We start from the raw sequence: 93,482 nt of genomic DNA, 5'->3' as shown, positions 1-93,482 counted from the left end.
ACCAGCATGTGCGGGGCCTTGGCCAGGTCGGTGACGATGGGCTTGCCGGTGATGTCCTTGCCCAGCGCCATGGTCAGCCTGGAATGGCCTTCGCTGAATTCGGCGGATGAGAAGATTTCGGAAAGGCGGATCATCTGCCGGGTCGGATTGGGTAGTTCCATGCCCATGCAGGTCTTGCCGGGAATGGTTTCGACCACACGGATCGATACCAGCCCCAGTGCGCGGGCCAGGTCCTTCATCAGGTTGACGATCTGCGCGCCGCGCACGCCGACGGCGGGCTCCACCTCGTAGCGGGTGATCACCGGTCCGGCACAGGCGTCCAGCACGCGCACCTTCACTTTGAATTCGGCCAGTTTTTCTTCGATGACGATGCTGCGCTCCAGCAGTTCTTCTTCGCTCATCGAGACAGCAACCACCTGCTCGGGCGGATGCAGCAAGGAAAGCGGCGGCAAGATGGTGTCGTCGTAATGGCGCGGCTCGGCGCGTGGTGCAGGGACCGCTGGCGCCAGGGCCTGCGTGGCGGGCTCCAGCCACGGCGCATCGCCTGCGCTGGGTGCGACATCGATGGCTGGCATCCCGACGACGGGTTCGATGGCTGGGGGCCGGTCGGGCGCGATGAGCACAGGGGCAATCCTGGCCATGGGTGCCTCGTCGATGTCCACCGCCTGCCACGCCGGCATGGCTGCGAAATCCTGCTCGGGTTCAAGTTCGGGCTCAGCGGGTAGTGGCGGTATATCGATGATTTCGATCGGTTGCAGCTCGAACACGCTTGGTTGTGCCTGCCACGGTGCGGGTTGGGGCGTTGGTGGCGCTACGGTTGTCGCGGGCTCCGTCAGGCGTGGCGGTTGGGTGGCGACTGCCAGCAGGGGGGCGGCGACCGGGGTGACTGCTGCGTTGGCCGGCAACAGATCGCGCGTCGGCTGCTGGCCGGTGGTGGGGGCTGCGGGGAGTGGCGCGGCTGTCCGTACGGGGGGCGCGGCTGCCGGCGCTTGCGTCACGGTGGCGACGGGAATGGCGCGCGCGGGTTGTGGCGGCGCGCTGCTGGTGGTGTCGGGTGCGGGCCCGGCTGGTGGTTTGCGCACATGCCGGATCACCACCGGTTGCGTGACCATGGTGGGGCGGATCGGTGCGGTGGGCGCGGTCGATTTGAGCGGCCCCGCCGACGGTACGCGTTCACCGTGGATTTCCCGCAGCCGGGCGCGGATTTCGGAAGCATCGATCACCGGCAGCGATTGCGGCGGTTGCGGTGCAGAGCGCGGGCTGGCGGGGCGACGACGCGCGGCGCGTTGCAGGTTGTCCAGCAGTTGCGACATCTCCAGCCGGGGCAGGTCGCGCGGGGCCGGCGGGGGCTCGGGCTGTGGTTCGGCTTTGGGCTCGATCGGCCCAAGGGTCTGGCGCGGCGATGGCCGCTGCGGCGCTGGCGCGGCCTCGACCATTGCAGCCTGCGCAACCGGTACCCGCAGACGCTCGGGTTCGACCGGGCTTGGCGCCGGTTCGGGGGCGGCCGTTGCCGGTGGGGCGGTTTCCTCGGCGCTTTCGTCGGTGTCGATCCGCATGGCGGTATGGATGACGGCGGCGCGATGTTCGGCCCGCCAGCGTGCCAGTCGGGCCCGGCCATGCGTCAGCAGGGTGCCGGGACGCTCCACGGCGCCGCCAAGGGCTTCGAGGATATCCGGCCAACGGCGACGGGCCAGCAGCGGCACACCGGCGCCGATGCCCAGGCATAGCAGCGCCAGTGCGCCGAAGGGCGCGGGCGGCCGGGCACCCAGTGTCAACCATTCACCGAGTACAGGCGTGCCGTGCAGCAGGAACTCGCCGCTGGCCAGGCCGAGCAGCAATACCAGCGCGCCCAGCCATTGCCAGCGCTGCGGCGCCAGGGCGCGGTGTCCGCGCCAGGTCCGCCATGTGGCACAGGCCAGCACGGGCGGCAGCAACCAGGCGGCTACGCCCAGCAACAGCCGCAGCGGCGCCTGGGCGCCGGTCACGCTCATGACGGTGACCACCAGGGTGGCGAAGCCCCAGGCGAGCATGCGACGAAAGCGCTTGACGCCGGATTGGGTGGTCGGGGAGGAAGGCGTGGAAGACTTGGTCATCGATCTGCGGGCGCCTGCCGCCACACGGTCGGCGGACGTTGCGCCGGTAGGCATGACGGTAGGTAAAAATGTATTTTAATCAACGGCTTGACGGATGGATAAGCCGCTAGCGCCAAGCGCGGCAGCTTATCACATCCGGGGGTGATTCGCGCGGGCCGCGCTAGGCGCTTTGCGCCGGACGGGCGCTTGGTTGCCGGCCGACGCCGGCCATGGCGGGGATGGTGGCATGCCGGGCGGTCCCGTCCGGATCAGGTTTACTGCATCGACTGCCATTGCCGGGTGTGCAGCAGGCTCTCCAGTGCTTGCGGTGGTTGCGGGCGGCTGAACAGGTAGCCTTGCGCGTCTTCCACGCCCTGGCGTTGCAGGAATGTCAGTTGCTCGGGCGATTCGATGCCTTCGGCGGTGAGCGCCATCTTCAGGTTCTGCGCCAGCGCGATGATGGCCTGGGTGATGGCGGCATCGTTGCCGTCGTCCGGCAGCCCCATGACGAAGGAGCGGTCGATCTTGATGCGGTCGATGGGCAGGTGCTTGAGCAGGCTCAGCGATGAAAAGCCGGTGCCGAAGTCGTCGATGGCCAGCATGACCCCCAGCGCCTTCAGTTGCCGCAGCCGTTCACGGCTGTGTTCGATCGACTGGATGGCGGTTTCGGTGATTTCCAGTTCCAGGCATTCGGGCGCCAGCCCGGTTTCGGCCAATACTGCGGCCACGTTTTCCACCAGGTGATCCTGCGCCAGTTGTCGTACCGACACGTTCACCGCCATGCGCAGCGGCGGGTGGCCGGCCTGTTGCCAGGCCAGTGCCTGCCTGCATGCCTGACGCAATACCCAGGCGCCGATGCGATCGATCAGGCCGCTTTCCTCCGCCACCGGGATGAAGCGGGCGGGCGGCACCTGCCCCAGTTCGGGGTGATGCCAGCGCAGCAGGGCTTCCACGCCGACCAGCTTTCCGTCCGCCAGGCTGATCACTGGCTGGTAGTGCAGGTGCAGCGCATCGGTCTTCAGCGCCTGCATCAGACCTTGCTCCATCGCCATGCGTTCGTGGGCGCGCTCGGCCATGTCCGGCGAGTAGAAGGCGACGCGGTTGCGGCCGCGCATCTTGGCGTCGTACATGGCGTTGTCGGCAGATTTGAGCAGGGTCTGGCTGTCGGTGCCGTTGTCGGGGAATACGGCGATGCCGATGCTGGCCGAAATGCTCAGCCGTTCGTCACGCAGTTCGATCACCTCGCGTACGGCTTCCAGCAGTTTTTCCGCCAGCGCGGCGTAGTCCTCCAGCCGGCGCGCGTCGGGTACGATGACGACGAATTCGTCGCCGCCCAGGCGGATGGCGATGTCGGTACGGCGGAGCGAGCCCTTGATCCGGCGCGCCACGGTCTGGAGCAGGATGTCGCCGGCGGCATGACCGAGCGTGTCGTTCACCAGCTTGAAGCCGTCCAGGTCGATGAACATCACCGCCACCGGCTGGCGCGACAGTTGCGCACGTTCCAGTTCGGTATCCAGCCGCGCCGCCAACTGATGGCGGTTGCCCAGGCCGGTCAGCGCATCGTGGTAGGCCAGGTGGTTGATCTGTTCCTCGGCCTGGCGGATTTCGCTGATGTCGGAGAACGTGATGATGAAGTTGCGCAGCTCGCCGCGTTCGTCGCGCACTGCGCAGACATGCTCCCAGGCGGGGAAAGGCGTGCCGTCGCGCCGCAGGCAGGTGACTTCGCCATGCCAGTAGCCCTGCCGCGTTTCCAGCAGCCGCGGGTAGAAGTGGTCGCTATGCCGCCGTGCGTGGAGGAAGTTGTCGGGGTCGAAGCCGTAGATGTCCTCCGCCGCGTAGCCGGTCAGCAGGCTGAAGGCGGGATTGGTGGCGATCACGCGGTGCTGCGGGTCGGTGATCAGTACCCCTTCGCCGGTGGTCTGGAACACCACGTTGGCCTGGCGCAGCCGTTCTTCGTTGCGATGCCGTTCGGTCACATCGCGCACCACGCCGATCACGCGGGTGCGGTCGTGCTCGGCGTAGCGCTTGGCGTACAGCTCGATCCAGCCCAGGCTGCCGTCGGGCTGGCGCATGCGCACCGTGCTGCTGACAACGTCGTTCTCCGCCAGTTGTGCGGCGACGGCGGGGCGATCCTCTTCGTGGATGAAATCGAGGAAGGCATCCTGTTCGCCGCGCAAGAAGCGCGGCCGGCCGCCGAGAATGCCTTCCAGGTGTCCTTGCCACTGGAAATCGTCCGATTGCGGATCCCATTCCCAGACGCCCAGCGCGGCGGCGTCCATTGCCAGCCGCAGCCGTTCCTCGGCATGTTCGACTTCCAGTTCGGCCTGGCGGCGGGCCAGTGCCATGCGCAGCGTGGCGTCCAGTTCGCGCAGCTCGTAGGGCTTGAGCAGGTAGCCGTAGGGCATGCTGCGCTCGGCCCGGGACAACGTCTTTTCCTCGGCGTAGGCGGTGAGGAAGACGATAGGCACCTTGTGCTCGGCGTTGATGACGAGCGCGGCCTCGGTGCCGTCCATGCCGGGGCCGAGGTTGATGTCCATCAGCACCAGGTCGGGCTGCTGCGTGGGGATGTGGGCGATGGCGTCCTCGCCGCTGGCGTGGACGCCGACGGCCTGGTAGCCGAGGAATTCCAGGCTGTGCTTCAGGTCGAGCGCGACGATGCGTTCATCCTCGACGATCATGATGCGTGGGTTCATGCGGCGCCTCCGTCCGGTTGGAAGGTCACCACGAAACGCGTGCCGTCACCGCGTTCGATGACCAGTTCGCCGCCGAGCTGGTCCACCAGCAGCGGAATCAGTTGAAAGCCGAGCGAGCCGCCGCCCTGTTCGATGCCATCGGGCAGCCCGACCCCGTTGTCTTCCACCACCAGCCGGGCGTCCCCTGCCGGCTCCCCCGACAGCCGCACGCCGATGCGGCCTTCGCGCCCGGCCGGAAAAGCGTGCTTGAAGGCGTTGGTGACCAGTTCGTTGATCAGCAGGCCGCAAGGCACGGCGCGTTGCAGGTCGAGCAGGACGTTGCCGCTGGTGGCGAGTTCCAGCGTCACCGGCCCGCCATGTTTGTGCAGCGTGTCCTGTAGCAGCCGGCACAACCGCTTGAGATAAAGCCCGATGTCCACCTGTGAGAAGTCGTGCCGCTCGTAAAGCAACTGGTGGATCAGTGCCATCGCCTTCACCCGGCTCTGGCTTTCGGCCAACGCGCGTCGCGCTTCTTCGCTGGCGCTGCGCGATTGCAGGCTGAGCAGGCTGGAGATGACCTGGAGATTGTTTTTCACCCGGTGGTGTACCTCCTGGAGCAGGGCGGTCTTTTCCGCCAGCGCGCGCTCCAGCTGGGCCTGGTCGGCCTTGCGGCGGGTGACATCGACGATGGTGGCCAGCACGCGCAGGCCGCCGTCGCCGGGGATGGGATTCAGGCCGATCTCCACCGGGAACTCGCTGCCGTCGCTACGTAGCGCGAACAGTTCGCGCCGGCCGGCCATGTCGCGGGCGCTGGGGTCGCGCATGAAGCCCGCCATCAACGCCGGGTGCGCCGCGCGGTAGCGCTCGGGCATCAGCGCCATCACGTTACAGCCGATCAGTTGCTCACGCCGGTAGCGGAACATGCGCTCGATGCCGGCGTTCACCAGCAGGATCTGGCCTTGCTCGTCCACCATGGCCAGCCCGTCCGGTGCGTTTTCCACCACCTGGCGAAAGCGCTGCTCGGATAGCCGCAATGCCGCCTCGCCGATCTTGCGCGCGGTGATGTCGGTACCGGACGGGATCAGGTGGGTGACATTGCCGTCGGCATCGAACAACGGTGCAAGGATGAAGTCGATGACGGCGCGGGTATCGCCGGCCATGTGCACCATGCTGTCGAAGCGCTGCGGCTCGCCCTGTGCCGCGCGCCGCACCGCTTCGCGCAATTGTTCCTGCTCGTGCGTATCGTCGCGCCACCAGCCGGTGTCCCATAGCTTGCGACCGCGGACGTCGTCGCGGTCCAGTCCACCGGCCTCCAGCGGGGCGCGGTTCACTTCCAGTAGCGTGCCGTCCAGCGCCAGCAGGCCAACGTAGGCGGTGAGATTGTCGAGGATACCGCGTAGCTGGCGCTCGTTCTCCAGCGCGGCCTGGCGCGCCTCGCGCTGATCGGTTACATCGCGCACCACGGTCAGCACGCCGGCCACGTTGCCATCGGCGTCGCGCAGCGGCAGGTAATCTGCCAGCCACTGCCTGAGCCGTCCCGGCATGATGCTTTCGCCGCTGATGGCCAGATCGCGCAGCGGCTCGCCCAGATCGAGCACCTTGCGCAGCAATGGCAGGATCGTGGGCGCCAGCGAGGGCAACATCTCGCTCACGGTATGGCCCAGGTGCGCTTCCACCGTGGCGCCGTTGCTCTGCGCCAGCAGCGGGTTCAGGTAGCGATAGCGCAGCGTGCGATCCATGATCGCCACGCCCACCGGCAGCGCTGACAACACCTGTGGCAGCAGCGCATCGCAGTCGGGTAACTCGGAAGAGGAGGAAAGGGGCATGGCATTCCCACACATGGCAGAATGCTTCTCATCTTAGTCAGCACCACGTGAGTCGCCGGCCGATTGGTTACAGATTTTGTATGGATTCACGCCAAGCGGTGGAAAGTTTGCGTGGGAAGCGCTTTCAAAGGAGTCAGCCATGTCCGTTCGCTGCGAAACCGATTCGATGGGTGCCATCGATGTGCCGGCCGATCGCTACTGGGGGGCGCAAACGCAGCGCTCCATCATCAACTTCCCGATCGGAGTGGCGCGCTTTCGCTGGCAGCGCCCCATGATCCGCGCGCTGGGCGTGCTCAAGCGCGCCGCTGCCGAAGCCAACGCAGAACTGGGCGAACTGCCGCCGGAGATTGCCCGGCTGATCGTGGAGGCCGCGGACGAAGTGATCGCCGGCACGCTGGATGCGCACTTTCCGCTGGTGGTGTTCCAGACCGGCTCCGGCACGCAATCGAACATGAACGCCAACGAGGTGATCGCCAACCGCGCCATCGAACTGGCCGGTGGCGTGCTGGGCAGCAAGACGCCGGTGCACCCCAACGATCACGTCAACCGTGGGCAGAGTTCCAACGACACGTTTCCCACCGCCATGCACATCGCTGTGGTGGAGCAGGCGCACGCGTGCCTGTTGCCGGCGGTGGAACGGCTGCGCGATACGCTGGCACGCAAGGCGGAAGACCATGCCGACGTGGTGAAGACCGGTCGTACCCATTTGCAGGACGCCACGCCGATCACCGTTGGCCAGGAAATCGGCGCCTGGGTGGCGCAGATCGACTTCGGCCTGGCCGCCGTGCGCGGCGCGTTGCCCGGCGTGCTGCAACTGGCCATCGGCGGTACGGCGGTCGGCACCGGGCTCAACTCGCACCCCGAGTTCGGACAGCGCACCGCCACACACATCGCCGCGCTGACGCGTCAGTCCTTCCTCGATGCGCCCAACAAGTTCTTCGCGCTATCGGCGCACGATGCGCTGGTGCAGGTGTCGGCGGCGCTGCGCACGCTGGCCGGTGGCCTGTTCAAGATGGCCAACGACGTACGCTGGCTGGCCAGCGGCCCGCGCTGCGGCATAGGCGAATATGAAATCCCGGAAAACGAACCGGGCTCGTCGATCATGCCGGGCAAGGTGAACCCGACGCAGTGCGAAGCCATGACCATGGTCTGCGCCCAGGTGTTCGGCAACGACGCGACGGTGGCCTTTGCCGGCAGCCAGGGGAATTTCCAGTTGAATGTCTACAAGCCGGTGATGGTGCACAACGTGCTGGAAAGCATTGAATTGCTCGCCGATGCCTGCCTGGCATTCGACGAGCACTGCGCACGCGGCATCGAGCCCAGCCTGCCACGCATCGCCGAAAACCTGGACAAGAACCTGATGCTGGTTACCGCCCTCAACCGGCACATCGGCTACGACCGCGCCGCCGCCATTGCCAAGAAAGCGCACAAGGAAGGCTCCACGCTCAAAGCCGCCGCGCTGTCGCTGGGTTACCTGACCGAAGACGAGTACACGCGCTGGATCGTACCGTTGCAGATGACGCGGCCGAGTATTTAGGGCGTGTCGTCACCTGTTTCGCGGCAGCGCTGGGCCGAAAAAGCACCAGGCACCAGGCGCACGACGCAGGCAATAACCGGTTATTGGCAAGGAGTGCAACGCGGTGGATGGTGTTTTTTCGGCCCAGCCCTGCGGGTTCGGTACATTTCGGGCGCCGCGCGGCGTCGCAGGCCGCTTGCGGTATCCATACCGCCGCGCGTCCAGCTCCTGGCATGGCATCCCGAACTGCATCGAACGCTGTCGTGAAACAGGTGACGACACGCCCTAAGGGCAAAGGACGGGTTTGCTGCTGTTGATCACGGCGCTTGATGGACCAGACGGCCTGAAAAAAGCGAAAAATTGAAACTGGTCGGACCATGTTTTCTGGTTTTCAGGCGCTCACAAATTTGTAGCGATAAAAGGTTAGATACCAAGGAATTTTGGGACGTGACGCAAGATGGTTGATACGTGTTTTGGAGGGGGTATGGAAGAAGGGTGGGGCACAACCATTTTCAGCGACCCAGCGTTTGAGCACTTGGTGGCCGAACTTCATTTTGATGGAAATTTTCTTCTGCTTCTGGATAGAGACGATGGCAGAGATTCAATCTCGATTTCCTTTCCGGACCCCGCGCAAAAAGGGGCGATGCATACAAGAGTGAAGTTGAGCGACTTTATGAGCGCGCTCATTGCGGCTGTGGAAAATTTGAATCGATAGCGGCGCATCGAGAAACGTGGTGGCCAAGTCGAGCCTGAGCCGAGTATCGCTGATACCAGCCGGCTGTATGTGGAATCAACCTCGCCATGGGTGCGATCAAGCGTTCATCTCCAAGGCCGCACGACGCAGCTGGACATCGAAGGGCCCCCGACAAACGCGGATTCACCCTGCGCAAGCTTGCGATGTCACGCCAGCCGAGGGGCCAAGTCACTCCGGTGCGATCCTGGCAACCATCGGATGTCAGCGCCGCGGTATCTGGTGCGTTGACCATCGGCACGGGCAGGCCGGATGGCGGGCCATGCCATGGAAGATGGGCAGCGCCGGGCACTGGCCGACAGACGTGGGAAAATCCACGGTCAGCGTAGCAATATGCCTTGCTTGCCGTGTTCGGAGGGTGGGGCGACCGGCATCCGCTTGCGGCCATATGGCTCGAATACCCCTATCGAAGCGAAAGAAACCATCGGGAATACCGTTGTCGGCATTACCTGGGAAGTCAGCGGCGCTGGCCTCAACACCCTGCAAGCGGCTATGCTTGCGATCGCCACCGCCCGTGCACGGCGTGGGCATCGATATTCGACGGGCCAGCGTGGGGCGCGGCCTGGTGCACGGGGATAGGACAGACCAGAACAATGAAATCAGGGAGTAGCAAAGTATTTGGTCGCGTAGCGGACAATGTGCGCTACCTCGGCCCGCGCTTTTTCATTTTCGGCCTGGTGGCGGTGATCGGCTTCCCGCTCTACTACGTCGTCTGGCATTACCTGTACCCGCAACCCTACGAAAACCTGCCGCTACGCCTGGTCGGCAGCCTGCTGTTCATTCCGGTGATGCTGGCCCGCTGGTGGCCACGTCCGCTCAAGCGCTACCTGCCGATCTACTGGTGGATCGCCACTTTGCTGGCGCTGCCGTTCTTCTTCGTTTACATGCTGTTGATGAACGGGGGCGAGCCGGCCTGGGCGATGTCCGCGCTGGCAGCCGTGTTCGTGATGATCCTGGCGCACGATTGGCTGACGCTGGCGATCCACGCCTGTCTGGGCACGCTGCTGGCGGTGGCGCTGTTCATGCTCACCGGCCACGGCATCGCGTTCGATCCGCTCAACGCGCAGTACATTCCCATCCTGCTGTTTGCGCTGGTGCTGGGCGGCGCGGCCAATTACAGCGACGAGATGATCAAGCAGGAACGCTCCCGCGCGATGCTGTCCATCGCCAGCTCGATCGCGCATGAACTGCGCACGCCGCTGCTCGGTATCAAGACCGGCGCGGCCGGCGCGGCGCAACATCTGCCCACGCTGGTGGATGGTTATGTGCAGGCGGTGCGCCATGGCCTGCCGGTGCCGGCGTTGCGCGCATCGCATCTCGATTCGTTGCGCAATGTGCTGGGCCGGATCGAGGCCGAGGTGGATTATTCCAGCACCATGATCGACATACTGCTGATGAATGCCCGCCCGCAGGGCGTGTCGCCGGTGCGGCTTTACCCGTGCAGCATGGAGCGATGCCTGGAGGTGGCGCTGACGCGCTACCCCTTCACCCAGGAGGAGCGTGGAGTGGTCCGCACGCGGGTGGAGCAGGATTTCACGTTTCGGGGTACCGAACTGCTGATGGTGCACGTGCTATTCAATCTGTTGAAGAACGCGCTGCATCACATCGCCAAAGCCGGCAAGGGCGGGATTGCGCTGAAGGTGACGCAGCTGGCGGATGGTACCGGCCAGTTCAGCATCGAGGATGGTGGCGTGGGCGTGGCGCCGGAGGTGCTGCCGCATATCTTCGACGCCTATTACTCGCGGGGCGGTGCGGATGATCAGGATGCCGATGTACGTGGCGCGGGCATGGGGCTGGCGTTCTGTCGTGGCGTGATCCGCTCGTTCAATGGGCGGATCGAGTGCGAATCCAGGCTGGGCGACTACACCCGCTTCACCATCACGCTGCCGGTGGCCGTGCCCAAGTGATCAAACCGCGCGATATCGTTCCGTTCTACTTTCCCAGTAGCGTGGTGTTCATCGACGACAACGCCAACTACCTTGCCAACCTTGCGCTGGCGCTCGATCCCGATCTGGCTTGCCAGCTTCACAGCAACCCTCTGGTCTCGCTTGCCGAACTGAATCGCACCGCGCCCGCGTCGGCGCTGGTGGCGCGCTATTGCTCACTGTTCCAGTTCCAGGAACGTCCCGCGCCGGGGCAGCGGTTGATCGAGTTCGACCTGGAGCGCGTGCTGCGCGAGGTCTACAACCCGAACCGCTTCGATCAGGTGACGGTGCTGGTGATCGATTACGCCATGCCTGGCCTGGATGGGCTGGAATACTGCCGCCACGTGCGTGATCCGGCGGTGAAGAAGATCCTGCTCACCGGCAAGGCCGACGAAAAGCTCGCGGTCCAGGCCTTCAACCAGGGCTTGATCGACCGTTTCCTGCCCAAGCAGGCGCCCGATCTGGTGGCGCGGCTGTCTCAGGATATCCAGGCGCTGCAACAGGCGTATTTCCGCGATCTGACCCAGCCGCTGGCCAACGCGCTGGCGCTCGACTCCCATGCCTTCCTGCGCGACGAGGCATTCAGCGGCTGGTTTGCCGCGCTGTGCCGGCGCCTCGGGATCGTCGAGCACTATGTCCATGCCGATCCGGGCGGCCTGCTGTTGCTGGATGCGGACGCCAACGCCCAGTTGCTGGTGGTGCTGTCGGAAGAGGATCTGGTGGCCCAGCACGATGAAGCCTTCGACCTCGGCGCGCCATCGCAGGTGCTGGAGGCGCTGCGCCGTGGCAGTGGCCTGCTGTACCGGGGTGCGCAATGGCTGCCTGGCCAGGGTGACGGCAACTGGATGGCGGCCCTGTATCCCGCCGAGGAGTTCCAGGGCCGCGATGTGTACTACCACGCGCTGATTCCGCGCCCCGCCGGCGTACGGCGCGAGGTGGTGCGCTCTTACCGCCGCCACCTGGAACGACTGGACTGCGCGGGCTGAGGCATTGCAGTGCAGGTGCAAGGAAGCAGGGCATGCAGCAAGGCATGCCTATGCCGCGTTGCAAAATCCTTTCAGGGGCAGGGCCCGAAACCGCTTCACCATCGCGCACAGGCCTGCGGCTCGCAGATCGAACCAGCCAACCCGCCCTCGCGGCGGCGAGGGCGGCTTGAATCGGAAAACGCTGGTCTGGCGCGACGTGGCGGAGCGCGCCCGGTCTTGCCGGGCGCCTGATGTCGCTGGCTGCCCGCCACGGCGGTCACCTCGAGGCCGACGTTAAGCGACGTTGCGCAATGTCGCGCTGTCCCGCACACGGCGGCGCGTCGAGGCCCAGTCCTGGAAGCCCACTTCTTCGCGCAGATCGCGGCAGGCGGCGACGATGCGTGCCAGCGCCACTTCATCCAGCGCCGCATGGACCGACAGGCGGATCAGCGCCCGATGCCTGGGCGTGGCCGGTGCGCAGAACACCGAACCGAAGATGCCGCGCGATTCCAGCGCGTCCCGCAGTACGATGGTCTGGCGCTCGGTGCCGGCTTCCAGCCCGATGATCTGGCTCTGACTGTCGTTCAGGTTGTAACCCAGCGCGTCCAGTGCTGTGCGCAATGTGCGGGCGTGGGCGTGCAACCGGGTCCGCCGCCAGTCTTCCTCGCGGATCACCTTCAGCGTCGCCGCCAGTCCCGCGACCTCGTGCGGCAGCAACGTCGAACTGAAAATGGCCGGGTTCGCCTCGAACTTGAAGTATTCGGCAAAGCGCGCGGAGCATGCGATGAAGCCGGCACGGCCGGCGAATGCCTTCGCCAGGCTGGCGGTGCGGAAATGCACCAGCTCGGTCAGGCCCAGTTCCACCACCAGCCCCGCACCTTGCGGACCGTGCGTGCCCAGCGAATGCGATTCGTCCACCACCAGCACGCAGCCATGCTCGTGTGCCAGCGTCGCCAGTTCGCGCAGCGGGCAGATGTCGCCGCGCGTGCTGTAGACCGAATCGACCAGGATCACGCCCGGCCCGTGGCGGTGCAGTTGCCGCGCCAGGTGATCCATGTCGTTGTGGTGGAAGGCGACACCCTGGGCGCCGGCGCTGCGGATGCCTTCCCACAGCGACATGTGAGCGAACATGTCCACATAGACCGGGGTGCGTTCGCTGGCGATGGCCTGCAACAGGCCCACATTGGCGTTGTAGCCCGACTGGCACAGCACGCCGCTTTCCGCCTGCATGTAGGCGGCGAATTCGGCTTCCAGCTTGAGTTGCGGCGCATCGCCGAACAGGAAGATCCCCGACATCATCGCGCCATTGCCGTGCTGGAGCAGGCTGTCGATCTCGGCGGCGACGATGTTGGGATGGTTGGCCACGGCGAGGTAGTCGTTGCTGCTGAGGTGGAGCGCATCGCGGCCCGGGGTACGGCCGCGCATGATGTGGCCGCCATCCCAGCTATCGCGTACGCGGTCCCGGTAATAGCGTTCGATGCGGTCGGTGAGGAAGGCGGGCTCGATGGCGTTGAGGGCAGCGGTGTGGGAGGAACTGTTCATTATTCGACTCCTTGCTTGGTTCGCCACGTGGGCGAGGGCGGAACGCGGGGGCTCCATCGGGGCGCAGGCGAGGGCGTGAATGTGGCGAGCCATTCCCATCGAGCCTGTTCAGGCCGTACCGCATCGGGCGGCGTGGATCCGGCGGGGCGTTCTTCGGGACGAACGCGGTAACTGCCTGCCGGCTCCTCAAGGTTCTGCGACCTTTGGCTTGGGCGCGCGATGCGTGGAACAGGTTTTTACGCCGGCGCTGTTTCCGTCATAGCAACGGAAGACTGTTTCTTACATGTGAATGGTGAAAGAGGGGATGCAAGCCACACTTTGACAGACTGTCATTGATGCTCGTCTGTCGGATTTATTCAGCAAAAGAGGGGATTTCTGATGGTGATCCGGGCTGGATCGGGCGCGCTTGCTACAAAGACATTCTACGGATATCGCGTTGCAAGGCAGCAGGTGAGAGGGTTCAGTAGGGAGGACAAAAAAAGGCGGCCTCGCCGAGGCCGCCTGATTTTGTAAGAAAACGCATCAAAGCCGGAATTTGCCGAACATCTCCCGCAGGAAGGTGGCCAGCTTGTTCAACTCGTTGGCCGCATTGGTGGCCTGCCGTAGCGCGGCGTCGGTTTCAGTCATCTGGTTGGTGATGTTTTCCGCGCTCTGCGCCATGGCGGTGGTGGCGTTCTGCTGCTCGCGGGTGGCATCGGCGATGTCGCCGATCTTGCGCATCATCTCTTCCATGTTGCCGCGGATGTCGGCGATCTTGCCGGCGGCGCCGGTGGAAAGCTGCACGCCGGTGTGCACGGCGGCGTGCGTCTTCTGCATGTTGCTGACCGCTGCTTCGCTTTCGTGGCGCACGCCTTCGATCATGCCGGTGATCTGCACCGTGGCCTGGCTGGTGCGCTCGGCCAGCTTGCGCACCTCATCGGCCACCACGGCAAAGCCACGGCCCTGCTCTCCGGCGCGGGCCGCCTCGATGGCGGCATTCAGCGCCAGCAGGTTGGTCTGGTCGGCGATTTCCTTGATCACCTGGATGATGCCGCTGATGTCCTGCGAGCGGCGCGACAGGCCTTCGAGCAGGTTGGCCAGGTTTTCCACCTCCTGTGCCGACCGGCCGACTTCGCTGGCCACCTCCTGGACAGAGGCCGCTGAATCGCGCGATAGCGCGCCAGTGCTGGTCACCAGGTTGTTGGCGTCGCGCGCGCTGTCGGCGATATGGCTGATGCTGACCGTGATCTGCTCGATGGTGGCGCCGTTGGCGGCCGCCAGCTCCGACAGGCGCTCGGAGTCGCCGGAAAGCTGTGCCACCACGTCGTTGATATCGCGCACGCCCGAGGTGAGGCGCTCCGCCTCTTGCTGGATATCGCGGAACATCTGGCGTAACTGGTCGGTAAAACGGTTGAACGCGCCCGCCGCCTCGGCGATTTCGTCCTCGCCTTTTACCTCCAGCTTGCGGGTCAGATCGCCGCCGCCGCGGGCGATTTCATTGAGCGCGTTGCGCAGCCGCGACAGCCCCACCAGCATTCGGTTCACCACCAGGCTGGCCAGCGGCACCACGACCACGAGTACCACCACCATGATGCCGATGCACAGCACCAGCAGCGTATTCAACGATGCCAACGCCTTGTCGCGATCGATCACCAGCCCCAGTTGAAGACCAGTGCCGGCTACGGGTTGCAGGTAGAAGAACTTGTCCACGCCGCCGATCTGGAGTTCTTCCAGGCGCGGGGTCGCCGCCAGCGACTTCAGCAGGTCCGGTGTCAAGGCAGGCGATACGGCGGTGGCGGGCTTCAGGATGTATTGCCCGTCGGCGTGCGCGAGCACCGTACCGTCGTCGCCCAGCAAAAAGGCGCTGCCGTCGCCGGTCAGCTTGATGGCGAGCACATCCTTCACCACGTCGTCGAGGAAGATGTCCGCTGCCGCCACGCCCTTGAGCGTGCCGTCGGGTGCCTTCACTGGCGTGGCGAACGAGAAGATCAGCCGTTTGCTGGAAGCATCGACGTAGGGCGGGGTGAGGATGGTTCGGTTGGCGGCCAGCGCCTGCTGGTACCACGGCCGGCTGGTCGGGTCGTAATCGGGTGGTAGATCAAGGGGGCGGCTCTGGTGCATCTGCTTGTCCGGCGCGCCGAGATAGGCGCTGTCGAATGCGGCGGCCTGGGCCGCCAGTTGCAGCGCGGGGGTTGGTTCGGAGGCCGCGCTGAGCGATTGCCCCAGGGCGGTGACGATCAGTTCCTTGTCGTGGACCCAGGTGCGGAGCATCGATTCATAGCCCTGGCCCACGCCACGGATTTCATTGGTCAGGCCATGATCGACGATCTCGACGCGCATGCGACTGTACATGGCGACGGTAAGGATGGCGGTCAGCACGACCGTGAGCACGGCGACGAACGCCGTCAACTTGGCGCGTAAGGATTTCATGATTTGCCCCTGGTTGGATGTGTTCTTCGCCTGATCGGCTTTTTGCAAAGCATAGTTATAACCAATGGCTTTCGCCAATACGGGCTAGCCGTAGGGCATACATCCTGTCGCCCGTTGTTATCTCGGGGCATGGGGCGATAGTTGATAGTTATTGGTTTTCACTTCCGGCAGGCGTTGCATGCTTGTCGGCGCAAAAGAAAACCGGCCCCTCGGGGCCGGTGTCGCGGTGTGGAATGGGGTAGGGCTACAGGTGGAACTTGCTGAACATGTCGCGCAGGAAGGTAGCCAGCTTGCCCAGTTCGTCGGCCGCGTTGGTGGCTTTTTGCAAGGCGGCGGTCGATTCGTGCATCTGGTTGGCAATGCTTTCGGCGCTTTGCCGCATCACCAGCGTGGCATCCTGCTGCTCGCGCGTGGCACTGGCAATCTCGCCGATGCGATGCAGCACGTGCTCCATGTTGCCGCGGATGTGAGCGATCTTGTCGGCCGCGTGATGCGAAAGCCGCACGCCGCTCTGCACCGCCTGGTGCGTCTCTTGCATATTGCTCACAGCGGCTTCGCTTTCAGCGCGCACGCCTTCGATCAGCGTGGTGATCTCCAGCGTGGCGTTGCTGGTGCGTTCGGCCAGTTTGCGCACCTCGTCGGCCACCACGGCGAAGCCGCGCCCCGATTCGCCGGCGCGCGCGGCCTCGATGGCGGCGTTCAGCGCCAGCATGTTGGTCTGGTCGGCGATTTCGCGGATCACCAGGATGATGCCGCTGATGTCCTGTGAGCGGCGCGACAGGCTGTCGAGTAACGCGGCCAGGTTTTCCACCTTGCGCGCGGATGTGCTCACTTCCTCTGCCACTTCGCGCATCGTTTTGGCCGATTCGTCCGACAGTTTGTCGGTGTCGCCCACCAGCGCATTGGTGTCGCGCACGCTCTCGGCGATGTGGCTGGTGCTGGCGGTGATCTGCTCGATGATTTCCGACGCCAGCGTAGACAACCTTTGTGAATCGCCGGACAACAGTTGCACCACTTCGTTGATATCCGTCACGCCGGAAGTCAGACGACTCGATTCATTCTGGATATCGCTGAACATGCCGCGCAACTGCTCGGCGAAGCGATTGAACGCCCCGGCGGCGCCGGCAACCTCGTCGTTGCCTTCGATGCCCAGCTTGCGCGTCAGGTCGCCGCCGCCCTGGGCGATTTCATTGAGTGCGACGCTCAGCCGGGCCAGGCCACGCAGCATGTGGTTGACCACGAAGCCCGCCAGCGGGATCGCCACCAGCAAGACACCGATGGTGATGCCGATCATCAGGGCCAGCAATCGCGTGAGCGGCGCCTGTACCTGGTTGCGGTCGATCACCAGCCCCAGGCGTAGTCCGCTGCCGGGCACGGTTTTCAGATAGAAATACTTGGTGACGCCGTCGATCTGGATTTCCGTCAGGGCTGGCGTCCTGGCCAGGGCGGCCAGCCGCTCGGGAGTCAGCGTGGGTGACAGGGCACTGGCGTTTTTCAGGATGTAACCTTCTTTGGCATGCGCCAGCACGGTGCCGTCGTCACCCATCAGGAAGGCGTGACCATCGCCGGCCAGCTTGATGGCGAGCACGTCCTTCACCACGTCGTCGAGGAAGATATCCGCGGCCGTTACGCCCTTGAGCGTGCCATCTGCCGCCTTGACCGGCGCAGCGAACGAAAAGATCAGCCGCTTGCTGGAGGCATCGATATAGGGTGGCGTGAGGATGGTGCGGTCTTCCGTTGCGGCTTGCCGATACCACGGACGGCTGGTCGGATCGTAGTCACCCGGCAGGCCCAGATCGCGGCTTTCGATCATTCGCTTGTCCGGCGTGCCGAAGTAGGCACTGTCGAACTTGGCGGAGTTCGCGGCCAGTTGCAGCGTGGGAACGGGGTCCTGTGCCGTGCGTAGCGACTGGGCCAGCGCGGTGACGATCTGGCCTTTGTCCTTTACCCACGTTTGCAGCATCGACTCGTAACCCTGGGCCGTGCCCTGGATTTCGTGATTCAGCCCATCGTTGATCTGGGCGCGCATGCTGATGTACATCGTCGTTGTCAAAATGACCGTCAACGCTACCAGCAGAACCGCCACGAAGGCGGTCAGTTTCGCTCTGAGGGATTGCATGGCTATCCTCTATGTGTCTGGTTTTGCTAGGAAACGTACACAGGTATAACCAGCGGTTTGTTGCAGTGCAATAAGAATGGTCGCATCCGGTTGGAGGGCAATACCTGTAGGTTTTCATCCCATCCTGGGTTCGACCAGGCGCGGAAAAGTAACGCGCTCAACCCGTTTTCCAAGGAGTTTTCATGAAACGCATCCTCGACTGTTGCGCCTCCGATTTCCGCACGCTGGACCGGGATTCGCTCAAGCAGGCGATCCTGGCCGCGGAGGGGCGCACGCTGGTGGCGGAGACCATCGTCACCGCGCCGCCGCTGTATCCGGACGTGACCAATGGCGAGATCGTCAAGGCATTCGGCGCCGACCTGCTGCTGCTGAACATGCTGGACGTATTTGCACCGGCGGTGAGCGGGCTGGACCCTGCCGGCGTGGTGCGGGATGGTCGTGGTGTCACGGGTTTGATCCCGGTGCTCAAACACCTGACCGGCCTGCCAGTGGGGGTGAACCTGGAGCCGGTGGCGGCACAATCGGATGCGCTGGAACAACTGGAGGCGATCGCCGAGGGTCGTACCGCCACGCCGCGCGCGCTGGCGCAGGCCAAGGCGCTGGGCTGCGATTTCGTCTGCCTCACCGGCAACCCCAAGACCGGTGTGACCAATGCGCAGATCGAGCACGCCATCGGCGACGCGCGCACACACTTTGGCGGGCTGGTGATCGCCGGCAAGATGCACTCGTCCGGCACCCGCGACGGCGCGCCCGGCGATGCGGCGGTGCGATTTGCCCAGGCCGGCGCCGATGTGGTGCTGTTGCCCGCGCCGGGCACCGTGCCCGGCGTGCGCGAGGGCGATCTGGCGCGCACCGTGCAGCGGGTGAAGCAGGAAGGCGCACTGGTCCTCGCGGCCATCGGTACCAGCCAGGAAGGCGCGGACGAAGCCACCGTGCGCGAGATCGGGCTATCGGCCAAACGCGCGGGCGCCGACATGCTGCATATCGGCGATTGCGGTTTCACCGGCATCGCCGTGCCGGAAAACATCATGGCACTGTCGATTGCCATCCGGGGGCGGCGACACACCTACATCCGCATGGCGCGCTCGGCGGTGCGGTGAGTGGAGCTATCGGGCGGGGTTTGATCCAGGCATCCAATGTGCCCCGCCCTGCATGCCGCGTGGCGTGTGGACAGCGACGCCCATCGTGTGATCGCGGCGCGGTCATCGTCATTGCTTAGATTGATCCGGCAGCGCGGCGTGGTGATCGCCGCGTTTCGCCCACCGATCCCAACCGATGCGAGCCTTCACATGAAAACTGCCCCCCTGTTCGGTCTTGTCCTGAGCGTGCTGTTGGCGCAAGGTGCCCACGCGCAAGTCGTGGCGTTCGTGCCACCTGGCGCGGTGGTTCTCACCACCCACAACAGCAACGACAGTTGGGCCCAGGGCAGGGGTGTGCTGTTCAGCCCCACGGCCAACCTGACCATCGATACCATCGGTGTGTTCCAGCAACTGCGGCCCGGCGTGCTGGGGCTGGAGCTGTCGCGCGTGCATACCGACAACGGGCTGATCTACCAGGACGAAATACTGTGGCAGGGCAGCGTCTCCACCACCGGCGCCGATAGCCTGTCATGGCTGGACCTGGCGCTGCCGGACACCTGCCTGCGCGCGGGCTACACCTACCACGCGCAGTTCTCGTACTTCGGCCGGCCGTATACCAACTTCTTCTACGACAACCAGAACCAGCCGTTTGCGCAGGATCACTTCGCACAGATCGACGGCACCGAAGGCAAGGGCACCGCCAACTACGTGATGCCCGCCGTGCGGCTCAACGTCACCAGTGTCAGCCCGGTCCCGGAACCGGCCACCTACGCCTTGATCGGCCTGGGATTGCTGGGGGTGATGCGGGCGAGGCGAAACCCCAAGGCTTGAACCCCACACCGTGAACCACAGGGGACGGTGAGCGCACAGACGATCAGTGAGGAAGGCCTGACCTTCCGGTTTTCCCCTGTGTAGCTCCGTGTGTTCCCTGTCCTCAATGGTTCAAGATTTGGGGCTTCGCCAACCCGCTCACATCCGATCCACCCGCAGCACGCCGCTCACTTCGTTCAGTTTGGCAACGATGCGGCTCAGTTCGTCGGCGTTGCGGATTTCGACGGTGAAGCGCATCCGGGCGCGGCTGTCTTTGGACAGCGTGTTCACGGCGGTGACGTTGATTTTTTCGCGGCCCATCACGTCGCTCAGGTCGCGCAGCAGGCCGGGGCGGTCGTGGGCCTCGACCATCAGGTCGGTGGCAAATACGTTGCTGGTCTGGCGGCCCCAGTCGGCGTGGATCACGCGTTCCGGGCTGGCGACGGCCAGCCGCTTGAGCGTGGCGCAGTCGCTGCGGTGGATGGAAATGCCGCGTCCCTTGGTGACGAAGCCGACCACCCGGTCCGGGGGCACCGGTTTGCAGCACTTGGCCAGCAGCGTCATCAGTTTGTCCACGCCTTCGATCAGGATACCTTCGCCTTTCTGGTCGGCACGGGCGGCCTTGATCACGTCGTCGGCGCTGACCGGCGTTTCCACCACCGGCTTGTCGTCGAAGGTGAGCGCTTCGTCCAGCGCGCGCAAGGTGACTTCGCCCTGGCCCAGCGCGGCCAGCAGGTCGTCGATGCTCTTGAAGCCCATGCGCTGTGCCACGGCGTCCTGGTTCACATCGCGTCGCGCCATGCGCGCGGCTTCGCGGTCGTAGATGGCGCGGCCCGATTCGATGGCGACGTCCAGGTTCTGCTGGCGGATCCAATAGCGGATCTTCTGCGCCGCACGATGACTTTTCACGTAGCCCTGGTGCAGCCAGTCCAGCGACGGGCCGCCTTCCTTGGCCGCCAGGATTTCAACGCGCTGGCCCGTTTCCAGCGGGGTGGACAGCGGCACGATGGCGCCGTCCACCTTGGCGCCCCGGCAGCGGTGGCCCAGGTCGGTGTGCAGGTGATAGGCGAAATCGACCGGGGTGGCTCCCTTGGGCAACGGGATCACGCGTCCGGCGGGTGTCAGCACGTAGATGCTGTCGTCGAACAGCTCGGCCTTGAAGGCGTCGGCCAGTTGCGTTTCCTGTGCCATGTCCTCGCGCCAGTCGAGCAACTGGCGCAGCCACGCGATCTTTTCTTCGTACTTGCTGTCGCCGTGGCCGCCTTCCTTGTAGCGCCAGTGCGCCGCCACGCCATACTCGGCGTGCTCGTGCATCTCGAAAGTGCGGATCTGCACTTCCAGCGCCTTGTCCTGCGGCCCGATCACGGCGGTATGCAGGCTGCGGTAGAAGTTGCCCTTGGGATGGGCAATGTAATCGTCGAATTCGCCGGGAATCGGTTGCCACAGATTGTGGACGATGCCCAGCACGGTGTAGCAATCCTTCAGGTCGTCCACCAGCACACGCACCGCGCGGATGTCGTACAGCTCGGAGAAATCGAGCTTCTTCTTCTGCATCTTTTTCCAGATGCTGTAGATGTGCTTGGGGCGGCCGGTAAGATCGGCGTGGATGCCGGCGTGGGCCATCTCGCGGCGCAGCGCGCCCAGCACCTCGCCGATGAAGCGCTCGCGATCCACGCGGCGCTCGTCCAGCAGCTTGGCGATCTTGCGATAGGTGTCCGGCTCCAGGTAGCGGAAGCCCAGGTCCTCCAGCTCCCACTTGATCTGCCACACGCCCAGGCGGTTGGCCAGCGGGGCGAACAGGTCCAGCGTTTCGCGCGCGCGGCGGCGACGGATGTCGTCGGGGGCATCGACCAGTTCGTGCATGGTCTGGGTGCGCCAGGCCAGCACGATCAGCACCACGCGCATGTCCTCGACCATGGCCAGCAGCATCTTGCGCACGGCCTCGATCTGCGCGGCGGCCTCCTGAGGCTTGCCATGCGTGGCGTGGGCCAGCGTATCCAGCTTCTTCACTCGGTCCACGCCTTCGACCAGCCGTGCCACGTCGTCGCCGTAGCGCTCGCGCAGCATGTCCACGCTACCGGGGCGGAACTCGGGCAGCGCGTAGGCCAGTGCGGCGATCACCGCGTCGGCATCGAGGTTGAGGTCGGCAACGATGGACGCCGCCGCCACCGCGTGCCGGAACAATGGGCCGGTACTTTCCTCCAGCCGCGCATCCCCGTAGCATTCGCGCACCCAATCGGTGGCGCTACGCAGGCGTTCGACATCCTCAGGCCTGTAGCGGGGGGCGAGCTGCGCCAGCCAGTGAACCGGATCGGCCGCTTCCGCGATGGATTGGGCGAGCGGGCGGGTGACTGCAACCATGTATTTCTCGCTAGTGCGCCGCGCTCGGGCAGACCGTTGCGCGGATATTGAAAAAAACTGATGGAATTTTGCCCGTTTCGGCCAGTCTCTTAAAGCCGGGGGCGTCCCCTACATCCAGATTCTCCACATGCCACGCAAGTTCCTCCGCAATGTGCTGCCCAATCAGGACAAGCTGAACCAGAATGCTTTCCTGCGCCGGTACGCGCATCGTTTCATGCATCCCAATCTGTGGCACCTGAATCGCCATTCGGTGGCGGGCGGCGTTGCCGCCGGCGCCATCGGCGGCATGATCCCCGGCCCGTTGCAGGTCATCACCGCGGCGTTGCTGGCGCTGGGGTTCCGCGTCAACCTGCCGGTTGCGGTGCTCACCACGTTCTACACCAACCCGCTGACGATCGGCCCGCTGTATTGGGTGGCGGTCCAGATCGGGGGCTTCGTCACCGGCCGTCGCGGTACCGATCGCATGCCGCCGATGCCTTCCTGGTCCGATCACGGCTTCCTGGAATGGGGGCGCGCCATGTGCGACTGGACCTTGTCGCTGGGCGTGCCGCTGCTGGTGGGCCTGCCGTTGCTGACCGCGCTGCTCGCCGTCGGCGGCTATTTCGCCGTGAAGCTGTTCTGGCGCCTGCACGTGATCTGGCAACTGCACAGCCGGCGTCGCCGGATGGCGCACGGCTAGCAGTCGCATCGATTCCTCCTCCACCCTGGCGCCCGGCACATCCGCAGGCTGGCGGTTCCGTGTTTTTTCCCGTTGTCCTCACCTCATCCCGCCCCGACAAAGAAATCAGGTTGTAGGGACAAATACCCTGCGAACCAAGAGGACACTGGGGAGCGCATGGTGGAAACGGAACGGAACGACCCGGTCGGGCAAGGCCCGGGTAAAGGGCTGCTGCAACCCGGGCGCAATTGCTGGCGTCTCGAACACGCGGACCGCGCGGCGGTGCTGGTGGATGGCGAGGCGTATTTCCGCGCGGTGCGGGCCGCCATCGCGGGCGCGAAGCGCAGCATCCTGATCGTTGGCTGGGATATCGACAGCCGGCTCAGGCTGGTGCCCGAAGGCGCGAACGACGGGCTGCCCGAAGCGCTGGGCGAGTTCCTGCACGAGGTGGTGGCACGGCGCAAAGGCTTGCAGTGCTACGTGCTGACCTGGGACTACACCGTGCTGTTCGCGCTGGATCGCGAATGGCTGTCCAGCTACAAGCTGGGCTGGCGCACCCATCGCCGGCTGCATTTCCGTATGGATGGCCAGTTGCCGCTGGGGGGCTCGCACCATCAGAAAGTGGTCGTCATCGACGACAAGCTGGCCTTTATCGGCGGGCTGGATCTGACTCACGACCGCTGGGACACGCCGGCTCATGCCTGCAACGACGCGCGTCGCCAGGCGGGCGAGGGCAAGTGCTATCCGCCCTTCCACGATGTGCAGATCATGTTCGACGGCCCGGCCGCCAGCGCGGCGGGCGATCTGGTGCGCGAGCGCTGGTATCGCGCAGCGGGCTGCTATCCGCGCAAGCCGTTGGAGCAACTGGTGGCGGGGGATCGCTGGCCGGCGTATGTCACGCCCGACTTCACCGACATCGACCTTGCCATCGCCCGCACCGAGCCGGAATTCGACGAGCGCCCCGGCGTGCAGGAGATTCGCGCGCTGTATGGCGATGCCATCGCCGCCGCGCGCGACAACATCTACCTGGAGAACCAGTACTTCACCTCTGGCCTGGTTGCCGAGGGCCTGTCGACCCGCCTGCAAGAGCCGCAGGGGCCGGACGTCGTGGTGGTGTCACGCCGGGCCGAGAGCGGCTGGCTGGAAGAGATGACCATGGGCGTGCAGCGCGCCCGCTTGCATGCGCGGCTGAAGCAGGAGGACCGCCACGACCGCTACCGCATGCTGTGTCCGCATATCCCGGCGCTGGAGCCCGAATGCGTCAATGTCCACAGCAAGGTGATGGTGATCGACGATGAGTTCCTGTCCATCGGCTCGGCCAACCTGAACAACCGCTCGATGGTGCTCGATACCGAATGCAATGTCGCTATCGAGGCACGTGGCGATGCGCGCATCCGGGCCGCGATCGCCGCCGTGCGCGACCGCTTGCTGGGCGAGCATCTGGATGTGGCGCCGCAGCAGGTGGGCGCAGCCGTCGCGCGCGAAGGACGGCTGCTTCCCGCCATCGCCGCGTTGCGGCACGATGGCCGCACATTGGCCGACCTGAACCCGGTGGCGTCGCCGGAAGCCGATGCCCTGGTACCGGCGCTGAACATCCTGGACCCGGAAAAGATCGTGCCGCCCGAACAGTTGCTGTCGCAGTTCGTGCCGCGCGAAACGCAGGCGCCGATGCGCGGACGCCTGATCGCATTCGGCACGGTGGCGGTGCTGCTGTGCGCGCTGGCGGCGGTATGGCGCTTCACCCCGCTGTCCGAATACATGCACCCGGAGGCGCTGTCGGTGGTGGGGCAACAACTGCAACAACTACCGTTCACCCCACTGCTGGTATTGCTGGCCTATCTGGTGGCGGCCCTGCTGGTGATTCCGCACTCGGTACAGGTGGCGGCGACCGGGCTGGTGTTCGGACCGTGGGCCGGCCTGGCCTATGCGGTGACCGGCACTGCCTTCACCTCGGCCGTCACTTATGGCATTGGCCACTGGCTGGGGCGCGACATGGTGCGGCGCATCGCAGGCGGCAAGCTGTCGCGGCTGAGCCGCACCCTGGCCAAGCGCGGCATCGTCAGCGTGGCGCTGCTGCGGCAGATTCCGCTGGGCCCCTATGCGCTGGTGAACATCGTCTGCGGCGCATCGCACATCCGCCTGCGCGACTTCATGCTGGGCACGCTGCTGGGCATGACACCGGGATCGGTGGTGATGCTGGTATTCCTGCACCATTTCACCGAAGCGATCCGCAATCCCAGTGCGGGGGCATTCGTGGTGCTGGGGATCATCGCGGCGATGCTGGTCGGCATCGCCTACGCCGCCAGCCGGGTACTGCGCCGCCGCGCCGCCGAGCGCTTCAGTGCCGGGGAGGCATGATGGGGCGCCCCTCACCGTGGCCGCTTACCGTCGCCACCTACAACATCCACAGCGCCATCGGCGGCGACGGCCGCTTCGCACCACAGCGCATCGCTGACGTGCTGAACGAAATCGGCGCCGACGTGGTGGCCCTGCAGGAAGTACCGCTGGGCGACACCCGTCGCCCGGATGTACTGACGGCACTGGCGCACACCACGGGCTACGTGGCGGTGGCGGGGCCGACCATCGACAAACCGGGGCGCCGCTATGGCAACGCGGTGCTCAGCCGCTACCCGGTCACCGCCGTGCGTTATCTCGACCTGCGTTTCGGCCGTAGCGAACCGCGCGGCGCGCTCGATGCCGATATCGACTGCCACGGCCAGCCGCTGCGCGTGGTGGCCACGCATCTGGGACTGCGCCCGGCCGAGCGGCGCGATCAGGTAAAGAAACTGCTGGAAACCTTCGATACCGACGCCATGCCGGTGCTGCTGCTGGGCGACCTGAACGAATGGTTCATGTGGGGCCGCCCGCTGCGCTGGCTGACCACGCGCTTCGAAAAAACCCCGGCGCCACGCACCTTTCCTTCGCTCAAGCCCATCTTCTCGCTGGACCGCATCTGGATTCACCCGCGTCAGCGGCTGGTCAAGGTGTGGGCCCACCGCAGCCGCCTGGCCCGCGTCGCCTCCGACCACCTGCCGCTGGTGGCGCATATTGCGGGGTGAATTTTTGTGGCACGGTAATAGGTGTGGCAAATAAAAAAAGAACCGCCATGATGGGCGGCTCTTTAAGCAGGAAAAACAATACTATCGGTTGGAGTCCGCTTGGGCTTTATTGCGAATTGCTTCCGGCCGCAATCCACTTTTTGATAACAGTACGGCGCGGGATTTCTACCTGTGTGCCGCTACTTTGCACATTGGATGCGACAGGGTCGGCAATAGGGAAATTATCTTGTAAGGGCGCGCGCGTAAGCTCATATTTTACTTTGTAAAGCTTGGAGAGCAATTTACCATCGATGGTGCGGGCTGATATCTCGATGGTATCTTCATATACCCCTGGGAGTTGCACGTATGTAACGTTGTTTCCTGTGTAAATATCTACCGAAAAATGATTTCCGCTTTGCTGAAGATTGCGCAAGTATCCATAAGCCCAAGCGCCAACCAAGTATGCCCCGGCGGGAAGGGTAATATCGAATTCCCCGTGGAGCGTATCGCCTAGCACGCCGACCAATTCCAGGCTCGCGGGCAAAGTCTGAATCCCCGGGAGCACTTCAATGCTATACGGAACCTTGATCGGCGAGCCGTTGTGGTGGGATGTACAGTTTGCGTCCTTGCATGCCAGCAGGACGATGGTACCGCTGTGAGTGCCGGGTTCGAGGTTGGCCTCGGGCTTGACGTAGAACGAGGCGGCATTGCCCGCCAAGTCGTATTCGACGGTGCGCAGACCGTCGCCATCCCAGCCGCCACCGACATATACATCACTGCTGGGCGTGCCGTTGCCGGTGACCACGATCAGCTGAGGGGATGTTTCCTCGCCGGCGTAGTAGGAAAAACTGAGCGAACGGGTGCTGGTCGAGACGGAGAAGCCCCCATCACTGCCACTCCCGTCGTCGCCACCACCACCACAGCCCAATAGACTCAGTGTGGCGATCAATGCCAATAATTTTTTCAAGATAATCCCCCTGACAAACAATTTTGTATTGAAATGGCTACCAAAAAACGGGCCCACTGATCCCGGGCTCGCATTGACAGCATCTTGTATTGATATGTGCATGAAAAATCACATGCAGACGTTCATGAATGGTGATCCATTCAAAAACGTTCGCAACTATATCGTGAGTCGCAATTCGCGGCTAGGCCCGGAATATATTTGGAGGAATTAAATTGAAGCGCCGGGCTCCCGATATGGGTCGATGGGTGGGGAGGATGAGCAAACGGATTTTCCAGGGATACAAACGCGCCGAGGTTTGGTGCATGGCAATGAATCGAGCGGCGATGAACCGGCTGCCGATGCAGCGCCGGCAGCTATCGCTGCGTTCATCTGCCCGCTGAGGGCACATATTTCGGAGCGATTGGGGGACCCTAAATCTTGAACCACAGTGAGCAATGAGGCGCCTAATACGCCGCAGCCGCCGCCAGTTCATCCTGCAACCGGTACAGCAACGCCATGCGGTCGGCGCGGATGGCGCCGGTTTCGGCGGCGGCGCGCAGGGCGCAGCCAGGTTCGGCGCGGTGGCGGCAGTTATGGAAGCGACAGCCGCCCAGGTGTTCGCGCAGGTCCGGCATCAGGCCGGGCAGGTCTTCGGCGGCGACATGCGCCAGGCCGAACGATTGCAGGCCCGGCGAATCGATCAGGTGCGACTGGGCATCCAGGTGGTACAGCGTGGCGTGGGTGGTGGTGTGCTTGCCGGAATCGAGCGCGACGGAGATTTCCTTCACCCGGGCGCGGGCGTCGGGCAGCAGTGCGTTGGTGATGGTGGATTTGCCCATGCCCGATTGCCCCACCAGCACGCTGATCTGGCCGGCGAGGTAGGGCAGCAGCGGCGCGATATGTTCCTGGGCGGACAACTCCAGCACGCGGTAGCCCAGGCCGCGCCAGAACGCCATCTTCCGCCGCGCGGCGTCGGCTTCGAGCAGGTCGCACTTGTTGAGTACGATCAGCGGCTCGATGCCGCCGGCCTCGGCGGCGATCAGGCAACGGCCGATCAGTTCTTCGGAGAAGCTGGGCACCGGCGCGGCGACGATCACCAGTTGCGTGACATTGGCGGCGATCAGTTTCTCGCGCCATTGATCCGAGCGGTAGAGCAGGGTGCTGCGCGGCTCCACCCCCTCGATCACTGCCTGCTCGGCATTCAGGACCTTGATCCGGACCCGGTCGCCACAGGCGTAGTCGGTTTTCTTGCCGCGCGCGCTGGCGGTCAGCCGACTACCGTCGGCCTGTTCGATGATGTAGGCGCGGCCGTGGCTGGCGACGATGGTGGCAATGACGGGATCGGATGGCTTCATTCAGCTCGGGTGGTCAGCTTTGCAGGGCATCCACGCGTGCTGCGCAGATGAAATCGTTGCGTGTCAGGCCACCGGCCGAATGGGTACTCCACGATACCTTGCAGCGGCTGTAGCTGACTTCCAGGTCGGGGTGATGATCCTGCCGGTGGGCGATCCACGATACCGCGTTGACGAAGGCCATGGTCTCGTGGAAGTTCTTGAAGCGGAAAGTCTTTTCCAGTGTTTTCTGTGCGGTGAGCCAATCGTCCACATCGGTGAGCAGCATTTCCGCCTCCACGGTGGAGAGGGCGGCGGCGTCGGTTTGGCAGCTTTCATCGGCGAGTGACATGACAGCGCTTCCAGTGAGGAGATGTCCCGTTCTATGGCGAATCGCCATTTAAACGCAAGCCATTCGTTATCACCTGTAGCGCCGCTCGCCGGGCCGGCTTCGTTACATCTGCCTTTTCAGCGCCGCGATACGCAGTGCGGCGGGCGGATGGCTGTCATAGAACACGCTATGCAGTGGGTCGGGTGTCAGCGTGGCCGCGTTGTCGCGATACAGCTTCACCAACGCGGCGATCAGGTCGCCGGCGCGCGTTTCGGCCGCCGCGAAGGCATCCGCCTCGTACTCGTGCTTGCGCGACAGCCACGAGCCCAGCGGCCCGAACAGGAAGGTGAATACCGGCAGTACCAGGAAGAACAGCGTCAACGCGGTGGCGGTATTGGCGCTCTGCACGCCCAGGCCCTGGTAGAACCACGGCTCGTGCATCAATTGCGCCAGCAGCCACAGCAGACCCAGCATCAGCGCGAAGGTCCAGATCATGCGCTGCATGATGTGGCGGCGCTTGAAGTGGCCCAATTCGTGGGCCAGTACGGCTTCGATCTCGTCGCCGCTCAACTGCTTGAGCAGGGTATCGAAGAACACGATGCGCTTGGTCTTGCCGAATCCGGTGAAGTAGGCGTTGCCGTGACTGGAGCGCTTGGAGCCATCCATCATGAAGATGCCGGCGGCCTTGAAGCCGCAGCGCGACAGTAGCGATTCGATGCGGCTGCGCAGGGCTTCGTCCGGCAGCGGCTCGAACTTGTTGAACAGCGGCGCGATCCAGGTGGGGAAGATCCACATCATGACGAAGGTGAACGCCACCCAGGCGGCCCATACCCACAGCCACCACGCATCGCCCATCCGCGTCATCAGCCACAGCACGCCGGCCACCAGCGGCAGGCCCAGCACGGCGGCCAGCAGCGCGCTCTTGGCGAGATCGGCCAGGAACAGGCGGGGGGTGGTCTGGTTGAAGCCGAAGCGCGCTTCGATGCCGAACGTGGAATGCCACGAGAACGGCAGCGACAGCGCGGCGTTGACGAGGCCCAGCAGCGCGATCATCGCCACACCGGACAGGATGCCCGGCCCGAACCAGTCTTGTGCCACATCCATCAGCCATTCGATCCCGCCGCCGAGCGTGAAGCCAGCCAGCACGATGGCTTCGAACACGGTGACGATCATGCCGAACTTCACCTTGGCTGCCGTGTAGTCGGCCGCGCGCTGGTGGCTGGCCAGGGTGATCGATTCGGCGAATTCCGCCGGCACGGCCTGGCGATGGCGGCGCACGTGGTTGGCGTGGCGCTGGGCCAGCCACAGTTGCAGCAGCACGCTGGCGAAGAGGGCGAAGACGAACAGGGCGGAAAACTGGTGGGCGGTCATGAGGTGCTCGGGAACGGCAGCTTACGGGGAAAGGGGCGATTATGGCACAGCGCGGGCGGCGCTCCGTGTCCGCTGCTGCCGCTGAGCGCGCGGGCGCCGATGCTAGAATGGCGCTTTCGCATTCAATCTGAGGCCAGCATGCCGCAAGACCAAAACCACCTGATCTGGCTCGACATGGAAATGACCGGGCTCGACCCGCAGCAGGATCGCATCATCGAACTGGCCATCGTCATTACCGATACCCACCTCAATATCGTTGCGGAAAGCCCGGTCTGGGCCGTACACCAGCCGGACGAGGTTCTCGACGGCATGGACGACTGGAACAAGGGCACCCATGGCCGCTCCGGCCTGATCGACCGGGTGAAGCAATCAACGCTGGACGAGGCGGCGGTGACGACGCAGGCCCTGGCCTTCCTGGAGCAATACGTTCCCAAGAACGCCAGCCCGATGTGCGGCAACTCCATCTGCCAGGATCGGCGCTTCATGGTGCGCTGGATGCCAGAGCTGGAAACCTGGTTCCACTACCGCAACCTGGATGTCTCGACGCTCAAGGAACTGTGCCGTCGCTGGCGGCCCGAAGTGCACAAGATGTTCAAGAAGCAGGGCAAGCACACCGCGCTGGCCGATATCCACGAATCCATCGACGAACTCAAGTTCTACCGCGAGCACTTCCTGAAGGTGCCCAGCGCGCAGATGCCGATCGACTGATGCACGATACCTTTGCCCTGGCGGCCGAACTGGGCTGCCTGCTCGCGGCGCGCGGCGCCACCGTGACCACGGCGGAGTCATGCACTGGCGGCCTGATTGCCGGTGCGATCACCGACGTGCCCGGCAGCTCGGCGTGGTTCGAGCGCGGCTTTGTCACCTACGCCAACCTCGCCAAGATCGACATGCTGGACGTACCGCCCGTCTTTATCCAGGGGTTGGGCGCGGTCAGCGAGCCGGTGGCGGCGGCGATGGCGCAGGGCGCCTGCGAGCGTGCCGGCGCGCAATACGCGGTAGCGGTATCCGGCGTGGCCGGGCCGGATGGCGGCAGCGCCGACAAGCCCGTCGGCACGGTGTGGTTCGCCTGGGCCACGCCCACTGGCATCGTCACCGAGCGGCAGCAGTTCGGTGGCGACCGCGCTGCGGTGCGTGCCGCCACGGTGCGCCATGCGCTGGCGCGGCTGGTGGCGCTGATCGAGGACGAACGTCGTTGAGCCGTCGGGCCCGGCGGCCCGCATCATCATCTTTCAAAGCAAGGAAACCCGGTGACCACTGTTGTCGTCGTCAAGAAGAACAATCAGGTCGCAATCGCGGCCGACAGCCAGTCCACCTTTGGCGATACCGCGCTGGGCGCGGGATTCGACGCCAAGTGGAACAAGATTTTCGAAGCCCATGGCGGCTATTTCTCGATTTCTGGCAGCGCCGCGCACGACCTGGTGATGCAGGCCGCGCTGAAAAAGCTGAAGAACCTGGATTTCAGCGACCGCGCCGGTATCTTCGAGAGCTTTCGCAAACTGCATCCCAAGTTGAAGGAAGACTTCTACCTCAAGACCGAGGAGGAAGAAGACGACCCCTACGAATCCAGCCAGATGACGGTGTTGCTGGCCAACCCGCATGGCATCTTCGGGGTCTACTCGTTGCGTGAGGTCTATGAATTCGAGCGCTTCTGGGGCATCGGCAGTGGCCGCGACTACGCCATCGGCGCCATGCACGCCGTCTACGAGCGACCGGATCTGACCGCCGCCGACATCGCACGCATCGGCATCGAAGCCGGCTGCGCGTTCGATGTCAGCTCCAGCCTGCCGCTCACGCTGTATACGCTGGAGCTGAAGCAAGCATGATCCTGGGCAACCTGAACCACTGGCGCGCGCACCCCGCGCACTATCCGGCCGCGATCAACCGCGCGCTGACCCTGCTGGAAACCATGCCGCTCGATACGCTGGCGGCGGGGCGCTACCCGCTGGAGGGCGAACGCATCGCGCTGCTGTTGCAAACGCCGCTCACCGGCCCGGCGGAGCAGAAGCGGCCGGAAGCGCACGTCGAGCACGCGGACATCCAGTTGTTGCTGTCGGGGCGTGAGCGTTACGGCGTGGCGCTGCCCGACGGTAGCGAGCAGCTACTGGAAGATCGGCGGGCCAGCCACGATATCGCCTTCTACACGCCACCGGCGCGCGAAGCCTTCATCGATCTCGACCCCGGCATGTTCCTGGTGTTCTTTCCCGGCGAACTGCACCGTCCCTGTTGCGCCAGCGGCGAACCGGGGCCGATCCGCAAGGCGGTGGTGAAGATCCACCGCAGCCTGCTGGTCGATTGAGCGCCGCGCCACACCTGCCTGCGGATCGCCCGGCGATCCCGCCCGACATGGAACCCGATACATGACCGATACCCTGGAACGATTTCTTTTCGACGATGCGCCGGTACGCGGCGAGATCGTGCAACTGGATGCCACTTTCAAGGAAGTGCTGGCGCGCCAGGATTACCCGCCGGTGCTGCGGACGCTGATCGGCGAACTGCTGGCCGCCGCCACGCTGCTGTCGGCCACGCTGAAATTCGACGGTACGCTGATCATGCAGCTGCACGGTACTGGCGCGGTCAAGCTGATCGTGGTGGAGTGCACCAGCGAAACGACGCTGCGCGCCACCGCGCGCTGGGAAGGAGAGGTGCCTGACGTGTCGCTGGCCGAACTGCTGGGGCGCGGACGTTTCGCCATCACGCTCGAACCCACCGACGGTGAAACCTACCAGGGGATCGTCGGCTTCGAGCCGGGCCAGAGCGTGGCCGAGATCATCGAGCACTACATGGAACGCTCGGAGCAACTGGAAACCCGCCTATGGCTGAGCAGCCGGGGTGAGCGCGCGGCGGGCCTGCTGGTGCAGAAAATGCCGGCCGGCCTGGGCGATCCGGATGCCTGGGAGCGGGTGCAGAAGCTGTCGGAAACGATCACCGCCGACGAACTGCTCGACCTGCCGGTGCGCGAAACGCTCTACCGGCTGTTCCACCAAGAGCAGGTGCGCGTGTTCGACCCCGTGGCACCGCGTTTCGCCTGCACCTGCTCGCGCGAGCGGGTGGGCAGCATGCTGAAGATGGTGGGCCAGCACGAGGTGGACCAGGTGCTCGCGGAAAAGGGCGAGATCGACGTGACCTGCGAGTTCTGCGGCAAGCCGTATCACTTCGACCCGGTGGACGTGGCGCAGTTGTTCAGTGGCCACGGCACCGGATCGGCGGGGCCGCAGGTGCATTGACCGGGGGCGCGGCATGCGCAGCGGAAAGCGACGTCGTGCCCGCGTATCTTCGCCGAGCCACGGGCCGATTCACCCCGTGCTTGAACGCCGATTCGCCTTAGGGCGTGTCATCCAATGTTTCGCGGCAGCGCTGTGGGTTCGGTGCATTTCGGGCGCCGCGCGGCGTCGCCGGCCGCTTGCGGTATCCATACCGCGGCGCGTCCACCTCCTTGCGCGGCATCCCGAACTGCACCGAACGCTGTCGTGAAACATTGGATGACGCGCCCTAGCCCGACGCGGCGTCCTGCCCCGCCATCTCTTCCGGCAGATATTCCACCCGATTGCGGCCATTGCGCTTGGCGGCATAGAGTGCGTGGTCCGCCTGGGTGAGCAGTGCGTCCAGCGCCAGCCCATGGCGATGCACCGCCACGCCCAGGCTGACCGTGATGCCCAGCATCGTGTCGGGCAAGGGAATTCGCAGCGCGGCGATGGCCTGGCGCAGGCGTTCCGCAACCCGGATGCCGTCGGCCAGGGAGGCGTCGGGCAGCAGCAGGATGAACTCCTCGCCGCCGAAACGGGCGATCAGATCCACCTCGCGCAAGGTGAGATGGCAGGTGCGGGCCAGTGCCTGCAACACCTGATCGCCCACCGCGTGTCCGTGTTGATCGTTCACTCGCTTGAAGAAATCGATGTCGAGCGCGATGGCCGCCAGCGATGTACCGCCGCGCTCGGCATGGCGCCGTTCCTGATCGGCGCGCTCGAAGAAGGCGCGGCGATTGAGCAGGCCGGTCAGGCTGTCGGTATTGGCCAGTTCCTCCAGCCGCTGCACCAGCATTTCGCGTTCCTGCAAGGTGCCCAGCAGGTGCTGGTTGGCGCGGTCGAGCATTTCGGTGCGATCGTGCACCTGTTCCTCCAGCGATGCGTTCAGCGCCGCCAGCTTGGCGCTCTTGTTGGTCAGGCTTGCCACCAGGTGCCGCAACGACGCCGACAGCCGGGCCGCCTCGCGATACTGGTTGGCATCGGGAATCCGCACATCGTGCTCGCCATGCCGCAGGCGATCCGCCGCGCTGGCCAGTTCCAGCAACGGCTTTGCCAGCACGCGTGCCAGCCACATGCCCAATACCGCGAAGATCAGCGCCGCAACGGCGCCGCCCAGCAGGATGGCCCACTGCAACTGGCGGATCGGCTGGAACGCTGCCTCCACCGGTTGTCGCACCACTACCTGCCATCCCAGGCCGTGATAGTCGTTGCCGAAGCCGGTGGAAACGCTGGTCGCGGTGAGATAGGGGTGGCCGTCGGACCAGCGCGCGATTCGCGACGACGCACCGCCCAGATCGGGCATGGTTTCCTTTTCCTTGCCCGGCGGCGCCAGCAATACCTTGCCGTCGCGGCTGAGAATGAAGGTTTCCATTCCGCGGGTCTTGCCTGCGATGCGGAAGGTGCTTTGGACGACGTGGTGTGCCCATTCCCAGGACAGGTGCGCACCCAGCACGCCCTCCACGGTGCCGTCGGGGCCGATCACGGGTGCGGCCACATCGACGAAACGCAGCGGCTCCCCGCTGGCGGGGGCGGGCAGCAGTTTGGCCAGCAGCTTGGCCTCGTGCACGTCACCCACGAACGGGCCTTGCAGCCCGCCCTGGTACCAGGGGCGCTCGCTGACATTCACGCCTTCCAGCATTCCCCCCGTTGCATGCAGCACCTGGCCGTCGATATCGGCAAAGCCGATCCACGCATATTGCGAAAACGACGTCTTCAGGCTTTCCAGTACAAAGCGTTCGGCACCGCGCCGCGGCGAAGGCTCGCCGGCACGTTCCATGGCGGCGATCAACTGCATGTCGTGCAGGCGTTCGCCCAGGCCGGAATCCAGGCGATCGCGCAACTGGCTGGCCAGTTCTTCCAGTTCTTGGGCGATGCGGCGCCGGCTGTGATCGCTGGCCATTTCACCCAGCAGCAATGACACCGTGGCAGCCACCACCACGGCGGTGGCGGCGAAAGAAAGGGCGAGCACGCTGCCTAGTCGGTGTCGTTTCACAAAGGGTCCGGCTGCAATGGCGGAAAGTGGGGCGGCCCAGTATACCCGGCGACCCCATTCTTGCGGATGGCCCGCCATTCGTCGTCATACATGTCTGCATGGATTTATTTTTGGCTGACGTTGTACGAATTTCATTGCTAAGCGATTCGACATAGAAGCCGCGTCAGAGCAGGCGGCCGCTGCGTGCCACGCCGAAAGAAAAACGATCCACAACGTCAACTTCACAGGATGACATCATGATCAGCATGCGCAGAATGTTGGGCCGGGTGGCGCTCGGTGGCACAGAAAACTTACGGGAGGTGCTGGAGCAGGCCATCGATGCGGTGGTCAGCATCGACCCGGACAACAACATCACCTTCTTCAACGGCGCCGCCGAACGGTTGTGGGGATATTCACGACAGGAGGTGCTGGGGCGCAACGTCAAGGTTCTGGTGCCGCGCGGCATCCAGCCCAACCATGACGAATACGTGGACGCCAACCGCCGCACCGGGCAGGACAAGATCGTCGGTACCAGCCGCGACATTACGCTGGAGCGCAAGGACGGTACGCGGGTCTGGGCCAACCTGTCGCTCTCCAAGGTGAAGGTGGGCCATCGCATTTCCTACACCGCCTTCGTCAAGGACATCACCCGCGAGCGTACCGCCCGCGAAACCATCAACCAGACGCTGGAGCAGGCGCTGGACGCGGTGGTGATGATCGACGAGAACAACCTCGTCACCTTCTTCAACGCTGCGGCCGAGCGTCTGTGGGGCTATGGTCGCGCCGAGGTGGTGGGGCAGAACGTCAAGATGCTGGTGCCGCGCGGTATCCAGCCCAACCATGACGAATATGTGAATGCCAATCGTCGCACTGGGCAGGACAAGATCGTCGGGACCACCCGCGAAGTACCGATCGAGCGCAAGGACGGTACGAAGCGCTGGGGCTCGCTGGCGCTATCCCGGGTGGAGCTGGAGGGGCGTATCCTCTACACCGCCTTTCTCAAGGACGTGACCGACGAAGTGGCACGGCGCGAGCAGTTCCGCCTGCTGTCGCTGGTGGCCAACGAAACCGACAATGCGGTGATCATCACCGACGCCGAAGGCCGCGTGGAATACGTGAACCCCGGCTTCGTGCGCATGACCGGCTTTACGCTGGACGACATGCGCGGCAAGAAACCCGGTTCGCTGTTGCAGGGCGAACGTACCGATCGCGCCACGGTGGACCGTATCCGGCAAAAGCTGGCAGCGCGCCAGCCGTTTCACGACGAAATCCTCAACTACGACCGTCACGGCAAGCCGTACTGGATCTCGCTGGCGATCAACCCCGTGTTCGACGACAAGGGCAAGCTGGAACGCTTCATCTCGATCCAGGCCAACATCACCGACACCAAGGAAAAGGCGGTGGAGTTCAATGTGCGGCTGGAAGCCATCGGCCGCTCGGACGCCGTGGCGGAATGGCTGGTGGATGGCACGCTCACCGAGGCCAGCCCCTACCTGATCGAGCACTTCCGCGCCAAGAGCTACGAGGATGTGCGCGCCCACATGCCGCCGTATACCCGCATTCTGGATGCGGAGCAGTTACGGCGGCTGTCGGCCGGCGAGTTTCTCGTCACCGAATTTCCGCTGACCTGTCCGGAAGGCAGCAAGCTATGGCTGGGGGCGTCGTTCACACCGGTGCAGGATCAGGACGGCAAGCTACGCAAGGTGTTGATGGATGGCACCGACATCACCGCCCGGATGCAGGCGGTGGAAGAAACCAACGTGGCGATGAAGCAGGTGCTGGCCTCCAGCGACCAGATCAGCAACATTGTCTCGGTGATCGATGCCATTGCCAGCCAGACCAACCTGCTGTCGTTGAACGCGGCGATCGAGGCGGCACGCGCCGGGGAACAGGGGCGCGGCTTTGCCGTGGTGGCCGACGAAGTACGCAAGCTGGCGACGCGCTCGGCCGAATCGGCGGGGGAAATCAATCTGCTGGTGGACGAAACCCGTCGCCGCGTGGCGGAGCTGGCCGATTCGTTACGGCGACTCGGCAGCGGTCATTAAGGCCGGAACGAGGTGGCGCTCAGGCGCGCAGGTCGATGCGCGCCCCACCGGCGCTCATTGTCGCGTCGTAGCCCTTGGCGGCGCGAGGCGAGGGTGTCTGGGACGGCGCGCTGTCTTGCGCCTGGCGCTGCATCAGCCATTGCCGGGTGGAGCCATCGTCGCTGGTACCGCCTGCCAGGGCGCGCCCGGCGTTTTCCGGCGAGCGATGCGGCTCGGCGTGCATGGGGGCGGCGTCGGTGGTCAGCATCTCGGCCAGGATGCCGGAAAACGCGCCGCTACGCTGCGCCGCGCGGGGCGGAACGGCGTATTGCTGCTGCGGCTGGTTCGAGTGGGCAAGGGCTTGGACAGGCATGCGCGCGGGTTGCATGATCGACGGCCTTCATGGTGTGCGCAGCGACGCGCACGATGCCTGTCGGACTTTTCCGATCGCGCAGGGTTGCGTCAGGGGTAATTCGTCACATCGGCACGGCGTCGGCACGAATGGGCGCCCGCTGCGGGCGCGGTGCTGGGCGGGCCTTCGAGCACGGATCATGGATCGAAGGCCGGCGTGAAGCGAAGCGCGTCAGGCGGCCTTTGTCCTTCGGCCTGGTGCTTTTTCGGCCCAGCGCTGCCGCGAAACATTGGATGACACGCCCTAAAGCCACCAATGGGCAAGGGCGAAGCCGCAGGCCACCGAGACGGCGCAACTGGTCAGGCCGGGCAGCATGAAGCTGTGGTTCAGCAGCCAGCGGCCGATGCGTGTGGTGCCGGTGGCATCGAAGTTGATCGCGGCGATCAGGGTGGGATAGTTGGGAATGAAGAAATAGCCGTTCGCGGCGGGAAACATGGCGATCAGCGAGGCGGCGGGCAGGCCGAGGCCGATACCCAGCGGCAGCAGCGCGCGGATGGTGGCGGCCTGGGAATACAACAGGATCGACATCGCGAACAGCGCCAGCGCGAACAGCCACGGCGCGCGCGCCACGCTGGCGTGGATCTCGCTGGAGAAGAACGCCATATTGGCCTCGATGAACGTATCGCCCATCCAGGCGATGCCGAAGATACCGATCACCGCGGCGGCGCCGGCGCGAAAGACGGTGCCACGCACTACGGCATCCGGGTTCACGCGGCAGAGCAGCAGCATCAGCGCGGCGGCCGACAACATCACGATCTCGATGGCGCTTGCCATATCCAGTGCCGTCATTTCCCCGTTTACCGGCCATGCCGGGCGCAGGTCCGGAAATGATCCGAGCAGCACCACCGCCAGCGCGGCGGCCAGGAACAGGATCACCGAGCGGCGTGCATGTGGCGGCAAGGGGGTGCTGTCGGTCAGATGGCGGGGCGCTACGTCGCCGCTGGCCAGCCGCGCCTGGTAGGCCGGATCGTCGTCCAGTTCGCGTCCCAGCCGGCTGGCGACCAGCGCGCCTGCCATCACGCCAGCCAGCGTGGCGGGAATCGCCACCATCAGGATGTCGGACAGGTGGATGTCGCCGCCCAGCAACGACAGCAGCGCCACGGTGGCGGCGGAGATCGGGCTGGCGGTGATGGCGGCCTGCGAAGCGATCACCGAGATGGACAGCGGCCGCTCCGGGCGCACGCCGGCTTCGCGCGCCACCTCCGCGATCACCGGCAACACCGCATAGGCGACGTGGCCAGTGCCGGCGAACAGGGTAAAGGCATACGTCACCAGCGGGGCGAACCACGTGATGCGGGTAGGGTGCCGCCGCAGCAGGCGCTCCGCGTGGCGCACTAGGTAATCCATGCCGCCGCCGGCCTGCAACGTACCGGCGGCGGTGATGACGGCGACGATCATCAGCAGCACGTCGATCGGCGCGCTGGTGGGGCGCAGGCCAAAGCCGAAGGTGAGCACGGCCAGGCCCAGGCCGCCCATCACGCCCAGCCCGATGCCGCCCAGGCGCGCGCCGATCAGGATGGCGCCGAGCACCACCGCGAATTCGAATGCAAGCATCGTGTATCTCTTGTTGTTGCGCCCTGTGCCGGGCGTTAGCGGTTGGCACCGCTGACAAAACCCTTCTGGCGGCGTCGCGCGAACTTGCCGTACGCCTGGTACTGTCTGCGTTTCGCGCTTCTTGCCAGAACCGCTGCGCTGGGTTTCGTCAGCGGCGCTTGGTGCGCTCAGGCGTTGTGCTTCACTGCAACGACGGCGCGCAATCGAGGCCGACGAATTCGGGGTAATCGGTAATCACGCCATGCATGCCCAGTTCGGCGCACATCGCGTGCTCGTGCTGGTTCTGTGCGCCGAAGATGTAGTTGCGAAAGCCCAGCGCGTTCGCCTGCTGCAACAGCGTCAGGTCCATGGCCTCGTAGTGCCAGACCAGGATGCGCAGCCGCTGGTGGGGCATGGCGGCGTACAGCAGGCTGTTGAGCGCGATGGGGCGATGCCAGACGATCAGGCCGCATTCGAATTGCAGCGTTTCCGCCGCCACTGGCATCAGTTCATGGCGCAGCGAGGTCACGATCACCTGCCGCCGGCCACTCATCTGCTTGAGTAGCGCCATCAACGGCACCGCCGCCGCCGCGGCTTTCAGCTCGATGTTCCACAGCGCGTCCGGAAAGGCGTCGAGCGCTTCGGTCAGCGTCGGCACCAGATAGCCTTCGGACTGGGACAACTCCGCGCGCGTCATTGCCGCCACCGGCAGGCCCAGGCGCGAGATGCGGTCGTGATACAGGATCAGCTCGCCTTCGGAGGAGAGGCGTACATCCGTCTCGATGCCGTGAAAGCCGACGGATAAGGCGCTGGCGAATGCCGCAAGGGTATTTTCGGGGGCACTGCGGCTCAGCCCCCTGTGTGCGATGAGTCGCATGAATCCGCTACACTCCCGACCGGGTTGACTTGACGTCACGTCATGCAGCGTCAAGTCTGACACTGGCATGGGAGCGACGTTGCTTTCGATGCGGATCGAATTGTCTTTCGATCATCATCCAATTGTAGACATATCGCTCAAGGGGGCGAGGCTGTGAAGAAGATCGTCATTGGCATCCTTTGCGCGATGATCGCCGGTGTCGTCCCTGCGAAAGAGCCCACCCGGCCGCGCATCGGGCTGGTGCTGGGCGGTGGCGGCGCCCGCGGGCTGGCGCATATCGGCGTGTTGAAGGTGCTGGAAGAGGAGCACATTCCCATCGATTGCGTGGTGGGCACCAGCATGGGCGCGTTGGTGGCGGGCAGCTTTGCCTCGGGGCGAACTGCCGAGGATCTGGCCGAGCGCGTGGATACGGCGGCCTGGGACGATCTGCTCAGCTCCAGCCTGCCGCGCCAGCTCAACTCGTTCCGCCAGAAGCAGGCCGATCAACTGGCATTGCTGCCGGTGGACATCGGTGTATCGGATGCCGGCGTGGTGTCGCTGCCCAAGTCGGCGATCAATACCCAGAAGATCGAACTCTTTCTGCGCCGCCTGACCTACTCCGGCACCGTGCCCGATTTCAACGCGTTGCCCGTACCGTACCGCGCCATTGCCACCGATCTGGAAAACGGCGAAATGGTGGTGATGAAAGAGGGTGATCTGGTGTCCGCCATGCTCGCCAGCATGGCCGTGCCGGGGGTGTTCCCGCCGGTGACGCGCGACGGCCACCTGCTGGCCGATGGCGGCCTGTCCCGCAACCTGGGCGTGGACGTGGCGCGCGAACTGTGTGCGGACGTGGTGATCGCGGTGGACGTGGCTTCGCCACCGCTCAAGCGTGACGCCATCGGCAACATCTTCAGCGTGGCCGACCAGTACACCCGGCTGATGATCCTGCAGAACCAGCGGCCACAGATCGGCAGCCTGACCGACCTGGACCTGCTGCTCACCCCGGATCTGGCCGACCTGAACAGTTCGGACTTCGCCAAGGCAAAGGATTTCATCGCGCTGGGCGAACGCACCGCGCGCAAATCGCTCGACCGCTTGCGGCGTTATGCGGTATCGCCCGAAAGCTACCAGGCCTGGCAAACGGCCTATGCCGAAAAACGGCTGCATCCCAAACCCATCGTCGGGGTCGAGGTCGCCAAGCTCAAGTACGTCAACCCCCAGGTGCTGGAGAAAGCGCTGGATGTGAAGAGTGGCGAGCTGCTCGATGAAAACCGCTTCGTTTCCGGACTGGCGGAAGTCTATGCGCGCGGTGATTTTTCGCAGCTTGATTACTCGCTGTCCGATCGCGGCTCCGGCCAGATGCTCACCCTCACGCCGCTGGAAAAGGATTGGGGCCCGAACTACCTGAACTTCGGGCTGGCGCTGGGCACCGACTTTGACCGATCCAACCCCTACAGCCTGACGGTGCGTTACCGCCGTCCGTGGATCAACAGCCTGGGCGGCGAGTTCCAGGCGCTGGTATCCGTCGGCGACAAGAACCTGCTGGCCACCGAGTTCTACCAGCCGTTGCAGATCGACGGCTATGCCTTCGTTGCGCCGCGCCTGAACCTGTCGAACAGCCCCATCGCGTTGTGGGATAACGGCGAGCAGGCGGCCGAATACAGCTACACCCACAGCCAGTTCGGCCTGGACTTCGGTTCATCGTGGGCGCGCTACGGCGAAATGCGCCTCGGCCCCGAGGTGAACTTCTACCGCCTGACCCGGCAGGTGGGATCGAATATCCTGCCCAGCGGCGATCAATGGGATTGGGGCATTCGCTTCAACCTGTTCTACGACCAGCTCGACAACCTGAACTTCCCCACCAGCGGCACCATGGTGCACCTGTATGGCTATGAGGCGCTGGAAGGCAAGACCACCGTGGATCCGATCACGATCCGCACCGAGGCGGGCCCGGTCACCATCGATCTCAACGACGGCTTCCAGCAATACGGTCGTTATGGCCTGGAGGTGACGCATGGCTTCAAAGTGGGCGACTTCGGCGGGCATGCCGCCTTGCGCGGCCAGGTCATGCGCGAGGGCGATTCCGGCCTGAGCGAGCCGCGCTGGCTGGGTGGCTTCCTCAACCTGTCGAGCTACCATTACCAGGAACTGCTCGGCGACCAGTTCATTTACGGCCGGCTGGCGCTGTACCGCCCGGTGAAGCTGTTCTCGGAAAGCGGCAAGGGCACCTACCTGGGCGGCGCGCTTGAAGTGGGCAACGTGGACCAGAGCGAAACCAGCCGCTCGTTGAGTGATTTCGAAGGCTGGCACTACTCGCTGGTCGGCTACCTGGGCATGGAAACCTTCCTGGGGCCGTTTTACCTGGGCATGGCGTGGGGGGACAACCACCAGATGCGCTACTACGTCACGCTGGGCAACCCCTTCTGAGTGCCGGTGTTATTGCGGGCATGGGTACGGATCAGGTCGCAGCAAGCCCCCGGTGGAGCCGGGGGCGGCTCAACCGTGGTTTGCCGGCAACGGTACTCCCCTGATCGATTCCACTCCCCCCGCCCTCGCCGCCGCGAGGGTGCCTTGCTGCGCTGGGGTACCGGGGCATCTTGCATCTGACATCGTGGGCCCGTTGCAGTCCCCCGCGTGAACCTGCAAGCGCCAGCGCGTGGACGCAGCGGTGTGTCGGTTCGCAAGAGGGGCGGTGCGGAACATCCGACTTCGCCGGCCGGCCTGTGGGCTGCGACACGCGGAAACCCTGCTTACTCGCGGCTATCATGAGTGCGTTGTCCTTATCCCCCAATGTGGAGTCCACACTATGAAATCGATTTCCGCCCTGTTGGCGCTGGTGGCGGGCCTGACCCTGGCCAGTGGCGCGCAAGCGGCCACCGACCAGCAGAACAAGATGGCCACCTGCAACAAGGAAGCCAGTGCCAAGTCGCTCAAGGGCGACGAGCGCAAGAAATTCATGAGCGAATGCCTGAAGAAGGATTCCGCCGCCAAGCCCACCAGCCAGCAGGACAAAATGGGCTACTGCAACAAGGAAGCCAGTGCCAAATCGCTCAAGGGCGACGAGCGCAAGAAGTTCATGAGCGACTGCCTGAAGAAGAAGTAAGGCACCGTCGCGGCAGCGCTGGCGCGGCCCTGGCCGCGCCTTTTTCATGTCCGGCGTCGTTGAAAGCGTTGCGCGGTGCCCGCACCTGCGGTTGTACAATGCCCCCCATTCCCCTGTTATCCCGCCTGTTCGGCCGCAAGGCCGCCCCGCAACGAGGTCCATCCATGCCCGATCTTTCCGCCCTGCAAGCCGCGCTGGCGCAGCTTGTCGATCCGCTCACCCAGCGTGACTACGTATCCGCCAAATGCGTGCGCAACCTGAAGAACGACGATGGCGCGGTCAGCGTCGAGATCGTGCTGGGTTATCCGGCGGCCAGCCGCCATGGTGAGGTCGCGGCCCAGGTCGAGACGGCACTGCGCGCCGTGCCGGGCGTGACCGGTGTCCAGGTGGCGGTCAGCAGCCAGGTGGTGGCGCACGCGGCGCAGCGCGGCCTGCCGCTGCTTTCCGGCATCCGCAACATCATTGCCGTCGCCTCGGGCAAGGGTGGGGTCGGCAAATCGACCACTGCCGCCAACCTCGCGCTGGCATTGTCCGCCGAAGGCGCCCGGGTCGGCCTGCTGGATGCCGACATCTACGGCCCGTCGCTACCGACCATGCTCGGTGTGGAAGGGCGGCAGCCGGTGTCTCCCGACAACAAGCACATCGAACCCATCGAAAACCATGGCATCAAGACCATGTCGATCGGCTTCCTGATCGATGCCGAGCAGCCCATGGTCTGGCGTGGCCCGATGGTGACCCAGGCGCTGACACAGTTGCTGAACGATACGCTGTGGGGCGAACTGGACTACCTGCTGATCGACCTGCCACCCGGCACCGGCGACATCCAGCTCACGCTCAGCCAGAAAGTGCCGCTCACCGGCGCGGTGATCGTGACCACGCCGCAGGACATTGCACTGCTCGATGCACGCAAGGGCCTGAAGATGTTCGAAAAAGTGGGCGTGCCCATCCTCGGCATCGTCGAAAACATGAGCGTGCACATTTGCAGCAACTGTGGCCACGCCGAGCCCATCTTCGGTGAAGGTGGCGCGGCGCGGATGAGCGCGGACTATGGCACCGAACTGCTGGGGCAACTGCCGCTGGATCTGTCGATCCGCGTGAATGCCGACAGTGGGCGGCCCAGCGTGGTAGCCGACCCGGACGGCCGCATTGCCGCCACCTACCGCGAGATCGCGCAGAAAGTGGCCGCGCGCATTGCAATCAAGGCGCAGGATTTTTCGTCCCGGTTCCCCAAGATCGTCATCAGCAATACCTGAGCCTGCGCCCACGCACCGCTGACGGGCTGGCTTCCGGGGCAGGGCGGCAAAAGGGACACGGTTTCGTGCCCCTTTCATCGTCTTCGCCGGACCGCCCGCGTGCCGTGCGACGCCGGGGCCGCTACAATCGCCGCACTCATCCGCCACCCTCCCGCCCGTGCGCCTCACCCATCTCAAACTCGCCGGCTTCAAATCCTTCGTCGATCCGACCACGGTGTACGTACCGGGGCAACTGGTCGCGATCTGTGGCCCCAATGGCTGCGGCAAATCCAACGTGATCGACGCCGTGCGCTGGGTGCTGGGCGAATCGTCCGCCAAGCAGTTGCGCGGCGAATCGATGCAGGACGTGATCTTCAACGGCTCCGGCGCGCGCAAGCCGGTGGGCCGGGCTTCGGTGGAACTGGTGTTCGACAACGCGGCCGGCCTGGCGGCGGGGCAATGGAGCCAGTACGCCGAAATCAGCATCAAGCGCGTGCTGACGCGCCAGGGCGAATCCAGCTACTACATCAACAACCTGCAAGTGCGGCGACGCGACATCACCGACCTGTTCCTCGGCACTGGCGTTGGTAAAGGCGGCTACGCCATCATCGAGCAGGGGATGATCAGCCGCATCATCGAAGCCAAGCCCGAAGAACTGCGCCACTTCCTGGAGGAAGCGGCCGGCGTTTCCAAATACAAGGAGCGCCGCCGCGAAACCGAGGCGCGGCTGGCCGACACGCGCGACAACCTGGACCGTGTGCACGACATCGTGCAGGAACTCGAGCGCCAGATCGGCAAACTGGAAACCCAGGCCGAGGTCGCCGCCGAATACAACCGGCTGAAAGACGCCGTGACCGAAAGGCAGAACCTGCTGGCGCTGCAACGCAAGCTGGATGCCGCGCGCGAAGTGGAAGCCGCGCGGCGCGACATCGATGCCGCGCAGAACGCGCTGGAATCGCAACTGGCGGACCTGCGCGCACTGGAAGCCGAGCTGGAACAACTGCGCGAAGACCACTTCGCCGCCAGCGATGCCGTGCACCAGGCACAAGGCGAGTTGTACGACGCCAATGCCGCCGTGGCGCGGCTGGAGCAGCAACTGCTGCACCTGAAACAGACACGTGATCGCCTTACGCAGCAACTGGACGAAACCCGCGCCGAGTTGGGCCGGCTGGACAGCCAGGGCCGCGCGGCCGGCGACGAACTGGAAACCTGGCGCAGCCGCCAGGAAGAGGCGCAGTACGCGGCCGAGGAAAGCGCGCTGGCGCTGGATGAGGAAACCCAGCGCCTGCCGGAACTGGAAGCCGCGCTCAAGGCGGCGGACGACGATTTCGCCAGTGTGCGCGAGCGGCTGACCACGGCGCGCAATACCGTTCAGTTGTCGCGCCAGCAAGCGCAGCACCTGGAGCGCGCCATCGCGCAATTGCGCGACCGCCAGCTGCGCCTGCAAAGCGAACGCGCGCAACTGGCGCCCGAACACGATGCCGAGCGCGAAGCCCTGGCACTGGAACGCGAAGCCGCCGCGCTGGCGCTGGAAACGGGCACGCTGGCGCAGGCGGAAGGCGAAACCCGCCTGGATGAAGCACGCACCGCCCAGCACGATGCCCGTGGCGCGCGCGAAGCGCTGTTGCTGGAACTGGCCACGCTGTCCGCGCGCGAAGCCGCCCTGAGCGAACTGACACAGGCAGCTGACACCGGCGAAATGACGCCGTGGCTGGCGGCGCAAGGGCTGACGGAAGCAGCCACGCTGATCGATACCCTGCGCGTGGAACCGGGTTGGGAAACCGCACTGGAGGCCGCACTGGGCGCACGCTTGCAGGCGCGCCTTGCCGGCGCCGCGCCCGAAACCGCGGCGCCGGCCGCATTGGCGCTGGCCTTGCCGGTGGCGCCGCTCGCGGTACGCGGCGGGTTGCGCGACAAGATCACCTGTAATGATGCCGTCGCCGGCGGCGCGCTGGACGACTGGCTGGCCGGCGTGGAGTGCGCCGAATCGCTGGCCGATGCGCTGGCACGCCGCGCCGATCTGGCGCCTGGCCAGCGGCTGGCCACGCGCGACGGCCATCTGGTCGACCGTGCCGGCATCGTCTACCACGCCGCTGATGGCAATCTGGCCGGCCTGGTGGCGCGCCGCGCCGAACTGGAACACATCCGCGAGCGACTGGCGACCCTGCGCCCTGCGCTGGCCGATGCCGAAGCTGCCGTGGGCCATGCCACACAAGCGCTGGCCGACGCGGAGGGTGGCCTGAAAACGGCGCGGCAGCAGGTGCAGACCGCGCAGCAGACACTGGCCCGGCACGAACGCGAACTGGCGCGCCGCGACGAAGCCAGCCAGCAGGCCGCGCGCCGGCACGAGCAACTGGCCGACGAACTGGCGCAACTGGCAATCCAGTTGGAGGACGAAACGGTTGCCAGCCTGGAGTGCGAAGAACGCCGTCTGCAAGCGGAAGACGAACTGGCGCCGCTGGAAGATGGGCTCGACAATGCGCGGCTGGCGCGGGCCGAGGCCGAATCGGCGTGCGAGCTGCAGCGCAGCCGCTTGCGCCAGGCCGAACGCCGTGCCCAGGAAACCCGCTTCGCGGTACAGACTGCCGACCAGAAGCTGGCCGAACTGGCGCGGCGCGGCGGCGATCTGGACGAACAGCGCGAACGGTTGGCGGAGCGCCAGGAAACGCTGGCGCTGGAACTGGAAAACGTCGACGAGGGCCAGTTCGACGTCGGCTTCCAGGACGCGGTGAATGCGCGCGCTGAAAAGGAACGCGCGCTGGCCGCCACGCGTGATCGGCTCAACGGGTTGACCAACCAGCTACGCGAGCGCGAAGGCGACAAGCAGCGGATCGAAGCCGGGCTGGAACCGGCACGCGAGGCGGTGAACGCCCTGCGCCTGAAGGAACAGGAGGCCCGGCTGGCCGCCGAGCGCTTTGCTCAGGAACTGAGCGAGGCGGGCGCCGACGAAGCGACGCTGCGCGAAAAACTGGGCACCGGCCTGAAAGTGGGCGCGCTGGTGGCCGAGATCGGTCGCCTGGGGCAAGCGCTGAACGGGCTGGGCGCGGTGAACCTGGCTGCGCTGGAAGAACTGAACGCCGCGCGTGAACGCAAGCAATATCTGGATGCCCAGTCGGCCGACCTGGCCGAAGCCATCGAAACGCTGGAAAACGCCATCCGCCGCATCGATCGCGAAACGCGCGCCTTGCTTCAGGAAACCTACGACACCGTGAACGGCAACCTGCAAGAGCTGTTTCCCACGCTGTTCGGTGGCGGCCATGCCGAACTGGTGCTGACCGGTGAGGAAATCCTGGATGCCGGGCTCACCATCATGGCGCAGCCGCCGGGCAAGAAGAACAGCACCATCCACCTGTTGTCGGGCGGTGAGAAGGCGCTGACGGCGCTGAGCCTGGTGTTCTCGCTGTTCCGCCTGAACCCGGCGCCGTTCTGCCTGCTGGACGAGGTGGACGCGCCGCTGGACGACGCCAACACGCTGCGTTTTTGCAGCCTGGTGAAGAAGATGGCCGAGCGCACGCAGTTCCTTTACATCAGCCACAACCGCCTGACCATGGAAATGGCCAGCCAACTGGTGGGCGTGACGATGCAGGAACAGGGCGTATCGCGCGTGGTGGCCGTCGATATCGAAGAAGCGCTGTCGATGCGCGAACCGGCCACTGCCTGAGAGCCCCCATGTTGCGATGCCTCCTGCTGATTTCCGCGTTGTATGCGCTGCCCGCGCTGGCCTGCGCCGACGACCCCTGCCAAGTGATGGCACGCTATCTGGCACGGGGCATGGAGGTCCTGGCGGATGCGAGCATCCCCGGTGGCGACGAACACGATGGCATGATCGTGCTGCGCGATCTGCGACTGGACGATGCCCAGGTGGCCGAAACCCGCGCCGACCTCACTAAGGCGGGGCGACCCCTGATCATCGGCGCGGTCGATCCGGCCAGGACACTGGCGTTGTTGCAGCGTGCCACGCAGCACGCCGCGCCGGGAGCGGGGCGCATCGTTGTCTACGCTGGTATGGCCGACGGCTGGCCGGCCGCGCGTACCGCAATGCAGCGTGTCGGCGCCATTCCGCTGTTTGCCGATACGGCGATCGCACCCCGGGAACCGCTCGATTTGAATTGCAGTCAGTGAATGCCGACAGGAATCAGCGCTTTGAAGCAAGCAGCGCTTGTGATTGAATGCAACCCATACTGATGAACAGGGCCGTTTCAGCCAACGGCCAGAGCCAGAGAACATGACAGATTTGCAGCTTGGATCGTTGATCGTGGCCGGTGCCATCGTCGGTGCCGTCTACCTCTTCAACTGGTGGCAGGAATACCGCTACCGCAAGAACACGCAACGCGCATTTGCCCGCAATCAGCCCGACGTGCTGATGGATACCCCCAAGAACATGGTGCGCGGCGGCGAGCGCTTCGAACCGGCGCTGGACGAGCCCACGCGCTTCGAGCCGCCGGTTTCCCCCACTTCGACCATGGCCCCGCCGGAGCCGGCCGAGCCACAGTACACCGCGCCGCAGTTTGCACCGCAGTACGATGCGGAACCCGCGGCGGCGCCCGTCGTGCCGCGCCAGCGCGACGATGATGACAGCGATGCGCTGGCCGAAAGCCTGCTCGATCCGGCGCTCGACTTCATCGCCGAAGTGCACGCCCGCGAGAACATTCCCGCCAGCGACGTGCCACGCTTTCCTGCACCCAAGCGCAACCAGTCCATCGGCCGGACCGAGAGCGAACACTGGGAACAGGTCAGCACCAGCAGCGGCGCCAGCTACAGCGAACTGCGCATCGCGTTGCAACTGGCCGACCGCCAGGGCGCGTTGAGCGGCGAGCAACTGAACGCCTTCTGCATGGCGGTGCAGCAGTTTGCCGATGCGCACGACGCCATCGCCACCTTTCCGCAGCGCGCCGCCAAACTGGCCGCCGCGCGCGAACTGGACGAATTCTGCGCGTCCGTCGATGTGCTGATCGGCCTCAATGTCGCCTCGGCCGGCCGGCCGTTCCCGCTGGAGCGCGTGCGATTGCTGGCGGAAAACGCCGGGCTGAGCCGCGCGTCCGACGGCACCTTCGTCTACAAGAGCGATTCGGGCAAGACGCTGTTCGCGTTGTCCAACCAGAATCAGGGCCCGCTGGGGCCGACGTCGGAAGGATTGAGGCTGCTGTTTGACGTGCCGCGCGTCGCGGGCGGCCTGGCGGTGTTCGACTACCTGTCCGATTTTGCCCAGCAACTGGCGGGCAGCCTGGGCGGCACGCTGGTGGACGACAACGGCCGGCCGTTGGCCGCGGCCAGCCTGGACAATATCCGCCGTCAACTGGCGCGGCTGTATGCCACGATGGATGATCGCGGCATCGCCCCGGGATCGGTATCCGCGTTGCGCCTGTTCGCCTGAGTCATTGCTTGCGATAAGGGGGATGGCGAAACTGGAATCAAGCCCCCGGCAAAGCCGCGCGCGCGGGCATGGCGCGCTGCCGGCACCGGCTCACCTTGATCGATTCCATTCCCCCCGCCCTTGCCACCGCAAGGGGGCCTCGCTTTGCTCGAAGCGCTGTTTTGATCAACCAGGATTTGCACTGGCCTGGCGCTGCGTCGGGCCAGATCAGTTGGATGAAGACCATGAACGAAGCCATTGAACGGGCGGCGCAACTGCGCCGCCTTTTGCATCAGTACGGCCACGAGTACTACGTGCTGGATGCACCGACCGTTCCCGATGCCGAGTATGACCGGCTCTATCGCGAGCTGGAGGCGCTGGAAGCCCAGTACCCGCAACTGCGCACGCCCGATTCGCCCACCGGACGGGTGGGAGGCGCCGCACTGCCGCAGTTCCCACCGGTGACCCACGTGGTGCCGATGCTGTCGATCCGCACCGAAACCGACGTCACCGAGCAGGGCGCGCTGGCCTTCGACGCCAGCGTGCGGCGCGAGCTGGGGCTGGATGCCGACGATGCGCCGGTGGAGTACGCCGCCGAACTGAAGTTCGACGGGCTGGCGATCAGCCTGCGCTACGAGGCGGGCGTGCTGGTACAGGCCGCCACGCGGGGCGATGGGGCCACCGGCGAGGAAGTCACTCAGAACATCCGTACCGTGCGGCAGATTCCGCTGCGGCTGGAAGGCGATGCGCCGGCCGTGCTGGAGGTGCGTGGCGAGGTCTACATGCGCCGTGCCGACTTCGACCGGATGAACGAACGGCAGGAGGCTGCCGGTGGCAAGACCTTCGTCAACCCGCGCAATGCCGCCGCGGGCAGCCTGCGCCAGCTCGATTCCACCATTACCGCCAGCCGGCCGCTATCGTTCTTCGCCTACGGCCTGGGCGAAGTGCGCGACTGGCCGGCGCAGCCGGCGACGCATAGCGGCGTGCTGGATGCGCTCAAGGCATTCGGGCTGCCAGTCTGTGCCGAACGCACCGTTGCTCGGGGCGGTGCCGAACTGGCGCGGTTCCACGCCGAGATGGGCGAGCGGCGGAACACGCTGCCCTTCGACATCGACGGCGTGGTCTACAAGGTGAATTCGCTGGCGCAACAACGGGAACTGGGTTTTCGCACCCGCGAACCGCGTTGGGCGGTGGCGCACAAGTATCCGGCGCAGGAAGCGCTGACCGTGGTCGAGGCCATCGACGTGCAGGTCGGCCGTACCGGCGCGATCACGCCGGTGGCACGGCTGACGCCGGTATTCGTCGGTGGCGTGACCGTGACCAACGCTACGCTGCACAACGAGGATGAAGTACAGCGCAAGGACGTGCGGCTGGGCGACACCGTGATCGTGCGCCGCGCTGGCGACGTGATTCCCGAAGTGGTGGGCGTGGTGCTGGAGCAGCGGCCGATGCGCGAGGTGGTGGGCGGCGATCTGTTCAACCCGGCGCGGGAGCCGATCCACCCACCGTACCGCCTGCCGGCCACGTGCCCGGTCTGTGGCTCGCACGTGGTGCGGGTGGAGGGCGAGGCGATTGCGCGCTGCTCGGGCGGCCTGATCTGCTCGGCGCAACGCAAGGAGGCGATCCGCCACTTCGCTGGCCGCCGCATGATGGACATCGACGGCTTGGGCGAACGCTACATCGACAATCTGGTCGAGCTGGACTACGTGCATTCGGTGGCCGACCTGTACGCGCTGACGCTGGACGATTTCCTCACCATGAAACGCCGCGCCGACGAGCGCGACGGCGTAACGCCGGAAACGGTGCAGGCTGGCAAGATCGCCACCCGCTGGGCGGAGAACCTGGTGGACGCCATCGCCGCCAGCAAGACACCGCCGCTGGCGCGCTTCCTGTTTGCGCTGGGTATCCGCCACGTTGGCGAATCCACCGCCAAGACGCTGGCGGACTGGCTGGGCAGTCTGGAGATCGTGCGTCGCGCGCCGGCCGCGTTGCTACGCGTGCTGCCCGATGTCGGCGGCACCGTGGCCGAGGCCATTGCCGAATTTTTTGCCGAGCCGAAGAACGAGCAGGTGATCGACCAGTTGCTGGCGCATGGCATTGCCATCGCCGATGAACACGCGCCCAGTGCCAGGTTGCGCGAGAAGCTGTTCGCCACCGGATTGTGCCCCTCGGCCGAACTGCTGTCGGCGCTGGGCGTGCCCCGGCTTACCCCTGTACGCAGTCGCCAACTGGCCGTTGCGTTGCCGGGCCTGGGCGCGCTGGCAGCGCTGGACGACGCGGCGTTGGCCGCCGCGGGCCTGCCGGCCGATGTGGTTGCTGCCATCCGGGAATGGCTGGGCCAGGATGATCACCGCCGACACCTGATCGAACTGGATGCGTTGTGCCGCACCTTGCACGACGCACTGCCGACGCAGGCCGACGACGAAGGCATCCTGGCCGGCAAGACACTGGTGTTGACTGGCGCGCTACCCACGCTGAGCCGTGACGAAGCGGCCGCGCTGATCGAAGCGGCGGGCGGCAAGGTATCGGGCAGCGTGTCGAAAAAAACCCACTACGTGGTGGCGGGCGAGGCGGCGGGCAGCAAGCTGACCAAGGCCGAAGCGCTGGGCGTGCCGGTGCTGGATGAAGAAGGGCTACGGAAGTTGCTGGCGGGGTAAGGCTGACCCGTACACCTTGAACCACAGAGGACGGTGAGAACGCAGAGATGCACGGAGGAAACCAAAGCGGGAGGGTAAGCCCTCTGGCGCTTTGCCTTTCACTGTGTACCTTCGTGTTCTCACCGTCCTCTGTGGTTCAAGACGGGGGGCTTTCCATGCCCCGGGCGAAACCGGGGCAGATGCGGATCAGGCGGGGCGCAGTTCGCCTACCGGCAGCACGGCGCGGCCGTAGGTTTCGTTCAGCACCTGAGCCATCGCCCAGTAGATGGCGCTGGCGCCGCACACGATGCCCACATAGCCGGCGATCACGCCCAGCAGTTCGCTGCCGGCGAAGTTATGCGCGGCGAGCAGCGCGAACAGCACGGTCAGGCTACCGAACACGAACTGCTTGGCGCGGCAGTAGCGCAGGCTGCCGAAGAACAGGAACAGGGTGAACACGCCCCACAGCGCCAGGTACATGCCCATGAAGCCGGGCTCGGTGGGCGCGGTGAGCTTCAGTGCCGGCAACAGCCACAGGCCCACCAGGGTCAGCCAGAACAGGCCATAGGACATGAACGCCGTGGTGCCGAAGGTATCGCCGCGCTTGAAGCACATCACGCCGACGAAGATCTGCGCCAGACCGCCGTAGAAGAGGCCCATGCTCATGATCATGGCGCTCACCGGGTAGAAGCCGGCGTTGTGGATATTGAGCAGGATGGTGGTCATGCCGAAACCCATCAGGCCGAGTGGCGCGGGGTTGGCGAATGAAGACTGTGCAGCAGACATGGTGATTCCCGGAGGTTGGCAAACAGAACGCCGAAAGGCGAAACGGCGCCATGCTACGTCCGCTGTCGTACGGGGCCATCTGCCACGGGCCGCGATTTCGCCATGTCTTGATGTCCCGCAAACCCCAGGTTTGCCGCCGGTTTCCATGCGTAACACCGGCTTGCACCACGTAAGCGCCGGGGCGCGTATCGGTTCGCGCATACCGCTGGTCTTGAAATTGCTACCCACCCCTATCGCCCAGGCCGCGCGGAGGCTGATTCATCAGGGTTGTTTAATTTGCTGAACGTCAGGCGACAAAAAATCGCGATTGACGTGATTGTTCAATTTAATGAACATGGCTGCCATGCGCAAACTCGACGCCATCCAGTTATTCGGCACGCAAAGCCGCCTGGCCGCAGCCTTGGGGCTGGGGCGTTCGGCCGTCTCGCAATGGCCGGACCAACTGCCGCAACGCCATGCCGACCAGGTACTCGGTGCCGCCTTGCGTCTGGGTTTGCTGACCGCTTCCGATTCGAAAGGGGAATTCGCAATGCAAAAGGTTCGCAAGGCAGTTTTTCCGGTCGCCGGCATGGGTACCCGCTTTTTGCCCGCCACCAAGGCCAGCCCGAAGGAAATGATGTCGGTGGTGGATAAACCACTGATCCAGTACGCGGTGGAAGAAGCGCTGGAAGCCGGCATCACCGAAATGGTGTTCATCACCGGCCGCAACAAGCGCAGCATCGAAGACCACTTCGACAAGGCCTACGAGCTGGAAAACGAACTGGCCGCCCGGGGTAAGCGCAAGCTGCTGGATATCCTGCAATCGATCATTCCCAAGTCGGTGAGCTGCATCTATATTCGCCAGCCCGAAGCACTGGGTCTGGGCCACGCGGTGCTGTGCGCCGAGCCGGTGGTGGGCGACGAGCCATTTGCGGTGATCCTGGCCGACGACCTGATCGATGGCAACGGCACCTCGGAAATGAAGCGCATGGTCGAGGTCTTTGGCGATACGCACTGCTCGGTGCTGGGCGTGGAAGAAGTGCCACCCGAGGACACCGGCTCCTACGGCATCGTCGAAGTGCAGGAGGGCGGTAACAACCGCCTGAAGATCAGCAACATCATCGAAAAACCCAAGCCCGACGAAGCGCCGTCCAACCTGGCGGTGGTCGGCCGCTACATCCTTACCCCGCGCGTCTTCCATCACTTGCAGAACGTGCAGCCGGGCAAGGGCGGCGAGATTCAGCTCACCGACGGCATCTTCGCGCTGATGCAGGAACAGCACGTGCTGGCGCATACGCTGAAAGGCACGCGCTACGACTGCGGCTCCAAGCTGGGCTACCTGAAAGCCACGATGGCCTATGGGTTGAAGCACGAGGAAGTGGGGCCGGAGTTCTCGGCTTACCTGAAGGAGTTTTGCGGCAAGGTGGTTTAGCACCATCGCGAAACCGGTGATTCAATCAAAAAAAGGCGATGCATGACATCGCCTTTTTTGTCGGTGCCATTCATGGGCGTGCCGTTTTTATTGGTTTTTTTCCGAGTGAAATCAAAGTGCCGTTCCGCTTCGGGTGGTCGATCCTTCGTCAACCCGCGTCACCTTATCTTTCTTCCTTTAAGATGAATGACCGAACGGCGGTGGCAATCCTGGAAATCCACACTATTTCGTTTGCGATGCGGGGATGTTCCAGGCTGGTGGCTGCCTGTACTTGCGAATGGGGTATTCATGAGCGGTGGTGTGGTTTATTGGGTAACGGGATTGGCCGGCGCGGGCAAGACCACTATCGGCACGGCGTTGCATCGGCACTTGCGTGAATCCGGTCGCCATGTCGTCATGCTGGATGGCGATCGCTTGCGCGAAGTGTTTGGCGGCCAGCATGGTTACTCGGTGGAAGAACGTCGGCATCTCGCGATGTGCTACGCCCGTCTGTGCAAGCTGTTGGCCGACCAGGGTTGCGATGTGGTCTGTGCAACCGTTTCCATGTTTGCCAGCGTTCGGCAATGGAATCGGGATAACTTGGCCCATTACTGCGAAATCTATATCGTTGCGCCGGAAGACCATCTATTTGCCCGGCGGGCGTTCTACAGCGACAACACTTCATCGCATGAGGTCGTTGGCCTCAATCCCGCCTATGAGTTGCCGGTCAATCCGGATGTGACCATCGAGAACGATGGCCGTCGAACGCCGGAGCAATTGGTGGCAGAGATTCTGATATCGCTGGGCGGGCAGGGGCCCGACCAGGACTGACAAAGGAGTGATGTCTTGAAAACCGAATGGGATTACACCGAACTCGCCGATGCCTACCTGCAACGGCCCGACTACGCGGAAAGTGCGATCGACGATCTGGTGGCGTTGGCAGGCGTCAAAAGCGGAGACAAGGTGTGCGACGTGGGGGCTGGGGTGGCCCATTTGACATTGATGCTGGCCCAGCGCGGGTTGCAAGTGGTTGCCGTCGAGCCGAATGACGCAATGCGCGGCAACGGCATCGAGCGTACCCGTGCGCTGGCCAACGTGAATTGGTTCGAAGGCACCGGGGAGGCCACCGGCCAGCCGGAGCATGCCTACAAGCTGGTCACTTTCGGTTCGTCGTTCAACGTGACCAATCGGCCGCTCGCGCTGAAGGAAACCCAGCGCATTCTGGAACCGTCGGGCTGGTTCGCCTGCATGTGGAATCATCGTGACCTGGATGATCCGATCCAATCCCGCATCGAAGCCATCATCCGCGAGTTCGCGCCGGAATATGGCTACGGTACCCGTCGCGAGGACCAGACCGACATCATTGATCAGAGTGGGCTGTTCAAGACGGTTCATCGCATCGAGGGCAAGGTGTTGCACCATCAGAGCATCGAGGACTGCATCGAAGCGTGGCGCTCGCATGCCACCTTGCAGCGGCAGGTGGGCGAGCGCTTTGCCGCTGTGGTCGAAGCCATCGCGGCCTATCTGCGCGGCTTGGGCGTGGATCGCATTCCCATCCCCTATGTGACCAATATGTGGGCGGCGCAACTGAAGGATTGAGTCTCTGTTCGCCGTTCTTTTGTGATCGAGCCCGTTTACTGGTGGAAGGTGCTGGCGCAAAAACGCGCAAGGCAAATACCCCCTTTTTTCCAAGGAGTACATCAGGCAGTGGATGACCTTTTTCCTGCCCGGACCCTCGGGCTCGGGGCATTATCGGGGCGTCACGGCATTGCAGACCCGCTCGTGCTGCCTTGCGGTTTGCCGCGTACTGCTGCCGCACGCAGCCATGAAAAGATGATGAACGGGCGCTAGGCGATGCAATTCCAGAGCAAGGCACGTACGCTGGATGCTCTGCGGCCCCTGTTGAACACAGCGCAGGTTTTGCCGCAGGTTCGCTTCACCGTGGCTGAATGGCGCCAGGACGGCGAGGCCATCCTGGGCCGTCTGCGCGCCGTGGGCTGGCCGCTGATGGTGGTACGCAGCAGCGCGCTGGCCGAGGACACGGCGAGTGGCTCGCTTGCCGGGCGGTTCGAGTCGCTGTTGCGGGTGGCGCCGGCTGGTTTGCCGGATGCCATTGCGACTGTCGTGGCGTCGATGGCCGATGCCGAAGGGGATGTTGGCGGCGACAATGAAGTATTCGTCCAGCCCATGCTCGAGCGGGTACGGCTTGCCGGCGTTGCTTTTGGACAGGATCCGGCTACCGGTGCCCCGTATTACGTCCTCAACTACGACGACACCACCAGCCGCACCGACAGCGTGACGGCGGGGCAATCCAACCAGTTGAAGACGCGTTATATCCACCACCTGGCTCCGCAGCAGGCCGAGCCGCTGGCTGGCGTGGTGGCGTTGATCGAGGAGCTACGCGCGTTGTTCGGTACCAGCGGGCTGGACCTGGAGTTCGCCGTGACCGACGACGCGCTGGTGTTGTTGCAGGTACGCCCTCTGCTGGTCGAAGCTGCTGCCGTCGATGCCGCGACGCATCGCGACATGCTGGTGCACATCGCGGCCAAGATCGGGCACGGGCAACGCCCACAGCCATTTCTGCATGGCCGCCGCACCGTCTACGGTGTGATGCCGGACTGGAACCCGGCCGAGATCATTGGCGTGCGCCCCAAGCCGCTGTCGCTCTCGCTGTATCGCGAACTGGTGACCGACAGCATCTGGGCTTATCAACGGCACAACTACGGTTACCGCAACCTGCGCAGTTTTCCGCTGATGCTGCATTTCCATGGCTTGCCATATATCGATGTGCGGGTCAGCTTCAATTCCTTCGTGCCGCGCGATATCGACGGCTCGCTCGCCGACAAGCTGGTCAACCACTACATTGAACGCCTGCTGGCGGCGCCCAATCTGCACGACAAGGTCGAGTTCGAGATCGTTTTTTCCTGCTATACGCTCGATCTGCCTCAGCGGCTGGAGAAACTGGCCGACGCGGGCTTCAGTGCGGCGGAACGGCAACGGCTGGCCGACAGCCTGCGCAGCCTGACCAACCGCATTGTCGATAACGAAACCGGTCTGTGGCGCTCTGATCGCGACAAGTTGAGCGTGCTGGCCGCCCGGCGCGATGAAATCCTGGCGGCCGACATCGACCGCGTCTCGCGGATCTACTGGTTACTGGAGGACTGCAAACGCTACGGCACACTGCCCTTTGCCGGGCTGGCGCGCGCTGGTTTCATCGCGGTACAGATGTTGCGTTCGCTGGTGTCGGTGGGCGTGCTGGACCGCGCCGCCTACGACGCTTTCATGAATGGCCTTGATACCGTCAGCGGGCAGATGACGCGCGATCTGGCCCAGCTCGATCGCACCACATTCCTGGCCAAGTACGGTCATCTGCGGCCTGGAACCTACGATCTGCTGTCGCCGCGCTACGATGAAGCGCCCGATCTCTATTTCGACTGGAAGCGAATGATGGCCGAGCATGCGCCGGCCACACCGTTTGCCTTGTCGCTCGCGCAAATGCGCGCCATCAGCCGCCTGCTGGCCGAACATGGCCTGGCCCATGATGTGGTGGGGCTGTTCGACTTCCTGCAGGCCGGTGTCGAACTGCGGGAATACGCCAAGTTCGTCTTCTGCCGCAACCTGTCCGATGCCATGTCGTTGTTCCGCGAGTTGGGGCGTGATCACGGTTTCTCGCTGGACGATATGGCTTATGCCGATATCCAGTGTGTCTACGAGCTGTACGCAGCCGGGGTCGATCCGGTCGCCCTCATCGGAGAAAGCATCGAACGGGGGCGCAAGCGTTACGCCGAGACCTGCCAGATCGCGCTGCCACCGTTGCTTACGTCGCCGGATGATGTGTTTTCGTTCGAGATGCCGGCAACCGAACCCAACTTCATCACGCTGCGGCAGGTCACCGCGCCAGTGGTGTCTTATCGCGACCGTGAACGTCTGGTGGGCGCCATCGTTGCCATTCCCAGCGCCGATCCGGGTTTCGACTGGCTGTTCTCGCACAATATCGCCGGTTTCATCACCGCCTATGGCGGTGCGAACTCGCATATGGCGATCCGGGCCAACGAACTGGGCCTGCCGGCGGTGATCGGCGCTGGGGAAGTGTTGTATGGCAAATGGTCGGCCGCACGGATGCTGAACGTCGATTGCGCCAATCGCCGGGTGGAGGTGCTCAGTTGAAGCCGATCCTGGTCAGTCAGCGCATCGATGTCTGGCGCGATCGCAACGAACGCCGCGATGCGCTCGACCAGCGGCTGGTGGCCATCCTGGCTGAATGCGGCCTGCTGGCCGTGCCGGTGCCGAACCGGCCCGAAAGTGTGGCCGCGCTGTGGTGGGCGCTGATGCCGGCCGGGGTGGTGCTGTCCGGTGGCAACGACCTGCTGGTGCAGGGCGGCGATACGCCGGAGCGCGACGCCACCGAGCGCGTGCTGCTGGACCTGGCTATCGGCAATGCCGCGCCGGTGCTCGGCATCTGTCACGGCCTGCAGGTGATCGTCGACCATTTCGGTGGCACACTGGAGCGCCTGGATGGCCACGTCGCCACCCGGCATCCGGTGGCGGGCGAACTGGGTGCGTTCGAGGTCAACAGCTATCACAACTGGGGCGTGCGACAACTGCCCACAGTGTTGCAGTCACTGGCGCAGGCGCCCGACGGCAGCATCGAAGCGCTGCGCCACGCCGAATTGCCGGTTCTGGCGGTGATGTGGCACCCCGAACGCGAAGCGGCGCTGGCGCCGCGCGACCGTCATCTGATCGAGCGTCACTTTGCCTGATATCGCCCTGGATCATTTCCGACTGGAAGCCGAGCTGACCCGCATCGCTCGCCAGGCTGGCGCCGCCATTCTCGACATCTATGCCCGTGCCGATTTCGGCGTCGAGGCCAAGGGCGATGGTTCGCCGCTGACGCTGGCCGACCTGGCCGCCAATGGCGTGATCCTGGCTGAGCTGGCGGCGTGCTTCCCCTGGCCGGTGATTTCCGAGGAAACGCTGGTCGATTACGCCGTGCGGCGCGATTGGGAGACATTCTGGCTGGTCGATCCGCTCGACGGCACCCGCGATTTCCTCGACCGTAACGACGAGTTCACCGTCAATATCGGCTTGATCCACCAGGGCGTGGCCGTCGCCGGCGTGGTATACGCCCCGGCGCTCGACGAGCTGTATTTCGGTGTATCGGGGCAGGGCGCCTGGATGGCGCGCGGTGGCGTGCGAACCACGTTGCCAGGGTGTTGGGCTTCCGCGCATGCGCTGGCGTGCAGCCGCCATCACGACGTGCCGCAAACCGCCGCCTTCGCCCGTCTGAACGGCGTTACGCGTAGCGTGCCCATCGGTTCCGCGCTCAAGTTCGGCCGTTTGGCCGCCGGCGAGATCGATCTGTACCCGCGCTTTACCGGCAGCAGCGAATGGGACGTCGCCGCCGGCGATGCCGTGCTGCGCGCCGCCGGTTGCCCGTTGCGCGCGTTGCCGGACCTGACGCCGATGCGCTACAACACGCCCAGCCAGCGTAATCCCCATTTCATTGCCGCGGCGCCGCATGTGCCGCTGGACCAACTGAGCTACCCGACATGACCCGAGCCATCATCCTCGCCGCTGGACGCGGCAGTCGCATGGGCGCGCTGACCACCGAGCAACCCAAGTGTTTTACGCCACTACATGGTCGCCGACTGCTCGACTGGCAGCTTACCGCGCTGCGTGCGGCAGGCATTTGCGAGATCGCCATCGTGCGCGGCTATTGCGCCGACAAGTTTACGGAGCCGGTGCATTATTTCGACAACCCGCGCTGGGCCGAGACCAACATGGTGCGGACGCTGGCCCAGGCGGCGCCGTGGCTGGCGGCGGAGGACTGCATCGTCAGCTACAGCGACATCTTTTACTCGGCGGAAACCGTGCGCCGCCTTGCCGCCTGCGATGAAGAACTGGCCATTTCGTACGACCCCGACTGGCTGGCCGTGTGGCAACGACGCTTTGACGACCCGCTGGCGGACGCTGAAACCTTCCGCCGCCACGCTGATGGCACTTTGGCGGAAATCGGCCAGCGCAGCGCCAGCATCGATGAGATCGAAGGCCAATACATGGGCCTGCTCAAGCTGACGCCGGCCGCGTGGGGGCGCATTGCGGCATTGCTGGACGAAAAAGGGGCCGGGGCTGACAAGCTCGACATGACCTCGCTATTGCGCAACGGCCTGGCGCTGGGCTGGCGTATCGGCACGGTGCCGGTGGCCGGGTCATGGGGCGAGGTGGATTCGGCCGGCGATCTGGCCGCTTATGCGGAGGTCGATTTCGATCATGTTGCCGATTAACGATCTGTCGCGGCACAACGGCCCGCTGGATGCCGAGCTGCGTGCCGCCATCGACCGCGTGCTGCGCCGTGGCTATTACATTCTCGGCCCGGAAAACGAAGCGTTCGAAAACGAATTCGCCGCCTATCTCGGCGTGGCGGGCACGGTGGCTGTCGGCAACGGCACCGATGCGCTGGAGCTGGCCTTGCGGGCGCTGGAAATCGGCCCCGGCGATCAGGTGGTGACCGTCGCCAACGCCGGCATGTACGCCAGCACCGCGATCCGTGCGGTGGGGGCGGAGCCGCGCTACGTGGATATCGAAGCGCGCCATATGCTGATCGATGCCAGCCAGCTCGAGCGCGTGGCGACGCCGCAGACCAAGGCGGTGATCGTCACCCATCTCTACGGCCGCATGGCCGACGTCGCGGCGGTGCTGACATTTGCCCGGCGGCGCGGGATCAAGGTGATCGAGGATTGCGCGCAGGCGCATGGCGCGAGCCGGGATGGGCGTCGCGCGGGCGCTTGGGGCGATCTGGCCGCGTTCAGCTTCTACCCGACCAAGAACCTGGGCGCGCTGGGCGACGGCGGCGCCGTGGTCAGCAACGATGCCGGGCTGCTGGCCCGGCTGCGAAGCCTGCGCCAGTACGGTTGGACCAGCAAATACCACGTCGGCATGGTGGGCGGGCGCAACAGCCGGCTGGATGAATTGCAGGCAGCGGTGCTACGCGTGAAGCTGCCGTACCTGGATGGCTGGAACGAACGCCGCCGCCAGGTCGTGCGCCAGTACCGTAGCGGGCTGGCCGACCTGGGCTGGCAATTGCCGGCGGAGCCGGGCGACGATGATGTTGCGCATCTGTGCGTGATGCGTTGCGCGGAACGTGATGCGGTGCGCGCTGCGCTCGGCGCGGCCGGGATCGCCAGCGACATCCATTATCCGGTTCCCGACCACCGGCAGGCTGGCGTCGCCACCCCGCCGCAAGCCCTGCCGGAAACCGAACAGGCCGCCAGCACCGTCCTCACGCTGCCGTGCTTTCCGGAGCTGGAAGCCCCGGAAGTGGCTGTCGTCATCGCCGCGCTACAGCAGGTCGCGCAACGAGATCAAGACTAAAGTGCTCTTACATCGCCTTTGGCCATCCATCTTGAGGCGTCATCGTGGCACGGCTTTTTTTGCACATAGGGTTAATTGAAAGACAATGAACATCAAGCTGATGCAATTGCAGAAACACGGTGACGAGCGAGGAGCGCTGATCGCCCTTGAAGAGGTGCGCAATGTACCTTTTGCGGTGAAACGCGTTTATTACCTGTTCGATACCCAGCAAGGGGTGCGCCGTGGTTTCCACGCCCACCGCGTGGCACGCCAGATGGCTGTTGTGGTACGGGGAAGCTGCCGTTTTCTGCTGGACGACGGCCGGGAGCAGATCGAGATGCTGCTGGAACACCCGGCGCAAGGCCTGCTCATCGAGCCGATGATCTGGCATGAAATGTACGATTTTTCACCCGATTGTGTCCTGTTGGTGCTGGCGGACGATTACTACAACGAGCAGGATTACATCCGGGATCGCGTGATTTTCCAACAGTTGGCCAATGATGCTGCCGGCTAATATCTGCATTGCGGGCAAGAACAGCATTGCCATCGAGGTGCTTGAATACGCATTGGCACATTATTCCGGCTGCCGTTTTTTTGCGTTATGCAATCGCAACGACACCGGCCTGGATGGATGGCAACGTTCTTATGCGGCGCGGGCCAGGGCATTGCAGGTGCCGCTCATCGAAATGGATCAGGCTCAGCAATTGCCCGATTGCGTATTCATTTCACTGGAATACGATCGTCTGCTAAAGCCCGGCCGCTTTGTTTCCGCGCGGCTCTACAATATCCACTTTTCCCTCTTGCCGGCCTACAAAGGGATGTATACCTCCGCTTGGCCGATCTTGCGAGGGGAGGCGGAAAGCGGCGTCACTTTGCATGAGATCGATGCCGGCATCGATACCGGGCCGATTGTCGCGCAACGGGCGTTTCCCATTGACCCGGACATGACCTGCGCCCAACTGTACATGGCTTATCTGCGCCATGGCACGGCGCTGGTGTGCGAGCAACTGGATGACATCCTGCATCGGCGGGCGAACAGCAGGCCGCAGCCCGCGCTGGGTGCCTCCTATTATTCGCGTAGCAGTATCGATTATCAGCAACTGCAACTCGATCTTCACAAGACCGCGATAGAGATCAAGCGACAAATCCTCGCCTTTGCCCATCGTCGCTACCAGTTGCCTCGATTGCATGGGGAAGCAGTGGTTGGCGCCAGCGTGGTGGAGGACGTTCGCAGCGGATTGCGCCCTGGCGAACTGGTGCGTCGCACGGATGACAGCCTGGTGATTGCCACCATCGATTACGATCTGGAGGTTTATATCGATCGGCTGAGTATTGTATTGCAGGCATGCGAATCAGGGCAGGCCGACATCGTGAGGCGGCTTCTGCCCAATCTCGGCTATATCGATGAAAAAAATGATCGCGGTTGGTCGGCGTTGATCGTGGCTGCTTATCATGGCCAGGTCGAGGTGATGCGATTGCTGCTGGAGGCCGGCGCCGATCCGAACGACAGCAATTTCAATGGAACCACGGTGCTGATGTATGCAAAGGATGCCGCACTGCGGCATGGAGACAACGCACCGATGCAATTGTTACTGGCAGCAGGCGCCGATCTGGCAAGGCGCGATTACCGTGGTCGTGCCTTGATCGACTATCTCGACGAGCAGCAGGCCCGTCAACTCGGTATTTGAAGTTTTCAATCTTCGCGGCACGGCACAAGGAGTGCGCTCACCCATGAAACCGCAAGTGGTCTGTTACTGCTTCCATATATCCCACGTATTGAATCTGGGGCGCATTCCCGAGCTGTTGGCCAAGGCGGGTTGGCAGGTGCGTTGGTTGAACGCGTTTCCGGCCGAAAGCTTTCCGCTGAACCGCGTGGAAGGGATCGAATACCATTTCGGTGTACCGCTCGAGGCCGTGGGTGGTCAGAGTGCAGATCTTTATCTGAGTCCGTTCGTGGGTCAGGCGGCGCACTTTCCACAAGGGGCGCTGCGGGTGCACTTCCTCGTATCGTTGACCAGCCTGGAAGGTGTCTACGACGAGGCCATGTTCGATCACTACGACGTCATCGCCTGCGCGGGCAAACACCATATCGATGAGTTTTCCGAGTTGGGACAGCGCCGGGGATGGCATAACAAGATCCTGTTGCCGTTGGGCTATCCCAAACTGGATGGTCAACGGCTACAGTTGAGCGAATCGCATCTGCAGCCCCCCGATGACTGCCCCACCGTGATTTTCGCCCCGACACACGCGTATTACATCAATCGCGGCTTTTCGGTGCTGCGCGTCCATGGCGAGCAGATCGCAGCGGCAATCCTGGACGAAGGAATGCGTTTTGTCTTCCGGCCGCATATGGAATCCTGGCGCGATCAGGATCGGCCGGTGGTCGAGCAGATCGTGAGCCGTTTCGAGGGGAATCCGCGCTTTGTCCTGGACCGGAGCGGCAACTATTTCGAGCGCTACGCGCAGACCAACATGATGATCACCGATATCTCGGGCACCGGCTTCACCTATGCATTCACTTTCGGCCGGCCGGCACTTTATTTCGCGCCGAACCAGGCGGAAGAAAAGGGAAAGCGCGGCATTCAGTTCCAGCACCGCGACAATATCGGTCTGGTAGCGCGTCAGTTGGATGAATTGGTGCCGAAACTGCGTTTGATTTCGCGGCATCAGGATTTTTTGAAAAAGCAGATTGCCGAGTTCCGTGACTGGCTGTTATTCAACCCAACCACCAGCGAACAGTATTTCGCCGATGCAGCGCCCCTGCTGATCCAGCGAAAATCGGCTGACGGTTGGCATCGGATTTAGGAGCCGGATTCAATCCCATGATCAAACAAGAATCTATCGACGTTACCGTCGCGGTAATGTCCTACAACAACGCACGATTCATCGGCCAGACCGTGGAGTCGGTGCTGGCGCAAAGTGGCGTTTCGCTGGAGCTGATTGTTTTCGACGATTGCTCCACCGACGACAGCGTTGCTGTCTTGCAGCAATACGCGAACGATCCCCGTTTCAGACTGGAGATCAATCCGCAAAACCTGGGGATGATGGGCAATTACAATCGATGTCTCGATGCCGGTAGTGGTCGCTATGTCGTGGTGCTGGGCTCGGACGACGTGATTTATCCGGATCATCTGGCATCGTTGTTTGCCGCCTTGGAGCTGCATCCGGAATCCGCGCTCGCCTATACCCAATGCAACTGGATCGACGACGACGGCAAGCTGGTGCGCTATGCCGAGCATCCTGGGCATTGTCCCCACTCGTATTTTGGCCATCGCGACGAAATCGTGAATCTGCTGAGTCACGATAATTACATCACGCCGTCGGCGGTCATGTTGCGACGCGACGCCTATCCACGGTTCCGCCTTCCGGGCGGCACGGTACACCGGCCTGATCTGGTAGCCGGCGATTGGGAATTGTGGACGCGCATCGCTCGTCAATTCCCCGATTTTGTTTTCCTGCACCAGCCCAGCGTTGGCTATCGCGTGCATGGCGGGCAGATTTCGCAAAGCTTTTATGGCTCCGAGAAACCGCTGGCCGAACATACCGAGATTCTGGAGCTGAATCTCGCCGACCCCGCTACGCGGGAGCGTATGCGGGCTGGCGCGGCGCGGATCTGGGGGCTGTATGCCCAGCGTGCCTCGGGCTACAGCGAGGAGGTCCGGGCGAAGTACGAGGCACGCGCGGCGGCGATCCACCAGCAATTGTTCGGCCCGGCGACGGCGGCTGCACAGCAGGTGTCGTTGCCTGGCCCCAACGCGCCGCTGTTTACCATCATTATCACCACCTACAACCGCCCGCAGATGCTGCTGGATGCACTGGCCAGCGTGGCGGCGCAGACCTGCCGCGATTTCGAGCTGGTGCTGGTCAACGATTGCGGCGAGCCGGTCGAGCATTTGCTCCAGCAATGCGATTTTCCGATCACCTATGTGCGGCACGATACCAACCGCGGCCTGTCCGCAGGGCGCAATACCGCCTTGCGCCTCGCACGCGGGCGACATGTCTGTTATCTGGACGATGACGACATGATGTATCCGAACCATCTGGAGGTTCTGGCTGCGGCGATCGGCCAGGATCCGGAGGTGGTGTATTACACCGATTCCTGGTACGTGAACGAAGAGGTGCTCGAGAACGGCCAGCGCATCACCGGGGCCCGGGCGATCCCTTATCCGCACAATGTATTCTCGATAGAACGCCTGCAGGTCTCCAATTACATCCCGGTGAATACCTGGTGCCATCCTCACCGCGCTTTTGCGCGGGTTGGCGGCTTCGATGAAACGTTGCCGGCGCTGGAAGACTGGGAAATGCTGCTGCGCCTGGCTGGCAATTATCCGCTGGTGCATTTGCAGACCCCGACGGTGGAAGTACGGGTGCGCGAAACCGAGAAGGATCGGATGTCGCTGCGGCAGCGCAAGAACTTCCCCGCATTGTTCCGCAAGATCTACGAGCGCCATGGCGGGGTCAAATCAGAGCAGGTACGCCTGGCGCGCGAGCAGATGCTGGTCGATCTCGAAACCCCGGCCAATCTCGAAGAGAACCCGGTCAGCACGCTCAGCGGCAAAGTGGCCCCGCCCGCCGGGGAGGGCGATTATGGCAACTGGCTGGCGCAACAACGTCTGACGTCGAGTGAAGGCAGGCACTTCGATCTCCGGATGGAAAGCTGGAGCCTGCAGCCGGCGATTGCCGTCGTGGTACTCGATCTGCTGGGTAACACCCGGCAGGTGGTGGAAACGCTGAATAACGCGGGCGATCAGTTGTACAAGGCCGCGTCGATACTCATCGTGTCGTGCAATGCTGCGCCGCCCTCGGCCGACAGCGAGCGCGTGCACTGGATTCAGGCGGGGGATGACTGGCCAGCCCGCCTGAACGACGCAGTGCGCCAATCGAGCGCCGACTGGTTGTTCCTGCTGCACGCGGGCGATCAGCTCGAGCCGGCGGCATTGCTGCATCTGGCCGAGGGAATCAACCAGTACCCCGAGCTGACCTGCGCCTACGCCGACGAAGATACGATGCAGCCGGCCGGGGGGTATGGCGATCCCATCTACAAGCCGGATTTCAACCTGGATCTGTTGCGTAGCATGCCCTACGTGGGCCGGGCCTTCGCGATTCAGCGCCAGTGCCTGCTCGATCTGGGCGGCTGGCCGGTGACGCTGGGCGAAGCGGGGCATCTGGAGCTGCTGTACCGCATCCTGGAAGAAAAAGGCTTGCATACCATCGGCCATCTCGACCATCTGCTGTACCACAGCCTGCAACCCTTCGGCGCCTGGATCGCACGGGAGGACATCGCTGCGGCCGCACGGGCCGCCGCCAGCGCGCACCTGCAACGCATGGGCATTTCCCACGAAATCCAGCCGGGGGCTGCGCCGGGATTGCAGCGTGTGCTGTACCAGCACGCGGTTCAGCCCTTCGTGTCCATCATCATCCCGACCAAGGATCAACTGCCGATGCTGCGGCGGTGCGTCGAAACGCTGATGGAGAAGACGGCCTATCCGAACTACGAATTGATCGTGGTGGATAACAACAGCGAAACCCCGGAAGCCAAGCGCTACCTGGATAACCTGGTGTCGTTGCAATCGGACCGGGTGCGCGTGCTGCGTTATCCGCATCCGTTCAATTTCTCGGCGATCAACAACGCGGCGGTGCACGAAGCGCGCGGCGATTATCTGGTGCTGTTGAACAACGATACCGCCATCGTCCGGCCAGACTGGCTGGATGCCTTGCTCAACCACGCACAGCGCCCTGAGGTGGGGATCGTCGGAGCCAAGCTCTATTACCCGGACAGCCGGGTTCAGCATGCCGGCGTGGTGATGGGGTTGCGCGGCCCGGCCGATCACCCGTTCGTGGGGTTGCCAGGCGATTCGCCCGGCTATATGTACCGTTTGCAGCTCGACCAGAACTATGCCGCCGTGACTGCTGCCTGCCTGATGATCCGCAAGGCGATCTACCTGGCGGTCGGGGGCATGGACGAGCAGGACTTCAAGGTGTCGTACAACGACGTGGATCTCTGCCTCAAGGTGCGCGAGCAGGGCTATCTCACGGTGTGGACGCCTTATTCGGTGGTGCTGCACGAAGGCAGCGTCAGCCAGAATTCGGTTGATACCGCCGCGCTCAAAGCCAAGCAGAAGCGTTTCGAGGGTGAACAGAACGTGATGTACGGCAAATGGTGGCCGGTCATCGGTCACGATCCCGCCTACAACCGCAACCTGTTGCTGAGCGGCAATGGCTTTGAGCTGGAGCGGCGCAGCCTGCTGACGCACCGGCCGTTGTCGTGGAACCCGGCGCCACGCGTGCTGGCCCACCCCGGCGACACCATGGGTTGCGGACATTACCGGATGCTGCAGCCGTTCAAGGCGATGGAGGACGCGTTGCTGATCGACGGCGGCATCTCCTTTGAACTGCTGCCGCCATACGAGCTGGCCAAGTTCAATCCGGACGCCATCATCCTGCAACGGCAGAACACCGAAGAGCAGATCGAGTTCATCCGCCTGATGCGCGAAGCCACGCCAGCGTTCCTGGTCTACGAGCTGGACGATTACCTGCCCAATCTGCCGATGAAAAGCGCGCACCGGGAGCACCTGCCCAAGGACGTGCTGAAGTCGATGCGCAAGTCGTTGTCCCTGGTGGATCGCTTCGTTGTGTCCACCGCACCGCTGGCGCAGGCCTATTCAGAGCTGAGCCTGCATCGCGACATTCGCGTGGTGGAAAACCGCTTGCCGCTGGGCTGGTGGGGCAATCTGCCGGCCAGCGAACGGCGTGCCGGCAACAAACCGCGGGTTGGCTGGGGTGGCGGCATCAGCCATACCGGTGACCTGGAGCTGATTGCCGACGTGGTGAAGGAACTGGCTGACGAGGTGGAATGGGTGTTCCTGGGCATGTGCCCGGACAAGCTGCGTCCCTACGTGCACGAGTTCCATGCTGGCGTGCCGATCGATCAGTATCCGGCCAAGCTGGCCAGCCTGAATCTCGATCTGGCACTGGCGCCGCTGGAACAGAACCTGTTCAACGAGTGCAAGAGCAACCTGCGCCTGCTGGAATACGGCATCTGCGGCTTCCCGGTGGTGGCGACGGATATCGTCTGCTATCGCAGCGGCCTGCCCGGTGTGACGCTGGTGAAGAATCGCTTCCGCGACTGGGTGGACGCGATCCGGGCCCACCTGGCGGATCTGGATGCCACGGCCGGGCTGGGCGACCAGTTGCGCGAGGCGATCCGCAACGACTGGATGTTGCAGGGCAAAAGTCTGGAACGGTGGCGTCAGGCCTGGCTGCCGGATTGAACCGGCGCCTGGGTCGATTTTAAAAAGGGCCACCATTCGTGGTGGCCTTTTGGGTGGGGATGTTGTGGTGCACCATGGTGGGAAAAGGCTTCACAGCCGGCCAGCAGCCTGGGATTCGGGGCATATGAGAAAAAAAACATATTCCGGCTAAAGTTAGCCGACGGCCCGTCGATAACGGAAACAAGGGCATCGACATCCGCCCGAATGACCGTCCCAGAAAAGTGTTCTCTCGAGGAGAAACCTCATGCAAGTCATCAACACAAACGTTCCGTCCCTTAACTCCCAACGGAACCTGAACAACTCCCAGACCAGCCTCACTACGTCGCTGCAACGGCTCTCCTCGGGTTTGCGCATCAACAGCGCCAAGGATGATGCCGCCGGTCTGGCGATCTCCCAACGCTTCACGTCGCAGATCCGCGGTATGGATCAGGCACAACGCAACGCCAACGACGGTGTGTCGCTGTCGCAGACCGCCGAAGGCGCGCTGTCGCAAATGACCGACATGCTGCAACGGGTTCGCGAACTGGCAGTTCAGGCCGGTAACGCCACCAACACCGCCAGCGACCGCGATGCGATCAACGCCGAAGTGGCCTCGCTGACCGCCGAACTGGACCGCACCGCGCAAACCACCCAGTTCAACGGCCAGAAGTTGTTCGACGGCACGTTCACCGCCGCCACCTACCAGGTTGGCGCCAACTCCAACGAAACCATCACCGCCACCACCGCCAACCTGCGTACCACCCAATACGGTACCTATCAGATGGGCGCGGGCAACGGTACTGGCGCCAAGTCGATCAGCAACTTCGTGACTGGCTCTTCCACCTACGCCGCCGGCGGCACGGGTACGGTGAATTCGACTGGCGTTGCGGTATCTGGCGGCGGCGGCACCTTCAGCATCAACGGTACGTCGATTTCGGTGACCGGCACGGACATGGCGCGCGATATCGCGGCCAAGATCAACCAGGCCAACACCGGTGTGAAGGCTACCGCGCGGACCGAAACCGTTCTGTCGCTGGGTACCGGCACGTTTACCCTGGCCGTTGGCTCCAAGAGCGATACGTTCCAGTCGGTGTCGTTCAACGTGTCCGATGCCAACAACAACGGCACGGTGGATGCGGACGAATACGCTCAGGCGGTGTCGGCGTTCAACCAGAAGTCGTCGCAAACCGGCGTGACCGCGCAGGTCGAAACCTTCCAGGATTCCAGCGGTACCACGCAGTACGGCATCAAGCTGACTTCCGACGACGGTGCCAACATCGTGTTGAGTTCCGCCAATGGTGTGGCCAGCGGCATGGGTGGCGCGGTGACCGCCTGGAACTTCGATACCGCCAACTCGAACGATGCGACTCAGTACCTGTCGAGCAGTTCGGTGTTCACGGCTGCAACAACTGGCTCCGTGACCTTCGCCGGCCAGGTGACCCTGAACTCCGCCAACTCGTTCTCGGTGACCACCAGCGGTGCTGGCTTTACCTCGGGTGTGATGTACTCTGCGGCCGCCGCCAGCAAGACCACCACCTCGTTCGCTTCGGGTTCCACCTACCAAGCTGACCTGAAGACTGTGGAAAAGCTGGATGTGTCCTCGGTGGACAAGGCAACCCAGGCCCTGCGCGTGGTGGACGATGCACTGACCCGCATCAACGACCAGCGTGCCAAGTTCGGTGCCCTGCAAAGCCGCTTCTCGGCAACGATGGCCAACCTGGCAACGACTTCCGAGAACATGTCGGCAGCACGTAGCCGGATTCAGGACACGGACTTCGCTTCGGAAACCGCGAACCTGACCCGTGGCCAGATTCTGCAACAGGCCGGTACTGCGATGCTGGGTCAAGCCAACTCGCTGCCGCAACAAGTGTTGAGCCTGCTGCGCGGCTAAGCCAGCAAGTCGATTGATCACCCTTAGGTGATTGAGCCCCGATCGAGCAGCAGCTTGATCGGGGCGTTTCCACAAGGAGAGTGAATCATGCAAATTCAATCGATAGGCACTTCGATGGGCTTGCCGCTGGACCTCCAATCCGATGCCGCAATACGCCAGACCGGGGGCGCTCCGCCTGCGCCATACGCCGGGGCGGATCTGTTACCCAATGCCGTAAAGGGCGCGCAGGCCGCTCAGGACCAGACCTCGGTGGAGGATGCGCTCAAGAAGTTGAACGATACGGTCAAGCTGCTTTCCAACAGCAATTCATTGCGCTTCTCCATCGACGACGACACCGGCTCGGTGGTGGTCAAGGTGATGGATGGCGAAACCGACGAAGTCATCCGTCAGATCCCCTCGGAAGAAGTGCTGGCCATTGCCAAGGCAATCGATCAGTTTCGGGGGATGCTGATTAAAGAACAGGCTTAAACTGCCGATCATAAGTACTGACGTGTCTAGAGGAATATAAAAATGGCTATCTCATCCGCAGGTTTGGGCTCGGGGCTCAACGTAAACGGCATCATCTCGCAGCTTATGCAGATCGAGAGCCAGCCGCTGGACAAGTTGACCACTCGCATCAAGGAAGCACAAACCAAGATTTCCGCGATCGGCTCGTTGCAAAGCGCACTTTCGGCTTTCCAGGCGCGGGTGCTGACGCTGTCGAGCAACAGTGCATACAAGAGCGTGCAAGGGAGCCTGGCTGACAGTGCCATCGGGAGTGTCACCACCTCCTCGATTGCGCAGGCCGGCAGCTACAGCCTGGCGGTGTCCCAGCTGGCGCAAAGCCAGAAGCTGAAGTCCGATGTATTCAGTACTGCCAGCTCGCCCGTGGGCACCGGCAAGCTGACCATCCAGTTCGGTACTTACGACGATGGCGGTACCAGCTCGGACAAGAGCGACGACAAGTTTTCCGTCAATGGTGACAAAGGCGCGCTGACGATCGATATCGACAGCACCAACAACACCTTGACCGGTCTGCGCGATGCCATCAACAACAAGAAGGCTGGTGTCACCGCGACCATCATCAACGACGGGGGCGGCTATCGATTGCTGCTTTCCTCCACCGATAGCGGCAGCGCCAACAGCCTGCGTATCCAGGTGGAAGACACCGATGGCGACAATACCGACGCCAGCGGCCTGTCGCGCTTTGCCTATGACCCGACCGGCACCACCAACCTGACCCAGACCCAGGCGGCCCAGAACGCGCTGTTCACGCTGGACGGCATCGAGATCAGCAAGGCCACCAACTCGGTCAGCGATCTGCTCCAGGGCGTAACGCTGAATCTGCAAAAGGTCAGCGCAACCGATACCGTTTCCGGCAAGCCGGTTGCCACCACGCTGAATATCAACCGCGACACCAGCGGCGTGAAGAAGTCGGTTCAGGACTTCGTCGATTCCTACAACGAATTCGTGAAGGGTGTGGACAGCCTCAGTTTCTACAACGAAGAGGACAAGACCAGTGGCCTGCTGACCGGCGACTACGTGATCCGTTCGATGCAGAATTCCATCCGCTCCACCTTGAACGAGCGCCTGGGCGACGGCAGCTTTTACCAAAGCCTGAACGACGTCGGGATCAGTTTCGGCAAGGACGGCAAGATGACACTGGATTCGAGCAAGCTGCAAAAAGCGCTCGATACCCGGCCGGACGATGTGGCCAGCCTGTTTGCGCAAAACGGCGTGGCCAGCGATGCGCGGGTCAGCTTCACGTCCTCCACTGCGACCACCAAGACCGGCAAGTACGACATCCAAATCACCCAGCCCGCCACCCGCGCGATGCTCAAGGGCGATACCATCGATCCGGCCGGCCCCTTCGAAATCACCGAGGGCGTGAACGATACGATGATGGTGGCCGTGGATGGCGTCTCTTCCAAGCAGATCAAGCTGACCGCCGGCAGCTATGCGTCCGCCGGGGCCCTGGCCGCCGAAATCCAGTCGCAGATCAATGGTGATACCAACCTGAAGGATGGCGGCGTTTCGGTATCGATGGCGTTCAACAGCGCCACCAACCAGTTCGAGATGGCCTCCAGCCGCTATGGCAGTGCCTCCAAGATCCAGATCACCAGTACGGGTGCGGGTACCGACCTGTTTGGCCTGAAGGTCGGCCAGATGAATACCGGCAAGGATATTGCCGGCACCATCAATGGCGAGGCGGCAAAGGGAAGCGGCCAGGTGTTGAGCGGCTCGGGTGCCTCGGAAGGGCTCAAGCTCACCATCACCGGCGATACCACCGGCAACTATGGCACGCTGTCGCTGAGCCGTGGTTTTGCCAGCCGGCTCGACCAGACCTTGTCCACGTTGCTGTCCGACAAGGGCACGGTGCAAAGCCGGATCAACGGGCTGAACCAGAACATCAAGGATCTGAATACCCAGGGCCTGACCTTGAATCGCCGCCTCGACGAGACCGAAAAGCGTTATCGTGCGCAGTTCACGGCGCTGGATGTGCAGATGTCCAAACTGAACAACACCAGCTCTTATCTGTCGCAACAGCTTTCGATGTTAAGTAGTCTTGCCTCGGGCAAGTAACGCTTTATAAGGGTCGCATCATGTCAGTCGGTGTACAACGCGCGCTTTCCGCCTATGGCAAGCAAGGGCTGGAGGCCACCATCGAAAGCGCCAGTCCCGGGCAATTGGTCGTCATGCTGTACGAGGGCGCGATCAAGGCGATCCATCTGGGCAAGCTGCATATGCTCAATGGCGAGATCCCGGAGAAAGGCGCGTCGATCAGCAAGGCTATCGCGATCATCGACGAGGGTTTGCGTATTTCGCTGGACAAGGAGCAGGGCGGGGAGCTTGCAGAGAATCTGGAAGCGCTTTACCTCTACATGACTGGCAAGCTGTTCGAAGCCAATCTGGAAAACAACCCCGATCTGCTCGATCACGTGGTCGGCCTGCTGAGCGACCTGAAAGAGGCCTGGGAAAGCATTACCGCCGCGCCTGTGGTCGCAGCACCCGACGCCAGCGCGCCGCAGGCAGCGCCCGACCGTGGAACACTGAGTTATGGAAGAGCTTGATACCACCCAGTTGCTGACCGCCTTCAACCTGCTGACGCGGCGCATGCTGGGCGAGGCGCGTAATGCGCGTTGGGATGACATGCTGGCGGATCAGCAGGTATGGCTCACCTTGCAGGATGAACTACGCGATATCCAGTGGGAAAACTATTCTCCGGAGCAGCGCGATGTCCTCAAGACGCTGCTGGTGGATACGCAGCAGGCCATCGACGAATTGACGGCATTGTGCGCGGTATGGCGGCCGCAGTTGGCGGCCATGCTCAATGGCCTGCACAACTCCTCCAGATTGCGCAGCGCCTACCGCGTCTGACGGTGTTTTCCGGTGTGCGGCGCCCCGCTGGTGCGCTGCCCCGGGTTGCTCCCGCGGGTGGCAGGCATGACTACGAATCGGATGTGCGTGCCGCAGATCGTTCGCGACCTTCAACGAGGTCGCCATTCTGGTCGCGGCGGTGGCATGATCACAAATGATCCGTAACGCCCAGGGAGCGGGCAAGCATGAATGGCATTGTCGTCACCTGGCCACAACTCCTTTATCTGGGTCTGGTGCTCATCCTGTTCTATGTCGCCGAATTGCTGCTGTTTCTGCGCAAGGCGCGTCGGCAGCCACGCGACTACGAGCTTATCCAGCGCCAGGAGACCCTGGAGGACCATGTCGCCTTGCTGCATCGTGAGATCGAAGCCCTGAAAATCCGGCTGGCCGCTTCGTCGCACTTGCAACAGGAACCGGTCATCGACGCATCGTCGGCGGAAACGCCCTACGCCCATGCGATCCGGATGGCGCGACAAGGCGCGGATGTGGAGGACATGGTTCGCGAATGCGGCATCAGCCGGGGCGAGGCGGATCTGATCGCGGCGCTTTATCGCGCTGAACGGCAGGGCTGATCCGCCGATGCGTGCACGACCCGGTGCGGGTGGGGCAAGCCTGCCGCGCCGGACATCCATCACCTAACGAGCGGGTTTCAAATGTTGCCGGGCAACCCAGCAGCCAGTGTGCTGCAACTGTATGTGCGCACCCAGCAGGGCCTGGTCGAGGTCCTGAAGCCGTCGCCCGACGAGGCGGCGCGCTATACGCCGGGCGAGCGCGTGCATGCCACCGTGGTCGAGCAGATGCCCAACGGGCGATTCGCCGTGCTGGTCAAGGATCAACTGCTCGACCTGAACCTGCCCCGCAATACACAGCCCGGCGAGGAGTTCGACCTCACCGTCGTGGCGCGCGATCCCAAGCTGACCTTCGCCATGGCGCAGACGCAGACGGCTGCGCCCCAAACGCGTGAAGCGGCGTTGAGCCAGGCTGCCCGCTACCTGACCACCTTGCTCACCGGTAGTCGCGGCGATGCCGGCAAGGCAACGGTCACCTTGCAAGGCAACGAGCCACTGTTCAATGGCAAGCCCGATGCTTCCCAGTTGGCCTCGCGCCTGTCCGGGGTGCTGTCCGAAAGTGGATTGTTCTACGAATCGCATCAGGCGGAATGGGTAAACGGCCAGCGCAGCCTGCAAGCGTTGCTGCGTGAGCCGCAAGCGCAACTGCCGCGTTCGGTACCCGATCCGCAGAATGCCCAGCAAACCACCGGCAAGGGCCACAATGCCGAGGAACTGGCCCAGATGCGCAACAGTTCGCCCAGCCTGGATCGCATGCTGAATGCCCATGACCAGCGGCTCGGCGTCGAAGCCCAGGCGCTGCTCAAGGGGCTGGTGCAACAGCAACTGGATGCCATTGAGCAACGTCCGGTGATCTGGCAGGGGCAGGCCTGGCCGGGGCAACCCCTGAAATGGCAACTGGAGCTGGAAAACCAGCGTGACGCCGACGGTCATGTCGATACCGAGGCACAACGCTGGCAGACCCGCCTCGATCTCGACTTGCCCAATCTGGGTGGTGTTTCCATCATCGCGACCTTGTACGAAGGGCAGTTCAACCTGCAATTCTCGGCTGAACGCCCCGATACCGTTGCCCGGTTGCGCGATCATCAGTCCCAGCTTGGCCGGCAGTTCGACGCGGCGGGGCTCACCCTTGGCGTCACGCAGTTCGAAGTAGGCCAGGAGGCTGCGGCCGATGGCGCGTAAGGTCGTTCGCAGCACGCCGGATCGCCAGCAGGCGGTGGCGCTGGCTTATCAGGAAGGCAGTGGCTCGCCGCGCGTGGTTGCCAAAGGGCAGGGCATGGTGGCCGAGCGCATCATCGAGAAGGCGCGTGAAGCCGGCGTGTTCGTCCACGAATCACCCGAGCTGGTCGCCATGTTGATGCAGGTCGATCTGGACCAGCGCATCCCGCCCCAGCTTTATCGCGCGGTGGCCGAATTGCTCGCCTTTGTCTACCTGGTCGAAGCCGGCTCCATGGTGGAGGCGCCGATGTTATCTTTGCCGGACCTGATTTCCGACACCGGGGCGGCATCCTCCGAGCCGCCCGCTTCACCCGCCCCCGACCGCCGCTGATCGCTCCATGACCGCAGTATCCTCCCGCCCGGCGCGTTACGCCGTGGCGACCCTGTTTTTCGTCCTCGGTTTCAATTACGGCACCTGGGCCGCCCGGCTTCCCGCATTGAAGGACAAATTCGGGCTCGATCCGTCACAGGTGGGCTTCCTGCTGCTCGCCAGCGGGCTGGGCGCGGTGTTTTCGTTTCCGGTCACCGCGGGCGTGTTGCGCCGGCTGGGTGCGCGCAAGGCCTGCTGGATCGCCTCGGCACTGTTGCCGGCACTGCTGCTGGCGCTGGGCCTGGCACCCAGCTATGACATTGCCTTGCTGATCATGGTGGCGGAGGGCGTGGTGGCGGCCTGCTTCAATGTCGCGATGAATGCCCAGGCCGTGCAGGTGGAGCTGCGGAGTGGCCGGGCGATCATGTCGCGGCTGCATGCTGTGTTCAGCCTGGGCGGGCTGGCTGCCGCGCTGGTCGCCGCCGCGGCGATCTCGTTGTTCAAGCCGGTGGCGTTGCATTTTCTGATTGCGGCCGTCGGCATGTGGAGCGCTGCATGGTGGGCGGGTCAACGCCTGTTGCCGTTGCCGCCCGAGCCGCCCGCGGCTGCGGGGCTGCGTTTCTCATTGCCTTCCGGCGCGGCATTGTGGCTGGGCGTGGCAGCCCTGTGCGGCACGATCATCGAAGGCTCCATGTCCGATTGGTCGGCGCTGTATCTCAAGGAGCGCACCGGCGCTTCCGATGCGTTCGCACCGATGGGGCTGGCCTGCTTCGCCTCGGCGATGTTGCTGGCGCGCTGGCTGGGCGATTCCTGGCGTACCCGCTGGGGCAGTCGGCGACTGCTGACCTGGGGCGGCTTGCTGGCCGGTGGTGGATTGGGTATCGGTATCCTGGTGGGTGGGCCGATCCCGGCCTTGCTGGCATTTGCCCTGGTGGGCGTGGGCATCGCCGCCGCGTCGCCCTGCATCTATCTGGCGGCGGCCCGTCAGGGGCCGGTGGCACTGGCCGCGATGACGACCACCGGCTCGGTCGGCGCCCTGCTTGGCCCACCGCTGATCGGCTTTGTCGCGCACGCCAGCCATCTGGGCTGGGGGTTGGGATGCGTCGCACTGGCGGCCGGGGTGATCGCGCTGGCCGCGCGCCGGATCGATTGGTAGCCCGCCAGGCCCCGCCTGCTGCCGGGCGGTGCGGTCCAGTGCTTGTCTAGCGCTGCTTCGGCCCTAGGGCGAATCGACATTCAAACATGGGAGCGAAGGACGAAGGCCGGGATGCAGCGCAAGGCGTGCCAAGCGAAGTGGGGTGTGATCCCCACGAGCGAGGCACAACGCCGCGATTCGCCCGGCCTTCATCCTTCCCTTCGGGTTGGTCCGTGGGCCGGCGTCTGCTTTGTCGCACGGCTTGCAGATAGGAGGGCTATCTGCTGCGCCGCGCTTCGCGCAGCCATCCGGCCCACGGACCAACGCTTCCCACGTTTGAATGTCGATTCGCCCTAAAATACCCCGCTATGCCCGACCAACCGCCCATGACCGATTCCACCCCTACGCGCGAGCAGCGTCTGCTCGATCACGTCAAGACCTTGCCGCACCTGCCCGGTGTCTATCGCTACCTGGCGCTGGATGGCACCGTGCTGTATGTCGGTAAGGCGCGCGACCTGAAAAAGCGCGTCGGCTCGTATTTCCAGAAAACCGACCATTCGCCGCGCATCCGGCTGATGCTGGGCCAAGTGGACCGTATCGAAACCACGGTGGTGCGCTCCGAAGCCGAGGCGCTGGTCCTGGAAAACAACCTGATCAAGGCGCTGGCGCCACGCTACAACATCCTGTTCCGCGACGACAAAAGCTATCCGTATCTGGTCGTCACCGGGCATCGCTATCCGCGCCTGGCGTATTACCGGGGCGCGCTGGACAAGCGCAACCAGTATTTCGGGCCGTTTCCCAACGGCTACGTGGTGAAGGAATCGATCCAGTTGTTGCAGAAGGTGTTCAAGCTGCGTACCTGTGAAGACAGCGTGTTCACCAACCGCTCGCGGCCCTGTCTGCTGCATCAGATCAAGCGCTGCTCCGCGCCGTGCGTGGCGCTGGTCGATCAGGACACCTACCGTGCCGACGTGAACCATGCCGTGCTGTTCCTGCAAGGCAAGGCCAACGAGCTGCTGTCCGACCTGGAGGCGCGCATGCAGGTGGCGTCCGAGTCCTGGGATTTCGAGACCGCAGCCAGCCTGCGCGACCAGATTCAGGCGCTGGCCAAGGTGCAGGAGCGCCAGTTCGTTTCCAGCAACACCAGTGAGCTGGATGCCGATATCGTGGCCTGTGTGGCCGACAAGGGCATGTTGTGCGTGAACCTGGCCATGGTGCGAGGCGGGCGCCACGTCGGCGATAAGAGCCTGTTCCCCAGCCATGCGGAGGACTACGGCCCCGACGAGGCGCTGTCGGCCTTTCTGGCCCAGCATTACCTGGACCGCAGCGCGCCGCCGGTGATCATCTGCCATCCCGCGCCGGATGACGCAACGCTGCTGGCCGAACTGCTCAGCGATCAGGCCGGGCGCAAGGTACTGCTCAACTGCAATCCCAACGGCGAGCGGCGCGTCTGGCTGGACATGGCGCGCAAGAACGCTGAGTTCGCCATCCTGCAACGTGCCAGCCAGGCCGCCAGCCAGAGCGGGCGCCTGGCCGCGCTGGTCGAAGCGCTCGACCTGCCGGAGGAAACCCAGCGCATCGAGTGCTTCGATATCTCGCACACCATGGGCGAGGCCACCGTGGCCTCGTGCGTAGTGTTCGACCGTGGCGACATGCAGCCCAAGGAATATCGTCGCTATAACATCGAAGGCATTACCGCGGGCGACGACTATGCCGCGATGAAACAGGTGCTTACCCGGCGCTACGGCAAGATCGCGGCCGGCGAGGGCGTGGTGCCGGACCTGATCCTGATCGATGGCGGCAAGGGGCAACTGACCCAGGCCGAGGAAGTGCTGGCCGAGGTGGGCCTGACCCAGCCGACGCTGCTCGGCGTGGCCAAGGGCGAAACGCGCAAGGCCGGCCTGGAGCAACTGATCATTGCCACCAGCCACGAAGTGGTGCGTCTGCCGGCCGACCATGCCGGGTTGCACCTGATCCAGCAGATCCGGGACGAATCGCACCGTTTCGCCATCACCGGGCACCGCGCGCGCCGCGCCAAGGCGCGCGTGGCATCCAGCCTGGAAGAAATCGATGGCGTCGGACCCAAACGGCGGCAGCGGCTGCTATCGCGCTTCGGTGGGCTGCAAGGCGTGAAGAGCGCCAGCGTGGAGGACCTGATGCAGGTGGACGGCATCAACGCCGAGCTGGCCGAGCGGATATATGGGGCGTTGCGGGGGTGAGGTAAAAATCGGTGGCCACAGCGCTACCCACCATCACCTCGCGCAGCCGGCTTGCGTCGTACATACAGCGTCTTTTTCACCCGCGCGACGAGCTGATCCTTGGCGTCGCGTACTTCCACCACGAATTCGGGCAGGTACTTGGCGCCGTCGGCGGTGCGTTGGCGGATGTCGGCCAGTGTAGCGTCGTCGAGGCGGAAGCGGGCCGAGACGGTGCCTCGGCCGGGGGCGATGAATTCGATGGTGGCAGCCTGATCCCAGACGTAGTACGCCGGCCCCATCAGGTGGATCAGCATCAGCATGAACCAGGGGTCGGTCATGGCGAACATGCTGCCGCCGAAATGCGTCCCTACGTAGTTGCGGTTGTACCAGCGACCGCGCAGTTCCACGTCCACCTCGCGCCAGTCGGCGCTGATCCGCGTCGCATGGATGCCAGTGAAGAGGAAGGGGGGCCAGAGGTTGATCAGGTGACGGGCCGTGCCGGCTCTCATGGTGGGTCTCCAGTGATAGCCGGCACATTCTCAAACGATCGTTTTATTGTCAATGCGGCGCATCCCGGAACGGTTGCCTTCGCGCGCCATCGCATACTCGCTAGAATGTCGCCTTTCCCGCCGCCCGGACCGACGTGATGCCATTCAATCTGCCCATCCTGCTGACCTGGCTGCGCGTTGCCTTGATTCCCGTTTTCGTCGGCCTGTTCTACCTGCCCGATACCTTGTTGGCGCCGATGCTGAAGAACGTCAGCGCCACGCTGATCTTCGCCATTGCGGCGCTGACCGACTGGTTCGACGGCTTCCTGGCCCGGCGCTGGAACCAGACTTCCAGCTTCGGTGCGTTTCTCGATCCCGTTGCGGACAAGCTGATGGTGGCCGCCGCGCTGATCCTGCTGGTGGAACTCGACCGCGCGGCCGCCTGGCTGGCGGTGATCATCATCGGGCGCGAGATCACCATTTCCGCGCTGCGCGAATGGATGGCCCAACTGGGCAAGTCGCGCAATGTCGCGGTGGCCTATATCGGCAAGCTCAAGACCACGGCGCAGATGGTCGCCATCCTGTTCCTGCTGTGGTGGGGGCCGCTGGTACCCGGCTTGTCCACGCCATTGATCGGCACCATCGCGCTGTACGTGGCCGGGGTGCTGACCATCGTGTCGATGTTCTACTACCTGCAGGTGGCGGCCCAGCAGTTCCGCGAACAGTGACCGCATGAATGCCCCACGAGCCGCCGGTCTGTTCGCGATCGGCGGTTTCTATTTCTGCTACTTCGGTTTCACCGGGCTGTTCCAGCCCTACTGGGGCGTCTATCTCGCCGCGCTGTCGTTCCCTGCCTGGCAGATCGGCATCCTCACCTCGCTGACCCAGATCAACCGCATCTACGCACCGGCGATCTGGGGCTGGCTGGCGGACCGTACCGGGCGTCGCGCGTTGATCCTGCGCATCGCCGGGCTGGGCGGCCTGGCCGGCTTCATCGGCCTGCTGTTCATGCAGGGCTTCGTCGGCATGTTCCTGGCGCTGCTGATCGCCACCTTCTTCTGGAGCGCGGCACTGCCGCTGGTCGAAGCGCTGACCATGACGCTGCTGCAAGGCGACGGGGGCCGCTATGCGCGGCTGCGCGTCTGGGGCTCCATCGGTTTCATCGTATCGTCGGTGCTGGCCGGCTACTGGATGCAGGCGCAGGGCGCCGGCGTGCTGCCGGCCACCGTGGTGGCGGTGATGAGCGGGCTGGCATTGTATGCGTGGCTGCTGCCCCAGCCGCCGGCGGTGCCGCATGCCGCCACCCCGCAGGACGTCGGCTTTGGCGACATCCTGCGGCGGCGTGAAGTCCGCACCATCCTGGCGGGCTGCTGCCTGATGCTGCTGTCCCATGGCCCGTACTACAGCTTCTATTCGATCTATGTGACCGATCAAGGCGTTGCCGCCGGGCACATTGGTTGGTTGTGGACGGTGGGCGTGCTCGCCGAAGTGGCGATGTTCATGGCGATGGGCCGGCTGAGTCGTCGCTGGTCGTTGCGGGCGTTGTTTCTCTCTACCTTTGCCGTCGCGGCGGCGCGGTGGCTGCTGGTGGGGTGGGGCGCGCGCTCATTGCCGCTGTTGCTGATCGCGCAACTGGGCCATGCGTTTACCTTCGCCACCTGCCACGCCACCGCGATGAGCTACCTGCATCGTCATTTCGCCGGGCCGCATCAGGCCAAGGGGCAGGCCTTGTATATCGGTGTTTCCTTTGGCGCGGGCGGTAGCCTGGGCGGCCTGCTGGCCGGCGCCGCCTGGGACGCGCTGGGCGGGCGCTGGGTTTTCACGGCGGCCGCAGGGGTGGCATTGCTGGGGTGGGGCGTTTGCGCTCTGGGCTTGCGGGACCGATCCGTCGCCGTCTGAGACGTGCGCATCCCCGGCAATATGGCAATCCCACCGGGACTTCCCGGGCTAGTCCCAATAGTATTGCGGCAGTGCATCACCTAATGTCCGGTTATTCCTCATCCATTGCAGAGATCCCATGATCATCGTCATGCAACTTCACGCGACCGACGAACAGGTCGCATCGGTCGTCGAACATATCCGCGCTTCCGGCTTGCAAGAGCATGTTTCGCGCGGTTCCGAACTGGTCATCATCGGCGCCATCGGCGACGAGAACAAACTGGACGTCGGCCGCTTCGAAATCCTGCCGGGCGTGGAACGCGTCAGCCGGGTGACCAAGCAGTACAAGATCGTCTCGCGTGATTCGCACCCGGCGGGTTCGGTGGTCAAGGTGCGCGGCATCGGCATCGGCGGGCCGCAGATCCAGGTGATCGCCGGGCCGTGTTCGGTGGAAACGCAGGAGCAGATGGACATCGCCGCCGACGCGGTCGCTGCGGCGGGCTGTCGCCTGATGCGTGGCGGTGCGTTCAAGCCGCGCACCAGCCCCTACGCCTTCCAGGGCCTGGGCGTGACCGGGCTGGAGTATTTCCAGGCCGCCGCCCGCCGTCACAAGCTGCCCATCGTGACCGAACTGATGGACATCCGCATGCTTGACACCTTCATGGAATACGACGTCGATGTGATCCAGATCGGCGCGCGCAACATGCAGAACTTCGATCTGCTGAAGGAAGTAGGGCGGGTCAACAAGCCGGTCATTCTCAAGCGCGGCCTGTCGGGCACCATCTCCGAATGGCTGATGGCGGCCGAATATATCGCCGCCGGCGGTAACCACAACATCATTTTCTGCGAGCGCGGCATCCGCACCTTCGAGACCGCCTACCGCAACGTGCTCGACGTCACCGCCATTCCAGTACTCAAGCGTGAAACCCACCTGCCGGTGATCGTCGATCCCAGCCATGCCGGCGGCAAGGCCTGGATGGTACCGGCGCTGGCACAGGCGGCCATCGCCGCCGGTGCGGACGGCCTGCTGGTGGAGATGCACCCCAATCCCTGCGATGCGTGGTGCGATGCCGACCAGGCGCTGAGCCCGGAAGAACTGAAAAAGCTGATGGGCACGCTGGGGGCGATTGCCACCGCCATCGGCCGCAGCATCTGATCCACGGTACGCGGCAACCGGCCGCGAACCGACATCCCCTCATCCCACAAGGAGAAAGACGATGCGTATTCCTTTGCTGATCGCGGCCATCGGTGCGGCCTCGCTGGTACAGATCGCCCAGGCGCGTTCGCTGCTGGACGGCGACTATGCCATCACCCGCGTGGTGGTCGAAGGTCGCGTGCAACGGCCGGTGGACAACCGCCTGGAGGTGCATATCGACGGCGATCGCATCAGTGGTTACTCGGGCTGTAACCGCTTCATGGGCCGGATTCACTACATGAATGCCAGGATCGAGGTCGGGCCGCTGGCCGGCACGCGGATGGCGTGCCTGGATCAGGAGCGCCAGATGCTGGAGCACGATGTGCTGGCCGCGTTGCAGGCTGCCGAATCCTTTGGCCTAGTCAGCGAGCGCAAGGCGGTGGTGCTGCGGGGGACCAAGGGCGAATTGATCGAGTTGACCCGTGGGGCCGCGGGAACGGAAAAGGTGCTGCGCATCGCGGCTGAAACCCGCCCTTGTTCCGGCGTCGGCAAGATGGAGTGCCTGCAAGTGCGTGAATCGCCGGAGCAGGACTGGCAACTGCTGTACCAGGGCATCGAGGGTTTCGAGCCGCAACCCGGCGTGGCCTATATCGTGCGGGTGCGCGAAGAGCGGGTGGACAACCCACCGGCCGATGCGCCGGATCGCCGGCTGGTGCTGATCGAAGTGTTGCAGGAAACCCGCTAGGGCGTGTCGCCGCCGAACGTGGCCCCGCCCGGCATCGGTTACCATGTCGGGCTTTCATTTCTTTCAGACGGACAAGGCATGACCACCATGGTGCGCAAACTCGTGCTGCTGGGCACGGGATTGATCGGCGGCTCGTTCGCATTGGCGCTCAAGCGCATGCGGCAGGTGGAGCACGTGGTCGGTGTGGGCCGCAATATGGCCAACCTAGAGCGCGCGCTGGACCTGGGCGTGATCGACAGCGCCAGCCACGATGCCGCCAGCGCGGTCCAGGATGCCGATCTGGTGTTGATCGCCACGCCGGTGGGGCAGATGGGGCCGTTGATGCAGGCGATCGCGCCCCGACTGGCGCCCGATTGCCTGGTGACGGACGCAGGCTCCACCAAAGGTGACGTGGTTGCCTTGTTCCGGCAATACCTGAACGACCATCTGGCCCAGTGCGTACCGGGGCACCCCATTGCCGGCTCCGATCTGTCGGGGGCGGCTGCGGCGCGGTATGGCCTGTATGAAGGACGGCGCGTGGTCCTCACGCCGCTGCCGGAAACGGCGCCGGAGGCGGTGGCTCGACTCGAGGCGCTGTGGCGGTTGTGTGGCGCCGAGGTATACCGCATGGCGCCGGCCCAGCACGATTCGATTTTCGCCGCCGTCAGCCATGTTCCGCACCTGCTGGCGTTTTCCTACATGAACGCGCTGCTCGAACGGCAGAACGTTGCCAATTGTCTAGACTTCGCCGCAACCGGATTTCGCGACTTCACCCGGATTGCCGGATCGCACCCCGATATGTGGCGTGACATCGCACTGGCCAATAATCGGCCTATCCTTGATGACTTGCGCGCCAACGTGGCGCAACTGCAAGCGCTGATCGCCATGATCGAACAGGGCGATGCCGATGCACTGACCGGATTCATCGAGCGTGCCAGCCGGGCCCGTACGGCCTGGGAGGCGCGCGACAAGGAGAAGCAATGATGGTGTATCAAGCCAATCCCGCTCGTTACGACCGTATGCCGTATCGCGCCAGCGGCCGTAGCGGGCTGAAGCTGCCGGCGATCTCGCTCGGCATGTGGCACAACTTCGGCGCCAACAAGCCCTATGGCAACAGCCGCGATATGGTGCTGGCCGCCTTCGACGCCGGCATCACCCACTTCGACCTTGCCAACAACTATGGTCCGCCGCCCGGATCGGCCGAGGAAACCTTCGGCCGCCTGCTTGCCAGCGACCTCAAGCCGTACCGTGACGAACTGCTGATCTCCACCAAGGCTGGTTGGGAAATGTGGCCCGGCCCTTATGGCGACCTGGGTAGCCGCAAATACCTGCTGGCCAGCCTGGATGCCAGCCTCAAGCGCCTGGGGGTGGATTACGTCGATGTGTTCTACTCGCACCGCCCCGACCCCGAGACGCCGCTGGAGGAAACCATGGGTGCGCTCGACAGCGCCGTACGGCAGGGCAAGGCGCTGTACGTGGGTATTTCGTCCTATTCCCCGGAACAGACCCGCGAAGCGGCACGCATCCTGCGCGAGCTGGGCACGCCCTGCCTGATCCACCAGCCGGCGTTCTCCATGTTCGATCGCTGGATCGAAAACGGCCTGACCGATGTGCTGCGTGACGAGGGTATCGGCTCCATCGCGTTCTGCCCGCTGGCTCAGGGGTTGTTGACCAGCCGCTACCTGGGCGGTATCCCGGGCGATTCGCGTGCGGCGGCGGCGGATAATCCGTTCCTCACGCCGGAAAATGTGCAGACCCGGCTGGCGCAGGTGCAAAAGCTGGACAAGATCGCCCAGGCACGCGGCCAGAGCCTGGCGCAGATGGCGCTGGCCTGGGCGCTGCGTACGGTGACTTCGGTGATCATCGGCGCCAGCCGCGTCGAGCAGATCCATGAAAACCTGGGCGCCATCGACAACCTGGAGTTCAGCGCCGAGGAGCTTGCGGCCATCGAGGCGATCCTGGCTTGAGCCACTGATATCGGCGGGTTTGCACCGGCGTGGCCGGGTGTGGCGTATGAGCATCGTCCTATGTGAACCCGACGCGAAACCGGGCTACAATCGACCGAACCGGCAGGAAACCCCTGCCGGTCTTCTTTTTTGCCGCGTCCGTCGATGTTGTGGCCAGGTGGCCGCCGCTGGCCGAACGCGCGGGTCTGGGAGAACGAACATGAATCTGGTTCCCATCATCGCCATCGATGGGCCGTCGGCATCCGGCAAGGGCAGTGTTGCGCAACGCGTGGCCGAAGCGATGGGTTTCCACTTCCTCGATTCGGGCGCCTTGTATCGCCTGACCGCCCTGGCGGCCGGGCGGCGCGGCATCAACTGGGACGACGAGGTCGGCGTCGCCGGTGTGGCTGTGGCGCTGGACGTGGTTTTCGAAGGCGAACACGTATTGCTGGACGGCGCCGAGGTGGCGCATGCCATCCGCAGCGAGGACATCGGCGTGGGCGCGTCACGCGTCGCCGCGTTGCCGGCCGTGCGGGCCGCCCTGCTGGAGCGCCAGCGCGCCTTTGCCCGCATGCCTGGCCTGGTGGCCGATGGGCGCGACATGGGGTCGGTGGTGTTTCCCGACGCGGCGCTGAAGGTTTTCCTCACCGCCAGCGCCGAAGTCCGCGCCGAGCGCCGCTACAAGCAATTGGCGGAGCGCGGCGAAGAGGCCGACCTGACCGCGATCGCCGATGACCTGCGTGCGCGCGACGAGCGTGACCGCGCCCGGGCCGTGGCGCCATTGGTGCAATTGCCGGACGCGCGCCTGCTGGATACCAGCAAGCTGGGCATCGATGAAGCGGTGGCGCAAGTGCTTGCCTGGTGGTCCGAAGTGCGCGGCGCTGTGTAAACACTTGATCAGTAAAAGAGAAATCTCTAAAATCCTTTGATTGCCCGTCTTGCGACGGGTAATAGGTGCCGGCGGCGCGCAAGGCGTGGCCGGCAAATTGCAACGAACCCCTGCTCCCGCGTTCCACACGGGAGTGTTTGGAAAACTCCTTCAATGACTACTGCTACTCTGTCCGGCTCCATGGAGAGCTTTGCCGCCCTGTTCGAGGAAAGCCTCAAGAACCAGGAAATGCGTTCTGGCGAGGTGATCACCGCGGAGGTCGTCGGTGTCGACAACAATTTCGTCACCGTCAATGCCGGCCTGAAGTCCGAATCCCTGATCCCCCTGGAAGAATTCAAGAACGACCGTGGCGAAGTTGAAGTCAAGGTCGGCGATTTCGTTCCGGTGGCGATCGACAGCCTCGAGAACGGCTACGGCGAAACCAAGCTGTCGCGTGAAAAGGCCAAGCGTCTGGCCTCGTGGATCGAACTGGAAGATGCCCTGGAGAAGGGCGCCGTGATGACCGGCGTGATCTCGGGCAAGGTGAAGGGCGGTCTGACCGTGATGGTCAGCGGCCTGCGCGCCTTCCTGCCGGGTTCGCTCGTCGATATCCGTCCGGTGAAGGACACCACCCCGTTCGAAGGCAAGCAAATCGAATTCAAGGTGATCAAGCTCGACCGCAAGCGCAACAACGTGGTCGTTTCCCGTCGTGCCGTGCTGGAAGAAAGCCTGGGCGAAGAGCGTCAGAAGCTGCTCGAAACCCTGAAGGAAGGCGTGGTGGTGAAGGGTGTGGTCAAGAACATCACCGACTACGGCGCATTCGTCGACCTGGGCGGCATCGATGGCCTGCTGCATATCACCGACCTGGCATGGCGCCGCGTCAAGCACCCGAGCGAAGTGCTCGCCGTGGGCGACGAAGTGGAAGCCAAGGTCCTCAAGTTCGACCAGGAAAAGAACCGCGTTTCGCTGGGCCTGAAGCAACTGGGCGAAGATCCGTGGGTGGGCCTGTCGCGCCGCTACCCGCAAGGCACCCGCCTGTTCGGCAAGGTCACCAACCTGACCGACTACGGCGCGTTCGTCGAGATCGAACAAGGCATCGAAGGCCTGGTGCACGTCTCCGAAATGGATTGGACCAACAAGAACGTCCATCCGTCCAAGGTGGTGTCGCTGGGTGACGAAGTCGAAGTGATGATCCTCGACATCGACGAAGAAAAGCGTCGTATCAGCCTGGGCATGAAGCAATGCCTGGCCAACCCGTGGGACGAGTTTGCCGAGAACTTCAAGAAGGGCGACAAGCTGAAGGGCGCGATCAAGTCGATCACCGACTTCGGCGTGTTCGTCGGCCTGCCGGGCGGCATCGACGGCCTGGTTCACCTGTCCGACCTGTCGTGGCACGTGGCCGGCGAAGAAGCCGTGCGCCAGTTCAAGAAGGGCGACGAAGTCGAGGCGCTGGTCCTGTCGATCGATACCGACAAGGAACGCATCAGCCTGGGCATCAAGCAACTGGAAGGCGATCCGTACAACAACTTCGTCTCGACCAGCGACAAGGGTGCCATCGTCAAGGGTACCGTCAAGTCGATGGACGCCAAGGGTGCCGTGATTGCCCTGACCGACGACGTGGAAGGCTACCTGCGCGCAACCGAGGTTTCCCGCGACCGCGTGGAAGACATCCGCACCGTGCTGAAGGAAGGCGACGAAGTCGAAGCCATGATCATCAACGTTGATCGCAAGAACCGTTCGATCAACCTGTCGATCAAGGCCAAGGACCTGGGCGAAGAGAAGGCTGCCATCAGCCAGCTGTCGTCCGACGCCACCGCCGGCACGACCAACCTGGGCGCGTTGCTGAAAGCCAAGCTTTCCGGCTCCGCCGAATAAGGGATCGTTGTCGTGACCAAGTCCGAACTCATCGCCAAGCTCACCGACCGCTATCCGCAGTTGGTGGCAAAAGATGCTGAGTTGGCCGTCAAGACCATTCTGGATGCGATGGGCAAGAGCCTGGCTCAAGGCCGTCGCATCGAGATTCGCGGCTTCGGCAGCTTCGACCTCAACTATCGTCCTCCACGGACGGGGCGCAATCCGAAATCCGGCAGCAAAGTCGAGGTTCCGGAGAAGTTCGTCCCTCACTTCAAGGCCGGCAAGGAGCTGCGGGAGCGCGTCGACGCGCTGCTGTAGCCCGGCAGGCTGGAGAACAGACGGCACGCGTAAGCGTGCCGTTTTTTTTACCTGCGCACCCATGGCGCCGGCAAAAGGCGTTACCTGCGATTCGTAAAGCCGCGCCTTCCCGCATGGGCTGTAACCTGACGAATCGGCTACAATGGCGGCACCTGGAACCATGCGAGCCCGCCCATGCGCTATCTGCTCTGGCTGATCAAGTTTCTGCTGTTCGTCGTGCTGTTCGTTTTCGCCATGCACAACGCCGAGCCGGTCGCCTTGAAGTTCCTCCTGGGGTATAGCTGGGAGGCGCCGTTGGCCCTGGTCCTGCTGGCCTTCTTCATCCTCGGCGCCCTGCTGGGGCTGACCGCAGCGCTCGGCCAGGTGGTGCGCCAGCGGCGCGAGCTGGTCGCCCTGCGCAAGGAACTGCGCAACCGGGCGGCGCCCATTCACCCCGCAGCACCCGATCCTCTGCTCGAACAGCCGCGCGACGCCGTCTGATCGCGCAACAACCGACGCTTCGACATGTCCGATTTTCCCTACTGGTGGCTGATCGCCCTGCCTGTCTTTTTTGGCCTGGGCTGGCTGGCTGCGCGCATCGACATCAAGCACGTTCTTTCCGAGACGCGCTCGCTGCCCGCCGCTTATTTCAAGGGCCTCAATTTCCTGCTCAACGGGCAGACCAACCAGGCGGTGGATGTCTATGTGGATATCGCCCGCCATCACGCCGAAACCGTTGACCTGCAATTCACCCTGGGCCATCTGTTCCGCCGACGGGGCGAGCTGGAACGCGCGATCCGCATGCACCAGAAATTGCTGGCGCGACGTGATCTGACCGATACGCAAAAGCAATCGGCGCAGTTCGAGCTGGCCAAGGATTTCCTGAAGGCCGGCCTGTTCGACCGCGCCGAATCGCTGTTGACCGAGTTGCAGAACACCGAATATGCGCGGCAGGCGCGCAGCGAACTGCTGGCGGTATACCAGCAGGAAAAGGATTGGCAGAAGGCGATCGACATCGCGCAGCAGATGCGCGATGAAAGCCACAGTTACCAGCATGAAATCGCCCAGTTCCATTGCGAACTGGCGGAACAGGCATTTGCCCGTTCCCTGCCGGAACCGGCGCTCGAACACCTGGAGGCGGCGCTGGCCGAAAACCGCCAATGCGCGCGTGCCAAGCTGTTGCTGGGCGAGATCGCACAGGCGGCCGGCAAGGTGGACGACGCGATCCGGCTCTGGCTGGAGATCGAGAGCCAGGACGTGCTGGCGCTGGCGCTGGTTGCCCGCAAGCTGCTGTCGGCCTACGACGCGCTGGGAAAGAACGAGGAGGGTACGCAACTGCTGATGCGCCTGCTCCAGCAGTATCCGGAGCTGGACGTGCTCGATCTGGTTTACGAGCGCCTGATGGCGCAGCGTGGCATGGATGCGGCCTATGAGTTCGTACGCGAACAGCTCAAGGCGCACCCGACCATGCCGGGGCTGCGCAAAGTGCTGGAAGCGCATCTGCTGGTCGCGCCCGACGAGCAGAAGTACGAGCTGGAAATCATCGGCAAGCTGCTGACCGAAGCCACGCGCGAACAGACCCTCTACTATTGCAGCACCTGCGGCTTCAAGGCCCGCCAGTACTTCTGGCACTGCCCGGCCTGCTCCGAGTGGGAAACCTACCCGCCGGTGCGCGGCCGCAAGAATCGCGGTGCCGCCTGATTTCCCTTTTCCGAGTCACACACCCATGACCGTTTCCGATTCGCGCATCGTCGTTGCGCTGGATTACCCGGACGCTGCCGGCGCGCTCGTTTTTGCCGCGCGCGTATCGCCGGCGCTGTGCCGGCTCAAGGTCGGCAAGGAGCTGTTCACCGTCGCCGGGCCGCAACTGGTGGAGCAACTGGTTGCGCGCGGCTTCGAGGTATTTCTCGACCTCAAGTTCCACGATATCCCCAACACGGTGGCCCAGGCCTGCAAGGCTGCGGCGGCGTTGGGCGTGTGGATGGTCAATGTCCACGCCTCGGGCGGACGCAGGATGATGGAGACCACGCGCGAGGCGCTCGAAGCGCTGCCGCAGCGTCCGCTGTTGATCGCGGTGACGGTGCTGACGAGCATGGACGCGGCCCAGCTTGCCGAGATCGGCTTGCCGGCGCCGGAAGTCCAGGTCGAGCGCCTGGCGCGTCTCACGCGCGATTGTGGCCTGGATGGCGTGGTGTGCTCGGCGCAGGAAGCGGGACTGCTCAAGGCCGCCTGCGGGCAGGACTTCAAACTGGTCACCCCGGGCATCCGCCCGGCCGATGCCAGCCTGGACGATCAATCGCGCGTGATGACGCCGCAGGCGGCGGTCGCGGCCGGCGCCGATTACCTGGTCATCGGCCGTCCCATTACCCGTAGTGACGACCCGGTCGCCACGTTGCAACGGATTCGACAATCTATCGAGGCCACAGCATGAAAATCACCATCATCGGATCGGGCTATGTCGGCCTGGTGACCGGCGCCTGCCTGTCCGAGCACGGCAACGACGTACTCTGCCTGGATCTGGACCCGCGCAAGATCGAGATGTTGCAGCGCGGAGAGATTCCCATCTACGAGCCGGGCCTGGAAGAGATCGTGCAGCGCAACGCCGCCGCCGGCCGGCTGCGTTTTACCACCGACATCGTGGAATCGGTTGCGCATGGTACCGTGCAGTTCATCGCAGTGGGCACGCCACCGGACGAGGACGGCTCGGCCGACCTGCAATACGTGCTGGCGGCGGCGCGCAACATCGCGCGATACATGACCGATTACAAGGTGGTGGTGGATAAATCCACGGTACCGGTCGGTACCGCCGACAAGGTGAAGGCCGCCATCGGCGAGACGCTGCGCGAGCGTGGTGTCGAACTGCCGTTCAGCGTGGTGTCGAATCCCGAATTTCTCAAGGAAGGTGCGGCGGTCGAAGATTTCATGAAGCCCGACCGCATCGTGGTCGGTGCCGACGACGAACGCGCGATCCACGCGATGCGCGCCATCTACCAGCCGTTCCAGCGCAACCATGATCGCACGCTGGTGATGGATGTACGTTCGGCCGAACTGACCAAATACGCGGCCAATGCGATGCTGGCCACGCGTATTTCCTTTATGAACGAGCTGGCCAATCTCGCCGAAGTGCTGGGTGCGGATATCGAGCTGGTCCGGCGCGGGATCGGCTCCGATCCGCGCATCGGCTACAGCTTCCTGTATCCCGGGGTGGGCTACGGTGGGTCCTGCTTCCCCAAGGACGTGAAGGCGCTGTGTCGCTCGGCACAGGAAAACGGCATGGATCTGCAGGTGCTCACGGCCGTGGAGGCCGCGAACGATGCGCAGAAGTTGCGTCTGGTGCAGAAGGTGGTGGCGCGCTTTGGCGATGACCTGACGGGCAAGCGTTTTGCACTGTGGGGGCTGGCATTCAAGCCGCGCACCGACGACATGCGTGAAGCACCCAGCCTGGTGATCGTGCAGGAACTGTTGTCGCGCGGCGCCACGGTGTGCGCATTCGATCCGGTCGCGATGAAGGAAGCGCGCCGCATCCTGGGCGAACGCATCGACTACGCGGCCAGCCCGATGGCTGCCCTCGACAACGCGGATGCATTGCTGGTGGTGACCGAATGGAAGGAGTTCCAGGCGCCCGACTTCGAGCGTGTCAAATCGTTGTTGAAGCAACCCGTCATCATCGACGGGCGCAATCTGTTCGACCCGCAAACGGTCAAGGCATACGGAATCGACTATGACGCCATTGGACGCCACTGAGCTTGCCAACCTGAAGCAGTCCATCGCCGGCGCTCGCGTGCTGGTGGTGGGCGATGTGATGCTGGATCGTTACTGGTTCGGTGATGTGGAGCGCATTTCGCCAGAGGCGCCGGTGCCGGTGGCGCGTATCCGGCGCACCGAAGAGCGGGCCGGTGGCGCGGCCAACGTTGCTCGCAATATCGCGGCGCTGGGCGGCCGGGCGACGCTGCTGGCGGTGGTCGGCGATGACGAGCCGGCATCGAGCCTGGAGCGGCTGTTGCGCGAGAACGGGGTGACGACCCATCTGCATCGCGATCCGCAGATCGCGACGACGGTCAAGCTGCGCGTCCTGGCCAGGCAACAACAGTTGCTGCGCATCGACTTCGAGGAGATGCCCAGCCATGAGGTGCTGGCCAGCAAGCTGGATGAGTTTCGCCAGCAACTGGCCACGACCGATGTGGTGATCCTGTCGGATTACGGCAAGGGCGGGTTGAAGCATGTGGAGGCGATGATCGCGGCGGCGCGCGAGGCCGGTAAACCGGTGCTGGTCGATCCGAAAGGGGACGACTACGGGCACTACCGTGGTGCCACCTTGCTGACGCCGAATCGGGCCGAGTTCCGGCAGGTTGCCGGACAATGGCGTGACGATGCCGATTTCGCCAGCCGCGCGCGCGCGTTGCGAAACGAGCTCCAACTCGATGCCCTGCTGGTGACCCGTAGCGAGGAGGGGATGAGCCTGTTCGCCGCGCAGGCGGACCATCACATCCCCACCGTGGCGCGCGAGGTATACGACGTGTCGGGCGCGGGCGATACCGTGATCGGAACCCTGGGGCTGATGCTGGCGGCGGGGCTGGATCTGCCGGCTGCAATGGAGTGGTCCAATCGCGCTGCGGGCATCGTCGTCGGCAAGCTCGGCACGGCGGTGGTTCATCCGGAAGAACTGTTCGCCTGAATGCCCGGCTGCCGATGCGCGTTCAGCAAGACAAAGCCGGGCCATGTGTGGCCCGGTTTTTTCTGGATGGTT

Annotated in this window: 75 protein-coding genes; 58 read left to right on the top strand and 17 right to left on the bottom strand. The window is 64.0% G+C overall.

Going from position 1 to position 93,482, the window contains the following annotated elements:
* The 3 genes from FAZ21_RS09030 to FAZ21_RS09020 form a co-directional block, all read right to left on the bottom strand.
* Positions 1 to 2,093, bottom strand: a 2,093-nt coding sequence (locus tag FAZ21_RS09030; protein WP_281279749.1) for a DNA translocase FtsK, incomplete at its 3' end; no start/stop codon positions are given.
* A 254-nt stretch (positions 2,094 to 2,347) separates the two neighbouring features.
* Positions 2,348 to 4,765 carry a two-component system response regulator gene (locus tag FAZ21_RS09025; RefSeq protein ID WP_136773116.1) on the bottom strand — a complete coding sequence of 806 codons (2,418 nt, stop codon included), beginning with the start codon at positions 4,763 to 4,765 and terminating at the stop codon, positions 2,348 to 2,350.
* A complete protein-coding gene (locus tag FAZ21_RS09020) occupies positions 4,762 to 6,570 on the bottom strand; it encodes a PAS domain-containing protein (RefSeq protein WP_136773114.1) in 1,809 nt (602 codons plus the stop codon). Before FAZ21_RS09020 ends, FAZ21_RS09025 begins: the two co-directional genes overlap by 4 nt.
* A gap of 139 nt (positions 6,571 to 6,709) precedes the next feature.
* On the opposite strand from FAZ21_RS09020, the gene fumC reads away from it, so the two are divergent.
* From fumC to FAZ21_RS09000, 4 genes are all read left to right on the top strand, one after another.
* Positions 6,710 to 8,107, top strand: coding sequence for a class II fumarate hydratase (gene fumC / locus FAZ21_RS09015; protein WP_136773112.1), 1,398 nt, complete (start codon positions 6,710 to 6,712; stop codon positions 8,105 to 8,107).
* Positions 8,108 to 8,570: 463 nt separating this feature from the next.
* Positions 8,571 to 8,801, top strand: a complete 231-nt coding sequence (locus FAZ21_RS09010) for a hypothetical protein (RefSeq protein ID WP_136773110.1) — start codon at positions 8,571 to 8,573, stop codon at positions 8,799 to 8,801.
* 629 nt (positions 8,802 to 9,430) lie between these two features.
* Positions 9,431 to 10,744, top strand: coding sequence for a sensor histidine kinase (locus FAZ21_RS09005; RefSeq protein ID WP_136773108.1), 1,314 nt, complete (start codon positions 9,431 to 9,433; stop codon positions 10,742 to 10,744).
* On the top strand, positions 10,741 to 11,748 hold the full coding sequence (locus FAZ21_RS09000; RefSeq protein ID WP_136773106.1) for a response regulator: 1,008 nt from the start codon (positions 10,741 to 10,743) through the stop codon (positions 11,746 to 11,748). The genes FAZ21_RS09005 and FAZ21_RS09000 overlap by 4 nt, the downstream gene beginning before the upstream one ends.
* A gap of 273 nt (positions 11,749 to 12,021) precedes the next feature.
* Here the strand turns inward: FAZ21_RS09000 and cqsA are convergent, their stop codons facing one another.
* The 3 genes from cqsA to FAZ21_RS08985 all read right to left on the bottom strand — a co-directional run bounded on the left by cqsA (position 12,022) and on the right by FAZ21_RS08985 (position 17,797).
* On the bottom strand, positions 12,022 to 13,269 hold the full coding sequence (cqsA, locus tag FAZ21_RS08995) for an alpha-hydroxyketone-type quorum-sensing autoinducer synthase (RefSeq protein WP_136773104.1): 1,248 nt from the start codon (positions 13,267 to 13,269) through the stop codon (positions 12,022 to 12,024).
* A 522-nt stretch (positions 13,270 to 13,791) separates the two neighbouring features.
* On the bottom strand, positions 13,792 to 15,678 hold the full coding sequence (locus FAZ21_RS08990) for a methyl-accepting chemotaxis protein (protein ID WP_136773103.1): 1,887 nt from the start codon (positions 15,676 to 15,678) through the stop codon (positions 13,792 to 13,794).
* A gap of 244 nt (positions 15,679 to 15,922) precedes the next feature.
* Positions 15,923 to 17,797: a methyl-accepting chemotaxis protein gene (locus tag FAZ21_RS08985; protein ID WP_136773101.1), complete on the bottom strand. Its 1,875-nt coding sequence runs from the start codon at positions 17,795 to 17,797 to the stop codon at positions 15,923 to 15,925.
* 182 nt (positions 17,798 to 17,979) lie between these two features.
* Between FAZ21_RS08985 and FAZ21_RS08980 the strand changes: the two genes are divergently transcribed.
* Positions 17,980 to 18,897, top strand: a complete 918-nt coding sequence (locus FAZ21_RS08980; RefSeq protein WP_136773099.1) for a DUF7916 family protein — start codon at positions 17,980 to 17,982, stop codon at positions 18,895 to 18,897.
* A 189-nt stretch (positions 18,898 to 19,086) separates the two neighbouring features.
* Complete coding sequence (locus FAZ21_RS08975; RefSeq protein WP_136773097.1) at positions 19,087 to 19,707, top strand: PEP-CTERM sorting domain-containing protein; 621 nt, start codon at positions 19,087 to 19,089, stop codon at positions 19,705 to 19,707.
* 138 nt (positions 19,708 to 19,845) lie between these two features.
* On the opposite strand, the gene FAZ21_RS08970 is transcribed toward FAZ21_RS08975, so the two are convergent.
* Positions 19,846 to 22,047, bottom strand: a complete 2,202-nt coding sequence (locus FAZ21_RS08970; RefSeq protein WP_136773096.1) for a RelA/SpoT family protein — start codon at positions 22,045 to 22,047, stop codon at positions 19,846 to 19,848.
* Positions 22,048 to 22,174: 127 nt separating this feature from the next.
* Here FAZ21_RS08970 and FAZ21_RS08965 point away from each other — a divergent pair, with 127 nt between their 5' ends.
* The 3 genes from FAZ21_RS08965 (at position 22,175) to FAZ21_RS08955 (ending at position 25,764) form a co-directional block, all read left to right on the top strand.
* Entirely contained in the window at positions 22,175 to 22,726 is a 552-nt protein-coding gene (locus FAZ21_RS08965; protein ID WP_136773094.1) for a DUF2062 domain-containing protein, read from the top strand.
* A gap of 156 nt (positions 22,727 to 22,882) precedes the next feature.
* Positions 22,883 to 25,063 carry a VTT domain-containing protein gene (locus tag FAZ21_RS08960; protein WP_136773092.1) on the top strand — a complete coding sequence of 727 codons (2,181 nt, stop codon included), beginning with the start codon at positions 22,883 to 22,885 and terminating at the stop codon, positions 25,061 to 25,063.
* Positions 25,063 to 25,764, top strand: coding sequence for an endonuclease/exonuclease/phosphatase family protein (locus tag FAZ21_RS08955; protein WP_136773090.1), 702 nt, complete (start codon positions 25,063 to 25,065; stop codon positions 25,762 to 25,764). The genes FAZ21_RS08960 and FAZ21_RS08955 overlap by 1 nt, the downstream gene beginning before the upstream one ends.
* Before the next feature lie 106 nt (positions 25,765 to 25,870).
* Here the strand turns inward: FAZ21_RS08955 and FAZ21_RS08950 are convergent, their stop codons facing one another.
* The 4 genes from FAZ21_RS08950 to FAZ21_RS08935 form a co-directional block, all read right to left on the bottom strand.
* Positions 25,871 to 26,710 carry a hypothetical protein gene (locus FAZ21_RS08950; protein WP_136773088.1) on the bottom strand — a complete coding sequence of 280 codons (840 nt, stop codon included), beginning with the start codon at positions 26,708 to 26,710 and terminating at the stop codon, positions 25,871 to 25,873.
* A gap of 443 nt (positions 26,711 to 27,153) precedes the next feature.
* Positions 27,154 to 28,044: a ribosome small subunit-dependent GTPase A gene (rsgA, locus tag FAZ21_RS08945; RefSeq protein WP_136773086.1), complete on the bottom strand. Its 891-nt coding sequence runs from the start codon at positions 28,042 to 28,044 to the stop codon at positions 27,154 to 27,156.
* A gap of 13 nt (positions 28,045 to 28,057) precedes the next feature.
* Complete coding sequence (locus tag FAZ21_RS08940) at positions 28,058 to 28,372, bottom strand: 4a-hydroxytetrahydrobiopterin dehydratase (protein WP_136773084.1); 315 nt, start codon at positions 28,370 to 28,372, stop codon at positions 28,058 to 28,060.
* 102 nt (positions 28,373 to 28,474) lie between these two features.
* Positions 28,475 to 29,722 carry a M48 family metallopeptidase gene (locus FAZ21_RS08935; protein WP_136773083.1) on the bottom strand — a complete coding sequence of 416 codons (1,248 nt, stop codon included), beginning with the start codon at positions 29,720 to 29,722 and terminating at the stop codon, positions 28,475 to 28,477.
* 138 nt (positions 29,723 to 29,860) lie between these two features.
* On the opposite strand from FAZ21_RS08935, the gene orn reads away from it, so the two are divergent.
* The 5 genes from orn to hslO all read left to right on the top strand — a co-directional run bounded on the left by orn (position 29,861) and on the right by hslO (position 32,949).
* Positions 29,861 to 30,430 carry an oligoribonuclease gene (orn, locus tag FAZ21_RS08930; protein ID WP_136773082.1) on the top strand — a complete coding sequence of 190 codons (570 nt, stop codon included), beginning with the start codon at positions 29,861 to 29,863 and terminating at the stop codon, positions 30,428 to 30,430.
* Positions 30,430 to 30,921, top strand: a complete 492-nt coding sequence (locus FAZ21_RS08925) for a CinA family protein (protein WP_136773080.1) — start codon at positions 30,430 to 30,432, stop codon at positions 30,919 to 30,921. Before orn ends, FAZ21_RS08925 begins: the two co-directional genes overlap by 1 nt.
* 51 nt (positions 30,922 to 30,972) lie before the next feature.
* Positions 30,973 to 31,548 (top strand): Ntn hydrolase family protein, encoded by a 576-nt coding sequence (locus FAZ21_RS08920; protein WP_136773078.1) that lies wholly within the window; start codon positions 30,973 to 30,975, stop codon positions 31,546 to 31,548.
* A complete protein-coding gene (locus FAZ21_RS08915) occupies positions 31,545 to 32,021 on the top strand; it encodes a NanQ anomerase/TabA/YiaL family protein (RefSeq protein WP_136773076.1) in 477 nt (158 codons plus the stop codon). The genes FAZ21_RS08920 and FAZ21_RS08915 overlap by 4 nt, the downstream gene beginning before the upstream one ends.
* A gap of 61 nt (positions 32,022 to 32,082) precedes the next feature.
* The gene (gene hslO, locus FAZ21_RS08910) at positions 32,083 to 32,949 is read left to right on the top strand and encodes an Hsp33 family molecular chaperone HslO (RefSeq protein WP_136773074.1); all 867 of its coding nucleotides are present in this window, start codon (positions 32,083 to 32,085) and stop codon (positions 32,947 to 32,949) included.
* 265 nt (positions 32,950 to 33,214) lie between these two features.
* On the opposite strand, the gene FAZ21_RS08905 is transcribed toward hslO, so the two are convergent.
* A complete protein-coding gene (locus FAZ21_RS08905; protein WP_169307312.1) occupies positions 33,215 to 34,936 on the bottom strand; it encodes a sensor domain-containing diguanylate cyclase in 1,722 nt (573 codons plus the stop codon).
* Between the two features lie 269 nt (positions 34,937 to 35,205).
* Between FAZ21_RS08905 and FAZ21_RS21055 the strand changes: the two genes are divergently transcribed.
* Complete coding sequence (locus FAZ21_RS21055) at positions 35,206 to 36,984, top strand: PAS domain S-box protein (protein ID WP_373279533.1); 1,779 nt, start codon at positions 35,206 to 35,208, stop codon at positions 36,982 to 36,984.
* Between the two features lie 19 nt (positions 36,985 to 37,003).
* Here FAZ21_RS21055 and FAZ21_RS08895 read toward each other — a convergent pair whose 3' ends face one another.
* The 3 genes from FAZ21_RS08895 to FAZ21_RS08885 form a co-directional block, all read right to left on the bottom strand.
* Entirely contained in the window at positions 37,004 to 37,336 is a 333-nt protein-coding gene (locus tag FAZ21_RS08895; RefSeq protein WP_136773070.1) for a hypothetical protein, read from the bottom strand.
* Between the two features lie 282 nt (positions 37,337 to 37,618).
* Positions 37,619 to 38,929: an anaerobic C4-dicarboxylate transporter family protein gene (locus FAZ21_RS08890; RefSeq protein WP_136773068.1), complete on the bottom strand. Its 1,311-nt coding sequence runs from the start codon at positions 38,927 to 38,929 to the stop codon at positions 37,619 to 37,621.
* Between the two features lie 181 nt (positions 38,930 to 39,110).
* Positions 39,111 to 39,785 (bottom strand): glycerophosphodiester phosphodiesterase, encoded by a 675-nt coding sequence (locus FAZ21_RS08885; RefSeq protein ID WP_169307311.1) that lies wholly within the window; start codon positions 39,783 to 39,785, stop codon positions 39,111 to 39,113.
* A gap of 153 nt (positions 39,786 to 39,938) precedes the next feature.
* Here FAZ21_RS08885 and FAZ21_RS08880 point away from each other — a divergent pair, with 153 nt between their 5' ends.
* The 7 genes from FAZ21_RS08880 (at position 39,939) to ligA (ending at position 52,112) form a co-directional block, all read left to right on the top strand.
* Positions 39,939 to 42,194 carry a patatin-like phospholipase family protein gene (locus tag FAZ21_RS08880; RefSeq protein WP_136773064.1) on the top strand — a complete coding sequence of 752 codons (2,256 nt, stop codon included), beginning with the start codon at positions 39,939 to 39,941 and terminating at the stop codon, positions 42,192 to 42,194.
* Positions 42,195 to 42,573: 379 nt separating this feature from the next.
* Entirely contained in the window at positions 42,574 to 42,870 is a 297-nt protein-coding gene (locus tag FAZ21_RS08875) for a PsiF family protein (RefSeq protein ID WP_136773062.1), read from the top strand.
* 164 nt (positions 42,871 to 43,034) lie between these two features.
* Positions 43,035 to 44,123, top strand: a complete 1,089-nt coding sequence (gene apbC, locus FAZ21_RS08870; protein WP_136773061.1) for an iron-sulfur cluster carrier protein ApbC — start codon at positions 43,035 to 43,037, stop codon at positions 44,121 to 44,123.
* Positions 44,124 to 44,280: 157 nt separating this feature from the next.
* Positions 44,281 to 47,763: a chromosome segregation protein SMC gene (gene smc, locus FAZ21_RS08865; RefSeq protein WP_136773059.1), complete on the top strand. Its 3,483-nt coding sequence runs from the start codon at positions 44,281 to 44,283 to the stop codon at positions 47,761 to 47,763.
* 8 nt (positions 47,764 to 47,771) lie between these two features.
* On the top strand, positions 47,772 to 48,224 hold the full coding sequence (locus FAZ21_RS08860; RefSeq protein ID WP_136773057.1) for a hypothetical protein: 453 nt from the start codon (positions 47,772 to 47,774) through the stop codon (positions 48,222 to 48,224).
* Positions 48,225 to 48,327: 103 nt separating this feature from the next.
* A complete protein-coding gene (locus FAZ21_RS08855) occupies positions 48,328 to 49,476 on the top strand; it encodes a cell division protein ZipA C-terminal FtsZ-binding domain-containing protein (protein WP_136773055.1) in 1,149 nt (382 codons plus the stop codon).
* Between the two features lie 224 nt (positions 49,477 to 49,700).
* Complete coding sequence (gene ligA, locus FAZ21_RS08850; protein WP_136773053.1) at positions 49,701 to 52,112, top strand: NAD-dependent DNA ligase LigA; 2,412 nt, start codon at positions 49,701 to 49,703, stop codon at positions 52,110 to 52,112.
* Positions 52,113 to 52,298: 186 nt separating this feature from the next.
* On the opposite strand, the gene FAZ21_RS08845 is transcribed toward ligA, so the two are convergent.
* A complete protein-coding gene (locus FAZ21_RS08845; RefSeq protein WP_136773051.1) occupies positions 52,299 to 52,877 on the bottom strand; it encodes an acetate uptake transporter in 579 nt (192 codons plus the stop codon).
* 343 nt (positions 52,878 to 53,220) lie between these two features.
* On the opposite strand from FAZ21_RS08845, the gene galU reads away from it, so the two are divergent.
* The 22 genes from galU to uvrC all read left to right on the top strand — a co-directional run bounded on the left by galU (position 53,221) and on the right by uvrC (position 79,566).
* The gene (gene galU / locus FAZ21_RS08840; protein WP_136773049.1) at positions 53,221 to 54,288 is read left to right on the top strand and encodes a UTP--glucose-1-phosphate uridylyltransferase GalU; all 1,068 of its coding nucleotides are present in this window, start codon (positions 53,221 to 53,223) and stop codon (positions 54,286 to 54,288) included.
* Between the two features lie 288 nt (positions 54,289 to 54,576).
* The gene (locus FAZ21_RS08835; protein ID WP_136773047.1) at positions 54,577 to 55,098 is read left to right on the top strand and encodes an adenylyl-sulfate kinase; all 522 of its coding nucleotides are present in this window, start codon (positions 54,577 to 54,579) and stop codon (positions 55,096 to 55,098) included.
* 15 nt (positions 55,099 to 55,113) lie between these two features.
* Positions 55,114 to 55,866 (top strand): class I SAM-dependent methyltransferase, encoded by a 753-nt coding sequence (locus FAZ21_RS08830; RefSeq protein ID WP_136773045.1) that lies wholly within the window; start codon positions 55,114 to 55,116, stop codon positions 55,864 to 55,866.
* Positions 55,867 to 56,121: 255 nt separating this feature from the next.
* Positions 56,122 to 58,434, top strand: a complete 2,313-nt coding sequence (locus tag FAZ21_RS08825; RefSeq protein WP_136773043.1) for a PEP/pyruvate-binding domain-containing protein — start codon at positions 56,122 to 56,124, stop codon at positions 58,432 to 58,434.
* Entirely contained in the window at positions 58,431 to 59,027 is a 597-nt protein-coding gene (locus tag FAZ21_RS08820; RefSeq protein WP_136773041.1) for a gamma-glutamyl-gamma-aminobutyrate hydrolase family protein, read from the top strand. Before FAZ21_RS08825 ends, FAZ21_RS08820 begins: the two co-directional genes overlap by 4 nt.
* The gene (locus FAZ21_RS08815) at positions 59,020 to 59,820 is read left to right on the top strand and encodes a 3'(2'),5'-bisphosphate nucleotidase CysQ family protein (protein ID WP_136773039.1); all 801 of its coding nucleotides are present in this window, start codon (positions 59,020 to 59,022) and stop codon (positions 59,818 to 59,820) included. The genes FAZ21_RS08820 and FAZ21_RS08815 overlap by 8 nt, the downstream gene beginning before the upstream one ends.
* Positions 59,817 to 60,551, top strand: a complete 735-nt coding sequence (locus FAZ21_RS08810; RefSeq protein WP_136773037.1) for a phosphocholine cytidylyltransferase family protein — start codon at positions 59,817 to 59,819, stop codon at positions 60,549 to 60,551. Before FAZ21_RS08815 ends, FAZ21_RS08810 begins: the two co-directional genes overlap by 4 nt.
* Complete coding sequence (locus FAZ21_RS08805) at positions 60,538 to 61,638, top strand: DegT/DnrJ/EryC1/StrS family aminotransferase (RefSeq protein ID WP_136773035.1); 1,101 nt, start codon at positions 60,538 to 60,540, stop codon at positions 61,636 to 61,638. The genes FAZ21_RS08810 and FAZ21_RS08805 overlap by 14 nt, the downstream gene beginning before the upstream one ends.
* An 85-nt stretch (positions 61,639 to 61,723) precedes the next feature.
* Positions 61,724 to 62,131 carry a sugar 3,4-ketoisomerase gene (locus FAZ21_RS08800; RefSeq protein WP_136773033.1) on the top strand — a complete coding sequence of 136 codons (408 nt, stop codon included), beginning with the start codon at positions 61,724 to 61,726 and terminating at the stop codon, positions 62,129 to 62,131.
* Positions 62,115 to 63,305, top strand: coding sequence for a formyltransferase family protein (locus FAZ21_RS08795; protein ID WP_136773031.1), 1,191 nt, complete (start codon positions 62,115 to 62,117; stop codon positions 63,303 to 63,305). The genes FAZ21_RS08800 and FAZ21_RS08795 overlap by 17 nt, the downstream gene beginning before the upstream one ends.
* A gap of 43 nt (positions 63,306 to 63,348) precedes the next feature.
* Positions 63,349 to 64,422 carry a CDP-glycerol glycerophosphotransferase family protein gene (locus FAZ21_RS08790; protein WP_136773029.1) on the top strand — a complete coding sequence of 358 codons (1,074 nt, stop codon included), beginning with the start codon at positions 63,349 to 63,351 and terminating at the stop codon, positions 64,420 to 64,422.
* Between the two features lie 17 nt (positions 64,423 to 64,439).
* Positions 64,440 to 68,888 (top strand): glycosyltransferase, encoded by a 4,449-nt coding sequence (locus tag FAZ21_RS08785; protein WP_136773027.1) that lies wholly within the window; start codon positions 64,440 to 64,442, stop codon positions 68,886 to 68,888.
* Between the two features lie 244 nt (positions 68,889 to 69,132).
* Complete coding sequence (locus FAZ21_RS08780) at positions 69,133 to 70,758, top strand: flagellin N-terminal helical domain-containing protein (protein WP_136773025.1); 1,626 nt, start codon at positions 69,133 to 69,135, stop codon at positions 70,756 to 70,758.
* An 87-nt stretch (positions 70,759 to 70,845) separates the two neighbouring features.
* Complete coding sequence (locus FAZ21_RS08775) at positions 70,846 to 71,226, top strand: flagellar protein FlaG (protein ID WP_211243415.1); 381 nt, start codon at positions 70,846 to 70,848, stop codon at positions 71,224 to 71,226.
* A gap of 42 nt (positions 71,227 to 71,268) precedes the next feature.
* Positions 71,269 to 73,320, top strand: a complete 2,052-nt coding sequence (gene fliD / locus FAZ21_RS08770) for a flagellar filament capping protein FliD (RefSeq protein ID WP_136773023.1) — start codon at positions 71,269 to 71,271, stop codon at positions 73,318 to 73,320.
* A 20-nt stretch (positions 73,321 to 73,340) separates the two neighbouring features.
* On the top strand, positions 73,341 to 73,808 hold the full coding sequence (gene fliS, locus FAZ21_RS08765) for a flagellar export chaperone FliS (protein WP_136773021.1): 468 nt from the start codon (positions 73,341 to 73,343) through the stop codon (positions 73,806 to 73,808).
* Positions 73,795 to 74,115, top strand: coding sequence for a flagellar protein FliT (fliT, locus tag FAZ21_RS08760; protein ID WP_136773019.1), 321 nt, complete (start codon positions 73,795 to 73,797; stop codon positions 74,113 to 74,115). Before fliS ends, fliT begins: the two co-directional genes overlap by 14 nt.
* 185 nt (positions 74,116 to 74,300) lie before the next feature.
* Positions 74,301 to 74,687, top strand: coding sequence for a DUF2802 domain-containing protein (locus FAZ21_RS08755; protein WP_136773017.1), 387 nt, complete (start codon positions 74,301 to 74,303; stop codon positions 74,685 to 74,687).
* Positions 74,688 to 74,768: 81 nt separating this feature from the next.
* Positions 74,769 to 75,866, top strand: coding sequence for a flagellar hook-length control protein FliK (fliK, locus tag FAZ21_RS08750; RefSeq protein WP_136773015.1), 1,098 nt, complete (start codon positions 74,769 to 74,771; stop codon positions 75,864 to 75,866).
* Positions 75,856 to 76,233, top strand: coding sequence for an EscU/YscU/HrcU family type III secretion system export apparatus switch protein (locus FAZ21_RS08745; RefSeq protein ID WP_136773013.1), 378 nt, complete (start codon positions 75,856 to 75,858; stop codon positions 76,231 to 76,233). Before fliK ends, FAZ21_RS08745 begins: the two co-directional genes overlap by 11 nt.
* A gap of 7 nt (positions 76,234 to 76,240) precedes the next feature.
* The gene (locus FAZ21_RS08740; protein ID WP_136773011.1) at positions 76,241 to 77,368 is read left to right on the top strand and encodes an MFS transporter; all 1,128 of its coding nucleotides are present in this window, start codon (positions 76,241 to 76,243) and stop codon (positions 77,366 to 77,368) included.
* Positions 77,369 to 77,715: 347 nt separating this feature from the next.
* Positions 77,716 to 79,566 carry an excinuclease ABC subunit UvrC gene (uvrC, locus tag FAZ21_RS08735; protein WP_373279532.1) on the top strand — a complete coding sequence of 617 codons (1,851 nt, stop codon included), beginning with the start codon at positions 77,716 to 77,718 and terminating at the stop codon, positions 79,564 to 79,566.
* Positions 79,567 to 79,589: 23 nt separating this feature from the next.
* Here uvrC and FAZ21_RS08730 read toward each other — a convergent pair whose 3' ends face one another.
* Positions 79,590 to 80,054, bottom strand: coding sequence for a DUF4442 domain-containing protein (locus FAZ21_RS08730; protein ID WP_136773007.1), 465 nt, complete (start codon positions 80,052 to 80,054; stop codon positions 79,590 to 79,592).
* 137 nt (positions 80,055 to 80,191) lie between these two features.
* Here FAZ21_RS08730 and pgsA point away from each other — a divergent pair, with 137 nt between their 5' ends.
* The 14 genes from pgsA (at position 80,192) to rfaE1 (ending at position 93,410) form a co-directional block, all read left to right on the top strand.
* Positions 80,192 to 80,761 (top strand): CDP-diacylglycerol--glycerol-3-phosphate 3-phosphatidyltransferase, encoded by a 570-nt coding sequence (pgsA, locus tag FAZ21_RS08725; protein WP_136773006.1) that lies wholly within the window; start codon positions 80,192 to 80,194, stop codon positions 80,759 to 80,761.
* Between the two features lie 4 nt (positions 80,762 to 80,765).
* A complete protein-coding gene (locus tag FAZ21_RS08720; protein ID WP_136773004.1) occupies positions 80,766 to 81,932 on the top strand; it encodes an MFS transporter in 1,167 nt (388 codons plus the stop codon).
* A gap of 130 nt (positions 81,933 to 82,062) precedes the next feature.
* Positions 82,063 to 83,067 (top strand): 3-deoxy-7-phosphoheptulonate synthase, encoded by a 1,005-nt coding sequence (gene aroF, locus FAZ21_RS08715; protein ID WP_246038564.1) that lies wholly within the window; start codon positions 82,063 to 82,065, stop codon positions 83,065 to 83,067.
* A 61-nt stretch (positions 83,068 to 83,128) separates the two neighbouring features.
* A complete protein-coding gene (locus FAZ21_RS08710) occupies positions 83,129 to 83,791 on the top strand; it encodes an META and DUF4377 domain-containing protein (protein WP_136773000.1) in 663 nt (220 codons plus the stop codon).
* 78 nt (positions 83,792 to 83,869) lie between these two features.
* Entirely contained in the window at positions 83,870 to 84,754 is an 885-nt protein-coding gene (locus tag FAZ21_RS08705) for a prephenate dehydrogenase (RefSeq protein ID WP_136772998.1), read from the top strand.
* On the top strand, positions 84,751 to 85,737 hold the full coding sequence (gene mgrA / locus FAZ21_RS08700; RefSeq protein WP_281279746.1) for an L-glyceraldehyde 3-phosphate reductase: 987 nt from the start codon (positions 84,751 to 84,753) through the stop codon (positions 85,735 to 85,737). The genes FAZ21_RS08705 and mgrA overlap by 4 nt, the downstream gene beginning before the upstream one ends.
* A gap of 199 nt (positions 85,738 to 85,936) precedes the next feature.
* Positions 85,937 to 86,605 carry a (d)CMP kinase gene (cmk, locus tag FAZ21_RS08695; RefSeq protein WP_136772996.1) on the top strand — a complete coding sequence of 223 codons (669 nt, stop codon included), beginning with the start codon at positions 85,937 to 85,939 and terminating at the stop codon, positions 86,603 to 86,605.
* A gap of 180 nt (positions 86,606 to 86,785) precedes the next feature.
* Positions 86,786 to 88,459, top strand: coding sequence for a 30S ribosomal protein S1 (gene rpsA / locus FAZ21_RS08690; protein ID WP_136773118.1), 1,674 nt, complete (start codon positions 86,786 to 86,788; stop codon positions 88,457 to 88,459).
* A 12-nt stretch (positions 88,460 to 88,471) separates the two neighbouring features.
* Positions 88,472 to 88,756 (top strand): integration host factor subunit beta, encoded by a 285-nt coding sequence (locus FAZ21_RS08685; RefSeq protein ID WP_018747980.1) that lies wholly within the window; start codon positions 88,472 to 88,474, stop codon positions 88,754 to 88,756.
* Positions 88,757 to 88,930: 174 nt separating this feature from the next.
* On the top strand, positions 88,931 to 89,236 hold the full coding sequence (locus FAZ21_RS08680; RefSeq protein WP_136772994.1) for a LapA family protein: 306 nt from the start codon (positions 88,931 to 88,933) through the stop codon (positions 89,234 to 89,236).
* A gap of 24 nt (positions 89,237 to 89,260) precedes the next feature.
* Positions 89,261 to 90,436 (top strand): lipopolysaccharide assembly protein LapB, encoded by a 1,176-nt coding sequence (gene lapB, locus FAZ21_RS08675; RefSeq protein ID WP_136772992.1) that lies wholly within the window; start codon positions 89,261 to 89,263, stop codon positions 90,434 to 90,436.
* 25 nt (positions 90,437 to 90,461) lie between these two features.
* Positions 90,462 to 91,166, top strand: coding sequence for an orotidine-5'-phosphate decarboxylase (gene pyrF, locus FAZ21_RS08670; protein ID WP_136772991.1), 705 nt, complete (start codon positions 90,462 to 90,464; stop codon positions 91,164 to 91,166).
* Positions 91,163 to 92,479 carry a UDP-glucose dehydrogenase family protein gene (locus FAZ21_RS08665; protein WP_136772989.1) on the top strand — a complete coding sequence of 439 codons (1,317 nt, stop codon included), beginning with the start codon at positions 91,163 to 91,165 and terminating at the stop codon, positions 92,477 to 92,479. The genes pyrF and FAZ21_RS08665 overlap by 4 nt, the downstream gene beginning before the upstream one ends.
* Positions 92,457 to 93,410 carry a D-glycero-beta-D-manno-heptose-7-phosphate kinase gene (gene rfaE1 / locus FAZ21_RS08660; RefSeq protein WP_136772987.1) on the top strand — a complete coding sequence of 318 codons (954 nt, stop codon included), beginning with the start codon at positions 92,457 to 92,459 and terminating at the stop codon, positions 93,408 to 93,410. Before FAZ21_RS08665 ends, rfaE1 begins: the two co-directional genes overlap by 23 nt.
* Positions 93,411 to 93,482: the final 72 nt, after the last annotated feature.

The organism is Chitiniphilus eburneus (genome assembly GCF_005048205.1).
Classification (GTDB): Bacteria; Pseudomonadota; Gammaproteobacteria; order Burkholderiales; family Chitinibacteraceae; genus Chitiniphilus; species Chitiniphilus eburneus.
This window is presented reverse-complemented; position numbering and strand designations above follow the sequence as displayed.

Excerpts from the sequence above, each read along its gene's own strand:
- FAZ21_RS08825 (WP_136773043.1), top strand. The coding sequence starts at position 56,122 with ATGCAATTCCAGAGCAAGGCACGTACGCTGGATGCTCTGCGGCCCCTG.
- FAZ21_RS21055 (WP_373279533.1), top strand. The coding sequence starts at position 35,206 with ATGCGCAGAATGTTGGGCCGGGTGGCGCTCGGTGGCACAGAAAACTTA.
- FAZ21_RS08810 (WP_136773037.1), top strand. The coding sequence starts at position 59,817 with ATGACCCGAGCCATCATCCTCGCCGCTGGACGCGGCAGTCGCATGGGC.
- FAZ21_RS08805 (WP_136773035.1), top strand. The coding sequence starts at position 60,538 with ATGTTGCCGATTAACGATCTGTCGCGGCACAACGGCCCGCTGGATGCC.
- lapB (WP_136772992.1), top strand. The coding sequence starts at position 89,261 with ATGTCCGATTTTCCCTACTGGTGGCTGATCGCCCTGCCTGTCTTTTTT.
- FAZ21_RS08790 (WP_136773029.1), top strand. The coding sequence starts at position 63,349 with ATGAAACCGCAAGTGGTCTGTTACTGCTTCCATATATCCCACGTATTG.
- FAZ21_RS08985 (WP_136773101.1), bottom strand. The coding sequence starts at position 17,797 with ATGCAATCCCTCAGAGCGAAACTGACCGCCTTCGTGGCGGTTCTGCTG.
- fliD (WP_136773023.1), top strand. The coding sequence starts at position 71,269 with ATGGCTATCTCATCCGCAGGTTTGGGCTCGGGGCTCAACGTAAACGGC.
- hslO (WP_136773074.1), top strand. The coding sequence starts at position 32,083 with ATGACCGATACCCTGGAACGATTTCTTTTCGACGATGCGCCGGTACGC.
- rsgA (WP_136773086.1), bottom strand. The coding sequence starts at position 28,044 with ATGAAGCCATCCGATCCCGTCATTGCCACCATCGTCGCCAGCCACGGC.
- FAZ21_RS08955 (WP_136773090.1), top strand. The coding sequence starts at position 25,063 with ATGGGGCGCCCCTCACCGTGGCCGCTTACCGTCGCCACCTACAACATC.
- FAZ21_RS08960 (WP_136773092.1), top strand. The coding sequence starts at position 22,883 with ATGGTGGAAACGGAACGGAACGACCCGGTCGGGCAAGGCCCGGGTAAA.
- mgrA (WP_281279746.1), top strand. The coding sequence starts at position 84,751 with ATGATGGTGTATCAAGCCAATCCCGCTCGTTACGACCGTATGCCGTAT.
- FAZ21_RS08835 (WP_136773047.1), top strand. The coding sequence starts at position 54,577 with ATGAGCGGTGGTGTGGTTTATTGGGTAACGGGATTGGCCGGCGCGGGC.
- FAZ21_RS08860 (WP_136773057.1), top strand. The coding sequence starts at position 47,772 with ATGTTGCGATGCCTCCTGCTGATTTCCGCGTTGTATGCGCTGCCCGCG.
- FAZ21_RS08925 (WP_136773080.1), top strand. The coding sequence starts at position 30,430 with ATGCACGATACCTTTGCCCTGGCGGCCGAACTGGGCTGCCTGCTCGCG.
- FAZ21_RS08710 (WP_136773000.1), top strand. The coding sequence starts at position 83,129 with ATGCGTATTCCTTTGCTGATCGCGGCCATCGGTGCGGCCTCGCTGGTA.
- rfaE1 (WP_136772987.1), top strand. The coding sequence starts at position 92,457 with ATGACGCCATTGGACGCCACTGAGCTTGCCAACCTGAAGCAGTCCATC.
- FAZ21_RS08730 (WP_136773007.1), bottom strand. The coding sequence starts at position 80,054 with ATGAGAGCCGGCACGGCCCGTCACCTGATCAACCTCTGGCCCCCCTTC.
- FAZ21_RS08890 (WP_136773068.1), bottom strand. The coding sequence starts at position 38,929 with ATGCTTGCATTCGAATTCGCGGTGGTGCTCGGCGCCATCCTGATCGGC.
- FAZ21_RS08980 (WP_136773099.1), top strand. The coding sequence starts at position 17,980 with ATGAAACGCATCCTCGACTGTTGCGCCTCCGATTTCCGCACGCTGGAC.
- uvrC (WP_373279532.1), top strand. The coding sequence starts at position 77,716 with ATGCCCGACCAACCGCCCATGACCGATTCCACCCCTACGCGCGAGCAG.
- FAZ21_RS08785 (WP_136773027.1), top strand. The coding sequence starts at position 64,440 with ATGATCAAACAAGAATCTATCGACGTTACCGTCGCGGTAATGTCCTAC.
- galU (WP_136773049.1), top strand. The coding sequence starts at position 53,221 with ATGCGCAAACTCGACGCCATCCAGTTATTCGGCACGCAAAGCCGCCTG.
- apbC (WP_136773061.1), top strand. The coding sequence starts at position 43,035 with ATGCCCGATCTTTCCGCCCTGCAAGCCGCGCTGGCGCAGCTTGTCGAT.
- FAZ21_RS08745 (WP_136773013.1), top strand. The coding sequence starts at position 75,856 with ATGGCGCGTAAGGTCGTTCGCAGCACGCCGGATCGCCAGCAGGCGGTG.
- FAZ21_RS08795 (WP_136773031.1), top strand. The coding sequence starts at position 62,115 with ATGATGCTGCCGGCTAATATCTGCATTGCGGGCAAGAACAGCATTGCC.
- FAZ21_RS08885 (WP_169307311.1), bottom strand. The coding sequence starts at position 39,785 with ATGCGACTCATCGCACACAGGGGGCTGAGCCGCAGTGCCCCCGAAAAT.
- fliS (WP_136773021.1), top strand. The coding sequence starts at position 73,341 with ATGTCAGTCGGTGTACAACGCGCGCTTTCCGCCTATGGCAAGCAAGGG.
- fliT (WP_136773019.1), top strand. The coding sequence starts at position 73,795 with ATGGAAGAGCTTGATACCACCCAGTTGCTGACCGCCTTCAACCTGCTG.
- FAZ21_RS08665 (WP_136772989.1), top strand. The coding sequence starts at position 91,163 with ATGAAAATCACCATCATCGGATCGGGCTATGTCGGCCTGGTGACCGGC.
- rpsA (WP_136773118.1), top strand. The coding sequence starts at position 86,786 with ATGGAGAGCTTTGCCGCCCTGTTCGAGGAAAGCCTCAAGAACCAGGAA.
- FAZ21_RS09010 (WP_136773110.1), top strand. The coding sequence starts at position 8,571 with ATGGAAGAAGGGTGGGGCACAACCATTTTCAGCGACCCAGCGTTTGAG.
- FAZ21_RS08855 (WP_136773055.1), top strand. The coding sequence starts at position 48,328 with ATGACAGATTTGCAGCTTGGATCGTTGATCGTGGCCGGTGCCATCGTC.
- ligA (WP_136773053.1), top strand. The coding sequence starts at position 49,701 with ATGAACGAAGCCATTGAACGGGCGGCGCAACTGCGCCGCCTTTTGCAT.
- FAZ21_RS09020 (WP_136773114.1), bottom strand. The coding sequence starts at position 6,570 with ATGCCCCTTTCCTCCTCTTCCGAGTTACCCGACTGCGATGCGCTGCTG.
- FAZ21_RS08940 (WP_136773084.1), bottom strand. The coding sequence starts at position 28,372 with ATGTCACTCGCCGATGAAAGCTGCCAAACCGACGCCGCCGCCCTCTCC.
- FAZ21_RS08915 (WP_136773076.1), top strand. The coding sequence starts at position 31,545 with ATGATCCTGGGCAACCTGAACCACTGGCGCGCGCACCCCGCGCACTAT.
- FAZ21_RS08875 (WP_136773062.1), top strand. The coding sequence starts at position 42,574 with ATGAAATCGATTTCCGCCCTGTTGGCGCTGGTGGCGGGCCTGACCCTG.
- FAZ21_RS08680 (WP_136772994.1), top strand. The coding sequence starts at position 88,931 with ATGCGCTATCTGCTCTGGCTGATCAAGTTTCTGCTGTTCGTCGTGCTG.
- cqsA (WP_136773104.1), bottom strand. The coding sequence starts at position 13,269 with ATGAACAGTTCCTCCCACACCGCTGCCCTCAACGCCATCGAGCCCGCC.
- orn (WP_136773082.1), top strand. The coding sequence starts at position 29,861 with ATGCCGCAAGACCAAAACCACCTGATCTGGCTCGACATGGAAATGACC.
- fumC (WP_136773112.1), top strand. The coding sequence starts at position 6,710 with ATGTCCGTTCGCTGCGAAACCGATTCGATGGGTGCCATCGATGTGCCG.
- FAZ21_RS09005 (WP_136773108.1), top strand. The coding sequence starts at position 9,431 with ATGAAATCAGGGAGTAGCAAAGTATTTGGTCGCGTAGCGGACAATGTG.
- FAZ21_RS08935 (WP_136773083.1), bottom strand. The coding sequence starts at position 29,722 with ATGACCGCCCACCAGTTTTCCGCCCTGTTCGTCTTCGCCCTCTTCGCC.
- FAZ21_RS08755 (WP_136773017.1), top strand. The coding sequence starts at position 74,301 with ATGAATGGCATTGTCGTCACCTGGCCACAACTCCTTTATCTGGGTCTG.
- FAZ21_RS08970 (WP_136773096.1), bottom strand. The coding sequence starts at position 22,047 with ATGGTTGCAGTCACCCGCCCGCTCGCCCAATCCATCGCGGAAGCGGCC.
- FAZ21_RS09025 (WP_136773116.1), bottom strand. The coding sequence starts at position 4,765 with ATGAACCCACGCATCATGATCGTCGAGGATGAACGCATCGTCGCGCTC.
- FAZ21_RS08775 (WP_211243415.1), top strand. The coding sequence starts at position 70,846 with ATGCAAATTCAATCGATAGGCACTTCGATGGGCTTGCCGCTGGACCTC.
- pyrF (WP_136772991.1), top strand. The coding sequence starts at position 90,462 with ATGACCGTTTCCGATTCGCGCATCGTCGTTGCGCTGGATTACCCGGAC.
- FAZ21_RS08845 (WP_136773051.1), bottom strand. The coding sequence starts at position 52,877 with ATGTCTGCTGCACAGTCTTCATTCGCCAACCCCGCGCCACTCGGCCTG.
- FAZ21_RS08780 (WP_136773025.1), top strand. The coding sequence starts at position 69,133 with ATGCAAGTCATCAACACAAACGTTCCGTCCCTTAACTCCCAACGGAAC.
- FAZ21_RS08720 (WP_136773004.1), top strand. The coding sequence starts at position 80,766 with ATGAATGCCCCACGAGCCGCCGGTCTGTTCGCGATCGGCGGTTTCTAT.
- FAZ21_RS08705 (WP_136772998.1), top strand. The coding sequence starts at position 83,870 with ATGACCACCATGGTGCGCAAACTCGTGCTGCTGGGCACGGGATTGATC.
- aroF (WP_246038564.1), top strand. The coding sequence starts at position 82,063 with ATGCAACTTCACGCGACCGACGAACAGGTCGCATCGGTCGTCGAACAT.
- FAZ21_RS08975 (WP_136773097.1), top strand. The coding sequence starts at position 19,087 with ATGAAAACTGCCCCCCTGTTCGGTCTTGTCCTGAGCGTGCTGTTGGCG.
- pgsA (WP_136773006.1), top strand. The coding sequence starts at position 80,192 with ATGCCATTCAATCTGCCCATCCTGCTGACCTGGCTGCGCGTTGCCTTG.
- FAZ21_RS08740 (WP_136773011.1), top strand. The coding sequence starts at position 76,241 with ATGACCGCAGTATCCTCCCGCCCGGCGCGTTACGCCGTGGCGACCCTG.
- cmk (WP_136772996.1), top strand. The coding sequence starts at position 85,937 with ATGAATCTGGTTCCCATCATCGCCATCGATGGGCCGTCGGCATCCGGC.
- FAZ21_RS08990 (WP_136773103.1), bottom strand. The coding sequence starts at position 15,678 with ATGAAATCCTTACGCGCCAAGTTGACGGCGTTCGTCGCCGTGCTCACG.
- FAZ21_RS08800 (WP_136773033.1), top strand. The coding sequence starts at position 61,724 with ATGAACATCAAGCTGATGCAATTGCAGAAACACGGTGACGAGCGAGGA.
- FAZ21_RS08895 (WP_136773070.1), bottom strand. The coding sequence starts at position 37,336 with ATGCCTGTCCAAGCCCTTGCCCACTCGAACCAGCCGCAGCAGCAATAC.
- fliK (WP_136773015.1), top strand. The coding sequence starts at position 74,769 with ATGTTGCCGGGCAACCCAGCAGCCAGTGTGCTGCAACTGTATGTGCGC.
- FAZ21_RS08965 (WP_136773094.1), top strand. The coding sequence starts at position 22,175 with ATGCCACGCAAGTTCCTCCGCAATGTGCTGCCCAATCAGGACAAGCTG.